Raw genomic sequence first — 115,343 nt, 5'->3', positions numbered from 1 at the left:
TGACAGCGATCGTACTTAATCCCACCGGGCCGCCTTGGTACAATTCGATCATCGTGCGGATCAATTTCTGATCGATATAATCCAAGCCAGCATGATCGACTGCCAAAAGCGCCAATGCCTGATCGGCAACGGTGCGATCGATCAACCCATCTGCTTGCACTTGCGCATAATCGCGAACTCGTTTAAGCAAACGGTTGGCGATCCGCGGGGTGCCTCGTGACCGACGGGCGATTTCGATCGCCCCTTCTTCCACGATATCCGTTTCAAAGATGGACGCAGTCCGCTGCACGATCTCTTTTAAATCATGGTCTTCATAATATTGCATATGAGAAATGATCCCGAAACGATCCCGTAGTGGCGCCGAGAGCATCCCCGCCCGCGTCGTTGCGCCGACTAAGGTAAATGGCGGGAGCGGAAAATGAACTGGGTGAGCCGTTGTCCCTTGCCCCACCATGATATCCACATAAAAATCTTCCATTGCCGAATAAAGCATTTCTTCGGCGACACGAGGCAAGCGATGGATCTCATCGATAAACAGAACATCCCCCGGCTGCAGCTCATTCAAGATCGCAATCAAATCCCCTGGTTTTTCGATCGCAGGACCGCTGGTCGTCTTGATTTGGACCTGCATCTCGTTGGCGATCACCATTGCCATCGTTGTTTTCCCTAAGCCTGGCGGACCATATAAGAGGACATGATCCAACGCTTCTTCTCGATTTTTCGCCGCTTGGATATAAATCGAAAGCTCCTGCTTGACTTTGTCTTGTCCGATATATTGGGCAAGGGTTTGCGGACGCAAGGATTTTTCGATGATCTCTTCTTGTTCTGTGCTTTCTGGCGAAACAATTCGTTCATCCATCGTCTACTTGCTCCTTACTTTTTCATCATCAATCGGAGAGCTTCCCGCAAGTACTCATCCGTCGATTTTGTCGTATTCGCCGCTAATTGTTTTTCGGCTTTCTTGACTTCTTTTTCGCTATAACCCAATGCTTTCAAGGCTTCCATTGCTTCATCTAAAGCAGTCGTTGCTACGCTTAGAGGAACGATCGCTTCTTCTCCAACCAGTTCAGCCACTTTGCCTTTCAAGTCTAGGATCATTTGCTGCGCCGTCTTTTTACCGACACCTGGGAACTTAGTCAAATAATTGACGTCCCCATTTTCGACTGCCGTGATCAACCCTGTATGGTCTTCATTGGCCATGATTGCTAACGCACTCTTGGGTCCAATACCTGAGACACTGATCAATTTTAAAAACAACTGCTTGCCTTCGATCGTGGCAAAGCCGTAGAGACTATGAGCATCTTCACGAATCACTTGGTGCAGATAGATTTTTACTTCTTGGTTTAACTTGCCGCTAAATGAATACGGATTGCCAAAAGCGATCTGATAGCCGATGCCATGGGTCTCAACGACGATATACGCCGGAAAGATATCCGTTACTTTCCCTATGATATATTCGTACATGTGCTTTCCTTTCTGTACATATGTTCCCTTTATTGTAGCACAGACGAGAGGGCAAAAAAAGGACTGTGAACGAAGGAAAAGGTTTAGCAGGAAACAAACGGAGGAAAAACCGTTGTTTCAGTCGCATTTTTTCAAACGAGACATGCTGCTGAATCTTTTTTTTCGCACACAGTTCCTAATACTTACTCAACGAGTGATTTGAATTCGCCATAGCCTTTTTCATCCATTTCTGCTAAAGGGATGAACTTCAATGCTGCCGAGTTGATACAATAGCGCAAACCGCCTTTGTCTTGAGGACCGTCTGAAAAAACATGTCCTAAATGAGAGTCAGCTTCTTTGCTGCGGACTTCTACCCGATGCATACCGTGAGAAAAATCGGCTTTTTCTTGAATATCTTGGCGACTGATCGGCTTCGAAAAGGAAGGCCAGCCACAACCGGCGTCATATTTATCAGTAGAAGCAAACAATGGTTCTCCGTTGACGATATCAACATAGATCCCTTTTTCATAAAAATCATCATACTCGCCAGTAAAGGGGCGTTCGGTTGCATTTTCTTGGGTCACCGCATATTCGATCGATGACAATTTTTCTTTTAATTCTTTTTTATCTGTCATTTTTTCACCTGCTTTTCCTCTAGACTCATCCTGTATGCTCTATCATGCCTTTTTTCTTAGCGAATGTAAAATGACTTGCTCAAATTGTTTAAGGGTTTTGCAGCTTTTGCCAACGAGTCGTTGGTTCCGCAAAATGGTAAAACTGCGGTTGGTCTTTTGTATAGATTTCTTCGGTTAAGACAGCTTCTGGCATGTTACCAAATAATCCAGCCGCAAAAAAATAGGTGTGTGCTTCTTTGAGGTAAAAGAACAGACTCGAGCCACATTGACTGCAAAATCCTCGTTGTGCCCACTTAGAAGAATCATAACGTCGCAGCCACTTCGCTCCTTGAAGAGCCATCTGGTTCTCAGAACATGGTGCAAGAGCAAACATCGGTCCGCCGTGAAATTTCTGGCAGAGACTACAATGACAAACCGTGATTTCTTTCGAAACTCCAGTCAAGTCAATCGTGACTTTGCCGCAAAGACAACTACCAGAAACATCCATCCTTATTCCTCCTCCATAAACTCTTGCAACAACTGATAGACCGTAGTGACAGGAAACCCTACAATTGTATAAAAATCGCCGTTTATCGATGAGACAAATACTTTGGCCGCCCCTTGGATCCCATAGGCGCCCGCTTTGTCTTGGTACTCATCTAAGGCAAGATACTTGTCGATCTCTTGATCGGTCAAGGAACGAAACACAACTTCCGCCGAAACCACTGCTTGGCGCAGCTGTTCGCCTTTTTGCAAAACGACGGCGGTATGCACCCAATGGGCACGTCCGCTCATTTTTCGCAACATCGAACGAGCATCTTCACGGTCGGCTGGCTTTCCTAAGATTTCTTCATCCACCACGACCGTGGTATCGCTCGCGATCACCAGATCTTCAGGATATGCTTGCGTAATAGCCGCCGCTTTTTCTGCTGCCATCCGTTGGACATAAGGGATCGCCGCTTCGTTTGGTCGGACCGACTCGTCGATATCCGCTGGTATGACCGCAAATTCCGGGACTAACTCCGCTAATAATTCTTTGCGTCGCGGCGACTGTGAAGCCAAAATAATCATTCCATGCCACTCCTTGCTCGATGAGGATCTTGAATCCGTTTGAACATCCGCTCCATGTCGCTGTTGGTGAAATGGATCAGCACCGGGCGACCATGGGGACAGTTGAAGGGATTCTCGCATTTCGCTAAATCTTGCAACAAGATCCGGGCTTGTGCTTCATTCAAATAATGATTGGCTTTGATGGATCGTTTGCAGCTCATCATGATCGCGGTTGCTTCACGAAACTTTTTGACACTGACACTTCCTGTCGTCAATAACATATCGATCATTTCGCGGATGATGGCTTCTTCTTCACCGCTAGGGTACCACGTCGGGTGCGCTCGGACGATGAAACTATTGGTCCCAAAAGATTCCAGATGGATCCCGACTTCTACCAGCTTGTCACTTTGTTCTTGTAATTGCAGTGCATCGCTGTTGGGATAATCCAAAACGATCGGCACTAACAACTCTTGCAGGTCATTGGTCACTTCGCCGATTTTTTCGCGGTAATACTCATATTTGATTCGTTCTTGTGCCGCATGCTGGTCGACGATATATAGCCCCGCCTCGCTTTGGGCAAACAAATAGGTCCCATGCATCTGCCCAAAATAATCCAGTTGGGGAAAACGCTCCTTCGCTGGTTCTTCTTCCAGCAACCGTTCGACCGTTTTCAGGTAGTTGCGGTCATCCCCATGTATTTCCGGGTGAAGAGTCGCTTGATTTTGCAGATCTTGCGCCGTAAGCTCTGGCGTCTCTTCCGAGAGAAAGGCTGGCGCTTCTAGCAGCGGCGCTTTTGTTTCCATCTGATCTTCCACAAATGGTTTTCGGACAGGCTTATTTGGCAGCGTCTCTTCCAAACTGCGAAAGGTTTCCTCGGTTTCTTCCAACAGGTTTTCGCTAGATTCCTGTGGCATTTCTGGAAGTTTTCCACCTTCCTCCACAGGTTTTTCCACAGAGTTATCCACAGTCTGTTGATAAGTACTGCCCTGAACCTCAAATTTCCCGGTTTCCCGATTATAAGACAACCCAGAAGTCGAATTTCCTGCTGACTCCAGTTCCAAGCCAAGCTGCTGGGCTTTTGGCTGATCGGCAACTTTTTTCTTAAACCGCAGATTGTCAGCCGCGTTAGGAATCAAATTGATTTCCCGCAGCGCCTCATTGATGGCTTTACTGATTAGTTTCGTTAGCTCTTCTTCTTTTGACAAACGAACTTCTTGCTTAGTCGGATGGACATTGACATCGACTAGCAAGGGGTCCATTTTGATTTCAAGGACAGCTAATGGAAAACGACCGACCATCAATTTTGACCCGTAACCGGCTACGATCGCTTTATTCAAAGCAAAGTTGCGAATATAACGACCATTGATGATCGTGGATAAATAGTTGCGGCTGGCTCGGGTGACTTCTGGCAGTGACACAAAGCCAGTGACTTTAAAGTCGAGGTCCTCAGTATCGATCGCAATCATTTTTTTGGCCGTTTCCACTCCGTAGATCCCGGCGATGGTTTGTTTTAACTGCCCACTTCCAGTGGTGCTCAACATCTTATTGCCTTCATGAACGAGGCGAAAAGCCACTTCTGGATGGCTCAGGGCGATCCGATTGACGATATCGCCGATGTTCGCAAGTTCCGTTTGCAGCGTCTTGACATATTTCAAACGTGCCGGTGTATTGTAAAAGAGGTTTTCGACAGTGATCTTGGTTCCTTGTCGCAAGTTGGCAGGCAGATGCTCTTCAACAGCGCCGCCTTTTAAGCGCACAAAGGAGCCTTGTTGGGCACCTTTGACTGCCGTTTCAATCGAGAGGATCGAAACCGAAGCGATACTAGGCAAAGCTTCCCCGCGAAACCCGAGGGTACGTATTCGAAACAAGTCATCTCGATTGTGGATTTTACTGGTGGCGTGGCGTTTAAAGGCAGTCAAGACATCCTCTTCTGCAATTCCTTCGCCATTATCGATGACTTGGATTTTACGCAAGCCTGCTTCTTCAATAAAAATATCGATTTGGGTACTGCCGGCATCCACGGCATTTTCAACTAATTCTTTGACGACAGAAGCCGGCCTCTCAACAACTTCTCCTGCCGCGATTTGGTTCGCCAGACGTTCGGATAGCTCTTGGATCTTTCCCATCTGCTGACCTTCTTTCTAAATTCGTTTTTGCAGCTCGTACAATGTATTCAGAGCATCCATCGGGGTCATTTCCAACAGATTCAATTTCTTCAATTGATCGATGACGCCGATTTCTTCCGTAGATACTTCACTAAACAACGACAACTGCTGACTTTCTTCGACGACTGGTTTTGGCTGTACCGTCGGTTCATGTTCTTCCAGCGCTTTTAGGATCGTCGCTGCGCGCTGTAAGAGTGCACTTGGCAGTCCAGCGATTTTGGCTACATGGATCCCATAGCTTTTATCTGCGGGTCCTTCCATCATCTTATGCAAGAAGACAACTTCGCCTTCTTTTTCAACGGCACCGACATGGACATTGCGTAAGTGTGCCAATTCCTCATCTAAAACCGTCAGCTCATGATAATGGGTGGAGAAAAGTGTTTTGGCATGAACTTCTTTGTGGATATATTCAATGATGGCTTGTGCCAATGCCATCCCATCATAGGTCGCAGTCCCACGCCCTAACTCATCAAACAAAATCAAGCTGTTAGGTGTTGCATGACGCAGCGCTTGGTTGGCTTCCATCATCTCTACCATAAACGTACTTTGACCGGCGATCAGGTCATCGCTGGCACCGATGCGAGTAAAGATCCGATCAAAAATCGGCATCTCTGCAGATTTTGCCGGTACGAAACAGCCGATCTGCGCCATAATGACTAGCAAGGCAAACTGCCGCATGTACGTACTTTTCCCAGACATATTTGGTCCTGTGATCAACAGGATCTCTGTTTCTTCATCCATCACGATACTATTTGGAATGTACTCTTGGTGACCAAGGACTTTTTCCACTACAGGATGACGGCCATCGATGATCGATACTGCTCGTTTTTTCGCTACTGTCGGCCGCACGTATTGGTAGCGTTCCGAAACCGTGGCGAAACTTTGTAAGACATCGACCGCACTGACGGCTTTGGCTAACTTTTGTAGACGTGTGATACTCTTTTTCACTTCTTCACGAACGTCAAGAAAGAGGCGATATTCCAAATCCACCGATTTTTCTTCGGCTTCTAAAATCAAAGTCTCCAGTTTTTTCAACTCGGGTGAAATAAAGCGTTCCGCATTGGCTAAGGTTTGCTTGCGCTCGTAGCGAGAGGTATCTAAATTCACTAGATTGGCTTTCGTGATCTCAATGTAATAGCCAAAGACGCGGTTGAACCCAACTTTCAGGTTTTTGACCCCCGTCGCTTGACGTTCGTTGGCTTCTAATTCCGCCAACCATTGCTTGCCATTACGCATCGCCGTACGGTATTCATCTAATTGTTGATGGAACCCGTCTTTGATGATGTTGCCTTCTGTGATCTGCAACGGGGCATCTTCATCGATCGCCGCTTCGATCAGTGCAACCAAATCATCTAAAGGCGTTAATTCCAGCAGCAAGTCATTCCACTCGCCACGGTTGATCCCCTGCAGCAATTGCGCGATCAAAGGCACTTGCTCCAAAGAAGATTTCAACTGCAGCAAATCGCGGCCATTGACATTTCCGAAGGCGACCCGTCCGACTAGGCGTTCCATGTCATAGACTTTCGTCAACGCTTCTTGCAGATCCGCTCGCTCAAAGAAACTGTCCAGTAACGATTGGACCATTTCTTGGCGGGCAGTGATTTTCTTTGGCTGGATCAAGGGACGATCCAACCATTGCTTTAACAAACGTCCCCCCATTGCGGTCTTTGTCTCGTCCAGCAACCACAAAAGAGTCCCTTGTTTTTTTCCGGTTCGAATCGACTGCGTCAATTCTAAGTTGAATTTGGAATAATGATCCATTTTCAAGGCATGATCCGGCTGATATTCCACGGCTTGCTGAATGTGGGCTAAACTGCGTTTTTGGGTAATCGCCAAATAACTTAGCAATTTCCCTGTGACTACTTTTTCTAACCCTTGGGAGAGAGGTTCCGTTAAAAATTGAAATTCGGCATTTTCTTCCAACGTTTCTTGCTTAGAAAACACGACATTCAAGCGATTGGTCAGCATCGTTTGCAATGATTCAGGAATCTCGCTGCACAAAACGACTTCTTTCGTTTGCAGAGCGGCGGCCTCATTGACGACGGCTTCTTCATCTTCCAATTGCGCTGCTTTTAATTCACCGGTACTTAGATCGACATAGGCAAAGCCAAAACGCTCCCCTTGCTGCAAAACAGCTGTTAAAAAGTTGTTTTCTTTGGCGGATAGGCCTTTACTGTCCATCACCGTTCCCGGCGTGATCAGTTGAACGACTTCGCGTTTGACCATTCCTTTGGTGGTTTTTGGGTCTTCCACTTGCTCACAAATCGCTACTTTGTAGCCTTGCTCGATCAAGGTGTCGATGTAATTGCTGGCGGCGTGGTAAGGCACCCCACACATAGGGATCGGTTCCTCCGCATTTTTGTTGCGGCTGGTTAACGTCAGTTCTAAAATTTGTGCTGCCTTGACAGCATCCTCATTAAATAATTCATAGAAATCTCCTAAACGATAGAATAAAAAAGCATCTTGGTACTGAGCCTTGATGCTTAAATACTGTTCCATCATCGGGGTATTTTTAGTTTTTTGAGGCATTGGTTTCATCCTCCTCGATGGCTTTATTCATTTTCTTTTGGATCTCCGTCGTGACATATTGCAGCAATTCATCTGCTTGCAGTAACGCTTGGCGATAAGCAACCACTAAGGGGTGCTGCTCGTATTCGTTTGTCAATGACGCATAACGCTGCTCCGCAGCTTTTTTTGCTTCGGGTTTCTCATAATGCTCAAATTGAACGATTTCTTTTTGCGCTTGCTTCAGCGCTTCTTCCAACTCCAGTAGCCCTTGGTTTTGCAAGGCTCGTACTTGAATTTCTTGAAATTCTTGAACGATCGGATGATTAGACAAAAGCTTTTGCAAAGCAGCCAACTCTTGGGCAACGTTTGATTCTTTGGTTAATTGCTCTTCCATGCTTCTCCTATTCTGTAAACGGGCGATCTTCACTGATTTGGATCGGACGGATCGATTTTGCTTTACCAGTGGCTTCATCAATCTCAAGCAAGCAAGCCGACAAAATACTGCGGCCTTTTTCAATCACTTCAAACCGTTGCGGCAACGCCGTCAAAAATTTTTCAATGACTGGTTCGCGTTTCATTCCCAAAATCCCATCATAAGGACCAGTCATGCCGACATCTGACAAATAAGCCGTTCCTTGGGGCAAAATCCGCGCATCGTTGGTCTGTACGTGGGTATGCGTGCCGACGACTGCCGAAACTCGGCCATCCAAATACCAGCCCATCGCTTGTTTTTCGCTAGTAGTCTCCCCATGAAAATCCACAAAGATAAACGGTGTACGTTTGCGGGCAATCGCAACCAATTCATCCATTTTGCGAAACGGATCATCAAGGTCGACCATGAACGAGCGAGCTTGCATGTTGATCACCGCCAACTCAATGGTGTTGACTTTCACAAACACCATGCCGACCCCCGGTGTTCCCTCTGGAAAATTGGCTGGACGAATCATTTTCTTCGCATCGCCAATAAATTCAAAAATGTCACGGTTGTCCCATGTATGATTGCCTAATGTCACGACATCGACACCATCTTGCAAAAATTTCTTATAAATTTTACCAGTGATCCCACGACCCGCCGCCGCATTCTCGCCGTTCGCGATCGTCACCTGTGGTCGATACGCCTTCTTTAATTTGGGAAGGTACTCCGTGATTGTTTCTCTTCCTAATGAACCAACTACATCTCCAATGAATAATACCCGCACACATTTTTCCTCTTCTCTTTTAGCTTCTTTTCTATTATAAGGGTTTTGGTCCAGAAAAAAAAGGTTCTTTCACTTGCTGTTCTTCCTTGCAGCAAAACAAAAAAACACGCTAGACTTTTTCGCTTTAGTCTAGCGTGTTGCCGCGTTCTCTAGGAAACGGTAGTGTCTTCTTTCCCGACATGTTCCACGATCGCCACGATCAAATCACGGGCTTTTTCCATCGCTTCCACGGTAATAAATTCATACTGGCCATGGAAGTTTTCACCGCCAACAAATAAGTTCGGTGTTGGAATGCCTTTATAGGTGATTTTCGAGCCATCGGTCCCGCCACGAAACGGCGCTTCGATCGGTGTCACACCAATCGCTTGCATCCCTGCTCGGGCAGCTTCGATACTGCGGGGATCTTTCTTGATCAAATCCCCCATATTGTAATATTGGTCATACAGCGTATAGGTGATGCGTTCTTGCCCATAGGCTGTGTTCAATTCGTCAATGATCCCCACGATGTTAGCTTTTCGCTGTTCAAAAAGCATATGATCGTGATCACGAATGATATAAGAAACTTCTGCTCGACCAATATGTCCCGTCAAATTGTGCAGTAGGTAAAAACCTTCATACCCGCGGGTGCGTTCAGGAACTTCCTCTGCTGGTAAGGCATCGTCGATTTGATGCGCGATTTTCAAGGCGTTGACCAAACGACCGTAAGCAGTTCCAGGATGCACACTCGTACCATCAATCGTTATATCAATACGAGCAGCATTAAAGGTTTCATATTCCATATGCCCCACACGACCACTGTCCATCGTGTAAGCAAATGCCACTGGAAAATCCGCCGCATCAAAGCGATCAGCGCCAGTCCCGATCTCTTCGTCAGGCCCAAAAGCGACCCAGACATCGCCACGTTTATGCGCATCCATCGTTTGTAAGATTCGCAGCGCGTCAATGATCTCTGCGATACCAGCTTTATCATCTGCACCCAGCAGGGTCGTTCCATCCGTTGTGATCAGCGTTTCGCCGACATAGTCTTTGAGATTAGGAAATTCAGCAGTTGTCATATAAATGGCTTTTTCTTTATTTAAACAAACATCCTTGCCATCGTAATTTTCATGGATCTGCGGCTGAATATTTTCAGCTTCGAAATCTGCCGTGTCTACATGGGCAATAAAGCCAATCGCCGTTTTTTCAGGATTACCAGGTAGACGTCCGATCACAAAACTATTCTTTTCATAGTAAGCAACATCCGCTACCCCCATCTCGATCAACTGATCTTTCAATAAAAGAGCCAACTCAACTTGTCCCGGCGTCGTTGGGATGGTCTGACTCGTCGCATCTGAGCGAGTATTCATTTTTGCATAGGTCAAAAAATCCTTTAAGATTGCTTTCAATTCTGCACGTCCTTTTTCTTCAATTCTTCTACTATCTTTATAACGACAAGGGACGATTGTCCGTTTCGTGGATCACTTGTCGAAAATCAGCAAAGCCAGCTGCTAACCCCCGCAACAAGATTTCTGCCGTTCCCATATTGGTAGCTAAAGGAATCTCGTACACGTCTGACAAGCGAATCAATGCCGTTACATCTGGTTCATGGGGTTGCGCGGCTAAAGGATCGCGCAAAAAGATCACCATGTCCAAGTCATCTTGCGAAATCATGGCGCCAATTTGCTGATCTCCTCCCAGCGGCCCTGATTTGTAGCGGTGGACAGGCAACTGGGTTGCTTCTTCGATCCTCTTCCCCGTAGTTCCTGTTGCGAAAAGTTCATGCTGCGCTAAAATTTCTCGATAGGCAGTCACTAATTTTACCATTACATCTTTTTTTCGATCATGAGCAATCAATGCGATTTTCATTTGCTGCATTCCCCCTTTTTTCTATTGTACCAATTTATTTTCTTTGCGACCGAGAAAAAACAAAAAAACATAGCACAGATGCCGTAAACCGACTGTGCTATGTCTAAAGGATTCCTTTTTAAATCAGTTGTAATTCTTTCAAGGCTAACCAGATGCCATCTTCATCATTGCTAGCGGTCACCATATCTGCGACTTGTTGGATCTCAGGGACCGCATTGCCCATTGCCACACCGACACCTGCGGCAGTCAGCATTTCACGATCATTTTGGCCATCACCAAAACAGATCACATCTTCTTGCGCTATCCCTAATTGTTCCGCGACGCACAGGATCGTTGCTGCTTTGGAGCCTTCTTTTGGAACGACATCCACACTGTTTTCATGCCAACGCACAAAACGCAGTTTGCTGTATTTCTCGTCAAAGAAATGCTCATACTCTTTTCCGTAAAAAGCCAATGCTTGATAGACTTCTTTTTCTTCGGGAAAATCCATGTCCAACTCAGGAAGTTGGGCACCAAAAGAATGCATCGCTGCTTCCATTTTAGCAATATCCAAAGAAGACGCTCGTTTCGCTGTATCCATCCCGACAAATGCCGTGTCGATCCCAAGCTCTTGGGCTTCTGCCACGAAAGCAGCCAATTGCGTTTCATCGAGTAAGTTTTTATACACCTGCTGATGCGAAAGAAAAGCAGCTGCGCCATTACATAAAATGTAATTATCAAAGGACAACGAACGAATAAGATCTTGAGCGTGGAAACGACTGCGTCCAGTGGCAACGGTCACGAAATGGCCAGCATCTCGTAAAAGATCAAGGGCTTTTAGCGTACTGTCTAGTGGCTGTTTGTTCGAGTCAAGCAAGGTTCCATCAATATCAAAGGCAAAGAATTTCCGATTCATAAAAGGTTAAGGCTCGCTTTCTATTAAGAAGTAACTAAGATTTTGGTCTTGGTTGCGGTCATTTTTACAAAAAACAGCAAGAAAAACCGTACATACTTATTCTTAACATAAATAGGCGCTGATTTCAACGCTCCGTTAAGGGATGATGGCTTCTTCCTGGAGAAATGTTAGAGAAAAGAAAAAAAAGAAGCATCGCTGCTTCTTTTGGTAGGTTCTAATTAGTCGACATAGGTCGATTTTGAGTTGTTCAACCATGCATAGCCCAGCCCCATGACCAAGCCACCGCCGATATAGTTACCGATAAAGGCAAAAACTAAATTATGGATCACACTGCCGACAGTCATACCTGCCAAGTGTCCGCCTGAAGCCCAGAAAGCTAAGGTAAACGCTGGGAAGTTAGCAATAACGTGTTCGAATCCTAAGAAAGCAAAAATGAAGATGATGAAAATGATTGCTGCAACTTTTCCGGCATCGTCTTTCATTCGCATGCTTACTAGAACAGCTGTGTTTACAACGATATTGGCGAACATCGCTTCTACTAAAATTTGGATGGTCGATTTTTCTAATTTCGCAGTGATCGAGGTCAGCATAAAGTTGTCTGCGGTCAGCCCTTGAAAAGGACCTGTCAGTGCAACGATTGAGCCGAAGATCACCCCGCCGATCAAGTTGAACAAGACACACGTAAGCAAAATTTTCAATGCCAAAGGAATACTTAGACGTTTACGGTAAACCCCAACAGTCATATACAACATATTCGATGTTCCTAATTCTGCGTTCATATAAAGAATCATGACTAAAGACCAGCTAAACATAAATGCATACAAAATTTTTCCTAACCCGTGAACCATTGATTCACCTTTCATAGCGATCGCAAAAGCAATAGCTGTTCCGAGGGTCAAGAATAAACAAGCCATCATCGCACGTACAGCGTAACGCAAATAACTACTCTTGATCAAATCGATTTTCTTTTCTATGGATGAATCGATCTTCTCAAATAATGGGGATACTGGATTCATTTTTCTACTCCTTTTATGAAAAATTTTACTTCGTTATAATTTGCACAATACTTCCATATTCTAATGACGAAATGCTGATTTGTAAAGAGATATTTGAAAATATAAGTAATTAATGAAAAATTTCAAGCTTTGTTTTCATCAAATCCAAAGCCAGCTCCATCTTGACTTTTGCCCCTAGTTTGTCGTATACTATTCCTTGTGTAAAATAATGCAGCAGGAAAATAACAGCTCGTCACCAGTTCGTTGCCCCTCGGGTGCAATTGCGTAACCGCGGCTGCAAAGGTGAAGATTGAAGAACGAACTGCACGAATGTGAGTTTTTCAACGGATTATTTTACTCCAAACTATTTTATTGGAGGAACTAAATTATGTCTCGTTATACAGGACCATCATGGAAAATTTCTCGTCGTTTAGGAATTTCTTTATCAGAAACTGGAAAAGAATTGGCACGTCGCCCTTACGCTCCAGGACAACACGGACCAAACAGCCGTGGCAAAAAATCAGAATACGGCATGCAATTAACTGAAAAACAAAAATTGCGTCATATGTATGGCATGAACGAACGTCAATTCCGTACATTGTTTATCAAAGCAAGCAAAATCAAAGAAGGTAAACACGGTGTTAACTTCATGATCTTGCTAGAACAACGTTTAGATAACGTTGTTTACCGTCTAGGTTTAGCAACTACTCGTCGTCAAGCACGTCAATTAGTAAACCACGGTCACGTTTTAGTTGATGGCAAACGCGTTGATATCCCTTCATACCACGTTGAAGTTGGACAAGTCATCAGCGTTCGTGAAAAATCACAAAACATCTCAACAATCAAAGAAGCAGTTGAAGCAACAGCTGGCCGCGCGTCATTTGTAAGCTTTGATAGCGAAAAATTAGAAGGTTCATTAACTCGTTTACCTGAGCGTGATGAATTGTCTGCAGAAGTTGACGAAGCACTAGTCGTTGAATTCTACAACCAAAAACTTTAAGATTTCAACCGACACGATTCCTTTTTGGAATCGTGTTTTTTTGTGGAATCAACGGATTTACTGATCCTCTTAAGAAGACCCTTGAAAAAATACCAAAAAAACCGACAATGATACATCGCTGTATTCATTTGCCGGTTTTGTTCCTATTATTAGATAAAGTTCGCAACAGATTCGCCTTCTTCTTGCTTTTGGCGATAATTAAACATGAGCAGCTCTGTTTGGCGTCGTTTGAAAATGATCTTTCGTAAGTTTCGTGGCACGAATTTACGAATGTCTTCTTCATTGTACCCCACTTGGAGCTTGTTCTCATCTAAGATAATTGGCCGTTTCAATAAGTTCGGGTATTGTTCGATCAATGAAAGTAGCTCTTCTAGCTTCAACTCTTCTAAATCGATGTCTAACTTTTGGTACACTTTCGAACGAGTAGATATAATGTCTTCCGTTCCATTTTTTGTTAAAGAAAGAATCTCCATTAGTTCATCACTATTTAATGGATCGCTAAAAATGTTTCTCTCTTTAAATGGCAGTTCATTTTCGGTCAACCATGCACGGGCTTTACGACATGACGTACAGCTGGGTGTTGTATATAGTGATATCATTTGTTTATTCTTCCTTTCTCTTTGATGTACTTCGATTTTTTGCGTGGTGCTCAACCTTCGATTTGATCGATCGTTTCCTGTTTGACGATATCGGCGATTCGAATATTGATCTCTTTAACTTTTAAAGAAGTCAAGCGACTGATTTCTTCTAAAACCACTTCTTGGACTTGCGCAAAGAGTTTAGGGATATCTTTGCCGTAAGCCACGATTACTTCCAAATCAACTGCAACCTCTTCTTTGCCAACTTCCACATCGATGCCAGAAGCGACTTGCGGCTGTTCTTCAAGGTTTTCGGTCATATCTGAAAGAAATCTGCCATTTACACTAATCAAGCCATCAATTGACTGCAAAGCGACACCAACAATTGTTTCAATGACTTTTTCTTCAAAGGACAGTGGACTTGCTTGCGCTGCTTCATTAGACACATTCGTTGTTTGCTGATCGTCAGTCATTTTTCACACTCCTTGGTTAAATAAGAAAGGATACTAGAGACATCGCAAAGTCGCATACACGACCTTGTCTAAAGTGGACATTCCTCTTGGGAATTTTTTTCCCTACCTTTCTAGCATAAATTCTTTTTGTTTTTTTTACAAAGAAAAACACTTGTTTTCGGAATAAATTTATCGTGCAAGATAAAATGAATGCGCTAAAAAAATCTCGAAGCATAATTTTCTTGAAATGATTCGTTTTTCTTGACAAAAAAAAGAAAGCAGCTACACTGCTCTCTTTTATTCTTTGTTATTTTGACAAGGCATCTAATGGATCAATCAGTTGATGCCGGGTTAAACTAGGTGAAAGACTAACTTCAAAATGCAAGTGAGGACCTGTACTGTTCCCCGTACTTCCCATGGAAGCAATCACTTCGCCTTGTTCGACCGTTTGACCGACTTCCACTAAATTGCGATGATTGTGCGCATACAATGTCGTCAGCCCATCTTTGTGCTCGATAGCAACATAATTCCCCCATGAAGAATGATACTCTGAGCGGATCACCGTTCCTGAAAGACTAGCCATGATCGGCGTTCCTTGCGGGGCGGCGAAGTCCACTCCACGATGAAACCCATTGCCTCGTGGACCAAAGACAGAAGAGACAACTGGATTGCTGACAGGATAGATCATCTGTTCGCTGCCTGTCGGTAATTCTGGTTTCTCTTTGTCATAACTCGTCAGAGCATATGCTTCGATCAGCGCATTTAGCTTCTCATTGTATTGTGTATCTGATGCATAACGCCCGGTCAGATATTCCGTGGCATCTTCATAAGACTCCGTTTCTGATTTCCAAACACCTTTATAAAAATTCGGATTGTGGTCCAATCCTTCTTTCAACAATTTCGCATAATCTTTCAAAGAAGATTCGATACTGTCATATTGGCGAAACGTGGCATGAACTGTGTATAAATTACCGGAACCATCGTCTTCTTGCGTTTGGAAGGAAATCCCATTCCCTTCATAAAGTCCCTTAATACCAAATAGGTTATAAAAAGGCTCCTGGCTCAGACGACTTCTTCCGCTACCAGACTCTAAAATCGCTTGTGCAATCATGACCGATGCGTAAAGATCTTCTTCTTGTCCAACTTTACGAGCATCTTCTCCAATCTCCATAATAAAGTCCCACGTTTCTTTGACTGGCGTGACTTCAAATTTTGCTGGCTCATCTTCTTGCGGCGGCGTTACCGTCAACTCTGGTACGTTCGGTACTTCTTTGATGTCAGGCGAAGGCTGGCTTGGTGTTGATTCTGGCTCTGGATTTGGTGTTGTCTCTGGTTCTGGGTTTGGTGCTGGTTCTTCTGGTTCTGGCGCCGGCTCAGGTGTTGGTTCTGGCTCTGGATTCGGCTCTGGATTCGGCTCTGGATCAGGATTTGGTACCGGTTCTTCTGGTGTTGGTTCTGGCGTCGGGGTTGGTTCCGGTTCTGGCAATGGTTCTGGTGTTGGCTGTTCAGGAACAGGTGTTGACTCTCCTGGAACTACTTCGCCGTTTTCTCCTGGTACCGTTGCGGCATCTTCAGGGACCAAGCCCATTGTTGGCCCGTTCACTCCCGGAACCGTTGACTCAGCTGTATTTTGACCAGCAGTAGACTCGCTCGTTAAAACAGCCGCAGCCGCTGATACTGGCAGCAATGTTGAAAATTGACTGGTAATAATGGCAATTGCCATCCATTTCTTTATTTTCATTCGTGAACTTTCCTCCTTTATTCCTCCCTCTATCATACAAAAAATGCAAGAAACTTTGTAATCAATTTTTGCATTCCTATATGAAAAAGGAGAAATACTTGATTTTTCTAACGAATGAATGATCCAAGCCATTCATTTGCTCTCTAGTAAAAATACGCAAAAACAGCTCAATACCATCTTTTCAAATGTCCAAAACAAAAACAGCAGCGAGCGTCCTCCCTGCTGTTTTGATCTATCTTGACTCTATATCGATATATTCGCGATCATTTGACACTTCTTTATAGGCGGGGCGCATGATTTTTTGTGCGTTGACCAGCTCTTCGATCCGATGGGCGGACCAACCAACGATCCGTGCAATAGCAAACATTGGTGTATACAGTTCTTCTGGTAGATCCAACATGTTATAAACAAACCCGCTGAAAAAGTCGATATTGGCACTGACTCCTTTGTAGATTTTGCGCTTTTCATTGATGACTTGAGGAGCAATGCGTTCGACCATCGTATACAATTGATATTCTTGCCAAGCTTCTGATCCTTTTTCTTGTGCCAGTTTGGCTACATAATTTTTAAAGATCGCCGCACGAGGGTCGTTGTCGCTGTAAACCGCGTGGCCCATGCCATAAATCAATCCTTTACGGTCAAATGCTTCTTTATCTAGGACTGCTTCCAAATAAGTGCGGATGGCCTGTTCATCGGTAATATCAGCAACGTTGCGCTTCAAATCTCCCATCATTTCCGTCACTTTGATATTGGCGCCACCGTGTTTAGGTCCTTTCAAAGAACCTAGCGCTGCAGCAATCGTTGAATAGGTATCCGTCCCACTGGAGGTAACGACTCGTGTCGTAAAGGTCGAATTATTCCCGCCGCCATGTTCCATATGCAAAACCAGTGCCATATCCAATGTTTGGGCTTCTTGGAAGCTATATTCTTTCGTTGGACGCAGCATAGTCAAAATCGTTTCAGCTGTACTCAACTCTTCGGTCGGGCGGTGGATGTACATGCTCTCCCCTTGATTGTAATGATTGTAGGCATGATAGCCGTAGATTGCCAAGAGTGGAAAGACACTGATCAGCATCAGACTTTGTTCCAACACATTTTCAATACTGATGTCATCTGCTTGCGGATCATAACTTGCCAGTGTCAAGATACTGCGCGATAAACTATTCATGATATCAGAAGAAGGTGCTTTCATAATGACGTCACGAACAAAATTGGTCGGCAAAGTACGTTTTTCTGCTAATAGGCAATGAAATGCCGCAAGTTCTGTTTTGTTTGGCAGTTCGCCGAAAAGTAATAAATATGCAATTTCTTCAAAGCCAAAACGTTTCTCATTGACGAACCCTGCTACTAACTCATTGATGTCAATTCCGCGATAACGCAGCTCGCCACAAGCTTCAACTGGCTTGCCAGCAATGATTTTTTCTGGATAAATGGTGGAGATCGTCGTAAGACCTGCTAAGACCCCCGTGCCATTTAAATCCCTCAGTCCACGCTTTACATCATATTCTGAATAAAGATTCATATCTATCAAATTGTATTTCTGACATTGCGATGCAAGATAGGACAATTTCTCTTTCTTTTCTAATCTTTCCACGGTGATGTTACCTCCAATCTTTCTACAAACTATCGAATACAATGTTATTTAACCGTATACAAACATCGTTAAAATAGTCATCCTATAAAATCGTTGCTTTTTAACAAACTTTCACACATTATAGCACGATGTTTAGAAAATGAAATATTTTTCATAAATTTAATTGATTTTTTAAATTATCAACGTATAATTATTCCTAATAAGTACGATTATCTTCGTAAAAAGGAGGATTCTTATGAAGTGGCAAACTCAACTCACCGTCAATGACACCCAATACACGTATATTGACTTAGCGAAAATCACCCAAGACTTAGGGGCTGATTTATCTCGCTTGCCCTACTCCATTCGAGTTTTATTGGAAAGTGTTGCTCGTCATCAAGACGAGGAAATTACAGAGGATTATTTACCATTTTTAGCGAATTGGCAGGCAGAAAGCCCTACCGGTGTCGTGCCATTCAAACCAGAGCGGGTCGTCTTGCAAGACTTTACTGGGGTGCCTGCAGTCGTTGATCTGGCTGCCATGCGGGATGCGATGGTCGCTTTAGGCGGTGCCGCAGAAGACATCAATCCTGAGATCCCCGTCACACTCGTCGTCGACCACTCTGTGCAAGTCGATCAAGCCGGTACGCCCGGGGCGATCGCTTTTAATACGGAGCGGGAATTTGAACGCAACGCAGAACGCTATCAATTCTTGAAATGGGCACAAGGTTCTTTCGACAATTTCGAAGTCGTTCCGCCTGAAACAGGGATCATTCATCAAGTCAACATCGAATCATTGTCTGATGTGATCTTGCAAAAAACACACGAAGAACAACGTCTGCTGTTTCCTGATACATTGCAAGGAACCGATTCTCACACCACGATGATCAACGGTTTGGGGGTCCTCGGTTGGGGGGTTGGCGGTATTGAAGCGGAAGCTGCGATTCTTGGCGAACCTTCTTTCTTTCCTACACCTGAAGTCATCGGGGTGAAATTTATCAACGAGATGCCTGCAGGTACCACAGCTACCGATTTAGCACTAAAAGTAACCGAAGTGCTGCGGATCGAAAAAGTGGTTGGAAAATTTGTCGAATACTTTGGCCCGGGCTATGGTCATTTGAGCTTAGCCGATCGGGCGACATTAGCGAACATGGCCCCTGAATATGGTGCCACTTGCGGTTTTTGTCCGATCGATCAAGAGACCTTGAACTACTTGGCAACGACCGGGCGCTCCAGCGAGCTGATCGAACTCGTTACCGCTTATGCCAAAGCCAACCATTTCTTTTATGATGAAACGACCGTGCCGACCTATACTAAGGCGATCACCATTGATCTAGCAGAAGTTCAGCCGGCATTAGCGGGCCCCAAACGCCCGCAAGATCGGATTTTGCTTCCAGCAGTCCGTCAGGATTTTGAACAATCAGTCACGGCAGCCGTTGGTCCCAAGGGCTTTGGACTTTCGGAGGATGAATGGCAAAAAGAAGCCAGCGTTACTTGGCCAGATGCTGCAGCAGACAAATTAGAGACCGGCGATATCGTTTTGGCGGCGATCACTAGCTGTACGAATACTAGCAATCCTTTCGTCATGCTCTCTGCAGGCTTATTGGCCAAAAAAGCCATTGAAAAAGGTTTGACCGTCCCTCGTACGGTCAAAACCTCCCTTGCACCTGGCTCCCAGATCGTGACCACCTATTTGCAAAACAGTGGTTTGCTGCCGTATTTAGAGCAACTCGGCTTTTATTTAGTGGGCTACGGTTGTACCACCTGTATCGGAAATTCCGGTCCTTTAGAAGCGCCGGTCGCTGAAGCAATTGAGGCGGAAAATCTACTGGTGGCGTCGGTTCTGTCAGGCAATCGGAATTTTGAAGGAAGAATCCATCCACAGATCAAAGCCAACTATTTGGCTTCGCCGCCGTTAGTTGTTGCCTATGCGATCGCTGGCAGCATTCGCAAAGATCTTACAAAAGAACCATTAGCTATCGTCAATGACGAGCCGGTGTATTTGTCTGATATTTGGCCTAGCAATGAAGAAGTCAATGCTTACGTTCAAGAATACGTCGGACCAGAAGCATTTCGCGCTGCCTATGAGCATCTTTTTGATGCCAATGAACGCTGGAATGCGATCGAAACCACCACGAGCGCATGTTATGAATGGGAGGAACAATCTACTTACATTGCTCATCCACCCTACTTTGAAACATTGACCAAAGAATTGCCTAAACCAGATGTCTTAGCCGATCTGAAAGTCTTGGCAAAATTGGGCGATTCCGTCACCACTGACCATATTTCTCCTGCCGGCAGCATCAGTATGGATTCAGCAGCCGGAAAATTTTTACAAGAAAAAGAAGTTCCATATCGTGAATTCAATTCCTTTGGTTCGCGGCGCGGCAATCATCAGATTATGATGCGGGGGACTTTCGGCAACATCCGTCTGCAAAACCAGCTGGTTCCTGGCAGTACTGGCAGTGTCACGCATTATTTTCCAACTGGGGAAACCTTGTCGATATTTGACGCCGCTACGAATTACCAAAAAGCCGGCCAAAGCTGTATCATTTTAGCTGGTAAAGATTATGGCATGGGTTCTTCTCGCGACTGGGCCGCCAAAGGGACACAATTGTTAGGCGTTAAAGTCGTCTTAGCAGAAAGCTTCGAAAGGATCCATCGCAGCAACTTGGTCATGATGGGGATCATTCCTCTTGAATATCTGGCTGGTGAAAGTGCCACCTCTTTTGCTTTAGATGGCAGCGAAACATTCTCGATCGCTTTGCCAGAAGAGCCAGCGGTCAAGCAGCTGGTCGAAGTCACTGCGCAACGGACCGACGGAGGGACTGTCTCCTTTATGACCCGTCTACGCTTTGATGCCCCTGCAGATATTCGCTATTGGAAGCATCAAGGAATTTTGCCAATGGTCATTCGAAAAAAAGCGGAATTAGGAGGAGCTGCCCATGTCTAACCAAACAACCCATGAAGCAACGACGATCACCATTCCTTACATTGCAGGAGACGGCATCGGTGCCGAGATTTGGCAGGCTGCGCAACCTGTGATTGATGCAGCCGTGAATAAAGCTTATGACAATCAGCGCCACATCGAGTGGCTGGAAGTTTTAGCTGGAGAAGCCGCCTTTGAACAGACAGGGGAATGGCTGCCGCAAGCAACCATCGATACGATCAAGGCCCAGCAATACGCCTTGAAAGGACCGTTGACTACCCCGATTGGCGAGGGCTTTCGCTCCTTGAATGTCACCTTACGGCAGACCCTGGATCTTTATGCCTGTGTCAGACCTGTTCGCTATTTTACAGGGGTCCCTTCGCCTTTAACACAGCCAGAAAAAACCGATATGGTGATCTTTCGAGAAAATACTGAAGATGTTTATTCTGGCATCGAATTTGCCAAAGACGACGATGCAACACAGCGTTTGATCCAGACACTGCAAGCAGACTTTGCCGTCAAGGCGATTCGTTTTCCTAAAACTTCCGCTATTGGCATCAAGCCGATCTCTTTAGAAGGCAGTCAACGCTTGATCGCTGCTGCCATTGAGTATGCGATTACTCAAAAGCGACCCACGGTGACACTGGTGCATAAAGGCAATATCATGAAATTTACAGAAGGCGGATTTAAAAACTGGGGCTATCAGCTTGCAGAAACCACGTACGCCGACCAGTGTTTTACAATGAATCAATACAACAAAATCAAAGCAGAAAATGGTTCAAAGGCAGCCGAAGCCGCCCTTGCCTCGGCCAAAGCGGCTGGAAAGATCGTTGTTAACGATGTGATCGCCGACAACTTTTTACAGCAGATCCTTTTGTATCCAGAAAAATTCGATGTCATTGCCACTTGTAATTTGAACGGCGACTACATTTCTGATGCACTCGCTGCACAAGTTGGCGGCATCGGGATCGCCCCCGGCGCCAATATCAACTACGATACTGGGGCAGCCATCTTTGAAGCTACCCACGGAACGGCACCGGATATCGCAGGACTTGGCAAAGCCAATCCCTGTTCACTGCTGCTATCGGCGTGCATGCTATTAGAACATTTGAACTGGCCGGAAGCTGCTGCAATACTGACGCAAGCCATTGAACAAGCCTTGCAAAGTCAGCACGTCACTGCCGACTTCGCACAGTTGATGCCCGAAGCCGTCTGTTTAACGACACAAGCGTTTGGTGAACACCTCCTTCAGCTGATCCATTCGTAAACTCAAGCTGTGATTGAGCAGGCAAATGCCGACTCAATCACAGCTTGATTGCGTTTTCACCTTTTGAGAAACTATACTTAGAGCATGAAAGGGGGAATTCATTTATGAGTGAATTCAACATGAGAAAAATTGGTCAGCAGATCGCTACCAAACGCAAAGAAAAAAATCTGACCCAAAGCAACTTGGCAGACCAATTACTTGTCAGCTATCAAGCGGTCAGTAATTGGGAGCGGGGCAACTCACTGCCGGACATTGAAAAATTGCCGCAGCTAGCGGCGATTTTAGGCCTATCGATCGATGAGATGTTAGGGAAGCCAGCAGCTGCGGTTCAACATTATCAAGCAGGAACCGCGCAGCCAAAAGAAATCGCCGAACTAGCTCCGCTGATCAAACCGCAAGAACTATCGGCACTGATTCAAGAAGAACCGTTTCAAGAATCTTCTTTAGACCTAGACTTATTGCCTAGACTAGCACCTCATTTGAATAGTGCTGACTTGCAGCACTTGCTTAATGGCGTCGAAAATATCCCAGAAGATGTCATGGAAGAACTCTTGCCGTTTTTGAAAAAGCCCCAAATAGAAGAGATCCTTAAAGGCAACCACTATTCCATGGCTTTTTGGGAAGAGGCGGCGCCCTTTTTAACCCCCAACTTTTTGGCGGAAGAAATCAAAGGCTGGCTTGAAACCCCTGACTTTCGCTTTTCTGAGATTGAAGAACTGCTTCCCTTTTTACCTGCACCGTATCTGGATGAACTCCTGCTGACGGCCCTGGAACAGCCAAACGTTACCGCATCAGAACGCTTGTCTTATGATGAAATCGAAGAACTGCTGCCGTTTCTGACAGAAGCAACGATCTGCCATCTCGTTCAAGCACTGCCCTTCTCAACAGATGAATTGGAAGAAATCGCCCCTTTCCTCTCCTCAAAGAACTTACTTGTCCTATTAAAAAAAGGACACTAAAAAAACAAGATTCTTCTTTACTTTTGGTAAACCACCGCTTATAATTTCGTTAACCAAATAAATCTTTTTTAGGTTAACGAAATTATTACTAGAGAGAAGGATTCGATGAAATTATCATTACGTGAACAAATCCATGCCGCATTATTTGCGATCATTATTGCTGGTCTTTCCCAATTGACGATTCCGTTCGGTTTGATCCCATTGACAGGACAAACCTTTGCGATTGGACTGGCGGTGACTTTCCTCGGCACGCGAACAGGAACGATGGCGATCATCATCTACTTGCTGTTAGGATTGATCGGTTTGCCCGTTTTCGCTGGTTTTTCCAGCGGTATCGGTGTTTTGTTAGGACCAACCGGAGGCTATTTAGTCGGCTTCCTCTTTAACGGATTGCTTACTGGATTGGTCGTAGAAAAAACGGCGTTTCGCTACACAGGAGCAGTGATTGGCAATATTGTCGGTGCGCTGGCAACTTTGTTGTTTGGTACATTATGGCTGAAATGGAGCACTGGCATGGCATGGCCGGCTGCTTTTAACGGTGGTTTTGTTTTGTTTATTATCCCCGGGATCATCAAAGCCGTTGCCGCAGCTTATCTAGGTATCTTTTTAAGAAACCGCTTGGCGCAACGACTGGCTTTGCGTTAATAAAAAACACTCGCGTCATATGCAGCGATTCCCATCAGTTAGCTTTTTCGTCTAACTTTTGGAAATCGCCACATCACGCGAGTGTTCTTTTTTAGTTGTCGATCTCTTCAATCAACAACTGCGGCCAAACTTTCTGCCACTGCTTCATCGCTTGGCGTTGTCGGTAAACCGCAAGGTACTGGTCATTTTGGGCGAAATGCGGTGTTGGACGCACCCGAAAACTGCAAACATCCTGCCAACCGAAAGGCGCCATCAATTCAATCTCGCCTTGTTTCATTCGTGCCGCCACCGCTGTACAACGCTCTGGAAACTTCGTTAAAGCATCGAAGGTACTTGTATAAGTGGGTTCCTCGGCAAAGTTGTGCTGGTGCATCAATGCTTGATTTCGAACCTCCCAAGGAAATTCGGGAAACGAACGGCGCAGTTGCGCTTCGATCGCTGCTGTTTCTTCTACGCTTACAGTCGGATCATAAAACACGACATCAATATCGGTTATCGGCACCTCCGCTATTTTTCCGCTGAGAAAACCCCATAAATAATTCCGCAGGTACCCGGCACACAGCCAGCAATCCGGCAGCTGTAACGCTTCAATGATCGTAAGCAGTTGTCGACATTCACGATTTTTTGCAAACAAGTTCTGGATCGCTTGTTCCTTCATTGGCGTCCTCCTCTAATGGGCTCAGGCTAGTTATTTCAAGGTCCAACCACCGTCGATGGGCACGATCGCCCCCTGCAAGTAACTAGCTTGCGGGCTGGCAAGAAAAAGGGTCAGCGCTGCAACTTCTTCTGGTTGCGCCCAACGCTTGACCGGCGTCTCCTCTGCCACCCATTGCGCCATTTTTCCGTCACCGGCAAAATCAGCCGCATTCATCGGCGTTTGAATCGCACCTGGCGCGATGCCCTTCACCGAGATCCCTTGATCTGCAACATCCAACGCCAACTGTTTGGTAAACCCGACGATCGCGTGTTTTGCGGTTGTATAAGCGATCCCACCTCCACCTGCGACCATTCCAGCGATCGACGCCATATTAATGATCGTTCCGCCACCATTGGCTTGCATCAGCGGCAAAATTTCTTTCGTTAAATAAAACATGCTGGAGACATTGGTTTGAAATATCTCCTCCCACTCCATTGATGTCGTCTCAGCGATCGTATGATAGCCATCTAGTTTCCCGGCTGTATTCAACAAGATCGTCATGCCACCAAAGTGTGTAACACAAGCTTGGACCGCTGCAAGACAATTTTCTTCCACCGCTAAATCGCAACACGTGCCGAAAAAGCGGGGCTGGGCTAAAAGCGTATCAGGAAACGATTGGCAGTCAACCCCAAATACTTGAGCGCCTTCTGCAAGAAACGCCTCTGCTTGCGCTCTGCCGATGCCTGAAGCAGCTCCTGTGACAAACACAATCGTTTTGTCATCGATCCACGATGCTGTCATTCCACGATTTTCCAATCTTCCGCAAGAATGTCGCAAACAGTCGGTGCGAAACTCGAGAATCCCTCATCTGCTGTTTTGATCAAAAAGTAAGGGGTGACTGGGGCATTGTCGTACACTTCGCCTTCAACGAATGTCACATAAAGTTCAAAACCGCCCCAACCTTCACGGATGATTTTTTTTCCGGCTTTTAATTCTGGTAAGATTTCTTCAAATGTCATAATTTTTCTCCTTTGTGTTTTTCTTCTAATGGTTTAAATTGCTTGGAAATTCAATTACGAAAACAAGCAGGACTCGGTTGCTGCGCTAATACGGCAGTAGTGTGATCGCTTGCGCCAATTCTTCTAAAAGATGCGTCGTTTTATAGTCCTCAAATGCCTCATGATGGTTTCGCAGCAGCGTCCGAACTTTCGTTGGCGAATATGCTTCTGCTAAGTGATTTTCCATAACGAACCGGCGGGTCAACTGCCATTCATAATAGTAGCCGAAGGGGCGGCAATAGTAGCTGGTTCCCGCAAGTTCTTTTTTCTCAAAGCGTCGATGGGTATGCCCAAAGACAACTGCCCGAACATTGGCGTAGCGGTCGATCACTGCGCCAAAATCGGGCGACCCTAAAAACGCATTTAGGTGGTTCCAGCGGGCATACTTGCCGGTCTGACGAACAATAAACGCTTCTTGGGGCACAAAATGGGTAGAAAGAAGAATTTCTTGGTCTTGCGGCAAACGGGCCAATGTTTCCGCTAAACGCTCATTAATGGCTTGACTGATTTCCTTATCCGATCCCTTTCGCTGAATCATGCGGTCATACCAAAACAAATTTTTCAGCCGCAAGATCTCAGATTCACTGGTCAGATCAGAATATTGGTAGTCATACCAGCCATTGATTCCCAACAGCAGTGTTTTTTCTGATAAGCGATACGTCTGAAAATTAAGAAAGGCGGGATCATCGAAAGCCTCGATCTCTTGTTCCGTCAAGTCCACCATTTCATGATTGCCCCAGTGAAAGGTCGTTGGCACCTGTCGACTTTGAAAAAATGCGACCACGTCTAATAGCCGTTGCTTTTTATTCGCCACATCTCCTGCCAGATGCAGATGGGTCACCTGATTTTGCTGCAAATAATCAGCGATCAGCTTCAGATGGGGGTCGAATAATTGGTTGATATCGACGTGCAAGTCGCTAATAACCGCCAGCGTGCCCATATCAGTGGCCTGCCGTCTGCTTTTCGATCCGTAACAATTGGACATCGTTAGCTAAGATCCCGCTATTTCCAATCAATTGCAACCGTTGATAGGTCGGTTCCACCTGCAACCGGGTCTGTTCTTCTAAATACACCTGTGCCCCTTGCTTCAACCAAATCGTGCCTAATGGTGTCGTTAAAGGGATGTCGTAGATCGCCAATCCTTCTTCTGGATAGCTTTGCGGCACGATAATCAGGCGAAAATGGATGTCCAAACGGCAGGTGATCTCCGTTGCGGGAAACGGACCGACGCCGTCTTCAAAATCCAAATAGAGACGATCGTCTGGCTGCACATAAGGGGTTATTTTTTCAATTGCTGCTGGCTCAATGTTCAGTTCCATGACGAGAGCCCTCCTTTACATAATACGTTTTTTCCATTCCTCAAGGGTGATGCCGCGCGTGACTTCATCGATGATTTCTTCACCCGATTTGCGGGCAGCTGGGATCGTTGCTTCCAATTTCATCCCAATTTTCTCCATGACCCGTCCAGACTTGGGATTTCGGGCATCATGTCGAGCAAAAATCCGAATCAATTCGAGTGTTTCAAAACCAAAATGCAGCAGTGTCATTGCCGCTTCTGGCATGATCCCTTGCCCCCAGTAATCGCGACTTAATGTATAACCAAGCTCAGCGATCTCTTTTTCAGATTCCACCCGTAAATCGATGGTCCCGATCATTTTGCCTGAGTCTTTTTCTTCGATCGCAAATTTTCCTAAGGGTGCAGCAACAAAATACTCGGCGATGCGCAGTTTTGTTTCTTCAACCGACCCATGTCTAGCAAAGACGAAGGCTGTCGTTTCTTCATCATTTGCATAGGCAAACATGTCCGCTGCATCCGCCAAGGAAACGGGGCGCAAGAGCAGCCTCGGTGTCTCCAACCGCTGATTTTCTGCTAATAATAGCAAATGTCGTTCTTTTGTTGTCATAGGATCCCTACTTTCTATCAAAACTCTCTCACGATCGCACCCCTCTTTTGCTATTTACTGGATATGCTATAATAAACATAAGTAAACGCTTTGAGGAGGATACTTCAATGTCAGACGAATTAGAAAAACGCCTTGATACAGGAATGTATGGGACGCCTCGCGTCAACCCAGATGAACAGCGCAAGTATTTAGGCACGTTTCGTGAACGGTGTTATCTTAGTATGACAGTAACAGAAATGAAGAAGAAGGACAACCAGAAAACGCTCTTAAACGCCTTACCAGATTATCAAGGAGCACTCGTGCTGCTCAACGGAAAATTGCCAGAATCGATCCAGACCGATTACATCACTTTACTGACCAAACAACAGATGGAATTTCGGATCGTCTCCGATGCCCAAGATGCCGATCCAGACAGTATTGGCTTGCTGATTGCCGGGAAAGAAGCCGTCAATCAAGACGTCATCGATATCGAAAAAAAATTCCCTGCAGCTGCCGCTCCATCGGATAAAGAGCAGGAACAACCAGAGAAAATGTCATTTTGGAAACGACTTTTCCATTAAAAGGAGGAACTATCATGGAACAATCAACACCGCCCTACCTTTCATTAAAGAAAGAACTGCTTGATGCTTTGGATCTGCATATCGATTTGTTGAAAACGGCCCCTACGATCGAATCCAGCCATCTAGATGGCGTATTGTTCATGATGCGCAGCTTGGGTTTTATGCTGGATCGCGCTCCGAAAGTGCTCCTGCTGGAGGATAAGAATGAAATGAACTTTATGATGTTTCAATATTATAGCCTCCTGTCAGAACTGAAGTACAATCTGGTTTTAAACTTTCCCTATGCCTCGATTCAAGGCGTACCGTTATTGACCTTGATCCAACGTTTTCCTACCACGTATGAAAAAGAAATGAAACAATGGTGGGAAGCCCGAACGGGTCTCAAGGTGGAAGAAACAAAACAAACGATTGAGATTGCTGCTTTTGAAGCCTAATAAAAAGACTGCACACTTTCGAAGGGAATCACCTTCCAAAGTGTGCAGTTCTTTGCTCTCTATGCTTCCATCAGCTCTCGAAGACTTCAGGGAACAACAGGCGTAAAACAGACATAGTTAAGCGTCGGCCTTTCCCGCTGTATGGATAAACGTGCATATGCATCGCTGGGTTGAAATTGGCTTCAATGATTCCATAAGCCCCCGGTTCATTGGCTGGCTTGGTTTTATCTGGAATAATCAGATCGATTCCGCTGATAGACGCTTGTAATGCGGCGACCGCATCGACTGCTACTTGTTTGTAGTCATCGTTGAAGTCATCCGTTACATCGATAGAATCACCGCCAGTACTGATATTCGAGTTTTCTCGCAAATAAACGATCTGCCCCTCTTCTGGCACTGAATCCACTTGATACCCTTGCTCTTTTAACATCAGTTGTTCCAGTTCCCCTAATTGGATCAACTCTAATGGAGTCCGATGATGGGTGCCGCGCAATGGATCGAGATTTTTCTCTGCGACGAGTTCCGTGATCGTGCGCTTGCCGTCACCCACGACATTGGCTGGGATACGTAATAAAATCGCATCGACTCGCCCATCGATCACGAAGAACCGATATTCCGTCCCTGATAAAAAGGTCTCAACGAGGATCGAATCATCTTCCGCAAAGGCAATGGCGACCGCCGCTTGATAATCCTCTAAAGAGGCACCTTCTTTGAAAATCGAGATACCGATCCCATAGTTGGTGGTTTTCGGTTTTACCACAAACCCGTTGTGGGCGATCTGCGGATAAAACGCGATTGCTTCTTCTGCCGAAGCGAATTCAGCGCCACCTGGTACATGAAAGCCATTTTCGGCTAAGATTTTTTTAGTGACCGTTTTATTCGCCATGATCAATGGGACGATGTACTGATCCTTACTGGTCATATTGGCATTTTTAATATATTCGATGTGGTCTTTCACGGCTAATTTCAAGAACTGATCCGTTTCATCCAGTACCGTCACTTCGATACCTTTTTGGATCGCATCGAACAAGAGAATCTGGGTCGACAATTCCATTGCTCGAAAACCAGCCAATTGATACGGTTTTTCCCAAGCAGCATGATGATACTTTTGTCCCAGCAATGTTGCTGTCTGCGCTTGGCTGGTTGCTTGACTCGCTGAGAAAAGACGTCCAGCGAAGGTTCTTTCTGGTTCAGCCAGCATCTCAGAAAGCTGATCCAAAAATGGCGGATGCGGCAGCTCAAGGGCTTGGGCAAAGTCCATCATTTCAGCAATCAGTGCTTGCGCTTCTTGCTGATAAGTCAATCGTGCAAGTGGGTGTTCTAATGCGACCTGATCATTTTTCTGATTGCCTTCTTCGATCCACGTATCGGCATCGCTGCCTTCTTCTTTTGTACTTAAAAACAATAAGAAGAAATGTAAGAACGCGACTTGCTCTTTGGAAATGCCATAGCGGGCAAAGGGATCGATATCGATATTTCTTAACTCAATATAACGGATACCAGCTGAGGCTAGATCTGCGACCCGTTTTCCCCCACGTAAACGCACTGGCGCATAAAATTCTTTTTCTTCTGAAAGCTTTCCTGTCTCCACTAAGTTGGCAATATCCGCAAGATAGGTCTCTAACGAAGCATAAGATACCTTGACGTCTTCGTGATTCGTGTAGCCATAACGGCTATTGCGAATACTGCGGACTGGTTCTTGCGGTCCGTTTTCTGTCGTAAAATAATTGGCTTCTGATGCAGGGGTCGCCCCAAAGAAATACGTCAAAAACCAGCGATAATGCAAATAATTGCGAGTTACTTTCAAATAAAGCGCCGTTTTAAAGGCTTGATAGCTTTCCTTCGTTTCAGATAAAGCATACAGTTGCTGCAAAAAGTCTTCCGCAAATTCAAAATTGAAATGTATCCCACTGACCATTTGCTTACGGCGACCATAAGTTTTGGCCAAATAGCGGCGGTAGAGCACATCTTCAAATTGGTCTAATTTAGCAATGACGATGTCTTCTTCTTTTTCTGGTAAAGCCGGTGGCATACTCAAAGGCCAGAGCATTTCTTCTGCTGCCATTGAACGATATGCCACATCGTGGATGGCCCCTAAGAAACGGAACAATTCATCCACTGAATCCGCGACCGGCGTGATCAGTTCCAGTTGATTTTCCGCAAAATCCGTTTGGATATAGGGATGGAAGCGCCGATTGCCCAGCGCTTTCGGATGATCGGTTCCCGCGAACGTCCCATCGAGCCGCACCCGTTGCGCTTCACGCTCAATCCCATAGCGTCCTTTCAATAAATAGGGAAAAAGCTCTTTATGTGATAACAATGTTTTTATTTTCATTCGACTGCCCTCTATGTTCTTCTACTATTTTTTTCTTATATTCTGTTTCTTTCCATCTATTATAGTGAAAAATGGTGAAAAATGCAGAAATTTGCTCCTCACTTGTAATATCTCTTACTAAAATTACCAAGAATTTATAAAATACTTGAATAAATTTGATATTTACCTTCAAAATAAAGTATACTGCTTATAGAACAGTAAATTATTATGTCCATATTACTCTTTTTTGAAAGGAAGAATAGTGAATGAAGCCACTTAATCTTACCAAACGCGAACGTCAAATCATGAATATCTTCTGGAATTCAGACAAACCTCTTTCTGCAAATGACATTGCTGTCCAACAGCAAGATCTAAGCAAGAATACCATTCAAGCAGTCGTACGTAAACTAAAAAACCACGACTTATTGAAAGTAGCAGATATCGGCTACAGCGGTACTGTTTTGACTCGGTTGTATTCTCCGAATGTGACCCAAGAAGACTTCTTAGCAGCAGAATTGTCTGATCAATCTTTATTGAATTTGATTACGAACTTTATCGAAACCAATAAAGATATCGATACGTTGAACAACTTGGAAAAAATGATCACTGAGCGCCAAGGGGAACTTAAGAAATAATCTTTCCCCCTCGTTCAACTCGTTGTATTCTGCCTGATACTTCCCAAAGTTTTTAGACAGCGCAGAAGAAAACGAATCGTTCAAACTGCTTTTCCTGATTTTTGGCAAAGTCGTGCATCGCTGTACCCACATTTGCCACGCCAAGTGTTCTCAGCTTTCCGTCACAAGTCAAGCTCATGGAAAGAGACGACGACCCGTTTTCTCTTCCCTTTGATCTCACAAAAGCAACAATAAAGGAGAGCCATGTGCAGGTATTTGACCTGACACAGGGCTCTTCTTTTTTTATTCTTTGATCAAGCCTTTGAATAAGCCGACGACAAATTCATTTGGATCAAATGGTTCTAAATCGTTGATGCCTTCTCCAAGTCCCACTAATTTGACTGGCAGCCGCAGCTCGTTACGGATCGCCAAGACGATCCCTCCTTTAGCTGTGCCATCAAGTTTGGTTAAGACGAGGCCAGAAACATCCGTCGTCTCTTTAAACTGTTTTGCTTGATTCATGGCATTTTGCCCCGTTGTTGCATCCAACACGAGCAAGACTTCATGAGGGGCCGTTGGGTCCACTCGCTGAATGATCCGTTTGATTTTTTCTAATTCGTTCATCAAATTGACTTTGTTTTGCAAACGACCAGCTGTATCTACTAATAAAACGTCAGCATTTTCTCGTTTTGCGCGCTCCATCGCATCAAACACAACCGCTGCTGGATCGCCTCCTGCATTGCCACGAACGACTTCAACCCCAGCCCGTTCACCCCAGACCACTAATTGATCGATGGCACCGGCACGGAAAGTATCCGCTGCAGCCAATAAGACTTTCTTGCCTTCGGCTTTGAATTGATGGGCTAATTTCCCGATGCTGGTGGTTTTCCCAACACCGTTCACGCCAACAAATAAAATGACGGTCAACCCCGGTTGCATGTTCAACTCGTTGACTTCACCGACACCCGCTTCCCCATATAGGTCAACCAGTTTTTCGATGATGACATTTTGGACATCTGCCGTTTTCTTCACATTACGCAATTTGACTTCTTGTCTCAATGCATCCGCGATCTTCATCGCCGCATCAAAGCCGACGTCTGCGCCGATCAGCGTTTCTTCCACTTCTTCGAAGAAGTCTTCGTCCACCGTACGGAAGTTGGCAAACAATTCGTTCATCCGTTGCCCAAAGGTTTTCCGTGATTTCGTCAATCCTTTGGTGTATTTGTCCTGCACACTTTCCGTCTCTGGCGCTGCTTGAAGGATTGGTTCAGAAGCTGGTACTTCCTCTGATGGTGTATCCTTAGCCACTTCAACTGGAACACTTGGTGCTTCTTCTACTTTATTCGCTACCGTTGCTTCTTGCTGTGGAAAAGTTTCCGCAGTTTCTTGCTCTGCCTCCAAATCACTGGAGTCGGCGGCGTCTGCAGGTGCCACTGGTTCTGAAGCTTCATGTTCAGCAGGAGTTTGTGCTGGCTGTCTTTCTTCTGAACGCTGTGCCTCTGGTGAGTCAGCATCGACTATCGGTTTGTCGATTTCTTGCTCTGCTTCTTTGGTTTCTCCAATCAGCGCTTTTTTGATTTTGTCAAAAAATCCCATCTTACGCACCTCCTTTTAAGACATATTCTTCAATCACTGCTGCCACACCGTCTTCTTGGTTTGAAAGGGTGACAACGTCAGCCGCTTCTTTAATGATTGGCACGGCATTGGCCATCGCTACGCCAATCCCTGCATAGCGAATCATCGGCAAGTCATTTTCTTCATCACCGATCGCCATCACTTCTTCTTGCTTGATCCCTAAATCTTGCGCCAATAGGCTGATACCATAGGCTTTGGTGATTCCTTTAGGCATAAATTCCAACAGGTTATTCCGGCTTTTGATGATTTCATATTTCTCGCGGATCTCTGAGGAAATCTCAGGGATCTTAGGATCCAAAACTTCCTGATGGTAGGCGATCACCGCTTTATTATAGAGCATCGATTCATCCAGATCAGCTACGGCAAAAGGACGACAATCCAATAAAGGATTCAAGGAGCCATAAATCGATGGATGCGCTGCTGAAGTCGGCAAACTCAAGACGATCTCTTCTGATACCACGTCTAGAGGCAAATTTAAGTCTTCCGCCACTGAAACCAATTCATGGATATCTGCCAGCTGCATCGCTGCTTTTTCAATGATCTCGCCAGTCTCATTTTTTTGAACCAAACCGCCGTTAAAGGTGATACTGTAGTCGCCGGGTTCTTTCAGCGATAATTCTTCTAAATAGGGACGGATCGCCCGCAACGGACGTCCGGTACAAATAACGATTTTCACGCCTTGTGCTTTAGCACGAGCAAGTACCTCTTTGTTGCGAGGAGTCACTTCTTTTTTGTCATTCAATAACGTTCCGTCTAAATCGATCGCAATCAGTTTAATCATACCATTCCTCCTCTATGCTTGATCTGCTGCAAAACTACCGCCTTCACGCACTTCTTCTAAGCGCACGGACACGGTCTTCGACACTCCGGACTCTTGCATGGTCACACCATACAACACATCTGCGGCTTCCATCGTTCCTTTGCGGTGGGTCACGACGATAAACTGCGTATCATTTTGGAAAGCACTCAAGTAATGACCGAAACGAGAGACATTGGCCTCATCCAATGCTGCTTCCACTTCGTCAAGCACACAAAACGGTACTGGACGAACTTGAATAATGGAAAACAATAACGCAATCGCAGTCAGCGCCCGTTCGCCCCCTGATAGCAAGCTGAGGTTTTGCAATTTCTTGCCCGGTGGTTGGGCTTCAATCTCGATCCCAGTGTTCAATAAATCTTTCGGATCTGTTAAGACTAATTCCGCATGACCGCCGCCAAACATATTAGGAAATACTTGTTTGAATTGCAGACGGATCGCATCGAAGACTTCGCCGAAACGGGTTTTGACTTCTTCATCCATTTCAGACATCGTATCAAACAGCTGTGCTTTAGCCGACAGCAGATCATCTCGCTGACTCGTTAAGAACAAATGCCGTTGATTGACTTGTTCATATTGTTCGATCGCATTTAAATTGACTGGACCAATTTGCTCGATCGCATGTTTTAGTTCCTGAATGTCGATTTTGGCTTGTTCTGCATCCTCGATTTCAGGGAAATCTTGCGCGGCCTTTTCAAAGGTGAGATTGTATTCTTCTTGTAAATACAACAAACGATTGTCCATCACCAATTCTGCGCGATTTTTTTCGATCTCAACTTCAGTTTTTTCTGACAGCTTTTCTTTTTGCGTTAAGTTTTCAGCACTCAGGGATTCGTCTAATGCGCCGATTTCTTGTTGAACCACTTGCCGTTGTTCACGAATCACCGTCAATTCCGCTGTTACCTGCTGCTTGGTTTTTGTGAATGCTTCAATTCGCTGAAGAATGTTTTCTTCTGAAAACTCATGATCGCTGACGTTACTTGTCAAGGCAGCTAACTGCCGTTCTAAGGAGTGCTGACGCGCTTCGTTTTCTTCCAATGCTTGATTCGTAGCGGCAATTTTTTGCTGCAAATGCGCCACTTGTTCTTTTTGAACGGCGAAAGCTGCCTGCAAGCGCGCACTTTCTTGTGCTAAGGTTTGGCGTTTTTCCTCGATCAAGTCTTCTTCGGCATTCATTTGATGAATATCTTGATCGATTTTCGCCAATTGCGCCGCAATATTCTTTTGCTGTTCTTCCAAACTCGTCTTCTTCTCATCATATTCTTCAAAGAAGGCTTGCACTTCGCGATGTTCAAAATCAAACACTTGCTGCTCTTGCTTCAAGCGGCTCAGGTCATTCTCAAGATTTTGTAAGCGGCTTTGCAGCTCATGCTCCGTCATACGAGCCTGTTCCCCTTGCGTCCGCAATTCTTCTAGTGCTGCTTGTGCTTCTTTGGTCGCTGCTTCAAAATGCTGGACTTGCTTTTCCGTTTTTAAAAGCCGCTCATCCAGTTGCGCCGCTTGTGCCGTCAATTGTTGCAGCTCATTGCTTTGGCTAAACAAACTACCGGCATTTTTCTTCGTTGCGCCACCCGTCATGGAACCGCCAGCATTCATGACATCCCCTTCTAAAGAAACGACCCGATAGCTATAGTTCAATGCCCGTGCTAACGCATTGGCACTTTGCAAGTCTTCGGCAATCAAGATACTACCTAACAAGTTATCCGTAATGGTTTGAACGTGTTCAGACGACTGTACCAATTCGCTGGCAACACCGATAAAGCCAGACACTTGCTTGGCTTGATTGCGGGCATAATCTGGCAAATGACGGGCTTTGATGGTCGTCAACGGTAAGAAAGTGGCACGACCGCCGCGATTTTCTTTCAAATACGTGATGGCTGACCGTGCATCTCGTTCATTTTTAACGACGACATGCTGTGCAGCGGCGCCTAGTGCGGTCTCGATCGCCACGGTATAGTCTTGTGGCACATCGATCAACTCCGCTACTGCGCCAACGATGCCGCTGATTTGCTGTTTGTTTTTCAAAATCAAGCGAACGCCTTGATAGAAGCCGCTATAATTTTCTTGAATGTCTTGCAGACTGCGCTGTTTCGCTCGTACCTGCTGCACTTGACTCATTAACTGATACATTTTCTTTTGTTCTTCATCAAAGCGTTTTTTGTTGGTCTGAGCTTTTTCTTGAAGATGGATGTATTGCTTGCGTTGTTCTTCTAAAATCACCTTAGCCTGCGTTAGCTGTTCTTCCACGATTTGCGCTTCCGTCGTCTTTTCTTTCAACGACGTATTCATTTGCGTCTGCTTGCTCAACGCCGTTTGATTTTTCGCGGCTTCTTGCTGGTATTGACGCTCCAAGTATTTCAATTCGTTTCCGATCGTTGCCTGCTCTTGCATGGCTTCGACATATTGGCTACGCAATTCTTCAATGATTTCTTTTGCTGAACGTTGGTACTTTTCCCGCTCTTGCTGACACGCCAGCATCGCTGCTTCAACTTCCTGCACACTCCGATTCTTTTGTGAAAGCAAGCCAATCAGTTCCGCTTTTTCTTCATTTAAAAGCGTGACCCGTTCCGTTACTTCCTCTAAGGTTTCTTGGTATTCCGCAGAGCTTTTTTGCGTATGTTTTGATCGTTCATCCAAGACTTCTTTTTGTCCTTCAGCTTGCTTCAGTCCTTCGGTGACCTCTAAAAGCTGCTGATTCAAACGCTCCAACGTTTCATCAAAGGCGGTACGTTGTTGCCGCAAAGAATGTAGCGACAGTTCCCCTTGGTTGATCTTTTCGGAAATCTGCGCCAGTTCTTGGTTAAAGGTACTCAGTTGAGCTTTGGCTGTCTCCCACGCTTCTTTTGCTTTCGTGATCTCTAAGACCGCATAGGCCACATCAACCGTCGTCAATTTTTCTTTTAACGCTAAAAAGCGATTGGCTGCGTCACTTTGGGCTGCCAAAGGCACCAACTGATCTTCTAGTTCATAAATGATATCTTGTAGACGGCTTAAATTGTCTTCCGTTTCAAACAACTTTTGCTCGGCTTTCTTTTTCCGCTGTTTGTACTTCAATACCCCCGCCGCTTCTTCAAAAATCCCACGACGGTCTTCTGGTTTGCTGCTGAAAATTGCTTCTACCTTGCCTTGGGAAATGATCGAAAATGATTCTTTCCCCAACCCAGAATCCATGAATAACTCTTGGATGTCCTTTAAGCGGCAAGCTTGTTTATTTAAGAAAAAGTCGCTTTCGCCGGTTCTTCTCAAGCGGCGAGTCACGCTGATCTCACTGTAATCCATCGGTAAGTAATGATCGCTATTGTCTAAAACGATCGTCACTTCCGCTATATTTAGCGCTCTGCGGGTGTCAGAACCTGCAAAAATAACATCAGGCATTTTGCCACCACGTAGATTTTTGGCAGATTGTTCTCCTAAAACCCAACGAATCGCTTCGGTAATATTGCTCTTGCCGCTGCCATTTGGTCCGACGACTGCAGTCACACGATGTTCGAAATCAATGACTGTGCGGTCGGCAAAGGATTTAAAGCCGGCAATCTCTATTCGTTTTAAATACACTCCGCCAGTCCTCTCTTACTGTTCAAGATCCGCCAAGGCATTCGCCGCGGCGTCCTGTTCTGATAATTTCTTCGATTTTCCTTGTCCTTTTCCGATCAAGGTATCATCGCAATAGACTTCCGTCCAAAAAATCCGTTCATGGGCGGGGCCTGCTTCTTTGATCAAACGATAGTTGATGGAAACATCGCCGCCACGTTGCAAGACTTCTTGCAAGCGGGTCTTGTGATCCATCTCATGGGAAAAAGCACCTGCTTTTACTTTTGGAAAAACAACTTTCGTCAAAAAGCCGCTGACACTTTCCAGTCCTTGGTCCAAGTATAACGCACCTAAAAAGGCTTCAAATAGATCACAAAGCAAAGAAGGTCGTTTACGACCGCCAGAGTTTTCTTCCCCTTTGCCTAGACGAATGTATTCATCGAATCGGCAATCTTTGGCAAACATGGATAAACTGTCTTCGCGAACGATTGCCGCCCGTAGCTTCGTCAGCTTACCTTCGGGCAGATCTGGCAATTCACGATACAAATACCGTGAAACGATCAACTCTAAGACAGCATCGCCCAAAAACTCTAAACGTTCGTTATCTGACAAGTGCAAGTTGCGGTGCTCATTCACATAAGATGAATGCGTAAACGCTTGTTCAAGCAGATCTACATCATGGAACACAATATCAAACTTTTCTTTTAGTTCTTTCGTTAATTGTGTATTCATTTGTCACATTCCTTCATTAGTTTATCGACACTTCCCTATTATACTGGTTTTTGCCGAATTATGAAATGTTTCCTCCAAATTCTTGGAAAGACCGTAATAAAATTTTATCTACTTATTCTTCTCCTGTATAAAAAAAGCCTGTTTTCCTCAGATACCTGCAAAAAAACAAGAAAAAAGACGTCCCAGAAAGGACGCCTTTTCAACGATCATTGATTAACGAGATTCAGCTGTAACTGAAACTGTTGCCCATGTGTTATGGTCTGCATCATATGCCCATGTAAAGTCTTTCACGCGATTTGAAATTGGTAAAACTTCATTACGATAAAGTGTTGGGATTACGAATGCTTCATCTGCAGCATATTCTTGCCATGCATCAAATGCTTCTTTACGTTTTGTTTCGTCAAATGAATCTTTTGAATCGATTGCTTCTAATAGCTTCGTGTTTTCTTCAGATTCAAAACGAGTGTAGTTGAATGCTGAGTTTGGTCCATAAAGGCCAGTTGGAGAAGGATCTGATCCAGTTCCCCATGCACCTTGGTAAACATCAACTTCAGGATCATCATTTTTCAGCTTGTCATAGAATGCTTGGAAGTCAATCAAACGACCAGTTGTGTACTGTACATCAAGGCCGATTTCATTCCATTGTTGAATGTAGTAATCTGCTAATGGTTGTGCTGTTTCGCCACCTGACATTGAAGCAAAGTTGATGGTTAATTTCTCACCATTTTTGTCTTCACGCATGCCATCACCATCGACATCTTTATAACCAGCATCATCAAGTAATTGATTTGCTTTGTCGATGTTTAATGTGTAGCCTTCTACTTCGGTGTTGTGCAATGTGCCGAATACTGGTGGGATCAATGTCGTTGCATTTGTACGCAAGCCATTATAGAAACGACTTCCGACAGCATCATTATCTAATGCATAGCCCATTGCTTGACGCAATGATTTATCCGCCATTTTTGAATCAGGATCGTAATTAACTTTTCCTTCTTCATCATTCCAAGTCCCCAATTTAAAGCCGATATAAGTATAGGCTTGTTCAGGACGACCTAAGATTTGGTAACCATCAGTATCTTTGTAGGTTGGGTACGTATCTGTTGGCATTGACAATGCAATATCATATTGTTTCGCATTCAAAGCTTCTACGATTGAAGAAGTTGGAACAGCTTTAAATGATAATTTATCCATTTTAGGAGCGCCGCCATAGTAGTACTCATTTGGTACATACTCAACAGATTCTCCTGCAACAATATTTGACATTACATATGGACCAAAGACGATTGGTGTTTTACGAACAGGATCGCTTGATTCCATGTCTTTGACTTCAATTCCTTCAAAGGCGTGTTTTGGTAATGCTGAAGACCAAATACCGCCACCTGCTTGCATCATACCAGGATGAACTTCTTTGTATTGAATTTTAACAACTTTGTCACTTTCTTTGGTGATACCAGAAATTGTATCAGATTTGCCATCATGATAATCTTCCATACCAACAATGTTAGTAAAGTTATTATCGTAACGGATACCTGTATAATCTTTATGACCGATTACTTCATAAGAGAAGATCACGTCATCTGCCGTTACATCTTCACCGTCAGACCATTTCAAGTTGTCCCGCAATGTGATTGTTGCTGTGTTGTTCTCTTCGTCTAATTCAAGATTAGCCGCACCACCATCAACGATTCGGAAATCGGCGTCTGTTAAGAACAAACTTTCATTACTTGGTTGCATAAATTGGAAATCATAGTTATCTTGATAAAATTCTGTTTGGAACAACCCTTGGAACTGCGTATCCATCACTACTGCAACGTCCAATGTTCCGCCTTCGATTGCATCCTCGTCATTGTTGACTTCTGTTGGCATTGAGCTGATATCTTCTGTTTCTGTCGCTGCATTGCCGCCACCAGAAGAATCGGTTCCGCCGCCGTTGCTGCCACAAGCTGCCAATGCTAACACTGACAAAAGAGTGACCATACCAAAAATATTTTTCTTCATCCTGTATCCTCCTTGTTTATCCTAGTCGTTGACGCGCATCCGCTGAACGCTTAAATGCTTGACCAACGTAATTGATACTCAACATCAAGACTAAAATTAGAATTGATGCGGGTAACCAGATCCACTGTCTGTTGACCAGCACATCACCGCTGCTGGCATATCCGATCAGTGTTCCCAAACTTGGAACATTGGTCGGCAGACCAAAACCTAAGAATGTTAGTGTCGTTTCAATACCGATATTCGCTGCAAAGTTCATTGTTAAGTTGGTGATGATCAATGAGCTAAGGTTCGGCATGATTTCGCGGAACATGATGACAAAGTCATTGGTTCCGAGGGTTTTCGATGCACTAACATAGTCGCGACGGCCTTCTGAAAGGGTCTTACTTCGGAAGAGCCTTGCTTTTCCGACCCAGTAAAAGGCACTCATGACCCATATAAAGGTCCAAACGTTATAACGAGGTACGATCGATACGATAACGATAATGATCAACATGATCGGCAAAATCATAACGAAGTCAACGATACGCATCAAAATGTTATCAATGATGCCGCCGTAGTAACCTGAGATGATCCCTAATCCGACCCCAACGATCGACGTAATGATCGTGATTGAAAAACCAATCAAGATTGAGTTACGCGCACCGATGATCAATTGTCCCCAAACATCACGGCCACCTTCATCCGCCCCTAAAAGGTAGGTGCCGCCGTTTGGCGAAATCGCGCCAGGTACAGCATATTTATCAAGGATGCTGACACGCATCACTTGTGATTGATCGATAACTGCCGAGCCGATAAACACGAATAATAAAACTGCGACTAACAAAACTAATGAAAAAATCGCCATTTTATCTTTTAAGAATTCGCGAAAAATCATTTTCAATCCCATAGGCGGGATGCTCTCTTGTTTTAGTACTTTTTCTTTCTTTTCAGACACATTTATCCCCTCCTATTACTGGATTCTGATTCTTGGATCGACAATACTCATGATGATATCTGACAGCAGCGTACCGATCAAGGTCGCTAGTCCTAAGATCAATGTCAGTGAAGTGATCACGGCATAGTCCCGTTGGACGATACTATCGATAAACAGTTTTCCGACACCTGGGTAGGCGAAGATTTTCTCAATGACCACAGAACCTGCGATCAATGACGTGATCTCGTAGCCCATTTGTGATGCGATCGGCAACGATGCATTCCGGAAAACGTGACGTGAGAAGACTTTGTTCGTTGGTACCCCTTTTGAACGAGCGGTACGAACGAAATCCAATGATTTCGAATCAATGACTTCACTTCGCAAGTATTGGATCGTCACTGCTGTTCCTAATAATGCAGAAGTGATTGCCGGTAATAGTAGGTGATACAAGCGACTCCAAAACTCAGCCATGCCGCTGACCCCCGGTGCAACGGAACCACCCGTTGGGAACCAAGCCAATCGGTAACCGAAGATGAACAATGCGATCAACGCAAAGATAAACAACGGTACGGCGAAACTGAAGAAGTTGTAAACAACGACGACTTTATCAAGCAATGAATTTTGGTAACGTCCTGCCCACATCCCTAAAGGAATGGCAATCACGTAAGTCAAAATGACCGTCAATAAGGATAACCACAATGTATTGCTGATACGTCCTGCTAATAATGTTGAAACAGGCAATTTAAAGATGAAGCTTTGTCCAAAGTCCCCTTTTAAGGCATTTCCGATCCAGCGGAAATACTGGGTATACCATGGGTCATTCAAACCAGCGGCTTCACGCATCCGCTCAATAACAGCTGGATCTTGGTTTGGATTGATCAAACCAGTAAATGGATCCCCAGGCATTGCTTGTGCGATCAAGAAAATCAAGATACTCAAAATAATGACTTGTGGGATCATCAACAACAAACGACGTAGAATTGTTTTCCACATTATTCAGCACCCCCGTTTTTCAATGCGACTTGGTGCGACTCGGTGATTTTACGCAAGTCATACACTCTGCCAGATTCGTCGTAGTAATCTTTTTGATGGGTCACATATTCCAACTCGACCTTGCGGCGGTTTTCTTTGTGAGCATCGCGATTTTTTACGTCGATTTGAGGAATCGCTGATAATAAACGTTTTGTATAGATGTGACGCGGGTCTTGGTAGATATCTTCCCGTGTCCCGATCTCAACGAAGCGGCCTTTGTACATGATGGCGATATTGTCGCACATATGTTTTACGACCCCTAAGTCATGAGAGATAAATAAGAAACTTAAGCCGAATTCTTGCTGGATCCGTTTCATAAAGTTCAGTACCTGTGCTTGCACGGATAAGTCAAGAGCTGAAACCGGCTCATCGGCGACGATCAGTTTTGGATTGGAAGCTACCGCACGGGCAACCCCTAACCGTTGACGTTGTCCGCCAGAGAATTCATGAGGATATTTGTATAGGGCATCTTCTGGCATCCCAACGATATCCAACAAACTTTTCACACGTGTTTTCTCTTCTTGATCGCTTAAGCGTTCAAAGTTGCGCAATGGTTCTGCGATAATGTCCACCACACGTTTTTTAGGATTCAAGCTAGACATTGAATCTTGGAAAATCATTTGGACATCTTTGTTGTAGTTCATTTTCTTGCGGACAGAACGTTTAGTCACGTCTTGCCCATCATAAATGATTTCGCCGCTAGTGATTTTTTCTAACCCAACGATAGCTTTCCCAGTTGTGGATTTACCAGAACCAGACTCACCAACCAATCCGTAGGTTTTTCCTTTTTCAATGACGAAGTCCACACCATCAACGGCGTACACGTGATCCGTGACGCGGTTGAAGAATCCGCTGCGAATAGGATAGTGGACTTTCAGATCTTTGATTGTAATTAATTCTGTCATCTACACTTCTCCTTCTTCGTCTCTAAAATGAAAATGCTTGTAGCATGTGCAACGGACCAAATGATCAGGTGCTACTTCATGCAAGACTGGGTTTGCTTCGTGGTCGCTTTCAGGGATCCAAGGAATCCGTGCAGCAAACCGACAACCAGTCCGAGGCATATTTTTCAAGGAAGGAACCACCCCTTCGATCACATGCAGTTCACTGTCTTGAGAATTTTCTTGAGGGATCGAGTTAAGCAATGAGCGGGTGTATGGATGTTTCGGATTGGCAAACAACTCTTCGGCTGATGCGACTTCCACAAACTGTCCCCCATACATTACGGCTACTCGGTCGGCCATCTCTGCTACGACACCTAAATCGTGGGTGATCAAAATGATCCCCGTTTGCGTTTCTTCTTGCAAATCTTTTAGTAGATCAAGGATCTGTGCTTGGATCGTCACGTCCAACGCTGTCGTTGGCTCATCCGCAATGATGATTGGCGGTTTACAAGCAATCGCGATCGCGATGATGACCCGCTGACGCATCCCACCAGACAATTCATGAGGGTATTGACGTCCTACACGTGGCGGATTTGGAATCCCAACTTGTTCTAATAATTCTAATGCTCGTGCTTGGCGCTGTTCGGCATTCATATCTGTATGATAAGACAAACCTTCTTTGATTTGGTCTTCGATCCGCATCAACGGATTCAGTGCAGACAACGGATCTTGGAAAATCATCCCAATATCATTTCCGCGAATTTTGTTGTATAACGTTTCATTTAAGTTTGACAAGTTTAAATCTTTATATAAGATTTCCCCAGTGATTTTCGTGTTGTTTGGGTCATGTAGCCCCATGATCGTTGTAGCCAACGTACTTTTTCCGCAACCAGATTCTCCTACGATTGCTAAGATCTCATTACGATCCAGTGTAAAAGAAATACCATCTACTGCGTCATAGTAATCGTCTTTGATACGAAAACCTGTGTGAAGGTTTTGAACATCTAGTAATTGATTATCTCTGGACAATCGAATACCCCTCTCTACTTTCTAAGATGTCTTGCGTTTTAATGTAAAAAAGAAGGAACATGCATTTCATTTCCAAAAGCTTTCTTAACATTGTATAATATATTCTTAATAATTATATAGAAATGCTAACAATAATGCAAGTCCCAGAAAACTTAATACACTGAATTTTCAGAAAATTTACATTACGCTTCCAACGCCGTCATGTCAGGTTTAACGATCGTTTTTTTGATTTCGATTCTAAAGAAAAGCCGCCCAAATCACAGCGGATCAATTATGAGAAAGAAAGAGCTAAGTCATCTAGGACTTAGCTCTTATGTCTGTCTTAAGCAAGATGGCTTGAAATATAATCAACCGCTCCACCGACTGTTTCGATCTGCTCGGCATCTTCATCAGAAATCTCGGTACCAAATTCATCTTCTAGTTCAAGGACGAATTCCATCACACTGATCGAATCAGCGTTCAAGTCGTCTTTAATGCTCATCGTATCCGTTACGTTCTCTGCGTCAATTTCAAAATGATTGGCGATCACGACCGCAACTTTCTTGAATACTTCATCTCGTGTCAACTGGCTTCACCTCCACGCGTTTGCACAAAACATAGAATGGCTAACAAACATTGTACTGCTTTCTATGCTTTTTGTCTAGATTTTTTTGCAATTTCATTACAATGATTGCATTATGATTGCGTTTCGTCTTTTGCAGCCGGCATTTCTTCAAAGTGGGCGACCAATTGTGCCACGACATCTGTTGCTAGCATCGTATGGATCTGCTTGATGGTGTACGCTACCGCTTCTGGTCCTGTCGCACCATGGGTTTTGATGACTGGTGCTTTCAAACCAAACAATACGGCCCCGCCATGTTTCGCATAATCCATTTCATTTTTCACTTTCCGCAATGCATCTTTCAGTAACAATGCGCCTAATTTTCCTTTGGTACCTGAATCAAGAATCGATTGTTTCAACAACGCCATCAAGTTCAAGGCGGTTCCTTCGATCGATTTCAAAACAGCGTTCCCAGTAAAGCCATCTGTCACGACGACGTCAGCTGCACCATCCAGTAATTCCCGGGCTTCGACATTGCCGATAAAGTGGATCGTAGGATCCGCTGACAGCAGTTCAAAGGCTTTTTTCGTTAATTCACTACCTTTGGTTTCTTCCGTTCCGTTATTTAACAAGCCGACCCGTGGTCGATTGATCCCACGAACTTTTTGGGCGTAAAAGGATCCTAAGACGGCATAGTTTGCCAAATGTTCTGGTTTATTGTCGGCATTGGCACCTAGATCCAGCATATCAAAGCCAGCATCTTTGCCGATCACTGGCATTGTGGACATCAATCCTGGACGATCGATTCCTTTGATCCGACCGACGATAAACAAACCAGCCGCTAACAAGGCACCGGTATTTCCAGCTGAAAAAATCGCATCTGCTTCGCCATTTTTCACTGCTTGTGCCGCTAAGACCATTGAAGCGGTTTTTTTCCGTCTGATTGCTTTGACGGGTTCGTCATCACTATTGATTTTTTCATCTGTGTGGATGATTGTGACATTTTTATCATCCGTCATGTATTTTTTGATTTCATTTTCTTTTCCGTAAAGGAGGAATTCAATCTCTGGAAAGTCTTTTTTCGCCAGCATGACTCCTTCTACGATCGCTTTTGGGGCGTTGTCTCCGCCCATTGCATCAACAGCAATCCGCATCTCGCTGCCACTCCCTTCATTTTCCCAATCAGTATAGCATATTCTTTAATCAAAAAATTGTTTGTCTGCTTTTTTTGCTGCCAAATAGTTCGCCAATGCCGAAAATTCTGGCAACAGCTGCCAGCTGTTTTTTTGCCAAAGCTGGGTAGCTTCGACTTGTGCCACTTCTAGAATATGGGCATCCGCGACCAAATCGGCAGCCGCAAACTCTGGCAAGCCCGATTGTCGATTGCCGAAGACTTCTCCTGGCCCCCGCAACTGCAGGTCTTTTTCGCTGACTACAAAGCCGTTGGTGGTTTCTGTCATGATTTTCATTCGTTCGACCCCCGTCTCATTTTTCGGGTTCGCGATCAAAATACAGTAAGAAGCATCGGCGCCGCGTCCTACCCGTCCACGTAATTGGTGGAGCTGGGCTAATCCGAAACGATCAGCATCGATGATCAGCATCACTGTCGCATTGGGAACATTGACCCCTACTTCGATGACCGTCGTGGAAACCAAGATCTGCAGTTGATTTTCTTTGAATGCTTCCATAATAGTGTCTTTTTCTTGATTCTTCATTTTCCCGTGCAACATCCCTACTTGATAGGTTGGGGAAAAATAACTTTGCAGCTGCTCATAAATCTCCGTGGCATTCTTGACATCCAGCATTTCGGATTCTTCGATCAAAGGACAGATGACATACATCTGATGCCCCTGTGCCAATTCTTTTTGCGCCCACTCTAAGATCGATTCAAACTGCGGTGGCCGGACCCAGCGAGTCTCTACAGGAATCCGTCCTGCCGGCATTTCATCGATCACCGAAACATCCATTTCGCCATAGGCGGTGATCGCTAGTGTACGTGGGATCGGTGTGGCGGTCATAAAGAGCACATCAGGCAGATAGCCTTTTTCCCTTAATACTTTTCGCTGATTGACCCCAAAACGGTGTTGTTCATCGGTGATGACTAAGCCAAGATGTGCAAAGTCTACCCCTTCTTGAATCAGTGCATGGGTCCCAACGATGATGTCGATCTCCCCGGCTGCTAATTGTTCTAAGATGACCCGCCGTTCTTTTGGTTTGGTCGAGCCTGTCAAAAGAGCGGTGGTCACTTCTAAGGGGTCAAAGAGTTGATTCAAGCTTTCTAGGTGCTGTTGGGCCAAAATTTCAGTCGGCACCATCAGTGCGCCCTGAAAGCCAGCCGTCATCGTAGCATAGAGGGCGATCGCCGCAACGACTGTTTTCCCGCTCCCTACATCTCCTTGTAAGAGCCGCTGCATGTGCTGCGGACTTTTCAGGTCATGGCAGATTTCATTGGTCACGCGCTTTTGCGCATTCGTCAATTCAAAGGGCAGTTTACGAGTAAATTCTTTCAAGCGTTGCACATCATAATCGATCGCCAAGCCGTTTTTCTCGGCTTTTTCGCTTTTCTTCAGTCCTTGGATCTGCATTTGGAACAAAAAAAACTCTTCAAAAATCACCCGACGCTTCGCTTGATGGCTCTCTTGGGGATCTTTGGGAAAATGCATTGCAAACATCGCGGATTTTCGATCCAACAACCGATATTTTTCGATCAATGACAAAGGCAAGATCTCCGTGATCTGATCACCAAAATCAAGGAATGCCTGTTTGATCAGTTCGATCAACACACTTTGACGCACGGCTTTATTGACATGATAAATTGGGGCAAAGTCTTCTGCGCTCTTGCTGCCGAGAATTTTCATTCCCGTCAGTCCTTTGCGTTTGGCGTCCCATTTGCCATAGACGGCGATCTCTTCTGAGACCTCTACTTTGTCCTTCAAATAAGGCTGATTGAAAAAGGAGACATTAAAGACATCGTGGTCTTGCATCATGCGAAATTGCAACCGACTTTTCTTGTAACCAAAGCGATTGACGACCGGTGGGGAAACGACGATCCCCTTGATCGTTACTTTTTCTTGGTCTTGAATCTCCGCTAATTGCCGTTCTTGAATGTCTTCATAACGAAACGGGTAATACTTTAGCAGGTCTTCGATGGTTTCGATTCCTAAACTCGCCAAGTCTTGGGCGCGTTTTTCTCCGACACCCTTTAATACCGTAAGTGGCTGATTCAGCATAGGTACCCTCCTTTTCCAAAAGTGATTTTGATTCATTGCAGGGGTTCCTGCATTCATAGAAAAAGACGGAGCCAAAAATCATCTACGATTTTTGCCCCCGCCGCCTAATTTGTTTATTCTGCTGAGAAAAGATATGGATAAACCGGCTGATCTCCTTGATGGATCTCTACTTCGATCTCAGGATGCAGTTCAACGATCGCATCTTCGATTTTCGCTGCTTCTTTGGCTTTGCCTTCTTCACCGATAATGATGGTGACGATCTCAGTATCTTCTGTGATCATTTTTTCTAAGGTAGTCATAGAAGCAGAGAAACGATCAGGAACAGAAACAACGATTTTGCCGTCCACCATTCCTAAGAAGTCGCCTTCTGTGATTTCGATGCCATCAATTGATGTATTACGGATCGCATGGGTCACTGAGCCACTGACAACACTTGCTAAGACATCAGTCATCGCTTGCTGGTTTTCAGCTAGTGTGGATTGCTCGTGGAAGGCTAGCATCGCCGTCATCCCTTGAGAGATCGTCCGTGTTTCAACAACCGCTACTGGAATCTCGGAAACTTCCGCTGCTTGCTGCGCAGCCATAAAGATATTTTTGTTGTTCGGTAATACGATCACTTGATCAGCATTGACTTCATTGATTGCCACCAAAATGTCTTCTGTACTTGGGTTCATCGTTTGGCCACCACTGATGACATAAGAAGCGCCTAGGCTAGTAAACAATTCTTTCAAGCCTTCGCCAGCCGCGATCGCGATGATCGCAAATGGTGTCCGCGGACGTTTTACTGGTGCAGTTTTTGCTTCTTGCTGATCGTGTTCCAAGATCGTTTCATGCTGAAGACGCATGTTATCGACTTTGATTTTCACCAACGAACCGAATTTTTGACCATAATTCATAACTTCGCCGGGATGTTCCGTATGGACATGGACTTTGATGATCTCATCGTCATTGACCACTAATAAGGAATCCCCTAACTCGTTTAAGTAATTACGGAATGTTTCATAATCAAATTCACTATCTACAGTCGGACCTTCACCGATCTTCACCATGATTTCTGTACAGTAACCAAAGGTGATGTCTTCTGTCGCTAAGTGCCCTTGAACGCTGCGATGATGTTCGGCATTGACCATTTCGTCCATAGCCGCTGGGGAAGGTTCGAAGATTTCATCGGCTGGGTATTCCCCAGTCAATGCATTTAAGAAGCCTTCATAGATAAACAACAATCCTTGACCGCCGCTATCTACCACGCCGACTTCTTTTAAGACGGGCAATAGATCAGGGGTTTTCGCCAATGAACGTTTTGCGCCGTGAACCACGGCTTTCATCACTTCGATACAATCATCGGTAGTTTGTGCTTTTTTCTCGCCATATTCAGCTGAGATGCGTGCCACAGTCAAGATGGTTCCTTCCACAGGTTTCATGACTGCTTTATAGGCGGTTTCTACTCCATGAGTAAAGGCTTGAGCCAATTCTGGTGCAGTGAGTGTTTCTGCGGTCGGGATAGCTTTAGAAAAACCGCGGAATAATTGAGACAAAATGACGCCGGAATTCCCACGTGCGCCCATCAATAGTCCTTTTGAAAGTGTAGCGGCAAGATCGCCGACGTTTTCTGAAGTCGCATCTGCGACAGCTTTTGCTCCACTGGTCATGGATAGATTCATGTTTGTCCCGGTGTCTCCATCTGGAACAGGAAACACATTCAATGAGTTGACAAACTCTGCATTAACTTGTAGACGAGCCGCGCCTGCCTGCACCATTTCTTGAAACTGACTTGCGCTGATATTCGTTACCTTCACTTAGATAGTCCTCCTTAAAATCATCCGCCATGAACGGATCCCTTGCCTAATCTGGCAGTACACGTACGCCTTGAACAAATACATTTACCGAGTTCGCAGATACACCTAGCATCGTTTCTAAGTTGTATTTCACTTTTTCCTGCACGTTGCGGGAAACTTCGGAAATTTTTGTTCCATAGCTAACAATCGTGTATACATCCACTGCAATGCCGTTTTCTTCTTGGCGGACAACGACACCGCGAGAATAATTTTCTTTTCGTAAAATTTCATTGATGTTATCTTTGATTTGTTTCTTGCTAGCCATACCAACAATGCCGAACACATCTGTTGCTGCGCCTCCGACCACTGTTGCAATGACTTCATTGCTGATTTCAATAATACCTGATGAGGTTTGAATTTTTACAGCCATTTTATAGCCTCCTTCAATGGGCATGACCCATCTTTCTTCTTACATATTTTATCATAGCTGTACCGCAAATAAAAGGATGAGACATATGAAAAGGGGCTTTCTGACCAAACGTCTTGCATTTCGACCTTGTTTAATTTACAATGTTTACCGGGAAAAGTCAATGTTTCTTGAAAATTACTCTTGCTTTTTTCACCTTTCTGTGATAAATTCAGATGGTATGAGCTGAAATAGCGCTCCAACATCAAGGCAAAGGAGGAAATAACCACATGGCTAAAGTTTGTTACTTTACTGGACGTAAAACTACAAGTGGAAACAATCGTTCTCACGCAATGAATGCGACAAAACGTACTGTGAAACCTAACTTGCAAAAAGTTCGCGTTATGATTGACGGAAAACCTAAAAAAGTTTGGGTGTCAACTCGTGCTTTGAAATCTGGAAAAGTTGAGCGCGTATAATTAGACCTTTTCGGCCGTTCGTTTTGAACGGCTTTTTTTGTATCCTTTTTTCTTTGGTGCGCTTTCACTTAGGTTTTCATTAAAGAAAACAGGTCTTTGTTTTTTTAATCGATTCACCTGTGGTAAACTAAGAAAAAATTGATAAAGAACAGGTGACTTCTTGTGACGAAAATAAAAACATTTGCCAAACAACATTGGCCTTATATGCTTGCTAGTTTCTTCTTGCCGTTTCTTATCATGGCAGTGATCTATTTGACCATCGGCATCTACCCTGGCAGCAGCCGCAGTGTCTTAGCCAGTGATGCCTTTTCGCAATTCTCAAACTTTCATGCCAGCTTTCGCAATATGCTCTTAGGCAAGCAAAGTATCTTTTATACATGGAACGCCTCTTTAGGCTTGAATTATCTGGCACTGATCTCCTATTACTTAGGCGGGATCTTCACTCCTCTGGTCTTGTTTTTCCCAAATCAGCTGATGCCAGATGCGTTGTACTTCTTGACCTTGATCAAGATCGGCAGTGCGGGCTTGGCGTTTTGGTTTTATGCCAGCCAAACCTTTAAGATCCAACGTTGGCAGCATGTGACCTTAGCCGTCTGTTATGCCTTGATGTCCTTCATCACCGCCCATTCGGAACTGATCATGTGGCTTGATGCCATGATCTATCTACCGCTAGTGATTTTAGGTATTGACCGTTTAGTGAAAAAGAAAAAACCAGTCGTGTTATTTATCAGTTATCTGCTGTTATTTTTATCCAGTTTTTACATGGGCTTTATGATCGGTCTCTTTTCCGTAATGTATTTCTTGGTTCAGTTGGGGCGCAACTGGAAGCAAGCTCGGGGGGCGATCATTCCTTACGGCATCACCTCCTTGTTAGCTGGCGGCGCCTCAATGGTGATCATCTTACCTGCCTTATTGGATTTGCGCTCAAACGGGGAAGAATTAACAACGATTTCTTCCTTTAAAACCGAAGCCACCGATGTCTTTGACCTCGTGATGAAAAACATGATCGGTGTTTACGATACGACAAAATACGGCTCCATCCCCTTCATCTATATCGGTTTATTGCCGCTGCTGTTGTGTATTTTATATTTTGTTTCGAAGAAAATCCGCTTGAAGGATAAATTCTTATACGCTGGCATGTTTGCTGTTTTGATCGCCAGTTTTTATATCGTGCCGATGAATCTTTTTTGGCACGGGATGCATGCCCCAAATATGTTCCTTTTCCGTTATGCCTATTTGTTCTCCTTCTTAGTGATAATGCTGGCGGGATACGGGTGGGAGCAGCTGCAGCAAAAAGATCGCGGATTGTTTCTCATTATTGGTCTTTCTACGATCGTGGTGTTTGCCCTCTCCTACGCATTGAAAGGACCTGGAACCTATGAATATGTTTCCGCTACTTCTTTTGCGCTAACGATCGTATTCTTTGTTCTTTACTTGTTATGTATTGGGTTCGGGCAATTAGGTCTTTTAACACAAAAACGAGTGACGATCTTGATGCTGATCTTCGTCTGCGGAGAAATGGCCGTCAATACGAGCGGCATGGTTCGCGGAATTTTGAATGATTGGAACTATGCTTCTCGCAGTTTGTATACAGAACCTTATCCGGACATCAAAAAACTAGTCACTCAAGCCAACGAAGACAATGATACCTTTTTCCGATTAGAAAACCTTGATCCTGTTTCTTCCAACGACAGTATCAATTATGGCTACAGCGGTGTCAGCATGTTTTCTTCGATCCGTAACCGCAATTCCTCAAGCTACCTGGATAAGCTGGGCTTTCGGTCCCGCGGCACCAATTTAAATATCCGCTATCCGAACAATACCTTGCTGATGGATGCTTTTACAGGGATCAAATACAATATCTCCAAGCCAAATCTCACCAAATACGGCTTTCAACGTGTGGGGGAATCTGGTGAATACAAGCTTTATGAGAATCAAAATGCGTTACCGCTAGGTTTCTTGGCTGAACCGACCATCGAATCGATTGAACAGCCGCAAAACGACAACTTGACGAGCCAGAAAAATCTTTTCAATGGCTTGGCCGATTTAAATTTAGAGTATTTTGCCTTTCAGCCGATCACGGTGATCCATAGTAAAAATACAGATATCACCAATGACGGCATGTATATGAAATTTACTGAGCAAGAAAGCAATGTCGCAAAAGAAGTGACTTGGCAAGTGGAGGTTCCGGCGAACTCGCAAGCGTACTTGAGTCTCTTCCCTGCCAACTTCGGAGAATTGGAAAGCTCATCTGCCACCGTGACAGTCAACGGTCAGCAGCGAGAAACGCAAATCAGTATCAACGGTCAATACTACGACTTAGGACATTATGAGACCGATACGACGGTTCAATTCACCGTCAGCTTCTACGGAACGCCTGAAATCTCATTCCAAAACCCGCAAGTCGTGACCTTGGATACCAACGCCTACCAACAAGCAATTGATGCGATCCAAGAACGAGGGGTCGCTATGACTGTCGGCAAACGCAGTGCCAAAGCCGACATCACGACTGAAAAAGAGCAGCAGCTTGTAACAACCATCCCTTATGACAAGGGCTGGACTGCTACGCTTGACGGCAAAGAAGTCCCAATCACGGCCTTTCAAGATGGCTTTATCAGTGTGACGATCCCAAGTGGCACCCATCACTTGGAACTCTCCTTCTTACCGCAAGGCTTTGTTATCGGTGTTTACTTGTTCTTTGGCTGCATCGCATTGTTTATCTTGTTTGCTTGGTTTTACCAGAAACAAGTAGCCAAAAAGCAAGTCTTGGACAACCAACGCCAACTCATGGATCAACCACCAGAAACCTAATCGAAAAAGAACCAACTCGTCTTTTTGAGGCGATCCCCTTAAGTTAGAGCAAAAGCTGACTTATGGGTGTCGCTCAATGATCGGTGAGTTTGGTTCTTTTTTGTGCTCAGGTTCCGCAGTTGTTCGCTCTAGTGGTCTTAGCATCCATTACCCGCTAGATCCCCTTCGATTCGGGGAGCAATGCCTAGCCCGTTAGCCCTTAGAGCGTTTAGCGAAACATAAGATAACTGTTGGGTTCTTCCGCATTTTTCTTGATGGAGTGCAACGATCGCTCCCATAATTTAACCATTTTGGTTTGTTTTAAGACGCGAAAGATCGAAAGCCCTTGATCGATTTTCAACAGTCCTTTTTCTTGATCGCCATAAATATACCAGTACCATCCTTGATAGCAAAGAAGATGCGTACTGTTTAGCATGTCTCCGCGATCTGCCAATAATTCCTCTGCAATGGTCAACACCTCTTTTGCCCACTCCAGGCGGCGAAAATTGACAAACGTCGTAAAACAACTAAAAATCAAATCCATTTGAATTTCTCGCATCAAGGACAAACCTTGTTCTTTTTTTGTGCGAGAGATAGCGATCTGCAGTAAGTGATAGGAGGTTTCGACAGGAAACAAGAATTGAAAATAACGAAACAGCAAAATCTCATAAACGCCCCAGTTGTCTACTTTCGTAAGGTAGGAAATGACGGGGCGGGTTTTGGTGCGTAGCTTTTCCATATAGTCGCCAGAAGAGTGATCGGGTTTAGGACCTGAGAGATTGATTTCATGTATCTCCTTTGTGATCTCAAGGTACAGAAAAACAAAAGAATGCTGTTTGGAAGCGGCGATCAGTTCGCTACGCATTTCCTCCAGCCCTTCTTTGCTTCTCTGGGCGTGGGCGTTACTCAAATAAGCTTCTTTGTTGATCCCTAAAATTCGATCCAGTAAATCCATAAATTCGCTCGTCATATAGCTGGGAAAGCTCATCAGGTTGTCGTGACCTTTTACGCCCTTTTGTTGCGCACGCAAATAATAAAACTCCTCCACTGTGACATGGATATTTTCTAATAAGCGTTCCAATCGATGAATACTGATACTTGAAGCACCTTGCTCAAATTTACTGATAAACGAGCGACTGTTTTGTTCATCCGCCACTTGAGCGATCGTATAGCCGCGCTCTTTGCGCAATTGTCGGTACAGTTTTCCTTCTTCCATAACCATCCTCCTCACAACGATCGGTCTACAAACACCAAACCAATCCCACTTCACGAATGAAGCTCCGCAATTAAATTTTCCTGTTCTAGATTCAAATTTAGATTCAAACCTATAAAATGTTGAGGAACAAAATCTGCGGCACCTTATTTACATGCCACTCTTTTAGCTGTTAACCACTCGTGACAGTAACCTCTGGTACGCTCCTGGTACATTTAAAATCCACTATAGTGGATTATTTTCTCTTCTTAGTATAAAGCATCCTATACTGATTTTACAACGTAGAACGTGAAAGGATGATTTCGATGAAAGAATATCAACAAAACAACGGCTATCGTGCCTTAGTCAACGCCGCCTTACTCAGCGGCATCGGCATGAGTTTATTTAATATCGTCTTTGTAGTTTATGCCAGTACTTTACCCTTTAATGCCCTTGCTGTTTCCTTAGCCTCCATGGCACTGCTGATCCCTGATCTCTTACGGATCCTGACCGGCTATCTAGCCGATCGTACCAAAAACAAAGTGCAATGGATGATCAGCAGTCGACTATTACAAGGAGTCCTTTTCGTGGCACTCGCTTTTTTGATCCAACTGCCGCCTAGTTTATGGTCTTTCTTCCTTTTGCTAGGCATCAACATTGTATCTGATTGTTTGGGCGCTTATTGTTCTGGGTTACAGCTGCCCTATGTTCGCCGTCTTGTGCCTGCTGATACCTTAGACAGTGCCATGGGCTTTCAAATGGCGTGTCAAACCACCGTTCAAATCGTCTTTCAAGGCATCGGTGCTTGGGGGATCATTTTACTGAATAATAACTTTGCGGCTTTTGGTTTGATCAATGCCGTGACGTTTTTCTTAGCCGCGATCGTGATCTTCCTGAACCGCTCGCTCTTCTATGCGGTGCCAGGGAAAATCAATCAAGCAGCAACACCACTCTTTCAGAATTTCTCGGATACTTTTAAATTATTGACTGGTACGGCTTTTCTTAAAAAGATGATCCTCTTTGCCTTACTGATCAATACCTTAGCTGCTAGTACGAGCGGTCTACTAAATCTCCAGCTGTTGGATGACCTTGCGCTTTGGTTTGCCACATATGGCAACACCGTTGCGATGGCAGGCATCGCTACTTCGATCGGTATGGTCGCTGGCGCCTTGTTTGCTACCGACTGGTTCAAGAATACCGGTCTGGTTCGCTTGATTGCGTATACCTCTTTCGTTTTATGTCTGTTGACCTTGAATTTTCTCTTCCTGCATAACCGTTGGCTCATGATTGCGCTGCTCTTTGCTGAAGGCTATCTGATTGGAAAAATCAATCCTCGCTTTTCGGCACATCTGATTCGTGAGATTGATGAAGAACATCTCGCCATCAGCAGCGGGATCTTTTCCACCATTGTAATGCTAGGGGGACCTGTCGGACAAATGGTCTTTTTAGGCATCGGCAATCGCTATCACGTTGCTTGGAGTTGGCTGCTTTACTTGCTTTTCGCATTTTTGGTAGCCATCGCCGCCTTAGTCGCTGCCGGTACCTTGGAAAAAACACCCACCACTACTGCGCCTAAAAACGCGACGGCAAGGACTGAAGATTGGCAAGAAACCACCTCTGTTTTGCCTGAGAAAAAATAAAAACACAAGCTTTCGCTTTCTCTTGTTGTGTAAGAGCAGCGAAGCTTGTGTTTTTCCTTATTCATAAGCAACATGAACCAAATACAATCCTTCTGGATGAGCCGTGGGACCTGCCGCATTTCGGTCTTTTTGCGCAATGATTGCAGGAATGCTGTCAGGTGCGATCCGTCCATTGCCGATTTTCAGCAATGTGCCCACCATGATCCGGATCATCTTGTACAAAAATCCATCGCCGCGAAAGGTAAAAATCAACTCATCTCCAGCGTCATTGACCGCCATGGACGCCTCATGGATCGTCCGCGTCTTGTCATCGACTGAACTGCCCGTCGCACAAAAACTGGTAAAGTCATGGGTGCCTAAAAAATCTGGCAACGCCCGTTGGATTTTTTCCAAATCTAGCGGATACGGATAATAACTTGCATAATGACGGCGGAAAGGACTGCGGGGCTTCCCAATGTCTACCCGAAACTGGTAGGTTTTTTCAATGACTAAGTAGCGGGCATGGAAGGTATCGTCAACGATCTCCACCGATTTTACCGCAACATCTTCTGGCGTTTGGGTATCTAAACCAAAGCGCATTTTTTCCAGTGGGCGCTTTTGAGGGAAATCGAAGTGGATCACTTGCCCTTGCGCATGGACACCCGCATCGGTGCGGCCAGAGCCATGAATCTGAATCAGCTGACCATTGTTCATCTTCGTTAATGTCTTTTCAATCTCTTCTTGAACCGTTCGTCCATTGGGTTGACGTTGAAATCCTTGAAAATTCGTGCCATCATAAGCGATCGTCGCTTTATAGCGGACCATTGAATCACCTGTTTCTTTCTATTTTTTTCAAAAAAAGGCCTATGAGAAAAGTCTGATCGGTCGACAGGTCTTTTCGAACCAGCCGCTGGGATTGCCAGCAGCCTCGATGCTTCGTTAAGAACCTTTCGTGGGTTGACTTCAATCATAGGTCTTCGTTTATCCTCTTAAGAACACTAATGCTACTGTAAAGAGCGCAAAAACGATGACAACCAATGTGTCCCGTTGATGCCAGTGCAAAATACGATACTTGGTACGCCCTTCGCCGCCTTGATAGCCTCTGGCTTCCATAGCGGTAGCTAGATCTTCCGCACGGTTAAAGCTGCTGACAAATAAAGGAATCAATAAAGGAACGATCGCCTTCATCTTCTGCAACAGTCCCCCTTCGCCGAAATCGACCCCACGGGCACGCTGGGCGTTCATGATTTTTTCTGTTTCATCCATCAAGGTTGGCACAAAGCGCAACGCAATCGACAGCATCAGTGAGATTTCATGGACAGGGAAACGGATCGCTTTTAAAGGACGCAAAATGTATTCGATCGCATCTGAAAGCTCTAATGGGGGCGTCGTTAACGTCAAGAGCGTCGACATGAAAATGATCAAAACAAAACGACAAAAAATAAAGATCCCGTTTTGGACACCAAATTCTGTGATATTAAAGATCCACCAAGACCAATAGACATCACCGCCGGTAGTAAACAAAATCTGTAACGCCACGGTAAACAAAATCAGCCAAATCAACGGTCGAACGCCTCGAATAAAGAAGCCAAAATCGATTTTTGAAAAGGAGATACAAAAGAGCGTAAAAGCACCCGCTAATAAATAGCTTTGCCAATTATTCGCCAAAAAGATAATCGCAATAAAATAAAAACTAGCAATCAATTTGACTCGTGGATCTAAACGGTGGATCAAGGAGTCTCCGGGAATAAAACGACCGAAAATCAGTTTATTCATCATGGGCAGTCGCCCCCTTTGCTACTAAAACATCTGCCAGTTCATCAGCCGTTAGCGGCAACTGCTCAAATGCCAATCCTCTGGCTTGTAGTTGCTCCGCAAATGCGGTTGCTGTCGGTACCCCCAACTGCTTTTCTTGCAGCCAAGCAGTGTCTTGAAACACAACGGACGGCGTGCCGGCTTTGACGAGACGTCCCTTTTCTAACACATAGACATAATCAGCATAGTTCGCCACATCATCCATCAAGTGGGTCACTAAAATGATCGTCATGTTCTTTTCCCGATGCAGGCGATCAAACATTTCCATCATCTCTTTGCGTCCTTGTGGATCTAAGCCAGCTGTCGGCTCATCTAAGACCAAAACTTCTGGTTCCATAGCTAAGACTCCAGCAATCGCTACACGGCGCATTTGGCCCCCTGAAAGGTCAAATGGTGAACGTTCCAGAAAACTTTCATCTAAACCTACCAATTGAATGTATTCTTGGGCTAAACCTTTGGCTTCTTCTTCGGAGATGCCAAAGTTTTTCGGTCCAAAAGCGATATCTCTCGCAACGGTTTCTTCAAATAATTGGGATTCAGGAAATTGAAAAACGATCCCGACTTTTTTACGTAACGGTTTTAGATTTTTGTTGTCTGACTCGGGTTTGATGACTCGCTCACCGATCGTGACCGTTCCAGTCGTTGGTTTTAATAATGCATTCAAGTGCTGCAGCAACGTAGATTTTCCGCTACCCGTATGACCGACTAAGGCGGTATAAGAGCCTTCTTTGATCTCTAAATCGATATCGAACAAAACCCGTTGTTCAAACGGAGAATGCGGTTGGTAGGTGAATCCTACTTGTTCAAAACGGATGTCCATAGCCAATCCACCATCCCTTCTTCAGTTAAGTACGCTTGTGGTACCGTGACGCCCCGCTGTTTTAGTGCCGCCTTTAATTTTTCAGGAAACGGCAGATCTAAGCCTAGCTCAATCAGTTCCGGACCTGCAGAAAAAATCTCTGCTGGTGTCCCTTCGCGGACGAGCTCTCCTTGACGCATCACCAGCACCCGATTGGCGTTAGCTGCTTCATCAATATCATGGGTGATCGATAGCACGGTCAAATTGTTTTTCTCTTTGATTTTTTTGATCGTTGCGATCACTTCTTCACGGCCTTCTGGATCTAGCATACTAGTGGCTTCATCAAGAATGATGATATCCGGGCGCAGTGCAACGACACCGGCAATGGCTACCCGCTGTTTTTGACCACCAGAAAGGCGCGCGGGTTCCCGGGTCGCAAACTCGCTCATCCGTACTTGTTCCAGAGCGTCTTTGACACGAACCAGCATTTCTTCTCGCGGGATTCCTTGATTTTCTAAACCGAAAGCCACATCATCTTCCACCGTCGAACCAACGAATTGATTGTCAGGGTTTTGAAAGACCATACCGACCATTTTTCGAATATTCCAGATATTTTCTTCATTCAAAGGCAATTCGCCGACAGAAACACTGCCTTCTTGTGGCAAGATCAAGCCATTGATGGTTTTTGCTAAAGTTGATTTTCCAGAGCCGTTATGGCCGATCAACGCCACCCATTCCCCTTTGTTGATGGAAAAGGATACGTTATTTAACGCGGCACGCTCTTCTTCGCTATAACGCACAGTAATAGCATTCAATTCAATGATTGGCTTCATGATAGACTCCTTCATTTGCGATTAATTCTTTCTAACACTACCAAAAAAGCGCACGTTTTTCAATGATTCGCGCACGATTTGTCTCCAGATCTTTTTTTCACTTGCCATCACCTGTCTTGACAGGTAATCGAAAGTAAAAAAAAAGCACTTTATGATGAGTGCGTACACCTCGAAATACATCGAGGTGTAGGCGCTGAGCTAGACTCGGAAAGTTTCTTCCAACATCATAACACTCTTAGTAAACATCTATAAAGTGATGATAAGTGTGATTTTAAACAAGTTCTAGGATAACCATTGGTGCAGCATCTCCGCGTCTTGGTTCTGTTTTCAAGATACGAGTATATCCACCTTGGCGATCTGTGTAACGAGGAGCGATATCATTGAATAATTTTTGTAATGCTGATTCAATAACTACTTCTTCGTTTTCTTCACGTACACTTGCAACTTCATTACGAACGAATGCTGCTGCTTGACGACGTGCATGCAAATCACCACGTTTACCTAAAGTGATCATTTTTTCTGCAGTTGAACGAACTTCTTTCGCACGAGCTTCAGTCGTAACGATACGTTCGTTAATGAATAAATCAGTTGTCAAATCACGCAACATCGCTTTACGTTGGCTAGATGTGCGTCCTAGTTTACGATAACTCACGTGGTTTCCCTCCTTCACTTTCGAATGTTGTATCGGTCAGACGAACCGAACTAACGTAATCGAAAACGGTTTAATCGTCTTTACGTAGTCCTAAACCTAAATCATGTAATTTCACTTTGACCTCTTCAAGAGATTTACGGCCTAAGTTTCTTACTTTGATCATTTCTGGTTCAGATTTGTTTGTCAATTCTTGTACAGTATTGATTCCTGCACGTTTTAGACAGTTGTATGAACGAACAGATAAGTCTAATTCTTCGATCGTCATTTCCAACATTTTTTCTTTTTGTGTTTCTTCTTTTTCAACCATGATTTCAGCGTTTTTCGCTTCATCAGTTAGGTTAACAAAGATGTCTAAATGTTCAGTCATGATTTTCGCAGACAAACTCATTGCTTCCAATGGTTCGATTGAGCCATCAGTCCATATTTCCATCGTTAATTTGTCGAAATCATCTCGACGACCGACACGTGTGTTTTCTACTTGATAGTTGACACGACGTACTGGTGTATAGATTGAATCGACTGGAAGAACGCCGATTGGCATGTCTTCTTTTTTGTTTTCGTCCGCTTGAACGTAGCCGCGGCCAGGTTTCACTGTTAAGCGAGCATGGAACGTAGCACCTTCAGAAACGGTACAGATATACATATCTTTGTTAAGGATTTCTACATCACTATCAACGATGATATCGCCAGCAGTTACTGTAGCAGGTCCTGAAATATCAATTTCAAGGGTCTTTTCTTCATCCCCGTACATTTTCAATGCAAGACCTTTAATATTCAAGATGATTTGAGCAACGTCTTCCCGAACACCCTTAACAGTTGAGAATTCGTGTAAAACTCCATCGATTTGAATATTGGTGATTGCCGCACCAGGTAAAGAAGATAATAAAATACGACGTAGGGAATTTCCTAGTGTAGTTCCGTAGCCTCTTTCAAGAGGTTCCACGATGAACTTGCCATAATCTTTGTCTTCATCAATCTTTGCGATTCTTGGTTTTTCGAATTCAATCATTCTTATCTATTACCCCTTTCAAAACGAAAAGTGTCTTGTTCAATGACGTATTTGTTACACTCAAAATGAGCAGCACTCATTAAACACGACGGCGTTTTGGAGGGCGGCATCCATTATGAGGGACTGGAGTCACGTCACGGATCGCACTCACTTCCAAACCTGCTGCTTGTAATGAACGAATTGCTGCTTCACGTCCAGAACCAGGTCCTTTAACTGTTACTTCAACAGTTCTTAATCCGTGTTCCATTGCTGCTTTGGTAGCTGTTTCTGCTGCCATTTGAGCGGCAAAAGGAGTAGATTTTTTGCTTCCTTTGAAACCTAATGAACCAGCTGATGACCATGCTAATGCATTACCATGAGTATCAGTGATCATTACGATTGTATTATTGAATGTTGAGTGAATATGTGCAATACCCGCTTCAATATTCTTTTTCACACGGCGTTTACGACTCACTTTTTTTGCTGCCATGAAGTTTTAACCTCCTTCACTTAGGAATTATTTTTTCTTGCCTGCGACTGTTTTAGACGGGCCTTTACGAGTACGTGCATTGTTTTTCGTGTTTTGTCCACGAACTGGCAATCCACGGCGATGACGGATCCCACGGTAAGAACCGATTTCCATCAATCGTTTGATGTTTAAGTTCACTTCACGACGAAGGTCACCTTCAACTTTTAATTTATCAACTTCTGCACGGATAGCATCTGTTTGTTCATTCGTTAAATCACGAACACGAACTTCTTCAGACACGCCAGCGTCAGCTAAAATTTGTTTTGCAGTCGTGTTACCAATACCATAGATATAAGTAAGTGAAACGACCACACGTTTATCACGAGGAATATCTACTCCTGCAATACGAGCCATATTTGTTACACCTCCGATTATCCTTGACGTTGTTTATGTTTTGGATTTGCTGGGCAAATCACCATAACGCGTCCTTTACGACGAATTACTTTACAATGTTCGCACATTGGTTTTACTGATGGTCTTACTTTCATGATAATACCTCCTGTGGTTTTACGGAGTACAATTATTTAAAGCGATAAGTAATGCGGCCACGGTTCAGATCATACGGGGATAATTCCACCGTTACTTTGTCTCCAGGTAAAATACGAATGTAGTGCATCCGGATCTTACCAGAAACGGTCGCTAGAACTTGGTGTCCGTTTTCCAATTCTACTTTAAACATTGCATTCGGCAAAGTTTCGACGACTGTACCTTCGACTTCAATCATATCTTCTTTTGCCACGCACAGTACCTCCTTGTACTTGTGATTTTCACACGATAAAATGGCGGAAACTCGGTTCCCACCTGATATTCTCAAACTATGCTCCTACTTAATAAAAAGTAGAAGTCGGACTGACATATTCTATCATATCCTGTCAAAGATTTCAAGAGAAAGTTTTAAGCTGCAAGTTGGACTCGGGCAATCTATGATTAGTCAATGATCTTTTGAACATCTTCGAATACAGCGTCGATGTCGCGATCCCCATCAATCGATTGCAATAACCCTTTGTCTTTGTAATAAGTCAAAATTGGTTCACTGCTTTTGATATTGACAGCTAGACGATTTTTGACCGTCTCAGGCTTATCATCTTCACGCTGGTAGAAGTCATGACTTCCACAACGATCACATGTTCCTTCCTCTTTGGGAGGATTGAACAATTTATGATAAGTTGCCCCACAATTGCGGCACATGAAGCGGCCGGCTAAACGTTCTACAAGAACTTCTTCAGGAACATGAATATCAATAACGGCATCAAGTTTTTTGTTAAGGTCAGCTAGCATCTCATCTAACGCTTTTGCTTGATCCAAAGTACGAGGAAAACCATCTAATAAGAAACCTTTCTCGGTATCAGGTTCAGCTAAACGTTCTTTAACGATCCCATTTGTAACCTCATCAGGAACTAATGCGCCTTGATCCATGTATGATTTTGCTTTAAGGCCTAGTTCTGTTTCGTTCGCCATCGCAGCCCGAAACATATCGCCTGTTGAAATATGAGGAAGACCGTATTCAGCAACGATACGTTCTGCCTGAGTACCTTTTCCAGCACCAGGTAATCCCATTAAAATGAAGTTCATTCTAATTCCTCCTGTAAGTTTTTGAATAGTGTTGAGGAAATCCTCAACACTTCAATAACTTTAATTGATGAAACCAGTATATTTCCGTTTCAGCATAAGCCCTTCTAACTGCTTGGCAGTATCAAGTGCCACACCGATAATGATCAATAGACTCGTTCCACCTAGACCGATCGATTGCGGTAGATTCCAAGCCATCTGAGCGATGATTGGAAGTAAAGCAACCAATCCTAAAAAGATCGATCCAACCGTGCTTAATCGCATCAACAAACGCGATACATATTCTTCGGTTCCTTTACCAGGACGCACACTCGGAATGTAACTTCCTTGTTTTTGCAAGTTTTCCGCTAATTTCTCAGGGTTCACTTGAACAAATGCGTAGAAGAAGGTAAACGCAACGATCAAGACAGTATAGATGATCGCACCCGGTACAGTGTTGTAACTAAAGATCGTTTGCACCACTTCGTACCAAGTTTCGCCTCTATATGAACTACCTAATGCTTGAATGATCGCATTTGGTGTTGTAATAAAAGAACTGGCAAAGATAACTGGGATTACCCCGGCAGCATTTACTTTCAAAGGAAGGTAACTGCTGGTAGGCGCTCCTGCTACCCGTTTTGTATATTGGATCGGAATCTTGCGTTCTGCCTGTTGAACATACGTTACTAAAGTAATGACGATCAACACAGCGATCACAAGCAGCGCCATAAAGATAGCATTTAGCCAGATATCCGATTGATCCACGTTAATGAAGTAATCTTCAATCAATTCTTTGATGCTTGCTGGTAAGCGTGAAATGATCCCCGCAAAGATGATCATTGACACACCGTTTCCGATACCCCGCTCGGTGATCTGCTCTCCTAACCAAGTGACTAACATCGTTCCGGCTGTTAAAATCAGTCCAATCACGATATAGGTTGCCATATTAGGATTGTTTACAAACCCGAGTTGAGTGTAATAGTTAAATCCAGCCGTTAATGTCATGGATTGGACAAAGCCTAATACCAACGTCAAGTAACGTGTTGCCTGATTTAATTTCTTACGACCCACTTCACCTTGTTTCGACCATTCAACAAATTTAGGGACGATATCCATCTGCAACAACTGAATGACAATTGAGGCAGTGATGTAAGGCGAAACCCCCATCGAGAAAATCGAAAATTGTTGCATGGCGCCACCACTTACCAAGTTTAACATGTTTAAAAATGGTAGATCCGCGATGGTATTTAGGCGACTTGCGTCTACGCCTGGCACAGTAATATGTGTTCCCAGACGAAAGACAAACAAGATTAAGACGGTGAACAATATTCTGGATCTAATATCCTTAACCTTAAAGGCATCCTTCAATAGTCTGATCATTAGATCACCTCGATTGATCCACCAGCAGCAACGATTGCTTCTTCAGCTGCTTTTGAGAATTTAGCTGCTTTCACAGTCAATTTCTTCGTTAATTCTCCGTTAGCTAATACTTTGATTCCAGCTTTTTCGTCTTTGACGATTCCAGCTTCGTGTAAAGCAACAGGTGTTACTTCAGCACCGTCTTCAAAGCGGTTCAAGACATCAAGATTGATGACTGCATATTCTTTGCGGTTCACATTTGTAAAGCCACGTTTTGGTAAACGACGGAACAATGGTGTTTGTCCACCTTCGAATCCTAGACGTACTCCGCCGCCTGAACGAGCTTTTTGACCTTTTTGTCCACGTCCAGCTGTTTTACCGTTACCAGATGAAGTTCCTCGTCCGACACGGTTACGTACTTGGCGTGAGCCTTCTGATGGTTTTAATTCATGAAGTTTCATAGGTTTGGCACCTCCTTAATCAAACTAGATCTGCTGATCCTTAGACCTCTTCAACGTCCACTAAGTGAGAAACAGTGTTAACCATGCCTTTGATTGCATCATTAGCAGGTTTTACAACTGTTGAATTCAACTTTGTAAGACCTAACGCTTTTACAGTATCACGTTGGTTTTGGGGACGTCCGATAATACTGCGTTTTAAAGTAATTTTCAATTCAGCCATTATAGTGTCCTCCTTAACCGATTAATTCTTCTACTGATTTGCCGCGAAGTGCTGCCACTTCTTCAGCGCGTTTTAATTGTTTTAAACCTTCAACTGTTGCGCGAACAACGTTGATTGGTGTGTTAGAACCTAAAGATTTAGATGTGATATCAGCTACCCCAGCTAATTCCAATACGGCACGAACTGGTCCACCAGCAGCTACCCCAGAACCTTCTACAGCAGGTTTCATAAGGATGCGTCCGCCGCCGAATACACCGATAACTTCGTGAGGGATTGTAGAACCAACCATTGGTACTTCCACCAAGTTTTTCTTCGCGTCTTCGATTGCTTTACGGATTGCTTCTGGTACTTCTTGCGCTTTACCAGTACCGAAACCTACGTGTCCGTTTTTGTCACCGACAACAACTAATGCAGCAAAACGTAGACGACGTCCACCTTTAACAACTTTAGTTACACGGTTGATCGCAACAACGCGGTCTTCTAATTCCAAATGTTTTGGATCAATATAAACCATGAATGGTGTTCCTCCTTCTCTTAAAATTCCAGTCCATTTTCGCGAGCTGCTTCAGCTAAAGCTGCTACACGGCCATGGTAAAGGTATCCACCACGGTCAAAGACTACTACTTTAATACCTTTTGCTGCTGCACGTTCTGCGACTAATTTACCGACAGCTTGTGCTTGTTCAGTTTTTGTTGCACCTGAAACTTCTTTGTCTAAGGCAGAGGCACTTGCTAGCGTCACACCCGCTACGTCATCAATTACTTGTGCGTAGATGTTTTTGTTCGAACGGAACACGTTTAAGCGTGGGCACTCAGCAGTACCAGAGATTTTGTTACGTACACGACGATGTCTTTTCTGACGTGTCTTGTTTTTATCTGGTTTTGTAATCACAATTTGTCACCTCTTTTAATTTTGCTAGCCTAAGCTGCTAGTCGTAAAGAATTACGACTATTTACCAGTTTTACCTTCTTTACGGCGTACAAATTCGCCAACATAACGAATTCCTTTGCCTTTGTAAGGTTCTGGAGGACGAACGCCACGGATATTGGCAGCCAATTCGCCAACGACTTCTTTATCTGATCCTTTAACGATCACAGAAGTGTTTGAAGGAACTTCGATTTCGATTCCAGCTGGCGCTTCGATTTCAACTGGATGAGAGTAACCAACGTTCAATACAAGTTTTTTTCCTTGTAATTGAGCACGGTACCCAACCCCGATTAATTCTAACGCTTTTTGGAAACCTTCAGAAACACCAACAACCATGTTGTTGAAGTTTGCACGGGTAGTTCCGTGGATAGTTTTCATTTCTTTACTATCATTTGGACGAGTGAATGTTACTTCGTTTCCTTCGATATTCATTGTGATATCAGAAGAGAAAGTACGTGTTAATTCACCTTTAGGTCCTTTAACTGTAATGTCGTTTCCGTTTTGCTTGATTTCAACACCAGCAGGAAGAACGACGATCTTATTACCGATACGACTCACTTAGAGGCACCTCCTTGTGGAATATTTTAAATTACCATACATAAGCGACTACTTCGCCGCCAACATTTTTTGCTCTAGCTTCTTTGTCAGTGATTACACCGTCAGAAGTTGAGATAATCGCGATTCCTAGACCATTCAATACTTTTGGTACTTCGTCAGCTTTGACATAAGCACGCAAGCCTGGTTTAGAGATACGTTTTAAGTTTGTGATAACACGTTCACCGTTTTTACCGTATTTAAGAAATACGCGGATCACGCCTTGTTTGTCATCTTCAATGTATTCAACATCGCGGACGAAACCTTCACGTTTCAAGATTTCAGCGATATCACGTTTGATTTTTGAAGCAGGTACTTCTAGGCTTTCGTGTTTAACCATGTTTGCGTTACGCACGCGCGTTAGAAAATCTGCAATTGGATCTGTCATGACCATGGGATAATTTACCTCCTTTATGCGAGTATAGTTTACCAGCTAGCTTTCTTCACGCCGGGAATTTGTCCTTTATAGGCAAGTTCGCGGAAGCAAATACGGCAAAGATGAAATTTACGATAAACTGAATGTGGACGTCCGCAACGTTCACAACGAGTATATTCTTGCGTTGAGAATTTAGCAGGGCGTTTGTTTTTAGCAATCATTGATTTTTTAGCCACGTAGTTCGCCTCCTTTTTTTATTTTTGGAATGGCATGCCTAATTGTGTCAACAATTCACGAGATTCTTCATCTGTGTTTGCTGTTGTTACAATCACGATATCCATACCACGTACTTTGTCGATCAAATCATAATCTACTTCAGGGAAAATCAATTGTTCTTTGATACCTAAAGTGTAGTTTCCGCGTCCGTCGAACGCTTTTTTGCTCACACCGTGGAAGTCACGGACACGTGGCAATGACACACTTACTAGTTTATCTAAGAATTCATACATTCTTTCGCCGCGTAGAGTTACTTTCGCACCGATTGGCATTCCTTCACGTAAACGGAATCCTGCGATAGATTTTTTCGCTTTTGTGATCAATGGTTTTTGACCTGAGATCAATTGTAATTCTTCAACAGCTTTGTCTAAGTTTTTAGCATTAGAAACAGCGTCACCGACACCCATGTTGATAACGATTTTATCAACTTTTGGTGCTTCCATGATTGAGCTGTAGTTAAATTTGTCCATTAATGATGGGACAACTTCTTTTGAATATTTTTCTTTAAGGCGGTTCATCTGTTAGCCCCTCCTTCCTTCATCAGATTATTTATCAAGAACTTCTCCGGTTTTCTTAGAAACGCGGACTTTTTTGCCGTCAACTTCTTTGTAACCGACACGCGTAGCTTCACCGTTCGATGGATCAACCACCATCACGTTAGAAACATGAATTGGTGCTTCCATTTCAACGATTCCGCCTTGAGGAGCAGTTTGAGAAGGTTTTTGGTGTTTTTTGACAACATTGACACCTTCAACAACGACTTTGTCATTTTTAGGAAACGCTGCTAGCACAACGCCTTCTTTGTTTTTGTCTTTACCAGTGATAACTTTAACTTTATCGCCTTTTTTAACAAACATGTTTGTTTCGCACCTCCTTTAGATAAGAATCACTATTACAATACTTCTGGTGCTAGGGAAACGATCTTCATAAAGTTGCCTTCACGCAATTCGCGGGCAACTGGGCCAAAGATACGAGTTCCACGAGGGCTCTTATCGTCACGGATAATAACCGCAGCATTTTCATCGAATTTGATGTATGAACCGTCTGTACGACGAGCTCCTGATTTAGTACGAACGATAACGGCTTTAACGACGTCACCTTTTTTGACAACCCCACCTGGCGTTGCTTGTTTAACCGTAGCAACAATCACGTCACCAATATTGGCAGTTTTACGACCAGATCCGCCAAGGACTTTGATCGTTAGAATTTCACGGGCACCTGAGTTGTCCGCCACTCTTAATCGGCTTTCTGCTTGGATCACGATGTGTATCCTCCTTTCAGATTTTGCAATTCACAATCTATATAGGAAAATCTCGTGTGATTAGATAATCACTGCCTTTTCAACAATCTCTACTAGACGGAAACGTTTCGTAGCTGATAATGGACGAGTTTCCATAATTTTCACGATATCGCCAACTTTTGCTTCGTTGTTTTCATCGTGTGCTTTGTATTTCTTAGAATAGTTCAGACGTTTGCCGTAGATAGGGTGGTTTTTCTTTGTTTCAACGACAACAGAGATAGTTTTATCCATTTTGTCTGATACCACGCGACCTTGGTAAACTTTGCGTTGATTTCTTTCTTCAGTCATACGCTAAATGGCCTCCTTCCACTATTACTTAACTTGTTCACGCAATACTGTTTTAATGCGTGCAATCGATTTACGTACTTCTTTGATACGTGCAGTGTTTTCTAATTGACCTGTTGCTAATTGGAATCTAAGATTGAACAATTCTTCTTTCAATTGTTTTTCTTGATCTAGCATTTCGGCAGTGGTTAATTCTCTGATTTCTTTAACCTTCATTCGATTCACCACCCATTTCCTCACGTTTTACGATCTTCGTTTTCACTGGTAATTTGTGAGAAGCAAGACGTAGCGCTTCGCGCGCAACTTCTTCAGGTACACCGGCAATTTCAAACATGATTTTACCACGTTTAACTGGTGATACCCATCCTTCAGGAGCCCCTTTACCAGAACCCATACGTACCCCGATAGCTTTGGCAGTATAAGATTTGTGAGGGAAAATTTTGATCCATACTTTCCCGCCACGTTTCATATAACGAGTCATTGCGATACGGGCAGCTTCGATTTGACGGTTTGTGATCCAGTGTGATTCAACAGCTTGTAAGCCGTATTCACCGAATGCTACTTCTTTTCCGCCTTTCGCTTCGCCACGCATTTTTCCGCGGAACTCACGACGGTGTTTTACACGTTTAGGTACTAACATGTTTATTTCCCTCCTTTCTCAGTGTTCTTTTTAGTTGGAAGAACTTCTCCACGATAAATCCACACTTTAACTCCTAGTTTTCCGTATGTTGTATCTGCTTCTTCCCATGCGTAATCAATGTCCGCACGTAATGTATGAAGTGGAACTGTTCCTTCTGAGTAACCTTCTGAACGAGCGATATCCGCACCATTTAGACGGCCAGAAACTTGTGTTTTGATTCCTTTAGCGCCAGAACGCATTGTGCGTTGGATCGCTTGTTTTTGAGCACGACGGAAAGCAACACGGTTTTCTAATTGACGTGCGATTCCTTCGCCTACTAATTTAGCATCTAAATCTGGTTTTTTGATTTCAACGATGTTGATGTGAACTCGTTTGCCAGTTAGGCTATTTAATTCTTTTCTTAGGTTTTCGACTTCAGATCCGCCTTTACCGATAACCATACCTGGTTTAGCTGTGTGGATTGAAATATTCACGCGGTTTGCTGCACGCTCGATCTCAACTGTAGACACAGCGGCATCAGCAAGTTTAGATGCGATAAATTTACGGATTTTCAAATCTTCATGTAGAAATTCAGCATACTCTTTTTCAGCATACCATTTAGCATCCCAGTCACGGATGATGCCTACACGCATTCCAATTGGATGTACTTTTTGACCCACTGATTGTCCCTCCTTATTTTTCTGATACGACTACAGTAATATGACTTGTACGTTTGTTGATCGGTGAAGCTGAACCTTTCGCACGTGGACGGAAACGTTTCATCGTTGGTCCTTCGTTTACGAATGCTTCAGAAACAATCAAGTTTTCAACATCTAAGTCAAAATTATTTTCTGCATTGGCAATAGCTGACATCAAGACTTTCTCGATGATTCCAGCTGCTTTATTTGGTGTGAACTTTAAGATCGCGATTGCTTCAGCAACGCTTTTCCCTCTGATTAAGTCAATAACTAGACGAGATTTACGAGGAGAAACGCGGACTGTTTTAGCAGTTGCTTTCGCTGATGTGATTTGTTCTGCCATTTTTGGATATCCTCCCCTCAAAATTAGCGTCTTGTTTTCTTATCATCGGCAGCATGTCCGCGATAAGTTCTTGTTGGTGCAAATTCACCTAATTTGTGTCCTACCATGTCTTCTTGGATGTAAACTGGTACATGTTTCCGTCCATCATACACAGCAATTGTAAATCCGATAAAATTAGGGAAAATTGTAGAACGACGTGACCAAGTTTTGATCACTTTTTTCTTTTCAGCGCCTTCTTGTGCTTCGACCTTTTTCATCAAATGGTCATCGACAAAAGGTCCTTTTTTCAAACTACGACCCATGGTGTACCTCCTCTCAAAATGTGCGACACACGGTCAAGTATATTACTTAGTTTTACGACGACGAACGATAAGTTTGTCTGATTTTGCTTTTTTGTTACGTGTTTTGTAGCCAAGTGCTGGTTGTCCCCAAGGAGAAACTGGTGCTTTACGTCCGATTGGTGCTTTACCTTCACCACCACCGTGTGGGTGATCATTAGGGTTCATTACGCTACCACGTACAGTTGGGCGTTTGCGCATCCAACGAGAACGGCCGGCTTTACCGATGTTGATCAATTCGTGTTGTTCATTACCAACAGAACCGATTGTTGCACGACATGATGCTAAGATCATCCGTACTTCACCAGAGTTCAAGCGGATCAATACGTATTTGCCTTCTTTACCAAGTACTTGAGCACTTGTTCCAGCTGAACGAATCAATTGTCCACCTTTACCAGGTTTCATTTCGATGTTGTGGATAACAGTACCGACTGGAATGTTTTCTAGTGGTAATGCATTCCCTACTTTAATATCTGCATCTGGACCAGAAACGACAGTCATGCCAACTTCTAATCCTTTAGGTGCTAAGATGTATGCTTTTACTCCATCCTCGTAATGTACTAACGCAATGTTAGCAGAACGGTTTGGATCATATTCAATCGTTTTAACCGTAGCAACGACGTTGTCTTTGTTACGTTTGAAATCGATCAAACGGTATTGACGTTTGTGACCGCCACCTTGATGACGAACCGTGATACGTCCGTTGTTGTTACGACCAGCATTGTTTTTCAAAGGAGCTAACAATGTTTTTTCTGGTGTTGAAGTTGTGATTTCAGCGAAATCAGAACTTGTCATATTACGACGGCCGTTCGTGGTAGGTTTGTACTTTTTAATCGCCACGTCTTTTTCCCTCCCATGTAAAATTTATGCGTGAGTTGCTTATTCAGCAGCTTCGAAAATTTGGATTTCTTTAGAATCTTCAGTTAAAGTCACAACAGCTTTGCGACGTTTTTTTGTATATCCTGCATATTTACCCATGCGTTTGAATTTCGGACGAACGTTGATGATGTTCACGTTTGCCACTTTCACTCCGTCAAAGGCAGCTTCTACAGCTTGTTTTACTAAAGTTTTGTTAGCTTTTGTGTCCACTTCAAAAGTGTATTTCTTGTCATCCATGGCAAGCATTGATTTTTCAGTGATCACTGGGCGTTTAATAACGTCTAGTAAGTTCATTATGCAAGCACCTCCTCGATCTGAGTAAGAGCAGTTTGTGTCACTAACATTTTGTCGTTAGAAACGATGTCTAGCACACTAATGTTATCAGCAGTAACTACAGAAACTTTTGGCAAGTTGCGCGCAGATAAAGCGGCAAAGTCGTTTTCAGATTCTAAAACTACCAATACTTTAGAGTCAATTGTCAAGTTAGCTAAAACTTGTTTGAATTCTTTTGTTTTTGGAGCATCAAAGCTTAATCCTTCTACTGCTACCAAGTTATTTGAAGCAACTTTTTCTGACAATACAGATTTCATTGCTAAGCGACGAACTTTTTTAGGAAGTTTGTAGCTGTATGAACGTGGTGTTGGTCCGAAGACTACGCCACCTCCACGCCATTGTGGTGAACGGATTGAACCTTGACGGGCACGTCCAGTTCCTTTTTGGCGCCATGGTTTACGGCCACCGCCACGAACGGCACTGCGGTTTTTCACAGCGTGTGTTCCTTGTCTTAATGAAGCGCGTTGCATGATGATTGCATCATAGACAACTGATTCATTTGGTTCGATTCCGAAGATTTCTTCGTTCAATGTAATTTCGCCATTTTGGCTTCCATCTTGTTTGAATAATGCTACATTCGGCATTCCTTAGTTCCTCCTTTCTTCCTATCTACTTATTTAGCTTTCACAGCTGATTTGATTGTAATCAATGATTTTTTCGCGCCAGGTACATTACCTTTGATCAAGATAACGTTGCGTTCTGCGTCTACGCGTACGATTTCCAAGTTTTGGATCGTGATGCGATTTCCGCCCATACGTCCAGCAAGACGTTTGTTTTTAAATACACGGTTAGGTGCAACTGGACCCATTGATCCAGGACGACGGTGGTAACGAGAACCGTGAGCCATTGGTCCGCGGCTTTGTCCGTGACGTTTGATAACGCCTTGGAATCCTTTACCTTTCGAAGTGCCGGTTACATCGATGATGTCTCCTGCTTCAAAAATATCAACTTTGATTTCTGATCCTACTTCTAAGCCCTCTAGCTCTACATTCTTGAATTCGCGAATGAAGCGCTTAGGAGCCGTGTTTGCTTTTGCAACATGACCTTTCGCAGGTTTGTTAGACAAAACTTCACGCATATCTTGGTAGCCGACTTGAATTGCTTCGTAGCCGTCATTTTCGATTGTTTTCACTTGTAGCACTACGTTTGGTGTAGCTTCTACTACAGTTACTGGAATCAATTCGCCAGATTCAGTGAAGATTTGAGTCATTCCCACTTTTTTCCCTAAGATTCCTTTGGTCATGATTACACCTCCATCTTAATTATTATAGTTTGATTTCGATATTAACACCGCTTGGCAAGTCTAGCTTCATTAAAGCATCAACAGTTTTTGGTGTTGGATTCACAATGTCGATTAGACGTTTGTGTGTACGCATTTCGAATTGTTCGCGTGAATCTTTGTATTTGTGCGTCGCACGGATGATCGTGTACAAGCTGCGTTCAGTTGGTAATGGAATTGGACCAGATACGCCAGCTCCAGTTCTCTTTGCAGTTTCTACGATTTTATCCGCTGATTGATCTAAAATACGATGTTCATACGCTTTTAAACGGATACGAATTTTTTGTTTTGCCATTGTTTTCCCTCCTTCGCCTATTTTGAAAAGTAGACATAGCTCCACGAAAATTTTCCGTCACGCTCGTCCATGGCAAAGCGTCCGGGCGTGTCGCAACCTCTCGTTTCGTAGCCGGCAGAAAATTTCTTTGCTGCCAGTGTGACTTACGTATTTACGTAAACAGCACCTTTATGATTATATTACGGATAAACATTGATTGCAAGCTTTTTTTATGGAAAAACCGGGATTCTTTTGCATTTCTTTCAGAAAATTTTCTTTTGTTTTCGAAACACAAAAAAAGAAGCGTTGCCCGCTTCTTTTAAGCGCTTCTTCAATTCCTATTTATATAGAAGCAAACCTGCTATTGCGGCGCTTCCTCATTCATACGTCCTTGGGCGTGGGTATAGGCACCATGCCACACATGGCCCACATAGGGATTGATGACCACGCCTTCTTTGATTGCTGCTGTGACAAAGGCTTTTGCTAAGCGAATACTTTCCACGACGGGTTTGCCTTTTGCAAGACCAGCAGCGATCGCTGCTGAAAAGGTGCAGCCTGCTCCGTGATTAAAATCGGTAGCGATTTTGTCACTTTCCAACAGGAGGAAGGATTCTCCATCATAAACAAGGTCGATGGCTTTTGCTCCTGGCAAGCGATGACCGCCTTTGATCACGACGTATTTAGCACCTAATTGATGGATTTTTTCAGCAGCTTGCTTCATGGCTTCCACACTCGTCAAATCACCCAAACCTGAAAGAATCCCCGCTTCTACTAAATTAGGGGTGACAACATCTGCTAAAGGCAACAAATGCGTGATGATGGCATCGACACTTTTTGGCTGTAAGATTTCTGCGGTCCCTTTGCAAGCAATGACGGGATCGATCACCACATTTTTGACTTGCTGTTGTTGAATCATCTTCGCTGCTTGCACAATATTGTCTTCATTGCCTAACATCCCCGTTTTAAGGGCATCCATCGGATCACCTGCAAAGGCGGAGATCAATTGCTTTTCAACAAGCGCTGGTTCCATTGCTGTTACTTCATGGCTCCAACCCGCTTGTGGATCCATCGTGACGATCGAAGCAATCGTGGCAAAACCAAAGACACCATACTCCTGAAACGTTTTTAAATCCGCTTCGATACCGGCACCTCCGGTTGAATCAGACCCGGCAATTGATATTACTTTTTCCATCTTCCTCATCTCCTTGTGCTTTTTGCTAAGTATAGTCAATCTTCCCCTTGACGAAAAGAGCCATTTGGCTTATTTTTAAACCATCCAATTGAAAAAAGGTGGTGCAGGATGGCTTCATCAAGTATCGACAAACAAAAGAACCAACCGATTTACCAGCAGATCGTGACCCATTTTATCGAAGAGATCCAAGCGGGAACCTATGGGCCTGGGGATCGTTTACCACCAGAGCGCAGCCTTGCTCAGACTTTTGACGTCAACCGTTCCACCGTCGTCAAAGCGTTAGATGAATTGAAGAGCTTAGGATGGATCGAACGAAAACAAGGCAGCGGCTCTCACGTATTGGAAGGTCGTTGGGGGAACCGCCAAACACCGCTTTCTTATTTGCGCTCGTCTTTAAGCAGCCCTTACTTGCAGCAAGACCCTTACGTTCAACAGATTCAGCACTTGCGCACCGAGAAGGATGTGCTGGATCTGTACACAGGTGATCTACCTGCCGATCTGATTCCCGACTTCACGTTTCCCGCCTTTACATGGGAAGAGATCCGCAAAGAAAGCACCAAAGTATTACCGACTGGTTATGAGCCTTTGCAAGAAATCTTATTGCAGCACCTTGCTGATTCCTTCAATTTGCCCACCAGCGGTCAAAAACTAGTAATTACTGCCGGTTCGACGCAAGGAATCACTTTGCTGATGCAAGTCTTATTGCAGACGGGGGATTGTATCGCGACAGAGGACCCTTCTTTCTTGTTCTCTCTCCCCTTGTTTTCCACGATGAATGTCCAGTTGATTGGGATCAAACAAGATAGCGAAGGGATGCGACCCGCCGCATTGGAAAAAGTGTTGAAGGAAAAGAAGATCAAATTCGTCTATCTGAACCCCACCTTCCAAAACCCAACTGGCCACACCATGAGCGAGCATCGGCGCCAAGCGATCATCCGCCTTTGCCAGACCTACCAAGTACCGATCATTGAGGATGATGTTTTTAGCGAGTTGGCTTTTGATGAAGTACCGCCCAAGCTAAAATCCATGGCTCCCGAAACCGTCATTTATTTAGGCTCGCTTTCAAAATTACTTGGGTCATCAATCAAAATCGGCTGGCTTTTGGTGCCAGAAGCGTTAGCCGACCAATTTGCCCAAGCGAAAAAACGGATGGCGATTGATACCACGATCTTCCCGCAAGTCCTTGCCAACATCGCCTTACGCTCCTCTGATTACCACCAACAGCAGCGGACTCTGCTTGCAGAAATGGCCCAGCGCCAGCAAAACCTACTCCAACTCTTGCAGGCATTTCAGGAGGATTGGCAATGCCAGCCGACGAAAGGTGGTCTTTACCTGTGGTTGACTTGGCGTCACCGCACGTTGACCCGCAAAGATTGGTCGCGCTTTTTGACGAACGATTGCTTAGTAGCACCTGCTTTCCTTTTCAGTAACGATACGAATGGCTTGCGTTTGAACTATACCCGTTTAGCCAAAGATGATTTACCACGATTTCAAGAACGATTCACAAAAATCACCCAACAGTTAAAGGAGCAAACCTATGAACGAAACCATTGAGCTTTTGCACAATCATCGCACTTACCGACAATTTGACCCTGACTACCGCTTGAGCCAAGAACAAGTAACCGCGATTTTGACTGCCGCTCGTCAAGCACCAAGCTGGATGAATGGGCAAGCCTATTCGATCCTGGTGATCGACGACCCGCAGATCCGCCAACAAATGGTCGAATGGAATCCCGGCAATCCTCATATCGCAGCAAGTTCGCTCTTTCTGCTGTTTCTCGCAGATTTAAACCGAACCAAAAAAGTTGCTGAGAAAAAACAGACCCCCTATCCAATCGATGAGGGCTATCAGCCATTATTGATCGCCACCACTGATGCCAGCATTGCTTTACAATCTGGTGCGATCGCTGCTGAATCGCTGGGCTTAGGTACCGTCATTTCCGGCAGTGTCCGCAAAGACAGCGCCAAAATCGCTGAATTGTTGCACTTACCGGAATATGTCTACCCTGTGGCTGGCTTGAGCATCGGTAAACCAATCGTAGAAATGAAGGTCAAGCCTCGCTTGCCAGAAGAAGCGGTCATTCATTACAACCATTATCAGGACTATTCTTATGAGGCAATCGAAGCCTACGATCAAACAATGACTGATTTTGGAGAAGCTCGCGAGACCAAACCATGGTCAGAAAAATTTGCTGGGTTTTACAGCAATCGCCCTGACCAAGGATTTGACGCCTTCTTGAAGAAGCAAAAACTAATAAAATAAAAAGCACCGCTCTCTTTAGCTTCGATGAACCGCAGTGGATTCGTCAACGCTAGAGATGGCGGCTCTTTTTTGGTTCTACGAGTCAAAAAAAAAGAGCAAAAGCGCGTACGCTTTTGCTCTTCGATCAATCAAATTAAGCTTGGATTGAAGTTACAACGCCTGAACCAACAGTACGTCCGCCTTCACGAATTGAGAAACGAGTTCCGTCTTCGATAGCGATTGGGTGGATCAATTCAACGTCGATTGTTACGTTATCACCAGGCATAACCATTTCAGTTCCTTCTGGTAATTCAACAACACCAGTTACGTCAGTTGTACGGAAGTAGAACTGAGGACGGTAGTTAGTGAAGAATGGAGTGTGACGTCCACCTTCTTCTTTTGTTAAAACGTAAACTTCAGCTTTAAATTTTGTATGAGGTGTGATTGTACCAGCTTTAGCTAATACTTGTCCACGTTGGATGTCTTCACGAGCAACCCCACGTAGCAATGCACCAATGTTATCCCCTGCTTCAGCATAGTCTAACAATTTACGGAACATTTCAACACCAGTTACAGTTGTTTTAGCAGTTTCTTCAGCAATACCAACGATTTCAACTTCGTCACCAACGCGAACTTGTCCACGTTCAACACGGCCTGTAGCAACAGTACCACGTCCAGTGATTGAGAATACGTCTTCGACTGGCATCATGAATGGTTTGTCAGTGTCACGTTCTGGAGTTGGAACGTATTCGTCAACTGCAGCCATTAATTCCATGATTTTTTCTTCGTATGAAGCATCGCCTTCAAGAGCTTTCAAAGCAGAACCAGCGATTACAGGAACATCGTCGCCTGGGAAGTCATATTCTGACAATAAGTCACGAACTTCCATTTCAACTAATTCTAGTAATTCTTCGTCATCAACCATATCCATTTTGTTTAAGAAAACAACGATGTATGGTACACCAACGTTACGTGATAACAAGATGTGTTCACGTGTTTGAGGCATAGGACCATCAGCAGCAGATACTACTAAGATCGCGCCGTCCATTTGAGCAGCACCAGTGATCATGTTTTTAACGTAGTCCGCGTGTCCTGGGCAGTCAACGTGAGCATAGTGACGTGCTTCAGTTTCGTACTCAACGTGAGCAGTTGAGATAGTGATTCCGCGTTCGCGTTCTTCTGGAGCGCCATCGATTTGGTCGTAAGCTGAAGCTTGAGCCAAACCTTTTTTAGATAATACAGTTGTGATAGCAGCTGTAAGTGTAGTTTTACCATGGTCAACGTGTCCGATCGTACCAATGTTTACGTGGGGTTTAGAACGGTCAAATTTTTCTTTTGCCATTTTAAAATGTTCCTCCTAAAAATGCAGTTTATTTTTTATATTTGATAGGTAGGGAGCCGCAGCTCCCCATCCCTTATCATCGATAATATTGTACACGAAACTCAGAAAAAAATATAGCTTTTTACTTAATTTCCTATACTTCCATCAATTATTCAGCTTTGCCGCCGTTTTTCTTGATGATTTCTTCTTGAACAGATTTAGGTACATCTTCATAGTGATCAAATGTCATCATGAACGTACCGCGACCTTGTGTTGATGAACGAAGTGTTGTTGCGTAACCGAACATTTCAGCTAATGGCACGATTGCGTTCACGATTTGTGAGTTACCGTGTGCTTCCATTCCTTCTACGCGTCCACGACGAGCAGTTACGTGACCCATAACATCACCTAAGTAATCTTCTGGTACAGTGATAACTACTTTCATCATTGGTTCAAGAATTACTGGGTTTGCTTTCTTCGCTGCAGCACGTAAAGCCATAGAAGCTGCAACACGGAAGGCAGTTTCACTTGAATCGACATCATGGTATGAACCATCATAAAGTTTTGCTTTGATGTCTACTAATGGGTAACCGGCTAAGACACCGTTCGCCATTGAGTCTTCAAGTCCTTTTTCAACTGCTGGGATGTATTCACGAGGAACCACACCACCGACAATCGCGTTTTCGAATTCGAAGCCTTTACCTTCTTCGTTTGGTGTAAATTCGACCCATACGTGACCGTATTGACCTTTACCACCAGACTGACGTACAAATTTACCTTCCGCTTGTGTTGCTGCACGGAATGTTTCACGATAAGAAACTTGAGGCGCACCTACGTTTGCTTCAACTTTAAATTCGCGACGCATACGGTCAACTAAGACGTCCAAGTGAAGTTCTCCCATACCAGCGATAACAGTTTCGCCTGTTTCAGCGTTTGTTTCCACACGGAATGATGGATCTTCTTCAGCAAGTTTTTGTAAAGCAACCCCCATTTTATCTTGGTCAGCTTTTGATTTAGGCTCAACAGCGACTTCGATAACTGGTTCTGGGAATTCGATTGATTCAAGGATTACTGGTGATTTTTCATCACATAGTGTATCCCCAGTTGTTGTGTCTTTCAAACCAACAGCAGCGGCGATATCGCCTGAGTATACTGTTTGGATTTCAGCACGTGTGTTGGCGTGCATTTGTAGGATACGACCGATACGTTCGCGTTTGCCTTTTGAAGCATTCAATACGTATGATCCAGAGTTCAAGATACCTGAATACACACGGAAGAATGTCAAACGACCTACGAATGGGTCAGTCATTACTTTAAACGCTAATGAAGCAAATGGTGCTTCATCGTCAGCCGGACGATCAGTTTCTTCGTCTGTTTTAGGATTGATCCCTTTAATCGCAGGAACATCAAGTGGTGAAGGCAAGTAGTCGATGACTGCATCCAACATCAATTGAACCCCTTTGTTTTTAAAGGCAGATCCACAAAGAACAGGGAAAAAGTCAACAGTCAATGTTGCTTGACGAATACCAGCTTTCAATTCTTCTTCAGTGATTTCTTCACCTTCCAAGAATTTCATCATTAGTTCTTCATCAGTATCAGCAACAGCTTCGATTAATTTTTCGCGCCATTCTTCAGCTAATTCTACATATTCTTCAGGAATTTCAGTCTCTTGGATTTCAGTTCCTAAGTCATTTGTGTAGATTTCAGCTTTCATTTTTACTAAGTCGATAATACCAGTAAAGTCATCTTCCGCACCAATTGGTAATTGGATTGGGTGAGCATTTGCTTGTAAACGATCATGTAAAGTTGATACAGAGTATAAGAAGTCTGCACCAATTTTGTCCATTTTGTTACAGAATACAACACGTGGTACGCGGTAATCTGTCGCTTGACGCCAAACTGTTTCTGTTTGAGGTTCTACACCTGATTGTGAGTCCAACACAGTTACAGCACCATCAAGTACACGCAATGAACGTTGCACTTCGATTGTGAAGTCCACGTGTCCTGGTGTGTCGATGATATTTACGCGGTTTTCTTTCCATTGCGCAGTTGTCGCAGCAGAAGTGATTGTGATCCCACGTTCTTGTTCTTGTTCCATCCAGTCCATTTGAGAAGCACCTTCATGTGTTTCACCAATTTTATGGATTTTACCTGTGTAATAAAGGATACGTTCAGTTGTCGTTGTTTTACCAGCGTCAACGTGGGCCATGATCCCGATATTACGAGTTTTTTCTAGCGAAAATTCTCTTGCCATTCTAGGTTGTTCCCCTCTCATTCTTACTTAACTTAAGCTAAGGTTGTCTCAGTACCTTCCAATAAAAAGCAGTGAGGATCTTACCAACGATAGTGAGCAAATGCGCGGTTGGCTTCCGCCATTTTGTGTGTGTCTTCGCGTTTTTTCACAGAAGCACCAGTGTTGTTTGCTGCATCCATGATTTCTTTTGCAAGACGTTCTTCCATTGTGTGTTCGCCACGCAAACGAGCGTAGTTTACCACCCAACGAAGACCTAGAGTTGTACGACGTTCAGGACGTACTTCTACTGGTACTTGGTAGTTAGAACCACCGACACGGCGAGCTTTAACTTCCAATACAGGCATAATGTTTTTCATTGCTTGTTCGAAAACTTCCAATGGATCATTTCCTGTAGATTCTTTGATAATGCCAAAAGCATTGTAGATAATATTTGCAGCAACACCGCGTTTACCATCAACCATTACACGGTTGATCAAACGAGTTACTAATTTTGAGTTATAAATAGGATCTGGTAAAACATCACGTTTTGCAACAGGACCTTTACGAGGCATCCGTAACTCCTCCTTCCGAGATATCAGTTCTGATTTAAATAAGATTCATTTGATCTGTTTGTCTTAAAGATTAAGCTTTAGGACGTTTTGTACCATATTTAGAACGAGATTGTTTACGATCGTTAACACCGGCAGTATCCAATGCACCACGAACGATATGGTAACGTACCCCTGGTAAGTCTTTTACACGTCCACCACGTAACAAGACCACGCTGTGTTCTTGTAAGTTGTGTCCGATACCTGGAATATAAGCTGTCACTTCAATCAAGTTTGACAAACGAACACGCGCATATTTACGTAGAGCTGAGTTCGGTTTTTTCGGTGTCATAGTTCCCACACGAGTAGCTACCCCACGCTTTTGAGGTGAGTTAACATTCGTTTGAGCTTTCTTGAAACTGTTATATCCTTTGTTCAATGCTGGTGAATTTGATTTTTCAACCTTGGATTTACGAGGTTTACGTACTAATTGATTAATTGTAGGCATCCCTAGTTGTCCTCCTTCCTTGATTCGCTTTATAGTCCCACACATCCAGGTGGTTCTTTTTTTGCGATAAAAAATAATGCATTCTCTGCATTCATATCAACTATGCTTTGATAGACAGTCAGCACGTCTCCAACGAGAGACCTGTAGATAAAGCACCTTTGATAGAATATCATGCTTATTCTTACCTGTCAAGTATCCTCCCAAGCTTTTTTCAAAAGAAATCTGTTACGAAAAAATCCGCAAATTTTGCGCTTCTTCCTATATAATAGAGACAAAGCATTTATTTAAAAAAGGCGGGAAGAAAATGAACCTAAAAGAAATGGTCGGCATTGAAGCGGCTAGTTATGTAAAAGATGGCATGGTCGTTGGCTTGGGCACTGGCTCAACAGCCTACTACATGATTGAAGAACTGGGTCGACGTGTAAAAGAAGAAGGTCTATCGATCACTGGTGTCCCAACTTCTTGGGCATCGAAAAAACAAGCAGAAGGATTAGGTATCCCGATTCGCACCATCGATGAAGTGGACGCTGTGGATCTAACGATCGACGGTGCAGATGAGATCAGCAAGGATTATCATGGCATCAAAGGCGGCGGTGCAGCCCTTTTATTCGAAAAAATCGTGGCGTCTAACTCCAAAAAAGTTTTGTGGATCGTTGATGAATCGAAAATGGTCGAAACACTTGGTGCCTTCCCGTTGCCAGTGGAAGTGATCCCTTATGGCAGCCAACAGCTGTTGCGTCTGTTCGAGAAGAAAAACTACCATCCAAAACTGCGTCTGAATGAAGAAGGCGAACCTTTAAAAACCGATTGCAGCAATTACATCATCGATCTTCATCTAGAAACGATCACCGCTCCTACTGAGTTGGCACAGGAATTAGATGCTACAGTGGGCGTGGTTGAACACGGTCTGTTTTTGGATATGGTTCATACGATCATTGTCGGATTGCCTGAAGGACCGAGTACCAAGCACGTTAGATAAAGGAAACAAAAAAGGAGAAGCAAAAATGCTTCTCTTTTTTTCGTTATTTTTCTTCAATCGACTTAATTTTTATTATTTTTTGTGCAAATTACCCTATCATTTAAGAAATAATTATGATACATTCAATAAAAAGGGAAAGGTAGGAGGGTTTATGAAAATCATAGGCTATGCTCGTTCAACGATCACCGACAACTCAACAAGTGAACAATTAAACAAGCTCGAAGAATTTGGGTGTCATGAATTTTTCCATGAGACATTTAGCGTGGAAGAAAGTGAAGAAAATCATTCATTGGAGTCAGTGGTGGCACAAATGCAGCCCGGCGACACCTTAGTCGTTACGGAACTGCATCGTTTAGGGAAAACGACCAGACAGCTGACCGATCTCACTGATCTATTAAAACAGCGAGAGCTTCATCTGGTTTCACTGGCAGAACAAATCGATACCCGCGGTCCGATGGGACAGGTTTACTTCAATTTAATGGAAGGACTTGCGATCATGGAACGCTCACTCATCAAAGAGCGCACGCTGGTCGGCTTAAATAAAGCCCGCAAAAAAGGCAAAATTGGCGGTCGTCCAAAAATCGATCCAAAAATGATTAAAAAAATCCGTCAATTGTACTACGAAAAAAAAGAAACGATTCAATATATTTCTGAAAAATGCGGTGTTTCTGTAGGTACATGCTATAAATACATAAAATTATCCGAAGAAGAATGGAACAAGTTACGTTCATAGTTGTCGACTCCCCCTAGAACAGCATGAAACAAAAGCGGTCCTCTTTTTAATGATCCCCTTTTGTTTTTCCTTAAGAATGGCGTTTTCCCCCAGCTTTTCCTCCAAAACCATGGAAATTCTTTGAGAAAGAGTGTACAATAAATACGGAATTGAAAATTTCAGAAAAATATCGAATATCTAAAGGAGAGTTTTACATGCCAAAATTAGTATTTTCTCGTCATGGACTAAGCGAATGGAACAAATTAAACCAGTTTACCGGTTGGGCTGATGTTGATCTAGCGCCAGAAGGTGTCGAAGAAGCAATCGAAGGCGGACGTAAAATCAAAGAAGCAGGCATCGAATTTGACGTTGCTTACACATCTGTTTTAACTCGTGCCATCAAAACTTGTAATTACATTTTAGAATATTCTGATCAACTTTGGGTACCAACGATCAAATCATGGCGCTTAAACGAACGTCATTACGGTAAATTACAAGGTTTAAATAAAAAAGAAACTGCTGAAAAATACGGTGACGAACAAGTACACATCTGGCGTCGTTCTTACGATGTTTTACCTCCATTGATGGAAGCTTCAGATGAAGGTTCTGCTGCAAACGACCGTCGTTATGCAATGCTTGACCCTCGCGACGTACCTGGTGGCGAAAACTTAAAAGTTACTTTAGAACGTGCATTGCCTTTCTGGCAAGATGAAATCGCCCCAGCATTAAAAGACGACAAAACTGTCTTAGTTGCGGCTCACGGAAACTCTCTACGTGCATTAGCAAAACATATCGAAGGTATTTCTGACGAAGATATCATGGATCTTGAGATCCCAACTGGTCAACCACTTGTTTATGAATTGAACGATGATTTGACTGTTGCGAAAAAATACTACTTATAAGCCTCGCTTATCGCTGCCCTTTTTAACCAAAGGGCAGTTTTTTTATTGGCATTTTCTCCCCCCTCTTTTATAATTGAGGGCATACTCGAAAGGAGCTTATTATGAAACTAATCAAAAATGATACCGTTTTATTTTTAGGTGACAGCATCACAGATTGCGATCGTGATCGCCAAGACCCCCACGATTTAGGACATGGGTTTGCCCGTCTCGTTGCCGATCAGCTGGCAGAGAAATTCCCCACTGCGGGCTTTACCTTTTATAACCGCGGGATCGGCGGCAATAAAGCTGCCGATGTCTTAGCCCGTCTCCAAGAAGATTGCCTCCAATTAGCGCCTGACGTCTTGGTCTTTATGATTGGGATCAACGACACGTGGCACAATGCCGGTGGTCCCGATTTTGGTTCAGAAGCTGCGGCAACGTCCTTTGAGGCAACCTACCGTCAAATTCTGGAACAAGTGACCCAACAGGGGATCACGCGTATTTTCTTGCTGGAACCTTTTGTATTGCCATATCCTGAAGATCGCCAAACCTGGCGGATCGATCTTGATCCGAAAATCCAAATCGTTCGTCGCTTAGCTGCCGCCTTTCATTGTCAACTGCTGCCGCTGGATGGCTTGTTTGCCGAAGCATCCGTCGCTAGCTCCCCACAGGCACTGACAGGCGATGACGGTGTGCACCCCACTCCTGCAGGACACGCCTTGATTGCGAATCAGCTAATGGCCCGTTTGGCTTTTTCTTCTGAAGGGTAAATAAACAGACCGCTCCGCGACAACCAAGTCGCAGGAACGGTCTTTTTAATGATTAAAGATAGGTTGAAGGAGTCAAGGAATCTTGGTAGATTGCGATCACGTCTTCTTCTTGTAGCGGTACATACGCATTTGTTGCAATAGAGCTGAATTGAACTGCTTGAGCCGCCATTTCAACAAAATGAGTGTCATCGGCGATTCCCACTTCTGGCAAAGTCATCGGAATATCGCAAGAAACAAAAAAGTCATACAGTTTTTGAATCCCCATTCGGGCAGCTAATTCTGGCACTGCTTCTTGGACACCAAAGACTTCTCTGGCAAAACGCGCAAATTTCGGCGCCGTTTCTTCATTCAATACATGAAGCATCCAGCGTGGGGTCAGGATCGCTAAGCCGATGCCATGGGTAATGTCATAAAACGCACTCAACTCATGCTCCATCGCATGACAAGACCATGCACCACCCTTGCCGCTTCCAGTCAAACCATTTAAGGCTAAGGTGCTCGCCCACATCAAATTCGCCCGTGCGTCATAGTCCGAGGGATCCTTTAATGCGATGGGCAGATTTTTAATGACTGCTTTTAGCAATCCTTCTGCTACACCGTCTTGGACATCTGTTCCTTCTGTTTTACTGAAATAATTTTCAATCAGATGGCTCATGATATCCGCTGAACCGGCAGCCGTTTGATAACGACTGACACTAAAGGTCGTTGTTGGATCTAAAAAGGATACTTTCGGTAAAAATTCGGGTCCGTGAACGCCAAGTTTTTGTTTCGTTTCTAGATTAGAGATCACTGCGCCGCGATTCATTTCACTGCCGGTAGCCGCAAGGGTCAAGATCGTTACTAATGGAATTGCTGGTCCTTGATAGCTTCTGGAAAGTACTAAGTCCCAAGGCTCTTGCTCACTGCAAGCCGCCCCAGCAATCACTTTGCTGCAATCAATTACAGAACCGCCGCCAACAGCTAAAATGACGTCGATCTTTTCTGAACGACAAAGAGCGGCTCCTTGACGAACGGTTTCGATTCGTGGATTTGGATCGACACCAGTCAATTCAGTGACTTGATTGCCGTTGGCAGTCAATTGCGCCATGACTGCATCGTACAAGCCGTTTTTCTTGATACTGCCGCCACCATAGACTAGCAAGACGTTTTTTCCAAATGTATTCAGTACTTCTGGCAATTCGTTCAGACGGTCTTTCCCAAAACGAATGTCCGTCGTTACATGAAACGTAAAATTATTCATTGTCTCGTCTCCTTTTTACACCTTTTCTTTTCATTAAACCATTTTCTGGCAAAAGTGCAACGCTTCTTCGTGGCTTTTTGCCAACAAAAAAAGATAACACATTCTCGGTTGCATGCAAACCAATACGATTTGGCTGCTTGCTCTATCAAAAGCAAGCAGCCCTCGCATCGTTCATGCACCGATCCTGTGGTATCTTTTTTACGCGATCGCTGTTTCTAAGCCAACTTTGATCATGTCGTTAAACGTCGTTTGTCTTTCTTCTGGCGTTGTTTCTTCTCCAGTGATGATGTGGTCGCTGACGGTACAGATCGCTAAGGTTTGAACGTGGAATTTCGCCCCTAAATAGTATAAGGCTGCGGCTTCCATCTCAACACCCATCACTCCAAGGTCTGCCAACTGTAACGTTTCCGTCATGTCATCTTTGTAGAAGGTATCTTCAGATAAGATGTTGCCGACGTGGGTCGTAAATCCTGATTCAATCGCTGTATCATAGGCTTTACGCAGCAGTGCAAAGTCAGCGATTGGTGGGAAATGGAAACTTTGGAAGTTTTTTGCCACCATCGAGGAACTTGTTGCTGCCGCTTGGGCAATCACAAGATCACGCACATGGACATCTTTTGAGATGGCACCACACGTACCGACCCGAATCAATTTCTTCACGCCGTAAGAGTTGATCAATTCATGGGCATAGATGCTCGCTGAAGGCATGCCCATGCCGGTTCCTTGGACAGAGACCCGCTCGCCCTTATAAACGCCTGTATAGCCCAACATTCCCCGAACATTGTTGTAACAGATCGGGTCTTCTAAAAATGTTTCAGCAATATATTTTGCCCGCAGTGGATCACCTGGTAACAAGATTTTGTCTGCGATCTCGCCTGCTTTTGCTTCGATATGAACGCTCATTCGTTTTTCTCCTTTGGTCTGCTTTTTATAGTACTGCTAACGTTTCTTTGATCAACGCTTTAAATTCTGCCTTGACCCGTTCCGTCGTTTCCACGACTTCTTCGTGATTCAAGCTCGCTTGCATACCAGCAGCCAAGTTTGTGATGCAAGAAACACCTAAGACTTTCAAGCCACTGTGAACAGCAACGATCACTTCTGGGACAGTCGACATACCGACAGCATCGGCACCGATCGTCCGAGCAAAGCGGATCTCTGCTGGCGTTTCATACGTAGGACCTGAGAAGCCCATATAGACGCCTTCTTTTAAGTGCAATCCTTTTGATGCGCCAACTTTTTGTGCCGCTTCCCGATAAGGCAAATGGTAAGCTTGGCTCATATCTGGGAAACGTGGACCCATTTCTTCTTCGTTTTCACCAATCAGTGGGTTGTCCCCCATAAAGTTGATTTGATCGGTGATCAACATCAAGTCTCCAGGCTGGAAGCTTTCGTTCACACCGCCACAGGCATTGGTCACGACTAAGGAATGAGCTTTCAATGCCGCCATCACACGGACGGGGTAAGTGACCGTCTGCATCGAATGGCCTTCATAATAATGGAATCGTCCTTGCATCGCTAAGACTTTTTTCCCAGCTAATGTTCCATAGACCAATTGTCCAGCATGACCGACCACTGTCGAAACAGGAAAATGCGGGATATCGTTATAAGGCAACACGATTGGGTTTTCGATCTCATCGGCTAATTCCCCTAAGCCAGAACCTAAAATCAAGCCAAATTCCACTTCACCGACGCCGCTTCCTTTGATAAATGCCGTTGTTTCTTGTAATTTCTCATGTAACGTTGTCATTTCATCACCTCTAGTTTAAATGTTTTAAAAAGCTAGTTCCGTTTTCTGTAGCTGAAACACCAAAGTTTTCAGCGATCGTTGCGGAAATATCCGCATAGTAGCCTTGTGGCAATTTTCCTTGGCCTTGGAATTTCTTGCTGTACGCTAGTAATGGCACATATTCTCTCGTGTGATCCGTTCCCGTAAAGGTTGGGTCATTGCCGTGGTCAGCTGTGATCAACAGCAGATCCTCGTCTCCCATTGCTTCTAAGAGTTCTGGAATACGCAAATCAAAATCTTCAATGGCGTGGGCATACCCTACGACATCGCGACGGTGACCATAAAGCGCATCGAAGTCAACCAAGTTCGTAAAGCTTAGACCCGTAAAGTCTTGTTTCATCACTTTCAGTAATTGATCCACACCGTCCATATTGCTCTTCGTCCGTACAGAATCGGTGATTCCTTGCCCGTTGAAGATATCATTGATTTTCCCAACGGCGATCACGTCTTTTCCAGCTTCTTTCAATGAATCTAACACTGTATGGCCAAATGGATCGAGTGCGTAGTCATGACGATTGCTCGTACGAGTAAAGTTTCCAGGCTCACCGACATAAGGACGCGCGATGATGCGGCCGATCATATACGGCTCATCTTTCGTGATATCCCGAACGTACTGACAAATACGATACAATTCTTCTAATGGAATGATTTCCTCATGAGCGGCGATCTGCAACACTGGGTCAGCCGAAGTGTAAACGATCAGATCCCCGGTCTTCATTTGATGTTCGCCAAAGTCATCAATGACTGCTGTCCCAGAATACGGCGCATTGCAGACGATTTTGCGTCCAGAGAACTCTTCGATCTGTTGCAATAATTCATCGGGAAACCCATCTGGAAATACGTGGAAAGGCTTTTGGATATTCAAGCCCATGATCTCCCAGTGACCCGTCATCGTATCTTTCCCAACAGAAACTTCTTCCAATTTGGTTGCATACCCATCATGGTCAGCTACCGCCTTTACGCCTTCTAAAGGACGAATCGTACCTAGGCCTAATTGTTCCAAGTGAGGGATCGTTAAGCCTGCTTCTTTTGCAATATGGCCTAATGTATCTGAACCGACATCACCAAAAGCTGCCGCATCAGGTGCTTCACCAATTCCGACTGAATCCATCACGATCAAGTGTACACGTTTAAACATTCTATTCCCTACTTTCTTTATTTTATGCTTTTACAAGCGGATCTACTACCTCTATCATACTAAACTTAAGCAAAAATTGCGCTGGGTTGCTTTGGAAATTTCCTGACGCTTTCCTTTCACCCAGAGGATAGAAAAAGGGCAGGACACAGCAACACATTCATGTCCCATAGCCCCACCCTTTCATACTGAAAAAATTATTTAGATTTAATGTAGTTCTTCCCGTTAGCTTTCGGACCAGCAGCTTTTCCAAGGAAAAGAACGAGCACGATGATCGTCAAGGCATAAGGCGCAGCTTGTAAGTAAACTGCTGGAATGGAAGAGATGATTGGCAGCTGGCCACCTACGATACTGATGTTTTGCGCGAAACCGAAGAAAATCGCTGCTCCCATCGCACCAAGTGGATTCCATTTACCAAAGATCATCGCAGCCATCGAGATAAACCCTTGACCGGCGATCGTTGTCACAGCAAAGCGACCCGCGATCGATTGAGCAAACAAGGCACCGCCCATCCCACCAAGGAATCCAGAGATCAAGACGCCTGAGTAACGCATCACGTAAACATTGATCCCTAAGGTATCAGCTGCTTGAGGATGCTCACCGACAGAACGAAGACGCAACCCAAAGCGTGTTTTGAAAATCACGAACCACGCGATCACTGAGATCAAAATAGCGAAGTACGCCGGTAAGAACGTTTGATTAAAGAAAATCGGGCCAATGATAGGAATATCTTTAAGAATCGGGAAATTGAAATACCCCAATGTCCGTTGGATGTTATCGGTTTGCCCTTTGTTGTAGATCGCTTTAACTAAGAACACGGCCAAAGCTGGTGCCATCAAGTTCATCACCGTACCACTGATGATGTGGTCTGCACGGAAGTTGATGGTTGCCACCGCATGCAGCAAGGAGAAAACCACACCGACAAGTCCGCCGACGAGCATCCCTAACCACGGTGTCCACGCACCAAATTGTGACGCAAATTCAATATTGAAAACAATCGAGCTAAAAGCACCCATAACCATGATTCCTTCAAGACCCACGTTAACGATCCCGCTTCGCTCTGAGAACACGCCACCTAGCGCCGTCAAAATCAGAGGAGACGCATAAATCAATGTTTGAGTGACGATCGAAGAAATTAAACTAATATCCATTAGATGGTTCCTCCTTCCTGATCTTGATCGTTTGGTTGGGCTTCAATCTCCTGTACGACTAGCGCTTCTTTTTTGCCGTCAAAGATTTTTGCCAACAAGAAACGAATCACAAAACTGATCGCTACGAAGAAAATAATAATTGCGATATTAACATCAACTAATTCAGATGGAATACCTGCAAACTGCATGCCTTGTCCACCTAATTTCAAAATACTGAACAAGAGGGCTGAAAGCAAGATTCCGATCGATGAGCCGCTTCCTAACAAGGATACAGCCATACCGTCAAACCCGATGCTTAATGATGACCCTTGAACGAAGAAGTTTTCAAACGTTCCTAGTCCTTGAACGACTCCACCTAATCCGGCAAGTGTTCCAGAGATGATCATGGAGATAATGATCGTCCGTTTGCTACTCATCCCAGCATATTCAGAAGCGCTTGGGTTCAAGCCCACCGCGCGGATCTCATAACCAAGAGTGGTTTTTTTCATCAAGAACCAAACCAAAACTAAGAAGATTAAAGCTAAGAAGATCCCCAAGTTCAAGCGAGAGTTGCTCGTGATGCTTGCTAGAAACGGGGTCTGCATGGAGGCATTTTCCCCCACCATTTTCGTGACCCCTTTTGTCGTGATCATGGATTCGCTCATCACATTATTGACTAAATGGTTCCCCGTATAAAGCAAGATATAGTTCATCATGATCGTCACGATGACTTCACTCGTACCAAAGAATGCCCGTAGGAACCCAGGAATCGCAGCTGCGATCGCCCCGCATAACGCCCCTACGATCACGGCTAATGGCAAGACCACCAACCGAGGCGCATCCGGCATCGCTAGTGCGACCCAGATACTGGCAACCCAACCTGCTAGCGCTTGACCAGAAAGACCGATATTGAAGAATCCCGCTGAGTTTGCAACGGCAAATCCAAGAGCGGTAAAGATCAATGGTCCTGCTGTAACAAAAATCTCACCAATGTTGCGGGCATTTAACCCACCTGTTTGTCCGTTGATAAAAACGGTCCGGAACATTTGTGTATACCCTGTGATCGGGCTGTAGCCGAAGGCCGCCATGATGATTCCGCCAAGGACGAATCCCAACAAGACAGCGATGATCGGCACTAATATATTGCGGATCTTTTCTTTGCGGTTATTCAACCGAACCACCTACTTCCTCCATTTGCAGCTCTCGTCTTGCTTCCTCCAAGGAGTACCCTGCCATCAACAAGCCAAGCTCTTTCTCTGATGTTTCTTTCGGATCAACGACCCCAACGATCTCACCAGCATGAATAACAGCAATGCGGTCTGATACATTCAAAATTTCATCTAATTCAAAGCTGACTAATAAAACAGCTTTGAACTTATCCCGTTGTTCAATCAAGCGTTTGTGGATAAATTCGATCGCTCCGACATCCAACCCACGGGTCGGATTGGCAACGATCAATAGATCAGGATCGCGGCTGATTTCTCGTGCGATAATCGCTTTTTGTTGATTCCCGCCGGACAATGCCCGTGCCGGTACGATCTCATTGACTGTTCGTACGTCAAATTCTTGAATCAAGTCACGAGCAAACTCGTTGATCTCTCCATAGTCCAAGACACCTGCATTACTCAAAGGTTTTTTGTAGTAGGTTTGTAAGGCGATGTTTTCTGATAACATCATATCCAAGACAAGCCCGTATTTATGGCGGTCTTCTGGCACATGACCAACGCCGGCTTCGGTGACTTTCCGAGGCTTGAAGTTGGTGATGTCATCGCCATTCAGCAAGACCTTGCCACTTTCGACTTTCCGTAAACCAGTGATGGCTTGTAACAGCTCTGATTGCCCATTGCCATCGATACCAGCAATCCCCAATACTTCACCTGCACGTACTTCTAAGCTTAAGTTTTTGACTGCTTCTAAGCCACGGTTTTCTTTTACAACTAAGTTTTCAACAGAAAGCACGACTTCTTTTGGTGACGCCTCTTTCTTCGGTGTCTTGAAGGACACAGAACGACCAACCATCATATCGGCCAACTGTTGGGAGCTGACGTCTTTGACATTGACAGTGCCGATCCCTTGCCCCCGACGGATAACTGTACAACGGTCTGCCACCGCTTTGATCTCATCCAGTTTGTGGGTGATCAAGATGATCGATTTCCCTTCACGCACCAATCCGCGCATGATCTCGATCAGTTCTTCGATTTCTTGCGGTGTCAAAACTGCCGTTGGTTCATCAAAAATCAGTACATCTGCGCCGCGGTAAAGAGTCTTCAAGATCTCTACCCGTTGTTCCATCCCGACAGAGATGTCACGCACATAAGCATCTGGATCAACCGATAAACCATATTGTTCAGAAACTTTTTTGATTTCTTTGCGGGCTTTCTTGCGATCTAACACACCGAGATGATGGGGTTCGCTCCCCAAAATGATATTTTCTGTTACAGTAAAGGCGTCTACCAGCATGAAATGCTGATGCACCATACCGATCCCCAATTTGTTTGCTGCGGTCGGACTCGTGATATTCACTTTTTCACCATTCATCCAGATTTCACCAGATGTTGGTTCCAATAATCCTGACAGCATATTCATCAAGGTCGACTTGCCCGCTCCATTTTCACCAAGCAATGCGTGGATTTCTCCCGGCCTTACTTGCAAGTTGACATCGTCATTGGCTTTGAACGTTCCAAACTCTTTGGTGATATGACGCATTTCTACAACATATTTTTCCTCAGCCAAATTACTCACATCCTTACTTTCTAATTCGCTTATACAAACCATTCGTCATGTCAAAAAAATAATTGCTATTGCTTAGGATGATTACTATCCTCATGAAAACCCGTAGCTTTCATCAACATAGTAATCCAACAACGATCATCTTGCCCTAAGCTAGGGCAAGATAACCGAAAAGAACCACTTTATTTTTCAGGTGTTTCTGGTACTTCTACTTTGCCGTCGATCACGTCTTGTTTCGCTGTTTCGATCGCTGCTTTGGCATCATCTGAAAGGAACCCTTCAGTAATGTCTACACCGCCATCTTTCAAGCCGTAAACAATGTGTTCGCCGCCAGGGAAGTTATCTTCTAACGCACGAGTTGAGATATCTTGTACCGCTGCGCCAACACCTTTCAATGTTGAAGCCAGTGTGAAGTTATCTTCTTTGCCGTCAGCAGTTGTGAATTTTCCTTCGTCTTGTTGATCGCTATCCACACCGATGACCCAAACTTTTTTGTCTTCTAGGTCTGCTTCGTTCAATTGTTCGTTGATTGCTTTTGCTTCTTGGAAGACACCTGCACCAGTACCGCCAGATGCGTGGAAGATTACGTCAACGCCACTTTGGTACATTGAAGCTGCCAATGCTTTCCCTTTGGCAGGATCACCAAATGATGCTGCATATTGAGGATCAACCGTGATTTCTTTGCCTAATTTTTCAGCTGCGTCTTGAACGCCCTTCATGAAACCAGCTTCGAAACGGTCGATAACGACGCCTTCTTCACCACCGATGAAGCCGACTTTGTTTGTTTTGGTTGTATAAGCTGCTGCAAAACCAGCTAGGTAAGCTGCTTCGTTGTCTTTAAATGTTGCCGAAACAACGTTGTCTTTGCCTTCGATCACATCATCGATGATCCCGAATTGTGTATCAGGGTTTTGGTCAGCTGCTGCTGCGATTGAATCTTTCAATAAGTAACCCACACCGAAAACTGTTTTGAAACCATTTTGAACGGCACCATTTACGTTTGTTGTGTATTCTGATGCTTCATTTGATTGCACGTAGTCATAACCACCAGCACCGCGAGCGATCCCGTGTTCTTCCCCCCATGCTTCTAAGCCTTCCCATGCGGATTGGTTGAATGAACGGTCATCCACCCCGCCGATATCGGTAACGATTGCGACACTATGCGCTGCATCAGTCGTACCGTCTGCAGAACCGCCACCAGTTGAATCAGTTGAACCTGAATTTCCTCCGCCACAAGCACCAAGTAAAGTCAACCCAGCTACTGCAACAATACCTAAACTAAATAATTTTGCTTTTTTCATTGCTGTAAAGCCCCCTAAAAATATAGTTTTTTCAACAGCCGCATCGACTGAATGAACATGGTTTATAAATCTTTGTTCGTAAAGTAATAAGGCAATAGGCCTTCTACCGTGGTTTCTTTGATCACACCATCATCGCCGACTAAGGTCACCGGCATATCTGGCGCACAAAATTCCACCATGACCTGGCGGCAAGCACCGCAAGGAGAGATCGGTTCTGGCGTATGACCCGCCACAACCAAATGTTGAAACTCTTTTTCGCCTTCAGAAACGGCTTTGAAAAAAGCGGTTCGTTCTGCGCAATTTGTTAAGCCATATGAGGCATTTTCAATGTTAATCCCTTGATATATCGTACCATTTTTGGCAACGAGACAAGCACCGACCGGAAACTTAGAGTACGGCACATACGCTTTATCTAAGGCGGAAACGGCGGTGTCGATCCACTCTTTTTTCGCTGTTGTCATTGTCTTCCCCGCTCTTGTTTTTATTTTTTGCTACTTTACTTAATAATGCTAAGCTTAGTAGCCAGCACCTGTTGAGCCAGTCACGATAGCAACACTTGCGCTTGTTCCTAAGCGGTTTGCGCCCGCTTCGACCATAGCTGCCGCTTCTGCTTCGTTGTGGATACCACCGGAAGCTTTGACACCCATTTCTGGTCCTACAGTTTCACGCATCAAGCGAACATCTTCAATGACTGCCCCACCAGTTGAAAAGCCAGTTGAGGTTTTCACGAAATCTGCACCGGCTGCTTTGGCTAATTCACAGGCTTTGACGATTTCTTCGTTGTCTAATAACGCTGTTTCAATGATTACTTTGACAAGCGCTTTGTCTTTGGCCGCTTCAACGACTGCTTCGATGTCTGCTTGAACTTTTTTGTATTGTTTTGATTTCAAGGCACCTACGTTGATTACCATATCGACTTCATCTGCGCCGTTTTTGATCGCATCTGTTGTTTCATAAGCTTTGACTTCAGATGTGTTTGCCCCTAAAGGAAAGCCGATCACGGTACAAACAGCCGTTGGTTCGCCTTGTAATTTTTCTGCCGCTAATGAAACCCACGTTGGATTGATGCAGACAGAATAAAAGTGATAGGTTTTTGCCTCTTCGATGATTCGTAAAACATCTTCCTCCGTTGCGTCTGCTTTCAAAATCGTGTGGTCGATCATGCGATTCAATTCCATTTTTATTCGCTCCTTATTCTGTAATAATGTCATGGATCAATGGCGGTTCTGCGCCATCTTCCCCAATTTCAATATTTTGGTCGATCAATGCTTTGACATCCTCGATTGCTTCGGTATTGCTATAGATCGTCAATAGCGATTCTCCTTCAGTTACGGATTCGCCAACTTTCTTATGCAATTTGATGCCCACTGCATGGTCGATGTCTTCGTCTTTGGTCTTACGACCTGCCCCTAACATCATCGCCGCGATCCCTAGCTCATTGGCAACTAATTTCGTCACCACGCCGCTAGTTTTCGCTGGGACCTCAACTTCATATTTTGCTGTCAAAATCTTGCTCGGGTCATCGATCACTGAAGCGTCTCCGCCTTGATCTATGATCATCTGTCTGAATTTTTCTAACGCTTTGCCTGAATGCAAGGCTTCTTCCAACAGTTGGCGTGCTTCTTCCAATGAATCAGCTTTTTTCGCTAAAACGACCATTTGGCTGCCCAGTGCATAGCACATTTCTTCCAAGTCTTTCGGTCCTTTTCCTTGCAGTGTCTCAATAGCTTCCACCACTTCCAAACTGTTCCCGATCGCTTCCCCTAGAGGTTGTGACATATCAGAAATGACTGCCATCGTTTGGCGATTTGCCAATTTTCCGATGCGGACCATCGTTTGGGCTAAGCGTTTGGCATCCTCCAAGTTTTTCATAAAGGCGCCATCGCCTGTGGTTACATCTAACACGATCGCATCGGCACCTGCCGCGATTTTTTTACTCATGATCGAGCTGGCGATCAATGGGATCGAACTAACCGTTGCCGTCACATCTCGTAAGGCATACAGTTTTTTGTCCGCAGGAGCTAAATCTCCTGATTGACCGATCACGGCCACTTTGCTTTCGTTGACTAATCGGATAAAGTCGGCTTCAGAAAGCTCGATTTTAAATCCAGGGATCGCTTCAAGCTTGTCTAACGTCCCTCCGGTATAGCCTAAGCCGCGGCCAGACATTTTCGCAACCGGTACGCCAACACTAGCCACTAATGGCGCTAGGATCAACGTGGTCGTATCACCAACACCACCAGTCGAATGCTTATCGACTTTGATTCCTTCAATTGAGGATAGGTCGATCACTTCGCCAGAATTTGCCATTGCTAGCGTTAAGTTCGTGATTTCTTCATCTGTCATATCTACATAAAAAATAGCCATCAACAAGGCACTCATTTGATAATCTGGAATACTTCCTTCAGTATACGCAGTTACAATGTAGTCAATTTCTTCCTTCGTCAATGACTTGCCGTCACGTTTCTTTTCAATTAAATCCACCATTCGCATCGAAATGACCCTCGCTTCCTTTAACATTATACAATAATTTTTCGTAGGGTAAACCACTTTAGTAAAACAGTTTACTAAATATCGCAAAACTATGAAAACACTTACAAGAAGAAATATACCGCATTATTTCTCGCTTGTCAATGTCTTCACGCTCTCACGAATAATTAATTTTGTATCAAAAATCTTATTTGGAATTCGCCGTGTCGGAAACTCAATGGCGTCCACTAAAAACTTCGCTGCGGTAAAACCGATTTCAAAGGTCGGCTGCATGACCGTGGTAAGCGGTGGTGTGATGTATTCCGATAATTTCAAGGCATCAAAGCCGATCACCGAGTAGTCTTCTGGTACTTTTTTGCCAGCCTCATAAATCGCTTGATAACAGCCGATCGCCATGGCGTCGTTGCCGCAGAAAAACGCTGTGATCTCTTTGTACTTCAATAATTCCTTCGTTGCTTCGTACCCGCCGGTAACCGTTAATTCAGCATTTTCTACATATCGGCCTTTAAAAGGGATCTGATGGTCCTTCAAGGCATGGCGATAGCCATTGAACCGTTCCTCTAATTGATAGTAGCCGGTGATTTCTTTGAGCATCGCAATGTTGCGGTGACCGTTTTTGATCAAATAACTGACGGCTTGGTAGGCACCTTCGTATTCTTTCACGATTAAACGACCATTGTCCCGCTGATTGATCCCGCGATCGACTAAAATAATTGGTCGGTCATCAAAGAACCCGCTCTTCAAGGAATAATCCTCCGGCAGTAAATGCGGCGTCGCTAATAAGATACCATCTACCGAACGATGAGACAGTTCATTCAAATATTGAACCTCTTTTTCTTGGCTGTGGCGCGAATTGCATAACACTAGCATGTAACCTAGTGGATTGAAATAACTTTCCGCCCCTTCAATGACTTTAGAGAAAAAGAAATCCGTCACATCAGGCACGATCATTCCGATCGTTTTTGAATGGCGGTTGATAAGATTCGAAGCAAAAAAATCCGGCTTATAGTGATATTTATTTACGATATCTAAGACCCGCTTCCGGGTTTCTTCACTAAAACGGCTGCCTTTATTGTTTAGGATCTGCGACACGGTCGTGACAGAGACGCCAGCCATTTCAGCAATCTGTTTAATCGTCAATTTCATCTGCTTCTCTCCTCTCTTGCCTAAAGTGTAGCAAATTTTTCTCAAAAAAAATAGCACACTTTCAACAAGTGTGCGACTTTCTTTTTCGTTGATCAAAAATGGCCCGATGATATAGACAGCTGATTAACCAACGCTGCAATTGCCCGAAAGGCTGCTGGCAATAGGCTTTTTGGGAAACCAACTGGTCCAGTTGCTGCTAACCAGCGCTTGCCTTGGCGATGCCTTTGATCTGCTGAGAATCAAAGAGCAGCTACGCTTCTTTTACGCTTTGAATGATGTAATAGCCTTTGTCTTTTTTGATGATTTCGGCATTGCCAAAGGTCTCTTGCATTTTCTTTTGAGCACTCGGCGCTCCTTGTTTCTTTTGGATCACGATCGTTAAGGTTCCCCCTGCTTTTAGCAGCGGAAACGCCCCCGTCAAAATCTCATGAACGACTTCTTTTCCTGCCCGAATCGGTGGGTTGCTGAGGATCGCCGCATAAGCAGGTTGATTTAATTGGGCATAGATATTGGATTGATGGATATCTACCTGTTCAATGCCGTTACGCTGGGCATTGCCTTTTGCCAAATCCACTGCCCGCTGATTGATATCGATCATCTCGACAGGTCGTTGACTCGCATAAGCTAACGCTAAGCCAACAGGTCCATAGCCGCACCCAACGTCCAGCAGACTTCCTTCTGGTAGCTCCCCCCACTCAAACGCATCGATCAACACCCGCGAGCCATAGTCCACCGTGTCACGGGAAAACACCCCGCTATCTGTCACAAAATGAAACTTCTTTCCTCTTAATTCAAACGACCACTGTTCAAAATCATGGGCCGTATCAGGATTTTCTGTATAGTAATGATTACTCATGGTTATGCTCCTTTCTTCTATTTCCTCTTCACTTGTTTTTTCTACTGGTTTCTACTAGTTTTTCCTTGTTTCTTCTATTCGAACGAGTGAACATAGTGAAAACACTAGTAAAAAAGCCCAGCAAGATTTGCCTGCTGCTTCTTTCTAATCATACCGAAAAACAGCCAGAAGTAAACGCCCCGCAAAAAAAACAACGAAAAAACAGTTTTTTGTTGTTTCTGCAAAGGAAATCATGTCTTTTTTCCAAGTTCTGTGGGTTTCTATGGTAAAATACTTTCGAACAATGGCCTATCGCTTCTAATAGAAACCGATGATGCCGCAAAAAAGGAGCCTACTATGCAAGAAACCATGAATTTTTATCAAATTCCTCGTGAGCAATGGCAAGGGTTTTATACGAACGGCATGATGCCTTTCACTCAAGAAGAATTGGATAATATCAAAAGTTTGAACGACCGGATCTCGGTCCAAGATGTGGAAGATGTTTACGTGCCTTTATGCCATCTGATCCATCTTTATATGAAAGAGTTTGAATCATTGACCCTCAGCAAGGGACTCTTTTTACACCGCTACGTCAAAATGCCGCCTTTTATTATCGGCATCGCTGGAAGTGTCGCCGTCGGCAAAAGCACCACCGCACGGCTCGTCCAAAATTTGTTGGCCCGTTTGTTTCCCCGTAGAACCGTCCAACTGATCACCACTGACGGCTTTTTGTACCCGAACGAAGTCTTGGAAGAACGCGGCAGCTTGAATCGCAAAGGATTTCCAGAAAGTTATGACATGGAAGCCTTGATCAACTTTTTGAATGCGGTCAAATCAGGAGAACCAGACATTCAGATCCCCGTCTACTCCCATGAAGTCTACAATATTATTCCTGATACGTATGAAACGATCAGTCAACCAGATATCTTGATCGTGGAAGGCATCAATACCCTGCAACTGCCTGCCAACCAACAAATCTATATCAGTGACTTTTTTGATTTTTCAATTTTCGTTGATGCCCAACCAGCACTGATTGAAAAATGGTATTTGGAACGATTTGAATCATTACTAGACACGGCCTTTCAAGATCCCAGCAATTATTATTACCAATATGCGATCGGGGATCGCAAGGAAGCGATTAAAATGGCAAAAGAAGTATGGAAAAATGTGAATTTAAAGAATTTACACGAGTATATCTTGCCTACACGCAGCAGAGCCGATATAATTCTTCATAAAACAAAGCACCATTTGATCGATGAAGTGTTCTTGCGCAAGTATTGACCGCTTCATTTTTATGATTATGCTGTTGAAAAGGCCCAGCCTTTTTTCAATAAAAACTAAAAGAATTGAGGTAATTTATTGTGACAAACGTTGACACTTTGCCAAACGTCGAAAAAATTATCGTACTTGATTACGGTAGTCAGTACAACCAGCTGATTACACGCCGTATTCGTGAGTTCGGTGTTTTCTCAGAATTATTGAGCCACCGCATTACCGCTGAAGAAGTAAAAGCGATGAATCCAAAAGGGATCATCTTATCTGGCGGACCAAACAGCGTCTACGACGAGAACTCTTTCGGCATCGACGAGAAAATTTTTGATTTAGGCATCCCAGTTTTAGGGATCTGTTACGGCATGCAGTTGATTACTTATAAATTAGGCGGAAAAGTTGAACCTGCCAAAAACCGTGAATACGGCAAAGCAGAATTGGAAGTCACTTCTGATGCAGCGGCCCTTTTCCAAAACACGCCCGCAACCCAAACCGTGTGGATGAGCCACGGGGACTTGGTCACTCAAGCACCTGCAGGCTTTGATGTTGTGGCGACGAGCAAAGATTGCCCGATTGCTTCTATCCAAGATGCAGAACGCAAAATGTACGGTATCCAATTCCACGCAGAAGTTCGCCATTCAGAATACGGCAACGACTTACTGCGTCACTTTGCCATTGACGTTTGTCAATGTACAGGTGATTGGACAATGGACAACTTCATCGATATGGAAATCGCAAAAATTCGCGACCAAGTGGGCGACAAAAAAGTCTTGCTTGGTCTTTCCGGCGGGGTCGATTCTTCTGTCGTTGGTGTTCTTTTACAAAAAGCGATTGGCGATCAACTGACTTGTATTTTTGTTGACCACGGCCTCTTGCGTAAAGGGGAAGCCGAGCAAGTAATGGAAAGCTTAGGCGGCAAATTCGGCTTGAACATCATCAAAGTTGATGCCAAAGAACGTTTCCTATCAAAACTTGCTGGGGTTTCTGATCCTGAAGAAAAACGCAAGATCATCGGGAATGAATTCGTGTATGTCTTCGATGATGAAGCAACGAAACTAGCTGGCGAAGAAGGCGTTTCTTTCCTTGCCCAAGGAACCCTTTATACCGACGTCATCGAATCAGGAACCGAAACTGCTCAAACCATCAAATCACACCACAATGTGGGTGGTTTACCTGAAGACATGCAATTCAAATTGATCGAACCATTGAACACCTTGTTCAAAGACGAAGTCCGTGAATTAGGGACTCAACTTGGCATGCCAGACAGCATCGTATGGCGCCAACCATTCCCTGGACCAGGTCTAGGTATTCGTGTCCTTGGCGAATTGACAGAAGAAAAACTAACGATCGTCCGCGACTCGGACGCAATCTTGCGGGAAGAAATCGCAAATGCCGGCTTAGACCGCGACATTTGGCAATACTTCACCGTCTTACCAGGCATCCGCTCCGTCGGTGTCATGGGTGATGGCCGGACCTACGATTATACCGTCGGCATCCGTGCAGTCACTTCAATCGATGGCATGACCGCTGACTTTGCCCGCATCCCATGGGAAGTCCTGCAAAAAATCAGCGTCCGCATCGTCAACGAAGTCGCACACGTTAATCGGATCGTGTATGATATTACGAGTAAACCACCTGCTACTGTGGAGTGGGAATAAAGTAGCAACCTCACTTGGTTGCGAAATATTGATTTAACAGTTTTTTAGTTCACTTGGAATGGATAACAATGACCTGTTTTACCTAGGTTCACCACCAAAATCCCGTCAGATTTCTCTGACGGGATTTTTGATTTAGGCTTAATCTGACAACCCTTTTGGGAAAATACGATAAGAAATTGTTGATTCTCGTTAACTATGTTAATCCCAATAGTGGGACTAACGCTCATATTGGAAATCAGATACGATAAAATAAGCTTAAATGCTTTTATTGCCTAAGTTTCTATAGAAGGTTTTTATTAAAAAATAAAAAACACTAAAAAGGGTGGACATGAACTATGAAGAAGAAAGCTGTCGTTTATTGTGTTACGGGGTCACATATTCAATTAGCTGCAGTATCCATTGCGTCAATAGTAAATACTTATGAAGGGAATGAACCTTTAGATATATTAGTAGTTGTAAATGAACTAGGGAACGAAGAAATACTGAAATTGAAAAGTATTTCTAGATTATATGGAGAAAAAAATGTAATTATTACTATTTGGTATCCACCTAAAATAATAAACGAAATAAAGAATTATAGTAATTCGCGTTTTCCTGAAGTCACTCTGTGGAGATTATTTCTACCTTCATATTTTAGCAATTATGATTACATTCTCTATTTAGATAATGACACTATTGTATACGATGACGTATCCAATTTCTTTGATTTGATCCCTGATCAAAAATCAATTGCTGCAGTTAGAGACTTCTACTTCTCAGTTATAAGTGATACAGAGGACAGCTTTAAATATTTTGGCGTAAAAACTATGAAGAATTACTTCAATTCTGGAGTTATTTTATTTAATGTAGTTGTGTTCAATGAACAGATACGACCAGAAGCCATAGTACGTATGATAAATAAGAATGAATACTTGTATTTAGATCAAACCATTTTAAACATTCTTTGTGAGAGAAGTGTTGAGTTGTTGCCTTATGAATACAATTACCAGAAAGATGATCATTGGTTATTTGATTGGGCAAAAAATGTGAATCCACTCAAATTTTTGAAAATTGAAAAAGCTAGAAAAAATATAAAGATTCGACATTTCGTTGAATTTGAAAAAAATTCGATGCCCTGGGAGCATCTTTCCATACAAGATAGATGGGAAAAAGATTTTTGGAATTATCTGTATGAAATCAAGTCAACAAGTTTAAGGAGTGGAAAACAATGAAAAAAAATTTTTCAAAAATTCGTTTGTTATTTTTAATTGCATTAATTTACTCTATAGGAACAATTTCTGTAGATGCAAAGTCAGCCGACATAGCGAAGACGCCTATTGTTGATTATTACTATCCTGGAATATTGTATGGTACAGCTACTTGTGTTAACGAATACGGTGCCATCATTTACGACTCAAACTCACTAGGAGAAACCTACCAAGAGGCTGTCAATGAAGCTGCGCAATCATGGAATCAGTCGATTGGGAGATCGGTAATTGTCGAAAAATCAAGTGTAAATGCAGCAGATAACCAAGTTGATTTAGTTTTGCAATCAACGGATGGCGATTCCTATGCAGATATGGGGTACTCCGGATTTGGTTGGGGGAATAGTACGAACAGAATATTTTTGAATAAAGCTGCTTTAAATGACGCATCATCTGGAAAAGGAACCTCCGGCTACGTACAGCTGGTTTCAACTATCCGACATGAAATGGGGCATACTTTAGGTCTCCAACATGACAATGGATCAGTGATGGCTGATTTATATGATGCCCAGGTTAGCAACAATCAAGAGATGCTGGATGCAGCGCAAAAAACGGCGGACTCAATTTCTAAGGGGATACTTCCTGCTGTCCCATTATTCAACAAATATGCGATACTAAATATCCTTAATAATAGGGATAAAATCTATTATTTGAATAATCATCGTTCTAATCAAATTGCCTCAATCTTTTTAGATTCTCCTGCTGGAAAAATTTCTGGCGTTACTTTCATCGATCAAACAGTTGAAATAACAGGTAACTATAATTTGTATAAACTGTCTCTGTCCCCAAGAGATCCATATGTAGGAACAATTTCGAGTAATAATCTTATGAATAGAACTGTTTCAGTTACTGAAGATATTGTTTCTATTTATGGTCAACACTATTATCTTTTTGAAATTGATGGAGAAGAGTATATTGTTAATCGCCGCGCCTTCGGATAAATTCGCTACCAATTCTTACTTGAAAAGTTGCCACTGCAATCTTGGAAAAGTGTGCTTGCAATCTTAGATACATTCTTTAGTGGCAAACATACGCCTTTTAAGTAAGAAGAAAATTAGCAAACGTTTCATGCCAATGCGCAAGTTTTCAGCATTTTCTGTGAGGATTTTTTTGACAAAACCTCGGCCCTTGAAAAGTAGTTAAAGGAATTAATAGTCAAAGAAAAATCTATGTTTAGCCTTTCATCGTTTCATTTTCTAGCTGACAAAAAACAGCTAGAGATTGATCCCTAGCTGCTGATGATGAGACAGATAGCATTGAAACACCTTACTCGACTACAATCACTTTATTTCCACCATCTTGCTCCGCAAAGTTTACCGTAAATAGATCCGCCGAAGCATCATAGCTGATTCCATCGCTTTGAGAAACGATTTTTTGGTAGTCTTTTGGCAATTTTAAGGTCATGGTAGTCGTTGTTTGAGTTGGATCAGAAAAGGCATAGATGGTTTTGCCTTCTCTACTTGTTCTAATCAATGAAAGAGGTTTGTTAGTAGTAATATCGGCGACACTACCTCCATCATTCTGCCAAAAATTGATACCTAAATAGTCAGTTTGATCAAGTTTTACTGCTTGAACTTCCGAGGTATTGGCTAAAATCTCCAGCGGTTCTTCTTGGGCATAGGCAGTCAGTTCTGTTTCATTGATACCTGGCAACATGACATACGCATAATGATCCTCCATGGGATTTTTGCCATGATTGATCAAGAATTTTCGATATTCTCCGGTATAAACCGCATTACTTGGAAAGGCCTCATTGATTTCTGTATAGCTGCCTGTTCGTGTTTCACTTACCACGTTTACTGTCGTTTCTTCTGGAAAATAGTAACCGATATTGGCCTGGGAATGATCGGAGTCTAACAACAACCACTGCTTGCTACTTGTTTCATTTAACTGATCAATACTTCCTCGATCAGAAAGGATTTGATAAGTATACGCATCGTTTAGTAAGCGATTATCCACGACCGTCTCAATAGAAGCTGTCGTATCACCAGTGATTCCCGCACCTAAAGCGACAATCTGCCCATCAATGATAAACCACGATTTTTTTGCCCGCACGTTCATAGGTAAAACATTCCCGTTATTTTTTGTACCCGTTTTGTTTAATGCCATTCCCACCGCAGCTGCACCATCATAAGCCACACCGCCTACCCACTTTTCTGGAGACGTTACCGTTGTAAAAGCTGAATTTTCATCCGCTAATTGTATGGTGTCCACGGTTGTTCCTGGCAAGCGATATGGATCGACGGTCGGCCAATAGCTAGAATTGAATTGAACTTGATCATCATTATAGAGGTAGAGCATCCCGTCTGCTGTATGCCACCCACGCTTGTTTTCCTTGTTGCCAGCTTCAAAGGAAGAAATGCGACTGGAATATAGTCCTAAACCCACCATATAATCAGTTGTTCGTTGAACAAAGCGATCCATTGAAGCGTACAGTTTTGTTCCCGTAAAAGGTAATGCATCCCCTGTAATCGATGGGTCTGCCAAGAGATTCATTGTCATTTGTAAATCATTGAAGTCTCTTGCATTCGTCAAATAATAGTCTGGATTTTCTTTGAGCCAATACTTGGCAGCTTCACGGAATTTTTGCTGGTATTGGGTTGGTGCGAATTGGGATACGATCAGCAAATTATAAACTGTTGATGAGCCATAACCGACTTTGTTTTTGGCTGGAGCTCTTGAAATCGAACGACCATTGACCAACGGCAGCATTTCTCCTTGATAGATCAACGGCAAGAATGCTTGATCAACATTTTTAACAAACGTTTGTACGAGATCAGCGTCCATCTCAAAACTTGATCCTTGCGTGATAGCTAGAATTTGTCCCACACCCTTGATCAGTACATTTCCATAAGAACCAGTATAAGGGATCGTATTATGCTGAATAAAGGAGCCATCTTTATAAAAACCATCGCCTTTTGTGACTAACTGAAATACTTCTTCGATACTTGCTGAAGCTTGGGTGATTTTCCCAGCGTCCCTTTGCAAAATGCCCAAGCCTAATACAGTAAGCGCGAGATCTGTACGATTAGCACCAGAAGTCACAAAATTTGGAATAAAAGCAAGCTCAGTAAAACTGCCTTGTGTCTTCGTATACAATTGCTTGAAGGGATCTGGTACATAACTGCTGATAATGGCAGTGTATTGCTGTAATTTCTCGGACGGTAACTCAGCGCCTAAAATCATTAAAGTACTGATCAGTTTTTGCGGGACACCGATTTGCCAATCCCACCAGTTTCCATGGTACTTTTTTCCATCATACCCTTTTCGAGTGACCATGAAATCTATCCCATCAATAATCGTCGTCGCCACTGCATCATCTTGATACAAAGAACTACCTTTCGTGCCATAGGCTAAAGCCATTTTCTGTAATTTTGTAAATTGAGTCGTTACATCCGCTGAAGCAGTATTCCCTTGTTCGAGGGGCCATAGGCTCGTTCGATCAGATGCTTTATTTATGGTTTGATACAACGCCTCAGCTTCTGAGGTGACCATCTGCACGTAATCAGCCATAGTCGGATTATTTGGATCATAGTGATCGGAAACCAGTTGATTTTGCCATTTTTCTTGCAGTTGCATAAATTCTGCTGTGTGATCTTCCACGGGCAAGCTGCCGATAGGACCGCTGCGCATCGATAATACCTTCAGCTTAGATAAATTGCCAAACAAACGGATACCCACATACCCGGACCAGTCCCCATCAATTGCCGTACCATTGGGATAGTTTACCTTTTGATTCTCATAAAATAGCTGATCATTTAAAAAGGCACGAAAACTCGAGCCCTCATACTGAAGCAAGAGTTTATATTTTTGTCCCGCAATCAAAGTAGGTCCAGAAATAGCTGTCAGCCATTTTCCACCTGGTTGACCAAGTTGCCACTGCCCATCACGATTATAAGCAAACGATTGCCACTGATCTGTCTTTTGTTCATCTGCGCGAAAGACCACCCCAATGTTCGCTTGGTCTTCATATAAGAAAGTAGTTTCAAAATCCCCTGAAGACCGCTTGGGAGCATCTTTGTTGAGCGTTACTGATTCCAGATTGGTGCCTTGCTTCGTATTACTGATCATTAAACCAGTAGCATTTTGTGCTACTTCGGCTTTCCCGACTAAATCTTGCCAAGACCCTTTCTGGTTAGAAAAATCCGAGTGATAGATCGATTCTGCTTCCGGCAATTCGGGTATTTGTTCCTCGGCATTTCCAGAAAGACGAGTGGCGCCAACTACCGAATACAGCAACAAGAAACACCCCATGATCAGCAGATATTTTTTCCCTTTTTCCATCCTTTACTCCTCCTATTTCCCCGCGCAAAAGATAGCGCTATCATTTCGTGGAATAGGAAAAGAGTGAAGAAATTCATTTCCGCACTCTTTTCCATTTAGTTCAACTATTCTAAAAAAGAAAACAGGTTGACTACCCTAACTGCTTATACGATTTACAAAACAATCACAGCAGCTGCCCATTTCCTTTTACACCATGATTCTTTCCTAACCCAAAATACCAAACGCACTCAAAACGATCGACAAGATCAAGATGATCCAAATCACTCGAGTGGAATTTAGTTTCTTTTGGCCTAACATCCAGTAGGTCAGCAAGACGAGCAAGATAGGTACAAGAGATGGCAAGATGGCATCCAACGTGTCTTGGATCACTAATTCGACGCCGTCTTTTTTATAGACAAAAGGAACAGTTGCTTTGACGACAGAGGGAATCAAGGCACCAATCACTGTGACCCCTAAAACGGTTGCGGCATTGGTGAAGGCAGATAATTTGTCTTTCAAGGTCGTCACTAATTTGACCCCTTGTTTGTAACCTAGGGGAAGCAACGCTGCCCGACCGAAAAGTAACGCGATGTTGGCGATGATCCAGATGACACAACCAACGACGGAACCATTTTGCGCCAATGTGCCAGCAACAGAGCCAAAGATCGTTCCCCAAATCACGTGGAACAAGGAGTCACCAACACCGGCTAAGGAACCCATCAAGGCCGTTTTCAAGGCGATGATCGTTTCTTTGGCTTTGTGTCCGTCTTGTTCTTCAATCGCGACATCGATCCCCATGATCAAGTTCCCAAAGATCGCATTGGTATTAAAAAATTGATTGTGGGTCCGCAGCATATCTTGCAGCTGGGTTTCATCATGGCCATAGAATTTTTTCAAGACGGGCAGGATGCCGTAAAGGTAGCCCGAACTCATCATTCGCTCATAGTTCCAGTTTAATTGGCTTGCCAAAATATAACGCCAGCTAATGGTATTCAACTCTTTTTTTGTCAGTTTTTGATCACTCATCGCCATCATATCCTCCTTCAAAATCTCCGGCAGCTGCCGTTGCAACCGTGCCTTTTTCGCTATCACGTTTAAAGACTAACATTGCTGCTACAAGTCCGATGATGGAAACGCCGAGCATTGGTACTTGCAGATACGCAGCTAAAAAGAAGCCTAATAACAAATAAGGAATGTAGTGCTTTGTTGGCAAGTAGCGCAATAAGATCGCTACCCCGACGACTGGCAAGACGCCACCAGCGGTTTTTAGTCCGGTCATCAGCCATTCTGGCGTGTTATCGGTAATCGTCGTAACGACTGCATCTCCAGCTAAAAGCATCAATAAAATCGGAATCGCCCGTGACAATCCCCATAAGAAAGAACCCGATAAAACTAACCGTGGGATTCGTTTGACTTGCATGTTGTCGATGGCTCTATCGATCCGGTGTAGTAGAAATACGTTACAAAAACGAGCCACGACATCCAGTTGCAGCATCAGCAAGGACACTGGAACTGCTAAGCCGATGCCATATTCCGCGCCGTTTCCTGAGATCACGGCAAACGCTGTTCCCAGTACTGCGCCGGTAAAATAATCCGGGACGGATGCACCACCAAATGCGGCGATCCCCAAACGCATCAACTGTAAGGTCCCACCGACCATCAAACCGGTCTTTAAGTCCCCCATGATCATTCCAGAAATCATTCCGGCGATCGCTGGTTGGGTCAACGTATTGGAAATAAGTGAATCATTAATAGCAATAAAAGCATAAACAGTAATAAGAATGATTTGATACGCTGCTAAATGCATGAATTTTCCTCCTAATTGTATGAACGAGTCTTAACTGGCTAGTTATCGATCGTTATGTCGCCTCAGATAAATCGTGAAAAACACTCGTTTTTTGACAAATCTTCCGCTACATATTCTCCTCGATTCAATCCCTGCCTGGTTTATCCTCGTAATTTCTTCATAAAGTCGATCGATGGTTCATTGGGTACAAGCTGTGCCGTGACGGTGATGCCTTTTGCGGCGATCGCTTCAAAGATCGGCTCTTCTTCTGGCAGTACTTGAATGCTTTTGGTCACTTCCCGTGCGCCTTCTTTGTAGCTCATGTTGCCGACGTTGATCGCTTTGATCGGTCCATCTGCTTCAATATAACGCAAAACATCTTGGGGATTTTTGAAAAGTAAAAACAACCGTTGTTTTCCATAACGACCGGCGCGAATATTTTTGGCTGCCGTTGCCACTGGAAGGACGGAAAGTCGCATCGAAGTTGGCGCTGCCATTCGTAAAGAAGATTTTTGTAATGGGTCTACGGCGGCTTCATCATTGGCTACGATGATCCGTTGCGTGTTTAAACTGGTGGACCAGATACCGGCGACTTGTCCATGGATCAAGCGCTCATCGATTCGACTATTGACGATATTTTCTTGCCCAGCATACGCACTGTAATCCCCTAATTCCTCTTGCTTTACTTCTAACATCTCTTGTTCTGCCTGGTTCATCCCTGCTTTGACATCAACGATGTTTTCTTTGGCTAAGCAAAGCAGCTCGTTGATCGTCGCTCGTTGATTGACGACTGCCTCGATCACTACGGACAATGTCATTCCAGCGAAAATCGCCACTTCGTCATCCTCTAAATAATTCTTGACTGCAACGTTGCACGGGGTTCCTCCTAATAAATCCGCAATAATCAATGTCGAACCGTTAAGGGCTTTCATTTTCTCGTTCAATTCTTTTTCAAACTGCAGATTGTCACTATCTGGTCGTAATGAAACGGTGTGAACGTTTGCTTGCTGGCCTACGATCATCTCCAGACTGCTTTTGACCCCTTCTGCCATGCCGCCATGACTGATCAATACAATGTTTTCCACTAATTTCCCTCCTACTCCGCAGGTCGCCCCACTTAACATGTTATGTTCCTTGTAAGCATACTATACCACATGGCAAGCCATTCGTAAACCTAATATCTTAACATATTGAATTTTATTTTTCAGGCCTGTATAGACTGGAAAACAACGAATTTTCTACACTAATTAAGTGGCAGGAAAGGATTTAACATGTTATGCTTGATGTATTCATATGGAATGGAGGGAAACCACTGTGCTGCCAAAGTATGAGCAGATCAAGCAAGATCTTTTACAAGAAATCAAAGACCATAAATTCATTCCCGGCGATAAGTTTTATTCAGAGGCGGATATCAAGCGGATGTATTCTGTTAGTTCGATCACGGCAGTCAAAGCGTTGAATGAATTGACGAGTGCTGGCTATCTGTATCGCATCCAAGGCAAAGGGACCTTTGTTTCAAAAGCAAAAGTATCTCAGAGTGTGAAGTTTTCAGACATTGAGCTGCATTCACTGGACCAAGAAAAGGTCAAGGTCCTTGCGGTGGAAGAAGGAAATGCCCCAGAGATTTTGAAAGAATTAGGATTGGCTGCCAGTGCTTCCTACTACCGAATCAAACGAGTCCGCTATTTTGGCGACGTTCCTTTCTTGGTTCACATCACTCATTTGCCGAAGAAGCTGATGAAAGAACCGATCGCCAAAAACCTCAACCAATATGCTAGTGTTTATGAGCGGGTCCGAAAAGACTTTGCGATCGACCTTTTCTCATTGGCTTCTGTTGAAACCAACGAAATCGTCTTTCCTGATGACGCTGAATTGTTGAACTTATTGCAACTGAGCTTCCGAGAGCCTGCGGTCAAACAAGTCAAGCACTCCTATTTGGCAGATGGAAGTGTCGCTGAATACATCGTCAGCTACAAGCATTGGAAATATTTCAAAACAAAAATAGAAGTAGAGCCCGCGTAAATTTGGGTCTCTACTTCTAGTTTTTTATTCTACGACAGGTTGATCACAGAAAACGAGTTCCTTGATCTCAACGCCATCGGTTTCAAATACCACGACTTCGTTGCTGCCTTTTTTCAAAAATTCTTTCGGACAGTATAAGGAATGCACGGGGCCACGTTGCCAATAGCGACCAAGATTGATGCCATTGACGATAACGACGCCTTTCCCATACCCACGGCAATCGATAAACGTATCTCCTACCTCTGTCAGCGTGAAGGTCGTTTGATAAAAGGAGGGGTGTGTCGGATTTTTTCCTGCTTGATAATCGATGGCTTGTAGCTGTTCTGCGGAAAGCGTCAATGGGTAATGACGATAGCCTTGATGGAAATGAATATCTTGCATGATGCCCCCACGGATGCCTTTGGCTTGTGTAGGCCCATTCAATTTAAACCCGTAGTTCACGCGCCCTAAGTTTTCTACTAAGACATCTAGCTCGATGGTTTCTTTATCTGGTGTCCCTTGGATCAACAGCTCCTCACCTAGCGTTTCTTGGTATTGGATCGCCTGTAATTGGCCGTCGGTAAAAATATGCAACCGATCGCTAGCTTCTACCACTTTTAATTTGTTTTCTCGATGATAGTTTTTTAACTGAACCGAATAGAGCAAATAGCCGTAGCCTGTGCTGACAGTTTCCATTGTTAGTGGATACATGTTTTCTTGCGGTGCCATCAGCTGATCTTTGATAGCCAATAATGAGACACTGTTTTCGATGGGAAAGGTTCCTAATGCCGCTAATTGCTTGGTCCGTGGTTTGGCTTGCCACACTTCGGGACAGGCTTCTTTTATGGCTTTTTGTACATGATAGTATTTGTCGGTAGGTTCTCCTGCTTCTGTCAGTAAAGCATCGTAATCATAGCTGGACACTTGTGGTAGATCCAGCGCTCCCCGAGCGGAACAGCCATTGTAAAAGCCAAAATTCGTACCTCCATGGAACATGTAAAGATTCAAGGAGCCGACTGCTAACATCTCTTTGACTTCATTGGCTAAGTCTTGACCGTCTCGCTTGATGATTGGCTCCCCCCAGCGGTTGAACCAGCCATCCCAGTATTCCATGCACATGATGGGCCAATTTTTGCCATGTTTTGCCATGAAATCTTTCATCACAGCCGCATTTTCCTTGGAACGACTGCCGAAATTGCCTGTGACAAAGATGTCGTCTTCAATCAATGTCCCAGCGTCCAGTACTTCTTCCCATGCCCCATCTGAGGTAAACAAGGGTACATCGATGCCGTATTCTTCCATCAACTCCTTGGTCTGGCGCAAATACGCTTTTTCCATTCCATAAGAGCCGTACTCATTTTCCACCTGCATCATGATCACTGGTCCCCCATGGGTGATCTGCAACGGCACAAGCTTTGGCAACAAGACCTGGAAATAGTTGCGCACCTTTGCCATGAAGCGTGGGTCGGTTGAGCGCAACCGCATCGGTTCATTTAACAGCCAAGCTGGCAACCCACCAAATTCCCATTCAGCACAAATGTAGACGGAAGGTCGCAAAATGACCATCAAGCCAAGCGTTTGGGCTTGCTTTACAAAAGCACAGATGTCTTTCATCCCCTCAAAGTCGTAGACTCCTTCACGAGGTTCGTGGAGATTCCAAGGAATGTAGGTCTCAACTGTGTTGGCTCCCAGTGCTTTTAGATTGTAGAGGCTATCTGTCCATTGCACCGGTGTCATGCGGAAATAGTGGATCGCTCCGCTGATCAATTTGATTGGTTTTCCATCTAACAAAAAATCTTCTTTTATCTCAAACGTTCGCATGTCGTCTTCCCCTTTACCAGTATCTTTGCCAATCAGGCAATGCCAATCGGATCAATCCTTCTAAATAGAAATAATCACCCCAAAGATTGGGCTCATCGATGCCTTTGCCTTCCGCATGAGCATACACACCATGCAGCAATAAGCCTTCATTTTCTGGCACTTGGCTCGCTGCATACTGCTCGCCTAATTGGTAAAGCATTCCTTTAGCGATTTTTTGGGCATCGGGATATGCCCCCATTTTCTCTGCTTCCAACAAGCCACAAGCCGCAATCGCTAAAGCAGAGCTGTCTTTTTCAACAGGATGTTGGTCGTTAAAATCAAAGTCCCAATACGGCACCAAATCTGCTGGCAAATGAGCCAAAAACACCTCCACGATCTGCGGATAATTTTCTGGAAAAGGCTGACTATGCAGGTAGCTTTCATTCAAAGGAAGCCCTAAAATCGCCCAGCTCTGCCCTCGTGCCCAAATCGATTGGTCGCTGTTTCCTTGATGCGTCGCACCGTGACTTGGCTGCCCCGTCTCAGGATCGAAATAATACGTATGAAAGGTGGTGGCGTCATTCTTGATGACGGTCTTTCGGACTGTCTGATAATGCTTACTCGCAGCCTCTGCGTAGCGAGGCGCTCCCGACAATTGAGTTGCTACAAATAAAAGCGGCAAGTTCAGTAGCGAATCAATAATCAAGCGGTATTCTTGTGGGTCGCCATAAGCGCCCCAAGCTTGAATAAATTCCCCCTTTTCTTGAAACCGTGCCAACAAAACATCTGCTGCTTGAATGACTTCTTGCTTGCAGTGTTCATCGCCAGTGATCTTGTAGCCCGCACCGGCAGATAAGCTATATAAAAAACCAATATCATGATGATCTAATACAAAATGGTCGTCTAAACGCGTTTGAAAACTGTCGATATTTGCCATAGCTCGATCAAGAAAGTTCTTTTCCTTGGTCCACTCATAGGCGAGCCACAACATCCCGGTCCAAAAGCCATTGGTCCAATCATCGTTGCCTTTCAGCCGATATTTGCCATTGGTGGCACAGGCTGAAGGAAATTGTGTGCCAAAGCGCTGACTATTTTTTTCGATCTGTTGGATGCACGCGGTGATTTTATCCGCTAACCACACATCGGTCACTTTTTCTCCTAACAGGATCAAGCGTTGTTTGTTCTCTTGCAGACGCATATTTACCCTCTCCTTAACTTGTTAACATATTAACTGAAATCATTATAACGTAAACGCACAAAAAAAGCGACCTTCCTTCCTTGATTCCTAAAAAAAAGAGCATGACAACTGCACACAAATGCAGACCTGTCATACTCTCGTCCTCTTTTTTTAACAGTTCCAACCAAATACTTCGATTTGTGTAAGAGCTGGGAAGGGGGAATCATCCTCTGCTTTTTGCAGCTCTTTATAGGTCAGCTTAGTCGTTTCTTTTTTTGGAAAACGAACTTCTTGAAAAGACGCCGTATTTGTCGTTTCCACCACCAGCTCTTCTCCATCAGCAAAGACCAAGGTCCCTTTGGTCCAATAGCTATCATGGGGATAATCTGCCCGCAATAGGAAGCGAACCCGATCAATCAAGACGGGACGACCAAACTCAATGGTCAATGCAGCATCGGCTTGCTGATTGATGCCCCAAGAAGCAAACGGATACGACCCGTGGGATCGGTTGCCATATTTTCCATCAATCGCATTCTTGGCAAAAAAGACGGAATCATCTCGCGTTTCCACATTCGCTGAAGCATGAGGATACGCCCCTGTCGCTGACTTTTGATCATGGGCATTGAAGGATAAATTTTGATAATTCGTGATCTCAAACGCATGGGCTTTGCGCACCATCAGGTGATGGCGCTGCGAGGTAAAGGCCGTTTCCACCGAGGACTTTCGAGCGGACTCCGTCCAAGGAATCTGATACTCCCAAGTGGATTGGGAAAGATAGATCAGTGATGGTGCTAAGGTTTCATCAAGCTGAAGGACATAATACGGATTTTCCCCCGTCACCTCAATAACGATCTTATCTCCTTCCTCATAGGGATAGTTTTTAATGGCTAATACGGCCAAATCATCATCAGAAACTTGAAATGGCGCGGGTTCTTTTTCATGGTCGATGCGACCGACGATCACCTGGTCCTGCTTATTTTTTATTGCTAGCGTAATCATTTGGATCGATCCTTTCTTTTTCTACGATACCACCGACTAAACAAATCAAACGGTGCTTCCCTGGCGGAATATGTTGTGCTAAGTATGGAAAACTGGTTCTTGGAAAAAAGACGGAGGTATTGGCTTCTGGCTGAACAATACTGGCTTGTTGATAGCCTTCGATGTTGATGATTTGAGAACAAAAGCCCTCTTCACTGACTCGACTCCAGGTCGGTCCTGTTTGGGCCTGAGGCAACCGTCCAGTCAGCGGTACACTAAAT

The 115,343-nt window shown here is 44.1% G+C and carries 120 protein-coding genes (2 of these 120 running past the window's edge); 22 read left to right on the top strand and 98 right to left on the bottom strand.

The features are described 5' to 3' along the window. The 13 genes from ruvB to IGJ17_RS01605 form a co-directional block, all read right to left on the bottom strand. Window positions 1-859, bottom strand: partial view of a Holliday junction branch migration DNA helicase RuvB gene (ruvB, locus tag IGJ17_RS01665; RefSeq protein WP_005227171.1) — the 5' portion only. Its footprint begins 143 nt before the window's first position; the window shows 859 of its 1,002 coding nt (coding positions 1-859); the start codon lies at window positions 857-859; its stop codon lies off the left edge, out of view. 14 nt (window positions 860-873) lie between these two features. Further along, a complete protein-coding gene (ruvA, locus tag IGJ17_RS01660) occupies window positions 874-1,464 on the bottom strand; it encodes a Holliday junction branch migration protein RuvA (RefSeq protein ID WP_005232405.1) in 591 nt (196 codons plus the stop codon). A 182-nt stretch (window positions 1,465-1,646) separates the two neighbouring features. Next, a complete protein-coding gene (msrB, locus tag IGJ17_RS01655; RefSeq protein WP_061053658.1) occupies window positions 1,647-2,078 on the bottom strand; it encodes a peptide-methionine (R)-S-oxide reductase MsrB in 432 nt (143 codons plus the stop codon). 88 nt (window positions 2,079-2,166) lie between these two features. Further along, the gene (locus tag IGJ17_RS01650; protein WP_005232409.1) at window positions 2,167-2,565 is read right to left on the bottom strand and encodes a GFA family protein; all 399 of its coding nucleotides are present in this window, start codon (window positions 2,563-2,565) and stop codon (window positions 2,167-2,169) included. Window positions 2,566-2,567: 2 nt separating this feature from the next. After that, window positions 2,568-3,128: a Maf family protein gene (locus IGJ17_RS01645; RefSeq protein ID WP_429946982.1), complete on the bottom strand. Its 561-nt coding sequence runs from the start codon at window positions 3,126-3,128 to the stop codon at window positions 2,568-2,570. After that, window positions 3,125-5,233, bottom strand: coding sequence for a DNA mismatch repair endonuclease MutL (gene mutL / locus IGJ17_RS01640; RefSeq protein ID WP_429946981.1), 2,109 nt, complete (start codon window positions 5,231-5,233; stop codon window positions 3,125-3,127). The genes IGJ17_RS01645 and mutL overlap by 4 nt, the downstream gene beginning before the upstream one ends. A 15-nt stretch (window positions 5,234-5,248) precedes the next feature. Then, on the bottom strand, window positions 5,249-7,801 hold the full coding sequence (gene mutS / locus IGJ17_RS01635) for a DNA mismatch repair protein MutS (RefSeq protein ID WP_429946980.1): 2,553 nt from the start codon (window positions 7,799-7,801) through the stop codon (window positions 5,249-5,251). Continuing rightward, window positions 7,785-8,174 (bottom strand): YlbF family regulator, encoded by a 390-nt coding sequence (locus IGJ17_RS01630; protein ID WP_008376299.1) that lies wholly within the window; start codon window positions 8,172-8,174, stop codon window positions 7,785-7,787. Before IGJ17_RS01630 ends, mutS begins: the two co-directional genes overlap by 17 nt. A 7-nt stretch (window positions 8,175-8,181) precedes the next feature. Next, complete coding sequence (locus IGJ17_RS01625) at window positions 8,182-8,979, bottom strand: TIGR00282 family metallophosphoesterase (RefSeq protein ID WP_010748642.1); 798 nt, start codon at window positions 8,977-8,979, stop codon at window positions 8,182-8,184. 149 nt (window positions 8,980-9,128) lie between these two features. Continuing rightward, the gene (gene pepT / locus IGJ17_RS01620; protein WP_008376304.1) at window positions 9,129-10,364 is read right to left on the bottom strand and encodes a peptidase T; all 1,236 of its coding nucleotides are present in this window, start codon (window positions 10,362-10,364) and stop codon (window positions 9,129-9,131) included. Window positions 10,365-10,401: 37 nt separating this feature from the next. Next, window positions 10,402-10,824, bottom strand: a complete 423-nt coding sequence (locus IGJ17_RS01615; protein WP_008376307.1) for a methylglyoxal synthase — start codon at window positions 10,822-10,824, stop codon at window positions 10,402-10,404. 118 nt (window positions 10,825-10,942) lie between these two features. Then, window positions 10,943-11,719, bottom strand: a complete 777-nt coding sequence (locus IGJ17_RS01610; RefSeq protein WP_429961044.1) for a Cof-type HAD-IIB family hydrolase — start codon at window positions 11,717-11,719, stop codon at window positions 10,943-10,945. Window positions 11,720-11,937: 218 nt separating this feature from the next. Beyond that, on the bottom strand, window positions 11,938-12,735 hold the full coding sequence (locus IGJ17_RS01605; RefSeq protein WP_005227159.1) for a formate/nitrite transporter family protein: 798 nt from the start codon (window positions 12,733-12,735) through the stop codon (window positions 11,938-11,940). A 367-nt stretch (window positions 12,736-13,102) separates the two neighbouring features. Between IGJ17_RS01605 and rpsD the strand changes: the two genes are divergently transcribed. Continuing rightward, complete coding sequence (rpsD, locus tag IGJ17_RS01600; RefSeq protein WP_005227158.1) at window positions 13,103-13,714, top strand: 30S ribosomal protein S4; 612 nt, start codon at window positions 13,103-13,105, stop codon at window positions 13,712-13,714. 149 nt (window positions 13,715-13,863) lie between these two features. Here rpsD and spx read toward each other — a convergent pair whose 3' ends face one another. The 4 genes from spx to IGJ17_RS01580 all read right to left on the bottom strand — a co-directional run bounded on the left by spx (window position 13,864) and on the right by IGJ17_RS01580 (window position 18,079). Then, window positions 13,864-14,313, bottom strand: a complete 450-nt coding sequence (spx, locus tag IGJ17_RS01595) for a transcriptional regulator Spx (RefSeq protein WP_008376310.1) — start codon at window positions 14,311-14,313, stop codon at window positions 13,864-13,866. 50 nt (window positions 14,314-14,363) lie between these two features. Further along, on the bottom strand, window positions 14,364-14,765 hold the full coding sequence (locus tag IGJ17_RS01590; RefSeq protein ID WP_005227156.1) for an Asp23/Gls24 family envelope stress response protein: 402 nt from the start codon (window positions 14,763-14,765) through the stop codon (window positions 14,364-14,366). Between the two features lie 286 nt (window positions 14,766-15,051). Next, window positions 15,052-16,485: a peptidoglycan DD-metalloendopeptidase family protein gene (locus IGJ17_RS01585; protein ID WP_429961043.1), complete on the bottom strand. Its 1,434-nt coding sequence runs from the start codon at window positions 16,483-16,485 to the stop codon at window positions 15,052-15,054. Window positions 16,486-16,717: 232 nt separating this feature from the next. Beyond that, a complete protein-coding gene (locus tag IGJ17_RS01580; RefSeq protein WP_016619617.1) occupies window positions 16,718-18,079 on the bottom strand; it encodes a citrate/2-methylcitrate synthase in 1,362 nt (453 codons plus the stop codon). A 235-nt stretch (window positions 18,080-18,314) separates the two neighbouring features. Here IGJ17_RS01580 and acnA point away from each other — a divergent pair, with 235 nt between their 5' ends. From acnA to IGJ17_RS01560, 4 genes are all read left to right on the top strand, one after another. Beyond that, window positions 18,315-21,011 (top strand): aconitate hydratase AcnA, encoded by a 2,697-nt coding sequence (gene acnA, locus IGJ17_RS01575; protein ID WP_429946977.1) that lies wholly within the window; start codon window positions 18,315-18,317, stop codon window positions 21,009-21,011. Beyond that, window positions 21,004-22,254: an NADP-dependent isocitrate dehydrogenase gene (icd, locus tag IGJ17_RS01570; protein WP_429946976.1), complete on the top strand. Its 1,251-nt coding sequence runs from the start codon at window positions 21,004-21,006 to the stop codon at window positions 22,252-22,254. The genes acnA and icd overlap by 8 nt, the downstream gene beginning before the upstream one ends. 104 nt (window positions 22,255-22,358) lie before the next feature. Then, a complete protein-coding gene (locus IGJ17_RS01565; protein ID WP_429946975.1) occupies window positions 22,359-23,213 on the top strand; it encodes a helix-turn-helix domain-containing protein in 855 nt (284 codons plus the stop codon). 105 nt (window positions 23,214-23,318) lie between these two features. Next, window positions 23,319-23,858: a biotin transporter BioY gene (locus IGJ17_RS01560; RefSeq protein ID WP_061053646.1), complete on the top strand. Its 540-nt coding sequence runs from the start codon at window positions 23,319-23,321 to the stop codon at window positions 23,856-23,858. A 91-nt stretch (window positions 23,859-23,949) separates the two neighbouring features. Here IGJ17_RS01560 and IGJ17_RS01555 read toward each other — a convergent pair whose 3' ends face one another. The 6 genes from IGJ17_RS01555 to IGJ17_RS01530 all read right to left on the bottom strand — a co-directional run bounded on the left by IGJ17_RS01555 (window position 23,950) and on the right by IGJ17_RS01530 (window position 27,457). Then, window positions 23,950-24,516 carry a nucleotidyltransferase family protein gene (locus tag IGJ17_RS01555; RefSeq protein WP_086316800.1) on the bottom strand — a complete coding sequence of 189 codons (567 nt, stop codon included), beginning with the start codon at window positions 24,514-24,516 and terminating at the stop codon, window positions 23,950-23,952. A gap of 30 nt (window positions 24,517-24,546) precedes the next feature. Next, complete coding sequence (locus IGJ17_RS01550; protein WP_005232459.1) at window positions 24,547-25,296, bottom strand: 3-oxoacyl-ACP reductase; 750 nt, start codon at window positions 25,294-25,296, stop codon at window positions 24,547-24,549. Beyond that, a complete protein-coding gene (locus tag IGJ17_RS01545) occupies window positions 25,293-25,514 on the bottom strand; it encodes a DUF2829 domain-containing protein (RefSeq protein WP_005227147.1) in 222 nt (73 codons plus the stop codon). The genes IGJ17_RS01550 and IGJ17_RS01545 overlap by 4 nt, the downstream gene beginning before the upstream one ends. An 85-nt stretch (window positions 25,515-25,599) precedes the next feature. Then, complete coding sequence (locus IGJ17_RS01540) at window positions 25,600-26,493, bottom strand: metallophosphoesterase (protein WP_086316798.1); 894 nt, start codon at window positions 26,491-26,493, stop codon at window positions 25,600-25,602. Between the two features lies 1 nt (window position 26,494). Next, complete coding sequence (locus tag IGJ17_RS01535) at window positions 26,495-26,872, bottom strand: iron-sulfur cluster biosynthesis family protein (RefSeq protein WP_429946974.1); 378 nt, start codon at window positions 26,870-26,872, stop codon at window positions 26,495-26,497. A 15-nt stretch (window positions 26,873-26,887) separates the two neighbouring features. Then, the gene (locus IGJ17_RS01530) at window positions 26,888-27,457 is read right to left on the bottom strand and encodes a GNAT family N-acetyltransferase (RefSeq protein WP_422705458.1); all 570 of its coding nucleotides are present in this window, start codon (window positions 27,455-27,457) and stop codon (window positions 26,888-26,890) included. 107 nt (window positions 27,458-27,564) lie between these two features. Here IGJ17_RS01530 and IGJ17_RS01525 point away from each other — a divergent pair, with 107 nt between their 5' ends. Next, complete coding sequence (locus tag IGJ17_RS01525) at window positions 27,565-28,017, top strand: YueI family protein (protein ID WP_429946973.1); 453 nt, start codon at window positions 27,565-27,567, stop codon at window positions 28,015-28,017. 14 nt (window positions 28,018-28,031) lie between these two features. Then, window positions 28,032-28,451, top strand: a complete 420-nt coding sequence (locus tag IGJ17_RS01520; protein WP_086316795.1) for a hypothetical protein — start codon at window positions 28,032-28,034, stop codon at window positions 28,449-28,451. Between the two features lie 70 nt (window positions 28,452-28,521). Here the strand turns inward: IGJ17_RS01520 and gshAB are convergent, their stop codons facing one another. After that, a complete protein-coding gene (gshAB, locus tag IGJ17_RS01515) occupies window positions 28,522-30,786 on the bottom strand; it encodes a bifunctional glutamate--cysteine ligase GshA/glutathione synthetase GshB (protein WP_086316794.1) in 2,265 nt (754 codons plus the stop codon). Between the two features lie 245 nt (window positions 30,787-31,031). Here gshAB and IGJ17_RS01510 point away from each other — a divergent pair, with 245 nt between their 5' ends. Further along, on the top strand, window positions 31,032-31,400 hold the full coding sequence (locus IGJ17_RS01510; protein ID WP_005227140.1) for a BlaI/MecI/CopY family transcriptional regulator: 369 nt from the start codon (window positions 31,032-31,034) through the stop codon (window positions 31,398-31,400). A 282-nt stretch (window positions 31,401-31,682) separates the two neighbouring features. Here the strand turns inward: IGJ17_RS01510 and ftsY are convergent, their stop codons facing one another. The 14 genes from ftsY to IGJ17_RS01440 all read right to left on the bottom strand — a co-directional run bounded on the left by ftsY (window position 31,683) and on the right by IGJ17_RS01440 (window position 49,926). Further along, on the bottom strand, window positions 31,683-32,975 hold the full coding sequence (gene ftsY, locus IGJ17_RS01505) for a signal recognition particle-docking protein FtsY (protein WP_086316792.1): 1,293 nt from the start codon (window positions 32,973-32,975) through the stop codon (window positions 31,683-31,685). Between the two features lies 1 nt (window position 32,976). Then, on the bottom strand, window positions 32,977-33,795 hold the full coding sequence (locus IGJ17_RS01500) for a Cof-type HAD-IIB family hydrolase (protein ID WP_016619609.1): 819 nt from the start codon (window positions 33,793-33,795) through the stop codon (window positions 32,977-32,979). Window positions 33,796-33,807: 12 nt separating this feature from the next. After that, window positions 33,808-37,386 (bottom strand): chromosome segregation protein SMC, encoded by a 3,579-nt coding sequence (gene smc / locus IGJ17_RS01495; RefSeq protein ID WP_429946971.1) that lies wholly within the window; start codon window positions 37,384-37,386, stop codon window positions 33,808-33,810. A 15-nt stretch (window positions 37,387-37,401) separates the two neighbouring features. Next, a complete protein-coding gene (gene rnc / locus IGJ17_RS01490; protein WP_005227136.1) occupies window positions 37,402-38,094 on the bottom strand; it encodes a ribonuclease III in 693 nt (230 codons plus the stop codon). 213 nt (window positions 38,095-38,307) lie between these two features. Further along, on the bottom strand, window positions 38,308-40,092 hold the full coding sequence (locus IGJ17_RS01485; RefSeq protein WP_429946970.1) for an oligopeptide ABC transporter substrate-binding protein: 1,785 nt from the start codon (window positions 40,090-40,092) through the stop codon (window positions 38,308-38,310). A gap of 16 nt (window positions 40,093-40,108) precedes the next feature. Continuing rightward, window positions 40,109-40,978 (bottom strand): ABC transporter permease, encoded by an 870-nt coding sequence (locus IGJ17_RS01480; protein ID WP_153883525.1) that lies wholly within the window; start codon window positions 40,976-40,978, stop codon window positions 40,109-40,111. A gap of 63 nt (window positions 40,979-41,041) precedes the next feature. Continuing rightward, entirely contained in the window at window positions 41,042-41,998 is a 957-nt protein-coding gene (gene opp4B, locus IGJ17_RS01475; protein WP_005227132.1) for an oligopeptide ABC transporter permease, read from the bottom strand. Next, window positions 41,998-42,942 carry an ABC transporter ATP-binding protein gene (locus IGJ17_RS01470; protein ID WP_005232492.1) on the bottom strand — a complete coding sequence of 315 codons (945 nt, stop codon included), beginning with the start codon at window positions 42,940-42,942 and terminating at the stop codon, window positions 41,998-42,000. Before IGJ17_RS01470 ends, opp4B begins: the two co-directional genes overlap by 1 nt. Next, window positions 42,943-43,950: an ABC transporter ATP-binding protein gene (locus IGJ17_RS01465; RefSeq protein ID WP_005232494.1), complete on the bottom strand. Its 1,008-nt coding sequence runs from the start codon at window positions 43,948-43,950 to the stop codon at window positions 42,943-42,945. A gap of 322 nt (window positions 43,951-44,272) precedes the next feature. Further along, entirely contained in the window at window positions 44,273-44,515 is a 243-nt protein-coding gene (acpP, locus tag IGJ17_RS01460; protein WP_005227129.1) for an acyl carrier protein, read from the bottom strand. 110 nt (window positions 44,516-44,625) lie between these two features. Next, entirely contained in the window at window positions 44,626-45,645 is a 1,020-nt protein-coding gene (gene plsX / locus IGJ17_RS01455) for a phosphate acyltransferase PlsX (protein ID WP_005232496.1), read from the bottom strand. A gap of 45 nt (window positions 45,646-45,690) precedes the next feature. Beyond that, a complete protein-coding gene (gene recG, locus IGJ17_RS01450; RefSeq protein WP_254904959.1) occupies window positions 45,691-47,757 on the bottom strand; it encodes an ATP-dependent DNA helicase RecG in 2,067 nt (688 codons plus the stop codon). Between the two features lie 77 nt (window positions 47,758-47,834). Further along, window positions 47,835-49,517, bottom strand: coding sequence for a DAK2 domain-containing protein (locus IGJ17_RS01445; RefSeq protein WP_422705462.1), 1,683 nt, complete (start codon window positions 49,515-49,517; stop codon window positions 47,835-47,837). Between the two features lie 46 nt (window positions 49,518-49,563). Then, the gene (locus IGJ17_RS01440) at window positions 49,564-49,926 is read right to left on the bottom strand and encodes an Asp23/Gls24 family envelope stress response protein (protein ID WP_005227125.1); all 363 of its coding nucleotides are present in this window, start codon (window positions 49,924-49,926) and stop codon (window positions 49,564-49,566) included. Window positions 49,927-50,192: 266 nt separating this feature from the next. Between IGJ17_RS01440 and rpmB the strand changes: the two genes are divergently transcribed. Continuing rightward, entirely contained in the window at window positions 50,193-50,381 is a 189-nt protein-coding gene (gene rpmB, locus IGJ17_RS01435; RefSeq protein WP_003128045.1) for a 50S ribosomal protein L28, read from the top strand. Between the two features lie 162 nt (window positions 50,382-50,543). Further along, window positions 50,544-53,192 (top strand): YfhO family protein, encoded by a 2,649-nt coding sequence (locus tag IGJ17_RS01430; RefSeq protein WP_429946969.1) that lies wholly within the window; start codon window positions 50,544-50,546, stop codon window positions 53,190-53,192. A 208-nt stretch (window positions 53,193-53,400) separates the two neighbouring features. Here the strand turns inward: IGJ17_RS01430 and IGJ17_RS01425 are convergent, their stop codons facing one another. Continuing rightward, window positions 53,401-54,387, bottom strand: a complete 987-nt coding sequence (locus tag IGJ17_RS01425) for an Rgg/GadR/MutR family transcriptional regulator (protein WP_034872077.1) — start codon at window positions 54,385-54,387, stop codon at window positions 53,401-53,403. Between the two features lie 302 nt (window positions 54,388-54,689). Here IGJ17_RS01425 and IGJ17_RS01420 point away from each other — a divergent pair, with 302 nt between their 5' ends. Then, window positions 54,690-56,003 (top strand): MFS transporter, encoded by a 1,314-nt coding sequence (locus tag IGJ17_RS01420; RefSeq protein ID WP_429946968.1) that lies wholly within the window; start codon window positions 54,690-54,692, stop codon window positions 56,001-56,003. Window positions 56,004-56,060: 57 nt separating this feature from the next. Here IGJ17_RS01420 and truA read toward each other — a convergent pair whose 3' ends face one another. The 34 genes from truA to thiD form a co-directional block, all read right to left on the bottom strand. Next, window positions 56,061-56,807, bottom strand: coding sequence for a tRNA pseudouridine(38-40) synthase TruA (truA, locus tag IGJ17_RS01415; RefSeq protein ID WP_244732896.1), 747 nt, complete (start codon window positions 56,805-56,807; stop codon window positions 56,061-56,063). A gap of 156 nt (window positions 56,808-56,963) precedes the next feature. After that, a complete protein-coding gene (locus IGJ17_RS01410; RefSeq protein ID WP_005227113.1) occupies window positions 56,964-57,761 on the bottom strand; it encodes an energy-coupling factor transporter transmembrane component T family protein in 798 nt (265 codons plus the stop codon). After that, window positions 57,751-58,617 carry an energy-coupling factor ABC transporter ATP-binding protein gene (locus IGJ17_RS01405; RefSeq protein WP_008376364.1) on the bottom strand — a complete coding sequence of 289 codons (867 nt, stop codon included), beginning with the start codon at window positions 58,615-58,617 and terminating at the stop codon, window positions 57,751-57,753. The genes IGJ17_RS01410 and IGJ17_RS01405 overlap by 11 nt, the downstream gene beginning before the upstream one ends. Next, window positions 58,593-59,429 carry an energy-coupling factor ABC transporter ATP-binding protein gene (locus tag IGJ17_RS01400; RefSeq protein WP_005227109.1) on the bottom strand — a complete coding sequence of 279 codons (837 nt, stop codon included), beginning with the start codon at window positions 59,427-59,429 and terminating at the stop codon, window positions 58,593-58,595. Before IGJ17_RS01400 ends, IGJ17_RS01405 begins: the two co-directional genes overlap by 25 nt. A gap of 271 nt (window positions 59,430-59,700) precedes the next feature. Beyond that, window positions 59,701-60,081, bottom strand: coding sequence for a 50S ribosomal protein L17 (gene rplQ / locus IGJ17_RS01395; RefSeq protein ID WP_003128038.1), 381 nt, complete (start codon window positions 60,079-60,081; stop codon window positions 59,701-59,703). 70 nt (window positions 60,082-60,151) lie between these two features. After that, window positions 60,152-61,090: a DNA-directed RNA polymerase subunit alpha gene (locus IGJ17_RS01390; RefSeq protein WP_008376367.1), complete on the bottom strand. Its 939-nt coding sequence runs from the start codon at window positions 61,088-61,090 to the stop codon at window positions 60,152-60,154. A gap of 79 nt (window positions 61,091-61,169) precedes the next feature. Continuing rightward, entirely contained in the window at window positions 61,170-61,559 is a 390-nt protein-coding gene (gene rpsK / locus IGJ17_RS01385) for a 30S ribosomal protein S11 (RefSeq protein WP_005227104.1), read from the bottom strand. A gap of 27 nt (window positions 61,560-61,586) precedes the next feature. Beyond that, window positions 61,587-61,952, bottom strand: a complete 366-nt coding sequence (rpsM, locus tag IGJ17_RS01380; RefSeq protein WP_005227102.1) for a 30S ribosomal protein S13 — start codon at window positions 61,950-61,952, stop codon at window positions 61,587-61,589. 17 nt (window positions 61,953-61,969) lie between these two features. Beyond that, window positions 61,970-62,086, bottom strand: a complete 117-nt coding sequence (gene rpmJ / locus IGJ17_RS01375; RefSeq protein ID WP_002288710.1) for a 50S ribosomal protein L36 — start codon at window positions 62,084-62,086, stop codon at window positions 61,970-61,972. A 32-nt stretch (window positions 62,087-62,118) separates the two neighbouring features. Then, the gene (infA, locus tag IGJ17_RS01370) at window positions 62,119-62,337 is read right to left on the bottom strand and encodes a translation initiation factor IF-1 (protein WP_002288695.1); all 219 of its coding nucleotides are present in this window, start codon (window positions 62,335-62,337) and stop codon (window positions 62,119-62,121) included. A 188-nt stretch (window positions 62,338-62,525) separates the two neighbouring features. After that, window positions 62,526-63,170, bottom strand: coding sequence for an adenylate kinase (locus IGJ17_RS01365; RefSeq protein ID WP_005227100.1), 645 nt, complete (start codon window positions 63,168-63,170; stop codon window positions 62,526-62,528). A gap of 60 nt (window positions 63,171-63,230) precedes the next feature. Next, on the bottom strand, window positions 63,231-64,526 hold the full coding sequence (gene secY, locus IGJ17_RS01360; RefSeq protein WP_005227099.1) for a preprotein translocase subunit SecY: 1,296 nt from the start codon (window positions 64,524-64,526) through the stop codon (window positions 63,231-63,233). Continuing rightward, complete coding sequence (rplO, locus tag IGJ17_RS01355) at window positions 64,526-64,966, bottom strand: 50S ribosomal protein L15 (protein ID WP_003128016.1); 441 nt, start codon at window positions 64,964-64,966, stop codon at window positions 64,526-64,528. The genes secY and rplO overlap by 1 nt, the downstream gene beginning before the upstream one ends. Window positions 64,967-65,006: 40 nt before the next feature. Beyond that, window positions 65,007-65,186, bottom strand: a complete 180-nt coding sequence (rpmD, locus tag IGJ17_RS01350) for a 50S ribosomal protein L30 (protein ID WP_003128015.1) — start codon at window positions 65,184-65,186, stop codon at window positions 65,007-65,009. A gap of 13 nt (window positions 65,187-65,199) precedes the next feature. After that, window positions 65,200-65,700 (bottom strand): 30S ribosomal protein S5, encoded by a 501-nt coding sequence (gene rpsE, locus IGJ17_RS01345; protein ID WP_003128014.1) that lies wholly within the window; start codon window positions 65,698-65,700, stop codon window positions 65,200-65,202. A 20-nt stretch (window positions 65,701-65,720) separates the two neighbouring features. After that, window positions 65,721-66,077, bottom strand: a complete 357-nt coding sequence (rplR, locus tag IGJ17_RS01340; protein ID WP_005227097.1) for a 50S ribosomal protein L18 — start codon at window positions 66,075-66,077, stop codon at window positions 65,721-65,723. Between the two features lie 57 nt (window positions 66,078-66,134). Further along, window positions 66,135-66,671: a 50S ribosomal protein L6 gene (gene rplF / locus IGJ17_RS01335; RefSeq protein ID WP_005227095.1), complete on the bottom strand. Its 537-nt coding sequence runs from the start codon at window positions 66,669-66,671 to the stop codon at window positions 66,135-66,137. A gap of 31 nt (window positions 66,672-66,702) precedes the next feature. Further along, a complete protein-coding gene (gene rpsH, locus IGJ17_RS01330; RefSeq protein ID WP_005227093.1) occupies window positions 66,703-67,101 on the bottom strand; it encodes a 30S ribosomal protein S8 in 399 nt (132 codons plus the stop codon). Between the two features lie 32 nt (window positions 67,102-67,133). Next, a complete protein-coding gene (locus IGJ17_RS01325; protein WP_003128010.1) occupies window positions 67,134-67,319 on the bottom strand; it encodes a type Z 30S ribosomal protein S14 in 186 nt (61 codons plus the stop codon). A gap of 18 nt (window positions 67,320-67,337) precedes the next feature. Continuing rightward, the gene (gene rplE / locus IGJ17_RS01320) at window positions 67,338-67,877 is read right to left on the bottom strand and encodes a 50S ribosomal protein L5 (protein WP_005227088.1); all 540 of its coding nucleotides are present in this window, start codon (window positions 67,875-67,877) and stop codon (window positions 67,338-67,340) included. 27 nt (window positions 67,878-67,904) lie between these two features. Then, window positions 67,905-68,216 carry a 50S ribosomal protein L24 gene (gene rplX / locus IGJ17_RS01315; protein WP_005232526.1) on the bottom strand — a complete coding sequence of 104 codons (312 nt, stop codon included), beginning with the start codon at window positions 68,214-68,216 and terminating at the stop codon, window positions 67,905-67,907. Between the two features lie 35 nt (window positions 68,217-68,251). Continuing rightward, window positions 68,252-68,620, bottom strand: a complete 369-nt coding sequence (rplN, locus tag IGJ17_RS01310) for a 50S ribosomal protein L14 (RefSeq protein WP_003128006.1) — start codon at window positions 68,618-68,620, stop codon at window positions 68,252-68,254. Window positions 68,621-68,680: 60 nt separating this feature from the next. Further along, the gene (gene rpsQ, locus IGJ17_RS01305) at window positions 68,681-68,947 is read right to left on the bottom strand and encodes a 30S ribosomal protein S17 (RefSeq protein WP_005232528.1); all 267 of its coding nucleotides are present in this window, start codon (window positions 68,945-68,947) and stop codon (window positions 68,681-68,683) included. A 24-nt stretch (window positions 68,948-68,971) separates the two neighbouring features. Beyond that, the gene (gene rpmC / locus IGJ17_RS01300; RefSeq protein WP_005232529.1) at window positions 68,972-69,160 is read right to left on the bottom strand and encodes a 50S ribosomal protein L29; all 189 of its coding nucleotides are present in this window, start codon (window positions 69,158-69,160) and stop codon (window positions 68,972-68,974) included. After that, window positions 69,150-69,584 carry a 50S ribosomal protein L16 gene (rplP, locus tag IGJ17_RS01295; RefSeq protein ID WP_005226918.1) on the bottom strand — a complete coding sequence of 145 codons (435 nt, stop codon included), beginning with the start codon at window positions 69,582-69,584 and terminating at the stop codon, window positions 69,150-69,152. Before rplP ends, rpmC begins: the two co-directional genes overlap by 11 nt. A gap of 2 nt (window positions 69,585-69,586) precedes the next feature. Next, window positions 69,587-70,243: a 30S ribosomal protein S3 gene (gene rpsC, locus IGJ17_RS01290; protein WP_005226916.1), complete on the bottom strand. Its 657-nt coding sequence runs from the start codon at window positions 70,241-70,243 to the stop codon at window positions 69,587-69,589. Between the two features lie 13 nt (window positions 70,244-70,256). Further along, entirely contained in the window at window positions 70,257-70,604 is a 348-nt protein-coding gene (gene rplV / locus IGJ17_RS01285) for a 50S ribosomal protein L22 (RefSeq protein WP_003127973.1), read from the bottom strand. Window positions 70,605-70,627: 23 nt separating this feature from the next. Further along, the gene (gene rpsS, locus IGJ17_RS01280; RefSeq protein WP_005226914.1) at window positions 70,628-70,906 is read right to left on the bottom strand and encodes a 30S ribosomal protein S19; all 279 of its coding nucleotides are present in this window, start codon (window positions 70,904-70,906) and stop codon (window positions 70,628-70,630) included. Between the two features lie 42 nt (window positions 70,907-70,948). After that, on the bottom strand, window positions 70,949-71,782 hold the full coding sequence (gene rplB, locus IGJ17_RS01275) for a 50S ribosomal protein L2 (RefSeq protein ID WP_005226912.1): 834 nt from the start codon (window positions 71,780-71,782) through the stop codon (window positions 70,949-70,951). A gap of 39 nt (window positions 71,783-71,821) precedes the next feature. After that, window positions 71,822-72,115 (bottom strand): 50S ribosomal protein L23, encoded by a 294-nt coding sequence (locus IGJ17_RS01270; RefSeq protein WP_005226911.1) that lies wholly within the window; start codon window positions 72,113-72,115, stop codon window positions 71,822-71,824. After that, window positions 72,115-72,738, bottom strand: coding sequence for a 50S ribosomal protein L4 (rplD, locus tag IGJ17_RS01265; protein ID WP_005226910.1), 624 nt, complete (start codon window positions 72,736-72,738; stop codon window positions 72,115-72,117). Before rplD ends, IGJ17_RS01270 begins: the two co-directional genes overlap by 1 nt. Window positions 72,739-72,767: 29 nt before the next feature. After that, window positions 72,768-73,397, bottom strand: a complete 630-nt coding sequence (rplC, locus tag IGJ17_RS01260; protein WP_003127967.1) for a 50S ribosomal protein L3 — start codon at window positions 73,395-73,397, stop codon at window positions 72,768-72,770. Between the two features lie 22 nt (window positions 73,398-73,419). Then, window positions 73,420-73,728, bottom strand: a complete 309-nt coding sequence (gene rpsJ / locus IGJ17_RS01255; protein WP_003127966.1) for a 30S ribosomal protein S10 — start codon at window positions 73,726-73,728, stop codon at window positions 73,420-73,422. A 340-nt stretch (window positions 73,729-74,068) separates the two neighbouring features. Then, window positions 74,069-74,899, bottom strand: a complete 831-nt coding sequence (gene thiD, locus IGJ17_RS01250; protein WP_086372535.1) for a bifunctional hydroxymethylpyrimidine kinase/phosphomethylpyrimidine kinase — start codon at window positions 74,897-74,899, stop codon at window positions 74,069-74,071. A 108-nt stretch (window positions 74,900-75,007) separates the two neighbouring features. On the opposite strand from thiD, the gene IGJ17_RS01245 reads away from it, so the two are divergent. Continuing rightward, window positions 75,008-76,453, top strand: coding sequence for a PLP-dependent aminotransferase family protein (locus IGJ17_RS01245; protein WP_429961042.1), 1,446 nt, complete (start codon window positions 75,008-75,010; stop codon window positions 76,451-76,453). Next, the gene (locus IGJ17_RS01240) at window positions 76,437-77,162 is read left to right on the top strand and encodes a nitroreductase family protein (RefSeq protein ID WP_061053631.1); all 726 of its coding nucleotides are present in this window, start codon (window positions 76,437-76,439) and stop codon (window positions 77,160-77,162) included. Before IGJ17_RS01245 ends, IGJ17_RS01240 begins: the two co-directional genes overlap by 17 nt. A 133-nt stretch (window positions 77,163-77,295) precedes the next feature. Here the strand turns inward: IGJ17_RS01240 and tuf are convergent, their stop codons facing one another. The 4 genes from tuf to rpsL all read right to left on the bottom strand — a co-directional run bounded on the left by tuf (window position 77,296) and on the right by rpsL (window position 81,751). Further along, window positions 77,296-78,483, bottom strand: a complete 1,188-nt coding sequence (tuf, locus tag IGJ17_RS01235; protein WP_005226902.1) for an elongation factor Tu — start codon at window positions 78,481-78,483, stop codon at window positions 77,296-77,298. A 148-nt stretch (window positions 78,484-78,631) separates the two neighbouring features. Then, window positions 78,632-80,716, bottom strand: coding sequence for an elongation factor G (gene fusA / locus IGJ17_RS01230; RefSeq protein ID WP_005226900.1), 2,085 nt, complete (start codon window positions 80,714-80,716; stop codon window positions 78,632-78,634). An 80-nt stretch (window positions 80,717-80,796) separates the two neighbouring features. Beyond that, complete coding sequence (gene rpsG, locus IGJ17_RS01225) at window positions 80,797-81,267, bottom strand: 30S ribosomal protein S7 (RefSeq protein WP_003127957.1); 471 nt, start codon at window positions 81,265-81,267, stop codon at window positions 80,797-80,799. 70 nt (window positions 81,268-81,337) lie between these two features. Further along, entirely contained in the window at window positions 81,338-81,751 is a 414-nt protein-coding gene (rpsL, locus tag IGJ17_RS01220) for a 30S ribosomal protein S12 (protein ID WP_003127956.1), read from the bottom strand. Window positions 81,752-82,055: 304 nt separating this feature from the next. Between rpsL and rpiA the strand changes: the two genes are divergently transcribed. The 4 genes from rpiA (at window position 82,056) to IGJ17_RS01200 (ending at window position 85,093) form a co-directional block, all read left to right on the top strand. Continuing rightward, a complete protein-coding gene (gene rpiA, locus IGJ17_RS01215; RefSeq protein ID WP_005226875.1) occupies window positions 82,056-82,730 on the top strand; it encodes a ribose-5-phosphate isomerase RpiA in 675 nt (224 codons plus the stop codon). A gap of 151 nt (window positions 82,731-82,881) precedes the next feature. After that, window positions 82,882-83,463 carry a recombinase family protein gene (locus IGJ17_RS01210; protein WP_429961041.1) on the top strand — a complete coding sequence of 194 codons (582 nt, stop codon included), beginning with the start codon at window positions 82,882-82,884 and terminating at the stop codon, window positions 83,461-83,463. A gap of 194 nt (window positions 83,464-83,657) precedes the next feature. Then, complete coding sequence (gene gpmA / locus IGJ17_RS01205; protein WP_005226871.1) at window positions 83,658-84,344, top strand: 2,3-diphosphoglycerate-dependent phosphoglycerate mutase; 687 nt, start codon at window positions 83,658-83,660, stop codon at window positions 84,342-84,344. A 101-nt stretch (window positions 84,345-84,445) separates the two neighbouring features. Next, entirely contained in the window at window positions 84,446-85,093 is a 648-nt protein-coding gene (locus IGJ17_RS01200) for an SGNH/GDSL hydrolase family protein (RefSeq protein ID WP_429961040.1), read from the top strand. 52 nt (window positions 85,094-85,145) lie between these two features. On the opposite strand, the gene IGJ17_RS01195 is transcribed toward IGJ17_RS01200, so the two are convergent. From IGJ17_RS01195 to IGJ17_RS01135, 13 genes are all read right to left on the bottom strand, one after another. Beyond that, entirely contained in the window at window positions 85,146-86,333 is a 1,188-nt protein-coding gene (locus IGJ17_RS01195; protein WP_429960337.1) for an iron-containing alcohol dehydrogenase, read from the bottom strand. Window positions 86,334-86,531: 198 nt separating this feature from the next. Beyond that, window positions 86,532-87,236 (bottom strand): purine-nucleoside phosphorylase, encoded by a 705-nt coding sequence (gene deoD, locus IGJ17_RS01190; RefSeq protein ID WP_005226852.1) that lies wholly within the window; start codon window positions 87,234-87,236, stop codon window positions 86,532-86,534. Between the two features lie 25 nt (window positions 87,237-87,261). Continuing rightward, window positions 87,262-88,080 (bottom strand): purine-nucleoside phosphorylase, encoded by an 819-nt coding sequence (locus tag IGJ17_RS01185; protein ID WP_008376402.1) that lies wholly within the window; start codon window positions 88,078-88,080, stop codon window positions 87,262-87,264. 10 nt (window positions 88,081-88,090) lie between these two features. After that, window positions 88,091-89,257, bottom strand: coding sequence for a phosphopentomutase (gene deoB, locus IGJ17_RS01180; RefSeq protein ID WP_429961039.1), 1,167 nt, complete (start codon window positions 89,255-89,257; stop codon window positions 88,091-88,093). A gap of 194 nt (window positions 89,258-89,451) precedes the next feature. Next, entirely contained in the window at window positions 89,452-90,405 is a 954-nt protein-coding gene (locus tag IGJ17_RS01175) for an ABC transporter permease (protein ID WP_005232556.1), read from the bottom strand. Continuing rightward, a complete protein-coding gene (locus IGJ17_RS01170; protein ID WP_005226844.1) occupies window positions 90,405-91,556 on the bottom strand; it encodes an ABC transporter permease in 1,152 nt (383 codons plus the stop codon). The genes IGJ17_RS01175 and IGJ17_RS01170 overlap by 1 nt, the downstream gene beginning before the upstream one ends. Continuing rightward, on the bottom strand, window positions 91,549-93,159 hold the full coding sequence (locus IGJ17_RS01165) for an ABC transporter ATP-binding protein (protein ID WP_005232559.1): 1,611 nt from the start codon (window positions 93,157-93,159) through the stop codon (window positions 91,549-91,551). The genes IGJ17_RS01170 and IGJ17_RS01165 overlap by 8 nt, the downstream gene beginning before the upstream one ends. A 137-nt stretch (window positions 93,160-93,296) precedes the next feature. Then, the gene (locus tag IGJ17_RS01160; protein WP_429961038.1) at window positions 93,297-94,415 is read right to left on the bottom strand and encodes a BMP family lipoprotein; all 1,119 of its coding nucleotides are present in this window, start codon (window positions 94,413-94,415) and stop codon (window positions 93,297-93,299) included. A gap of 62 nt (window positions 94,416-94,477) precedes the next feature. Then, complete coding sequence (locus IGJ17_RS01155) at window positions 94,478-94,876, bottom strand: cytidine deaminase (protein WP_008376409.1); 399 nt, start codon at window positions 94,874-94,876, stop codon at window positions 94,478-94,480. Window positions 94,877-94,930: 54 nt separating this feature from the next. Further along, window positions 94,931-95,593 carry a deoxyribose-phosphate aldolase gene (gene deoC, locus IGJ17_RS01150; RefSeq protein ID WP_008376411.1) on the bottom strand — a complete coding sequence of 221 codons (663 nt, stop codon included), beginning with the start codon at window positions 95,591-95,593 and terminating at the stop codon, window positions 94,931-94,933. 13 nt (window positions 95,594-95,606) lie between these two features. Next, a complete protein-coding gene (locus IGJ17_RS01145; RefSeq protein WP_042890150.1) occupies window positions 95,607-96,908 on the bottom strand; it encodes a pyrimidine-nucleoside phosphorylase in 1,302 nt (433 codons plus the stop codon). A gap of 123 nt (window positions 96,909-97,031) precedes the next feature. Continuing rightward, complete coding sequence (locus tag IGJ17_RS01140; protein WP_005226832.1) at window positions 97,032-98,051, bottom strand: LacI family DNA-binding transcriptional regulator; 1,020 nt, start codon at window positions 98,049-98,051, stop codon at window positions 97,032-97,034. Window positions 98,052-98,301: 250 nt separating this feature from the next. Further along, on the bottom strand, window positions 98,302-98,907 hold the full coding sequence (locus IGJ17_RS01135; protein ID WP_008376416.1) for a class I SAM-dependent methyltransferase: 606 nt from the start codon (window positions 98,905-98,907) through the stop codon (window positions 98,302-98,304). Window positions 98,908-99,243: 336 nt separating this feature from the next. Between IGJ17_RS01135 and coaA the strand changes: the two genes are divergently transcribed. The 4 genes from coaA (at window position 99,244) to IGJ17_RS01115 (ending at window position 103,998) form a co-directional block, all read left to right on the top strand. After that, on the top strand, window positions 99,244-100,167 hold the full coding sequence (coaA, locus tag IGJ17_RS01130) for a type I pantothenate kinase (protein WP_005226828.1): 924 nt from the start codon (window positions 99,244-99,246) through the stop codon (window positions 100,165-100,167). Window positions 100,168-100,247: 80 nt separating this feature from the next. Next, window positions 100,248-101,813 carry a glutamine-hydrolyzing GMP synthase gene (gene guaA / locus IGJ17_RS01125; RefSeq protein WP_429961037.1) on the top strand — a complete coding sequence of 522 codons (1,566 nt, stop codon included), beginning with the start codon at window positions 100,248-100,250 and terminating at the stop codon, window positions 101,811-101,813. A gap of 335 nt (window positions 101,814-102,148) precedes the next feature. Further along, on the top strand, window positions 102,149-103,024 hold the full coding sequence (locus IGJ17_RS01120; protein WP_016611513.1) for a glycosyltransferase: 876 nt from the start codon (window positions 102,149-102,151) through the stop codon (window positions 103,022-103,024). Next, on the top strand, window positions 103,021-103,998 hold the full coding sequence (locus IGJ17_RS01115; RefSeq protein WP_429961036.1) for a matrixin family metalloprotease: 978 nt from the start codon (window positions 103,021-103,023) through the stop codon (window positions 103,996-103,998). The genes IGJ17_RS01120 and IGJ17_RS01115 overlap by 4 nt, the downstream gene beginning before the upstream one ends. 325 nt (window positions 103,999-104,323) lie before the next feature. On the opposite strand, the gene IGJ17_RS01110 is transcribed toward IGJ17_RS01115, so the two are convergent. The 4 genes from IGJ17_RS01110 to IGJ17_RS01095 all read right to left on the bottom strand — a co-directional run bounded on the left by IGJ17_RS01110 (window position 104,324) and on the right by IGJ17_RS01095 (window position 110,230). Then, complete coding sequence (locus IGJ17_RS01110; RefSeq protein ID WP_429961035.1) at window positions 104,324-107,341, bottom strand: polysaccharide lyase 8 family protein; 3,018 nt, start codon at window positions 107,339-107,341, stop codon at window positions 104,324-104,326. A 204-nt stretch (window positions 107,342-107,545) separates the two neighbouring features. Then, window positions 107,546-108,355 (bottom strand): PTS system mannose/fructose/sorbose family transporter subunit IID, encoded by an 810-nt coding sequence (locus IGJ17_RS01105; protein ID WP_005226799.1) that lies wholly within the window; start codon window positions 108,353-108,355, stop codon window positions 107,546-107,548. Continuing rightward, window positions 108,339-109,127 (bottom strand): PTS mannose/fructose/sorbose/N-acetylgalactosamine transporter subunit IIC, encoded by a 789-nt coding sequence (locus tag IGJ17_RS01100; protein ID WP_005226797.1) that lies wholly within the window; start codon window positions 109,125-109,127, stop codon window positions 108,339-108,341. The genes IGJ17_RS01105 and IGJ17_RS01100 overlap by 17 nt, the downstream gene beginning before the upstream one ends. Window positions 109,128-109,267: 140 nt before the next feature. Then, window positions 109,268-110,230 carry a PTS mannose/fructose/sorbose transporter subunit IIAB gene (locus tag IGJ17_RS01095; RefSeq protein WP_429961034.1) on the bottom strand — a complete coding sequence of 321 codons (963 nt, stop codon included), beginning with the start codon at window positions 110,228-110,230 and terminating at the stop codon, window positions 109,268-109,270. A 190-nt stretch (window positions 110,231-110,420) separates the two neighbouring features. Between IGJ17_RS01095 and IGJ17_RS01090 the strand changes: the two genes are divergently transcribed. Next, the gene (locus IGJ17_RS01090) at window positions 110,421-111,128 is read left to right on the top strand and encodes a GntR family transcriptional regulator (RefSeq protein WP_008376433.1); all 708 of its coding nucleotides are present in this window, start codon (window positions 110,421-110,423) and stop codon (window positions 111,126-111,128) included. Between the two features lie 24 nt (window positions 111,129-111,152). Here IGJ17_RS01090 and IGJ17_RS01085 read toward each other — a convergent pair whose 3' ends face one another. The 4 genes from IGJ17_RS01085 to IGJ17_RS01070 all read right to left on the bottom strand — a co-directional run. Continuing rightward, window positions 111,153-112,928 carry a glycoside hydrolase family 35 protein gene (locus IGJ17_RS01085; protein WP_429961033.1) on the bottom strand — a complete coding sequence of 592 codons (1,776 nt, stop codon included), beginning with the start codon at window positions 112,926-112,928 and terminating at the stop codon, window positions 111,153-111,155. A 13-nt stretch (window positions 112,929-112,941) separates the two neighbouring features. Next, window positions 112,942-114,105 carry a glycoside hydrolase family 88 protein gene (locus tag IGJ17_RS01080; protein WP_196043850.1) on the bottom strand — a complete coding sequence of 388 codons (1,164 nt, stop codon included), beginning with the start codon at window positions 114,103-114,105 and terminating at the stop codon, window positions 112,942-112,944. A gap of 150 nt (window positions 114,106-114,255) precedes the next feature. Next, the gene (locus tag IGJ17_RS01075; protein ID WP_008376442.1) at window positions 114,256-115,083 is read right to left on the bottom strand and encodes a DUF7402 domain-containing protein; all 828 of its coding nucleotides are present in this window, start codon (window positions 115,081-115,083) and stop codon (window positions 114,256-114,258) included. Further along, window positions 115,058-115,343: the 3' end of a DUF2264 domain-containing protein gene (locus IGJ17_RS01070; protein WP_429961032.1), read on the bottom strand. The gene runs 1,481 nt beyond the window's last position; only the last 286 of its 1,767 coding nucleotides appear in the window; its start codon lies off the right edge, out of view — the gene reads right to left on this strand; it ends in the stop codon at window positions 115,058-115,060. Before IGJ17_RS01070 ends, IGJ17_RS01075 begins: the two co-directional genes overlap by 26 nt.

This window comes from Enterococcus sp. DIV1096b (assembly GCF_050498765.1).
GTDB classification, from domain to species: Bacteria; Bacillota; Bacilli; order Lactobacillales; family Enterococcaceae; genus Enterococcus_D; species Enterococcus_D entomosocium.
Note: the sequence above shows the minus strand (reverse complement) of the source record. Positions and strands in the feature narration are given on the sequence as shown.

Bases quoted from the DNA above. Each gene is read 5' to 3' on its own strand.
- IGJ17_RS01110 (WP_429961035.1), bottom strand. From the start codon at position 107,341: ATGGAAAAAGGGAAAAAATATCTGCTGATCATGGGGTGTTTCTTGTTG.
- rplO (WP_003128016.1), bottom strand. From the start codon at position 64,966: ATGAAACTTCATGAATTAAAACCATCAGAAGGCTCACGCCAAGTACGT.
- plsX (WP_005232496.1), bottom strand. From the start codon at position 45,645: ATGCGGATTGCTGTTGATGCAATGGGCGGAGACAACGCCCCAAAAGCG.
- fusA (WP_005226900.1), bottom strand. From the start codon at position 80,716: ATGGCAAGAGAATTTTCGCTAGAAAAAACTCGTAATATCGGGATCATG.
- rpsL (WP_003127956.1), bottom strand. From the start codon at position 81,751: ATGCCTACAATTAATCAATTAGTACGTAAACCTCGTAAATCCAAGGTT.
- IGJ17_RS01545 (WP_005227147.1), bottom strand. From the start codon at position 25,514: ATGACATTTGAAGAAATCTTACCAGAATTAAAAGCCGGAAAAAAAATC.
- rplE (WP_005227088.1), bottom strand. From the start codon at position 67,877: ATGAACCGCCTTAAAGAAAAATATTCAAAAGAAGTTGTCCCATCATTA.
- IGJ17_RS01610 (WP_429961044.1), bottom strand. From the start codon at position 11,719: ATGAATCGGAAATTCTTTGCCTTTGATATTGATGGAACCTTGCTTGAC.
- msrB (WP_061053658.1), bottom strand. From the start codon at position 2,078: ATGACAGATAAAAAAGAATTAAAAGAAAAATTGTCATCGATCGAATAT.
- deoC (WP_008376411.1), bottom strand. From the start codon at position 95,593: ATGGAATTGAATCGCATGATCGACCACACGATTTTGAAAGCAGACGCA.
- IGJ17_RS01185 (WP_008376402.1), bottom strand. From the start codon at position 88,080: ATGACAACGTTACATGAGAAATTACAAGAAACAACGGCATTTATCAAA.
- IGJ17_RS01075 (WP_008376442.1), bottom strand. From the start codon at position 115,083: ATGATTACGCTAGCAATAAAAAATAAGCAGGACCAGGTGATCGTCGGT.
- IGJ17_RS01480 (WP_153883525.1), bottom strand. From the start codon at position 40,978: ATGGGATTGAAAATGATTTTTCGCGAATTCTTAAAAGATAAAATGGCG.
- IGJ17_RS01195 (WP_429960337.1), bottom strand. From the start codon at position 86,333: ATGAATAATTTTACGTTTCATGTAACGACGGACATTCGTTTTGGGAAA.
- ruvA (WP_005232405.1), bottom strand. From the start codon at position 1,464: ATGTACGAATATATCATAGGGAAAGTAACGGATATCTTTCCGGCGTAT.
- icd (WP_429946976.1), top strand. From the start codon at position 21,004: ATGTCTAACCAAACAACCCATGAAGCAACGACGATCACCATTCCTTAC.
- IGJ17_RS01270 (WP_005226911.1), bottom strand. From the start codon at position 72,115: ATGAACTTACTAGACGTTATTAAACGCCCAGTGATCACTGAAAAATCA.
- IGJ17_RS01470 (WP_005232492.1), bottom strand. From the start codon at position 42,942: ATGACAGAATTAATTACAATCAAAGATCTGAAAGTCCACTATCCTATT.
- IGJ17_RS01410 (WP_005227113.1), bottom strand. From the start codon at position 57,761: ATGATGAATAAACTGATTTTCGGTCGTTTTATTCCCGGAGACTCCTTG.
- IGJ17_RS01530 (WP_422705458.1), bottom strand. From the start codon at position 27,457: ATGACAACAAAAGAACGACATTTGCTATTATTAGCAGAAAATCAGCGG.
- IGJ17_RS01585 (WP_429961043.1), bottom strand. From the start codon at position 16,485: ATGAAAATAAAGAAATGGATGGCAATTGCCATTATTACCAGTCAATTT.
- IGJ17_RS01155 (WP_008376409.1), bottom strand. From the start codon at position 94,876: ATGACAACAGCGAAAAAAGAGTGGATCGACACCGCCGTTTCCGCCTTA.
- IGJ17_RS01210 (WP_429961041.1), top strand. From the start codon at position 82,882: ATGAAAATCATAGGCTATGCTCGTTCAACGATCACCGACAACTCAACA.
- rpsS (WP_005226914.1), bottom strand. From the start codon at position 70,906: ATGGGTCGTAGTTTGAAAAAAGGACCTTTTGTCGATGACCATTTGATG.
- IGJ17_RS01560 (WP_061053646.1), top strand. From the start codon at position 23,319: ATGAAATTATCATTACGTGAACAAATCCATGCCGCATTATTTGCGATC.
- rpsM (WP_005227102.1), bottom strand. From the start codon at position 61,952: ATGGCTCGTATTGCAGGAGTAGATATTCCTCGTGATAAACGTGTGGTC.
- rnc (WP_005227136.1), bottom strand. From the start codon at position 38,094: ATGAATACACAATTAACGAAAGAACTAAAAGAAAAGTTTGATATTGTG.
- IGJ17_RS01135 (WP_008376416.1), bottom strand. From the start codon at position 98,907: ATGAGTAATCATTACTATACAGAAAATCCTGATACGGCCCATGATTTT.
- rpsJ (WP_003127966.1), bottom strand. From the start codon at position 73,728: ATGGCAAAACAAAAAATTCGTATCCGTTTAAAAGCGTATGAACATCGT.
- IGJ17_RS01085 (WP_429961033.1), bottom strand. From the start codon at position 112,928: ATGCGAACGTTTGAGATAAAAGAAGATTTTTTGTTAGATGGAAAACCA.
- IGJ17_RS01165 (WP_005232559.1), bottom strand. From the start codon at position 93,159: ATGGTTTGTATAAGCGAATTAGAAAGTAAGGATGTGAGTAATTTGGCT.
- IGJ17_RS01485 (WP_429946970.1), bottom strand. From the start codon at position 40,092: ATGAAGAAAAATATTTTTGGTATGGTCACTCTTTTGTCAGTGTTAGCA.
- IGJ17_RS01645 (WP_429946982.1), bottom strand. From the start codon at position 3,128: ATGATTATTTTGGCTTCACAGTCGCCGCGACGCAAAGAATTATTAGCG.
- rpsH (WP_005227093.1), bottom strand. From the start codon at position 67,101: ATGGTCATGACAGATCCAATTGCAGATTTTCTAACGCGCGTGCGTAAC.
- IGJ17_RS01175 (WP_005232556.1), bottom strand. From the start codon at position 90,405: ATGGATATTAGTTTAATTTCTTCGATCGTCACTCAAACATTGATTTAT.
- rpmC (WP_005232529.1), bottom strand. From the start codon at position 69,160: ATGAAGGTTAAAGAAATCAGAGAATTAACCACTGCCGAAATGCTAGAT.
- IGJ17_RS01555 (WP_086316800.1), bottom strand. From the start codon at position 24,516: ATGAAGGAACAAGCGATCCAGAACTTGTTTGCAAAAAATCGTGAATGT.
- IGJ17_RS01500 (WP_016619609.1), bottom strand. From the start codon at position 33,795: ATGATTAAACTGATTGCGATCGATTTAGACGGAACGTTATTGAATGAC.
- IGJ17_RS01160 (WP_429961038.1), bottom strand. From the start codon at position 94,415: ATGAAAAAAGCAAAATTATTTAGTTTAGGTATTGTTGCAGTAGCTGGG.
- IGJ17_RS01365 (WP_005227100.1), bottom strand. From the start codon at position 63,170: ATGAACTTCATTTTAATGGGATTACCTGGTGCTGGAAAAGGTACTCAG.
- gshAB (WP_086316794.1), bottom strand. From the start codon at position 30,786: ATGAAAATAAAAACATTGTTATCACATAAAGAGCTTTTTCCCTATTTA.
- rpmD (WP_003128015.1), bottom strand. From the start codon at position 65,186: ATGGCTGAATTGAAAATTACTTTAAAACGCAGTATTATCGGACGTCCC.
- rpsK (WP_005227104.1), bottom strand. From the start codon at position 61,559: ATGGCAGCAAAAAAAGTGAGTCGTAAACGCCGTGTGAAAAAGAATATT.
- recG (WP_254904959.1), bottom strand. From the start codon at position 47,757: ATGAATCAAAATCACTTTTGGAAAAGGAGGGTACCTATGCTGAATCAG.
- IGJ17_RS01120 (WP_016611513.1), top strand. From the start codon at position 102,149: ATGAAGAAGAAAGCTGTCGTTTATTGTGTTACGGGGTCACATATTCAA.
- IGJ17_RS01095 (WP_429961034.1), bottom strand. From the start codon at position 110,230: ATGTTAAGTGGGGCGACCTGCGGAGTAGGAGGGAAATTAGTGGAAAAC.
- IGJ17_RS01615 (WP_008376307.1), bottom strand. From the start codon at position 10,824: ATGAAAATCGCATTGATTGCTCATGATCGAAAAAAAGATGTAATGGTA.
- thiD (WP_086372535.1), bottom strand. From the start codon at position 74,899: ATGGAAAAAGTAATATCAATTGCCGGGTCTGATTCAACCGGAGGTGCC.
- IGJ17_RS01425 (WP_034872077.1), bottom strand. From the start codon at position 54,387: ATGGAAGAAGGAAAACTGTACCGACAATTGCGCAAAGAGCGCGGCTAT.
- rpsD (WP_005227158.1), top strand. From the start codon at position 13,103: ATGTCTCGTTATACAGGACCATCATGGAAAATTTCTCGTCGTTTAGGA.
- rpiA (WP_005226875.1), top strand. From the start codon at position 82,056: ATGAACCTAAAAGAAATGGTCGGCATTGAAGCGGCTAGTTATGTAAAA.
- IGJ17_RS01510 (WP_005227140.1), top strand. From the start codon at position 31,032: ATGAAGCCACTTAATCTTACCAAACGCGAACGTCAAATCATGAATATC.
- mutL (WP_429946981.1), bottom strand. From the start codon at position 5,233: ATGGGAAAGATCCAAGAGCTATCCGAACGTCTGGCGAACCAAATCGCG.
- IGJ17_RS01105 (WP_005226799.1), bottom strand. From the start codon at position 108,355: ATGATGGCGATGAGTGATCAAAAACTGACAAAAAAAGAGTTGAATACC.
- rplD (WP_005226910.1), bottom strand. From the start codon at position 72,738: ATGCCGAATGTAGCATTATTCAAACAAGATGGAAGCCAAAATGGCGAA.
- IGJ17_RS01240 (WP_061053631.1), top strand. From the start codon at position 76,437: ATGAACGAAACCATTGAGCTTTTGCACAATCATCGCACTTACCGACAA.
- IGJ17_RS01400 (WP_005227109.1), bottom strand. From the start codon at position 59,429: ATGAAGCCAATCATTGAATTGAATGCTATTACTGTGCGTTATAGCGAA.
- rplX (WP_005232526.1), bottom strand. From the start codon at position 68,216: ATGTTTGTTAAAAAAGGCGATAAAGTTAAAGTTATCACTGGTAAAGAC.
- IGJ17_RS01245 (WP_429961042.1), top strand. From the start codon at position 75,008: ATGGCTTCATCAAGTATCGACAAACAAAAGAACCAACCGATTTACCAG.
- IGJ17_RS01565 (WP_429946975.1), top strand. From the start codon at position 22,359: ATGAGTGAATTCAACATGAGAAAAATTGGTCAGCAGATCGCTACCAAA.
- IGJ17_RS01100 (WP_005226797.1), bottom strand. From the start codon at position 109,127: ATGCATTTAGCAGCGTATCAAATCATTCTTATTACTGTTTATGCTTTT.
- IGJ17_RS01200 (WP_429961040.1), top strand. From the start codon at position 84,446: ATGAAACTAATCAAAAATGATACCGTTTTATTTTTAGGTGACAGCATC.
- IGJ17_RS01080 (WP_196043850.1), bottom strand. From the start codon at position 114,105: ATGCGTCTGCAAGAGAACAAACAACGCTTGATCCTGTTAGGAGAAAAA.
- IGJ17_RS01535 (WP_429946974.1), bottom strand. From the start codon at position 26,872: ATGGAACTGAACATTGAGCCAGCAGCAATTGAAAAAATAACCCCTTAT.
- rpmJ (WP_002288710.1), bottom strand. From the start codon at position 62,086: ATGAAAGTAAGACCATCAGTAAAACCAATGTGCGAACATTGTAAAGTA.
- mutS (WP_429946980.1), bottom strand. From the start codon at position 7,801: ATGCCTCAAAAAACTAAAAATACCCCGATGATGGAACAGTATTTAAGC.
- spx (WP_008376310.1), bottom strand. From the start codon at position 14,313: ATGATATCACTATATACAACACCCAGCTGTACGTCATGTCGTAAAGCC.
- rpsG (WP_003127957.1), bottom strand. From the start codon at position 81,267: ATGCCTCGTAAAGGTCCTGTTGCAAAACGTGATGTTTTACCAGATCCT.
- IGJ17_RS01525 (WP_429946973.1), top strand. From the start codon at position 27,565: ATGTCAGACGAATTAGAAAAACGCCTTGATACAGGAATGTATGGGACG.
- rpmB (WP_003128045.1), top strand. From the start codon at position 50,193: ATGGCTAAAGTTTGTTACTTTACTGGACGTAAAACTACAAGTGGAAAC.
- deoD (WP_005226852.1), bottom strand. From the start codon at position 87,236: ATGAGCGTTCATATCGAAGCAAAAGCAGGCGAGATCGCAGACAAAATC.
- IGJ17_RS01440 (WP_005227125.1), bottom strand. From the start codon at position 49,926: ATGGCTGTAAAAATTCAAACCTCATCAGGTATTATTGAAATCAGCAAT.
- IGJ17_RS01420 (WP_429946968.1), top strand. From the start codon at position 54,690: ATGAAAGAATATCAACAAAACAACGGCTATCGTGCCTTAGTCAACGCC.
- ftsY (WP_086316792.1), bottom strand. From the start codon at position 32,975: ATGGGATTTTTTGACAAAATCAAAAAAGCGCTGATTGGAGAAACCAAA.
- IGJ17_RS01140 (WP_005226832.1), bottom strand. From the start codon at position 98,051: ATGAAATTGACGATTAAACAGATTGCTGAAATGGCTGGCGTCTCTGTC.
- IGJ17_RS01605 (WP_005227159.1), bottom strand. From the start codon at position 12,735: ATGAATCCAGTATCCCCATTATTTGAGAAGATCGATTCATCCATAGAA.
- IGJ17_RS01115 (WP_429961036.1), top strand. From the start codon at position 103,021: ATGAAAAAAAATTTTTCAAAAATTCGTTTGTTATTTTTAATTGCATTA.
- rplP (WP_005226918.1), bottom strand. From the start codon at position 69,584: ATGTTAGTACCTAAACGTGTAAAACACCGTCGTGAGTTCCGCGGAAAA.
- rpsE (WP_003128014.1), bottom strand. From the start codon at position 65,700: ATGGTTTATATTGATCCAAAACATTTGGAATTAGAAGACCGCGTTGTT.
- IGJ17_RS01520 (WP_086316795.1), top strand. From the start codon at position 28,032: ATGGAACAATCAACACCGCCCTACCTTTCATTAAAGAAAGAACTGCTT.
- IGJ17_RS01405 (WP_008376364.1), bottom strand. From the start codon at position 58,617: ATGGACATCCGTTTTGAACAAGTAGGATTCACCTACCAACCGCATTCT.
- acnA (WP_429946977.1), top strand. From the start codon at position 18,315: ATGAAGTGGCAAACTCAACTCACCGTCAATGACACCCAATACACGTAT.
- IGJ17_RS01145 (WP_042890150.1), bottom strand. From the start codon at position 96,908: ATGCGAATGGTGGATTTAATTGAAAAGAAACGTGACGGCAAGTCATTG.
- gpmA (WP_005226871.1), top strand. From the start codon at position 83,658: ATGCCAAAATTAGTATTTTCTCGTCATGGACTAAGCGAATGGAACAAA.
- IGJ17_RS01590 (WP_005227156.1), bottom strand. From the start codon at position 14,765: ATGACTGACGATCAGCAAACAACGAATGTGTCTAATGAAGCAGCGCAA.
- IGJ17_RS01630 (WP_008376299.1), bottom strand. From the start codon at position 8,174: ATGGAAGAGCAATTAACCAAAGAATCAAACGTTGCCCAAGAGTTGGCT.
- IGJ17_RS01540 (WP_086316798.1), bottom strand. From the start codon at position 26,493: ATGGGCACGCTGGCGGTTATTAGCGACTTGCACGTCGATATCAACCAA.
- coaA (WP_005226828.1), top strand. From the start codon at position 99,244: ATGCAAGAAACCATGAATTTTTATCAAATTCCTCGTGAGCAATGGCAA.
- rplC (WP_003127967.1), bottom strand. From the start codon at position 73,397: ATGACCAAAGGAATCTTAGGGAAAAAAGTGGGAATGACTCAAATCTTC.
- opp4B (WP_005227132.1), bottom strand. From the start codon at position 41,998: ATGTGGAAAACAATTCTACGTCGTTTGTTGTTGATGATCCCACAAGTC.
- rplV (WP_003127973.1), bottom strand. From the start codon at position 70,604: ATGGCAGAACAAATCACATCAGCGAAAGCAACTGCTAAAACAGTCCGC.
- rpsQ (WP_005232528.1), bottom strand. From the start codon at position 68,947: ATGACTGAAGAAAGAAATCAACGCAAAGTTTACCAAGGTCGCGTGGTA.
- truA (WP_244732896.1), bottom strand. From the start codon at position 56,807: ATGGTCCGCTATAAAGCGACGATCGCTTATGATGGCACGAATTTTCAA.
- tuf (WP_005226902.1), bottom strand. From the start codon at position 78,483: ATGGCAAAAGAAAAATTTGACCGTTCTAAACCCCACGTAAACATTGGT.
- IGJ17_RS01390 (WP_008376367.1), bottom strand. From the start codon at position 61,090: ATGATTGAATTCGAAAAACCAAGAATCGCAAAGATTGATGAAGACAAA.
- IGJ17_RS01650 (WP_005232409.1), bottom strand. From the start codon at position 2,565: ATGGATGTTTCTGGTAGTTGTCTTTGCGGCAAAGTCACGATTGACTTG.
- IGJ17_RS01550 (WP_005232459.1), bottom strand. From the start codon at position 25,296: ATGACAGCATCGTGGATCGATGACAAAACGATTGTGTTTGTCACAGGA.
- secY (WP_005227099.1), bottom strand. From the start codon at position 64,526: ATGATCAGACTATTGAAGGATGCCTTTAAGGTTAAGGATATTAGATCC.
- deoB (WP_429961039.1), bottom strand. From the start codon at position 89,257: ATGTTTAAACGTGTACACTTGATCGTGATGGATTCAGTCGGAATTGGT.